We start from the raw sequence: 115343 nt of genomic DNA, 5'->3' as shown, positions 1-115343 counted from the left end.
ATTTGCGAGATCTGCGCCGCTTACGACGTCTCGCTGTCGCTGGGTGACGGCCTGCGTCCTGGCTCAATACAGGATGCCAACGACGAGGCGCAGTTTGCCGAGCTGCGCACGCTGGGCGAGCTGACGAAAATCGCCTGGGAATATGACGTGCAGGTGATGATTGAAGGGCCGGGACACGTGCCGATGCAAATGATCAGACGCAATATGACCGAGCAGCTCGAACACTGCCACGAGGCGCCTTTCTATACGCTTGGCCCGCTGACTACCGATATCGCGCCTGGCTACGACCATTTTACCTCCGGCATCGGCGCGGCGATGATTGGCTGGTTCGGCTGCGCCATGCTCTGCTACGTTACGCCGAAAGAACATCTGGGCCTGCCGAATAAAGAAGATGTCAAACAAGGTTTGATTACCTACAAGATCGCGGCCCACGCGGCGGATCTTGCCAAAGGCCATCCCGGCGCGCAGATCCGTGACAACGCCATGTCGAAAGCGCGTTTTGAATTCCGCTGGGAAGATCAGTTCAACCTGGCGCTGGATCCGCATACCGCACGCGCTTTCCACGATGAAACGCTGCCGCAGGAGTCCGGTAAGGTTGCCCACTTCTGCTCCATGTGCGGCCCGAAATTCTGCTCGATGAAAATCACCCAGGAAGTCCGCGAATACGCAGCAAAACAGGAAGCGGAAGCAGAGCCGATAGCGATCGGCATGGCGGAGATGTCAGAGACGTTCCGCCGTCGTGGCGGCGAGCTTTACCATGCCATGGATGCCTTAACGCAGGAGGAAAAATAATGAGCCGTAGCGCTTTTCCCCTGACGGCAGCCAGGCTGGGGCTTTATCCGGTGGTGGACAGCGTCATCTGGATCGAGCGTTTGCTGGCGGCTGGCGTGCGCACTATCCAGCTGCGCATTAAAGATCTGCCGGAAGCGGCGGTGGAACAGGATATCGCCGCGGCCATCGAGTTAGGTAAACGCTATCAGGCCCGTCTGTTTATCAACGATTACTGGCGGCTGGCGATTCAGCATGGCGCCTATGGCGTACACCTGGGCCAAAAAGATCTGGCTATTGCCGATCTGGATGCGATCCACCGCGCCGGGCTGCGGCTGGGGTTATCCACGCATGATGACGCGGAACTGGATCGCGCGCTGGCCGAGCGCCCATCCTACATCGCGCTGGGACACGTCTTTCCTACGCAAACTAAAGCTATGCCCTCTTCACCTCAGGGGCTTCAGGAGCTGAAGCGGCATGTCGGGCGCCTGCAGAACGTCTCAACCGTGGCTATCGGCGGCATCTCGCTGGCGCGGGCGCCAGACGTGCTGGCAACCGGCGTCGGCAGTATCGCCGTGGTCAGTGCCATTACCCAGGCGGCAGACTGGCAGGCCGCCACCGCGCAGCTGCTGGCGCTGGCAGGAAGCGGAGGGCCGCTTGATGCTTAGCGACGGCGATTTTATGCGTTACAGCCGCCAGCTGCTGCTGGAGGAGTTTGGCCCGCAGGCGCAGGAAAAGCTGCTGGCGGCCAGCGTGCTGATTGTCGGCCTGGGCGGCTTAGGCTCGCCGGCTGCGACGTATCTTGCCGCAGCCGGCGTGGGCAAGCTGCTGCTGGCCGATGACGACAGGGTGCATATCAGCAATTTGCAGCGTCAAATCCTCTACCGCAGCAGCGATATCGGCCAGCCAAAGGCCACGCTGGCGAAGGATCGTTTGCAGGCGCTGAATCCTCAGGTCGAGTTTATAGCGCTTGAGCAGCGTATGGATGCCGCCACGCTGCAGGAAACGGCGCAGCGGGTCGATCTGGTGCTGGACTGCAGCGACAACATGCAGACGCGTCACGCCGTGAATGCCGCCTGCGTCGCAGCCAGCACGCCGCTGATCAGCGCCAGCGCGGTCGGTTTCGGCGGCCAGCTGCTGGCGATCACCCCGCCTTTCCGGCGTGGCTGCTACTGCTGCCTGTGGCCCGATAAAGCGGAGCCGCAGCGCAACTGCCGCACCGCAGGCGTTCTCGGCCCGGTGGTCGGCGTGATGGGCACGCTGCAGGCGCTGGAAGCGTTGAAGATGCTGGCCGGCCAGCCGTCGGCGCTGGACGGCAAGCTGCGGCTGTTTGACGGCAAAACGCAGGCCTGGCGCACGCTTGACCTTGAGCGCAGCCCCGGCTGCCCGGTATGCGGAGGCCATCGTGAACATCATCATTAATGATGAGCCGCACGTTTTTGTCGCGCCGCTGACGCTGACCGCGCTGCTGGCGCAGCTTGCCCATAGCCACTCTGGCACCGCGCTGGCTGTCAATCAGCAGATTGTGCCGCGGGATCGCTGGGACACTCATCTTTTACAGGAAGGCGACAACCTGGTGATTTTCCAGGCTATCGCCGGAGGTTAATATGCTACAGATTGCTGATAAAACCTTTTTTTCCCGGCTGTTTACCGGCACAGGTAAGTTCTCCAGCCCTGCCGTGATGCTCAATGCACTTCGGGAATCCGGCACGCAGCTGGTGACAATGGCGATGAAACGCGTGGATTTACGCGGCGGCGACGACGGCATTCTGGCGCCTTTACGTCAGCTGGGCGTGCAGCTTCTTCCCAATACTTCCGGCGCGAAAACCGCCGAGGAAGCCATTTTTGCCGCGCGCCTGGCGCGGGAAGCGCTGGGCACGAGCTGGGTGAAGCTGGAAATCCATCCCGACGTGCGTTATCTGCTGCCCGATGCCGTCGAAACGCTGAAGGCGGCGGAAACCCTGGTGCGGGAAGGCTTCACCGTGCTGCCCTACTGCCATGCCGATCCGGTACTGTGCAGAAGGCTTGAAGAAGCGGGCTGTGCCGCCGTGATGCCGCTTGGCGCGCCGATTGGCAGCAATCAGGGGCTGAAAACCCGGGATTTGCTGACGATTATTATCGAGCAGGCCAGCGTCCCGGTGGTGATTGACGCAGGCATTGGCGCGCCCAGCCACGCCAGTGAAGCGCTGGAAATGGGCGCCGATGCGGTGCTGGTGAATACCGCCATGGCCTCTGCTCGCGATCCTGTGCAGATGGCGCGCGCTTTCCGCCTCGCTGTAGAAGCGGGCGAACTGGCGCGGCAAAGCGGCCTGGGCAGTCAGCAGCAGCAGGCCGTCGCCACCAGCCCGCTGACCAGCTTTTTGCAAAGCGGAGTGACGCCATGAAAAGCTTCGTCTCACAGTGGGAGCAGCTGGACTGGGACGATATCCGCCTGCGCATCAACAGCAAAACTTCGGCTGACGTGAAGCGGGCGCTGAATGCGTCTGTCGTTGGCCGCGAGGAGCTGATGGCGCTGCTTTCGCCTGCCGCGCAGGCCTGGCTGGAACCGATGGCCCGTAAGGCGCAATTGTTGACGCGCCAGCGCTTCGGCCATGCCGTAAACCTCTTCGTTCCGCTTTATCTCTCCAACCTGTGCGCCAACGACTGCACCTATTGCGGCTTCTCTATGAGCAACCGGATCAAGCGTAAGACGCTGGATGCGCAGGAGATCGAGCGCGAGTGCCTGGCGATCCGGGCGATGGGCTTCGATCAGCTGCTGCTGGTCACCGGTGAGCATCAGGCGAAAGTTGGGATGGATTATTTTCGCCGTCATCTTCCCGCCATCCGCGCGCATTTCAGCTCGCTGATGATGGAAGTGCAGCCGCTGGGCCAGCAGGAGTATGCGGAGCTGAAAACGCTGGGGCTGGATGGCGTGCTGGTCTATCAGGAAACCTATCATCCAACGGTGTATGGTCAGCACCATCTGAAAGGCAACAAGCAGGACTTTTTCTTTCGCCTGGAAACGCCGGACAGGCTGGGACGCGCGGGGATCGATAAGATCGGGCTGGGCGCGCTGATCGGCCTTTCTGACAGCTGGCGCGCCGACTGTTATATGATGGCGGAACATCTGCTTTGGCTACAGAAAACGTACTGGCAAAGCCGCTATTCAGTGGCTTTCCCTCGCTTGCGCCCCTGCGCTGGCGGCATTCAGCCTGCTTCAGTCATGGATGAGGCCCAGCTGGTACAGGTTATCTGCGCGTTTCGTCTGTTTGCGCCGGAAGTGGAGCAGTCGCTGTCAACGCGCGAATCGCCGCAGTTCCGTGACAAGGTGGTGCCGCTGGCGATCAATACGATCAGCGCCTTCTCAAAAACGCAGCCTGGCGGCTACGCCGAGACGCAAAGCGAGCTGGAACAGTTCTCGCCGCACGATAATCGCCATCCGCGGCAGGTAGCCGAAGCGCTGATCCGTGCCGGCATGCAGCCGGTCTGGAAAGACTGGGACAGCTGGCTGGGAAGAGCCTGAGCGCCTGCGCTACCGGGACCGAGAAGACCTGCGTCTCCTGCCTGGTTCAGAGGAGCCTAAGCGCCTGCGCTGCCGGATATACCGGGCATCGGCATATCCGGCATGTCCGGCATTCTGTCCGGCGCATCCGCAAACAGCACCTGTCCCAACAGGCTGTCTTTATTTACCGCGCCATAGCGTAAATTAGTGCTTAGGTATTTCCGATCCAGCCCGGTCAGCTTAACGATAGGCGGCAGAACATCCGGCAGGCGATCGATCATCAGCATCCGGCTAAGCTGTACGGCGTCCCAGCTTACCAGACGCTGATAATAAAGCGCGTTGGCCTCGCACTTTCTTAAATAAAGGTTGTACTCATTATATTCACGCAGCGCCTGCTGCTGCGTAATATTCAGAATAAGGTATTGCGGATCGGTAATTTTCTGTACCAGTTCCTGATAATTGGGCAGCTGTTGAAGCTGCTTAAACATGTCTGCCGCGCCCAGCGTAATAATCGGGCGGAAATAGCGCAGCCAGCTTGCAATAAACGGGTTCTTTTTCGGGGCGGCCATAAACCAGGTTTCAATCACCGGATAGCGCCGATCGACAGTGGAGACATCGCGATAAAAGGCGACCATGTCATAACGGCTGTTGCCGTTGACCGCCAGAAATTCATCCAGCGTGCGGTTTAGTATTACGCTTGCATCCATCCAAACGCCGCCATATTTATACAGCAGCTCCAGGCGAATAACGTCGCTTCTGTGGGCAACCAGCATGTCCTGCCGCGTAAAGACCAGCTCCGGCAGATAGTGCGACAGATTACTGTCATTCACTACCGTTACTGACCAGTCCGGGTTCTCTCGCGCAACCTTATCAACAAAGCTCTGGATTTCCTTTGGCAGCGTCGAGCCGGCCCAGAACATCCAGACCCGTTCAGGAATTTCGCCGGGCGTTCTGTTATGAATAACGATATCCATATCCTGTTCCAGAGCAGGATTGTATTCCGCTAATTTTTTCCTTTTTAATAAGGCTTTTTCTATACGCAGGCGTAGCGAAACCGCATTTTTCAGCGCCGGGCGCACCATGGCCTTTATCTTATTTTTATTCATAATACCTCACAGCAGCTGGCTGACAGTGCTGAGCGACAAATGGAAAGCGCGGCGTATCCGGCAGCGGGAATTTGTATTAATTTAGCAAGGTGAGATAAACATCTCAATATTAAGACATTGCCATTAATAGATTTAAGAGAAAGCTCAGGGAAGAAATGAGAAGCAAAAATATAAATCAATGAAGATTTAAAATAGCCACCTGTGAAAAATCTTATAAATAAAAAATTAGTTTTCGCTTACTTTTTATTTTTTAACGTAAAAATGAATGCGCCTGATAAATATGCGGCACGACTTCCATAAATCCACTCTTGTTATGACTGGCCCTGTTAAAGCTGCCAGAATCGCTGCCGACGCTGGAGAAAAAGCGTCCGGGCCCGTCAGTTTTCCCTCGCGGGCCCGCCTCTTGCTACTTCACCAACAAATCAGGTAGCGCCGCTTCGATAGCCGCCCTGCGGACGGGTAAAGCAGATGCCACAGGAAAATATTGTAAGACGGCGGCGAGCAGCCTTTTAAAGCATCGCCCTTTGTACTGATGTTCAGCCTGGCGCGGCGGCTCTGGCTGGCCTGGCGACAGGAGGTATACAGCCGTAAAATATTAGCGCGATTAAGCGATGCGCAGCTGAAAGATATCGGGTTAACCGGCGATGACATTAAGCGATACAGGTAAAACGGGTCAGCCGAACCACGGATGCAGGGTATTCAGTAATAAAAAACCCCGCCAGCGCGGGGTTCTTTATTTCAGAAGAGGATTGCCGTCCTGCTCTGAAAGGTACTGATGGTATGCGAATACAAGTCAACCACCCGGTCAATATATCGTCATAAAGTATAAAAAACCAGCGTATTTTTATCCAATTTTTAGTACTTGATGATTCTGCATGCTTCGTCACTTATCGCATGTAATAACCTGGAACAACTTCTTTCTTACTGCGTGATAACTCGCATCTCTTCAATAATAAAATGTTGTTCATTGTCGTAGCTGTTATCGTTGCGTCGGGGCCGTTTCACCTGTTGCCGCAGGGCACCGGACTCAGGGAACGGGTTCTGTGATACCGCGAAAAACAAGTCAATCACACTGCTTGTTTCGTTTGCAGCGTTCCGGTGGGCAGTGCGGCTCCTGAGAAGGGAATCTTCCATGAAAAAACGCCACGGACTTTTTTAGTCACGTTATTCATGGCGCTGATGTTAAGCGGAAAAGGAGCCTGGCAAATTCACCTGTCGAATATCCATATCCTGTTTAACGTAAATCAGAGCAGTCAGGCCGCAAGCCGCTCTCCGGGGCGGCTTTTTTACGGCCATACGCCATGGCGTTGACTGAAGAATAATAGGTAACGCTCTCCGGGGCGGCTTTTTTACGGCCACATCCCGACGCTGACTGACCCATCCTCAAATTTCAGGCATAAAAAAACCCCACCGAAGTGGGGTTTTTACGGTCAGCAGGAAAGACGATTAATCGTCGTTGCCGCCCAGACCCGCGTTCAGCAGTTCTGCCAGGCTGGCAGACGCTTCGTCGGCCGTGACCTGAGGAACTACAGGCGCTTCGCCTGCCGCTTTACGGCGCATACGATCCTGGTGATAAGCGTAACCGGTACCGGCTGGGATCAGACGACCCACGATTACGTTCTCTTTCAGGCCGCGCAGTTCGTCGCGTTTGCCCGCAACGGCTGCTTCGGTCAGTACGCGCGTCGTTTCCTGGAAGGAAGCGGCGGAGATGAAGGACTCGGTCGCCAGTGACGCTTTGGTGATACCCAGCAGATCGCGCATATAGGTCGCTGCGATTTTGCCGTTGGCTTCCAGCTCACGGTTAGAAATCTTAACGCGTGAAACTTCAACCTGCTCGCCGTCCAGGAAGTCGGAGCTGCCCGCGCTTGCAATGGTTGCTTTACGCAGCATCTGACGAACGATGACTTCGATGTGCTTATCGTTAATCTTAACGCCCTGCAGGCGGTAAACTTCCTGCACTTCGTTAGTGATGTAACGGGTCACCGCATGCACGCCACGCAGACGCAGAATGTCATGTGGAGACTCTGGGCCATCGGAAACCACGTCACCGCGCTCTACGCGTTCACCTTCGAACACGTTCAGCTGACGCCATTTCGGGATCATCTCTTCGTACGGATCGCTACCGTCAACCGGCGTAATCACCAGACGACGCTTGCCTTTGGTCTCTTTACCGAAGGAGATAATACCGCTGATCTCCGCCAGGATTGCTGGCTCTTTCGGACGACGCGCTTCGAACAGGTCAGCAACGCGTGGCAGACCACCGGTGATGTCCTTGGTACCGCCGGATTCCTGCGGAACACGAGCCAGGGTATCACCCGAGCTGATTTTCACGCCGTCTTCCAGCTGCACAATCGCTTTACCCGGCAGGAAGTACTGAGCAGGCATATCGGAGCCTGGGATCATCACATCATTGCCGTTGGCATCAACGATTTTCAGCGCAGGACGCAGATCTTTACCGCCGGACGTACGCTCTGCGCTGTCCAGGATCACCAGAGAAGACAGACCGGTCAGGTCATCCGTCTGGCGGGTAATGGTCTGGCCGTCGATCATGTCGGTAAAGCGGACGAAACCGCTCACTTCGGTGATAACCGGCATGGTGTGCGGATCCCAGTTTGCTACGGTCTCGCCCGCTGCAACCTGCTCGCCGTCGCCTTTCGCCATGGTAGAACCGTAAGGAACCTTATAGCTCTCTTTGGTACGACCGAATTCATCGATCATTTTCAGCTCGGTGTTACGCGAGGTGATAACCAGTTTGCCAGCGGAGTTGGTAACCGACTTGGCGTTAGAGAGTTTAATGGTACCTTTGTTCTTCACCTGAATGCTGGATTCAGCAGCCGCACGCGATGCCGCACCACCGATGTGGAACGTACGCATGGTCAGCTGAGTACCCGGCTCACCGATGGACTGTGCTGCGATAACGCCGATGGCCTCACCTTTGTTGATGATGTGACCACGCGCCAGATCGCGTCCATAACAGTGGGCGCACACGCCGAAGTCAGTTTCACAACTTACTACGGAGCGGACTTTCAGGCTGTCGACAGAATGCTCTTCCAACAGGTCACACTGCTGTTCGTGCAGCAGGGTGTTGCGTGGCAGCAGGATGTCGGCCGTACCCGGCTTCAGCACGTCTTCTGCGGTAACACGACCCAGTACGCGTTCGCGCAGCGGTTCTTTCACGTCGCCACCTTCGATAACCGGAGTCATCATGATGCCTTCGTGCGTGCCACAGTCGTCCTCGGTCACCACCAGATCCTGCGCTACGTCTACCAGACGACGAGTCAGGTAACCGGAGTTCGCGGTTTTCAGTGCGGTATCCGCAAGACCTTTACGAGCACCGTGGGTCGAGATGAAGTACTGGAGTACGTTCAGACCTTCACGGAAGTTCGCGGTAATTGGCGTCTCGATGATGGAGCCATCTGGCTTAGCCATCAGGCCACGCATACCGGCCAGCTGACGGATCTGCGCAGCAGAACCACGAGCACCGGAGTCGGCCATCATAAAGATGCTGTTGAAGGAAACCTGGCGCTCTTCTTCACCGTCACGGTTAATGACGACTTCGGTAGAGAGGTTTTCCATCATCGCTTTCGCAACGCGTTCGTTGGCCGCAGCCCAGATATCGATCACTTTGTTGTAGCGTTCGCCCGCGGTAACCAGACCAGACTGGAACTGCTCCTGGATCTCGGCCACTTCGGTTTCCGCTTCGCTGATGATCTCAACTTTTTTCTCTGGGATCACCATGTCGTCGATACCTACAGACGCACCAGAGCGTGCCGCGTAGGCAAAACCGGTGTACATGGTCTGGTCAGCAAAGATAACCGTTGGCTTCAGGCCCAGGATGCGGTAACAGGTGTTCAGCATCTTGGAGATCGCTTTCTTACCCAGCGCCTGGTTGACGATGGAGTAAGGCAGGCCTTTCGGCACGATCATCCACAGGATGGCACGACCAACCGTGGTATCGATCAGGCTGGTTTTTGAGGTCCATTCGCCCTGCTCGTTTTTCTCGTGCTCGGTGATACGCACCTTAACGCGAGCGTGCAGAGACGCCAGGCCAGCGCGGTAAATACGCTCGGCTTCTTTTGGACCGGTCAGCACCATGCCTTCGCCTTTGGCGTTAACACAGTCGCGGGTCATGTAGTACAGACCCAGTACAACGTCCTGTGAAGGAACGATGATTGGCTCGCCGTTCGCAGGTGACAGGATGTTGTTGGTAGACATCATCAGCGCACGCGCTTCCAGCTGGGCTTCCAGCGTCAGCGGCACGTGAACAGCCATCTGGTCACCATCGAAGTCGGCGTTATAAGCCGCACAGACCAGCGGGTGCAGCTGGATAGCTTTACCTTCGATCAGCACTGGCTCAAATGCCTGGATGCCCAGACGGTGCAGCGTTGGCGCACGGTTCAGCAGGACCGGGTGTTCGCGGATCACTTCATCCAGGATATCCCAGACGACGGCTTCTTCACGCTCAACCATTTTCTTGGCGGCTTTGATGGTGGTAGCAAGACCACGCAGCTCCAGCTTGCCGTAGATAAACGGTTTGAACAGCTCCAGCGCCATTTTCTTCGGCAGACCACACTGGTGCAGACGCAGGTATGGCCCTACGGTGATAACGGAACGACCAGAGTAGTCGACGCGTTTACCCAGCAGGTTCTGACGGAAACGACCCTGTTTACCTTTGATCATATCGGCCAAAGATTTCAGAGGACGCTTGTTGGAGCCGGTGATGGCACGACCGCGACGGCCGTTATCCAGCAGCGCATCGACCGCTTCCTGCAGCATACGTTTTTCGTTACGTACGATGATGTCAGGTGCGGCCAGATCCAGCAGGCGCTTCAGACGGTTGTTACGGTTGATAACGCGACGATACAGATCGTTCAGATCTGAAGTAGCGAAACGACCGCCGTCCAACGGCACCAGCGGACGCAGATCCGGCGGCAGTACAGGCAGCACGGTCAGGATCATCCACTCTGGCTTGTTGCCAGACTGCACGAACGCTTCCAGCAGCTTGATACGCTTGGTCAGCTTTTTACGCTTGGTTTCGGAATTGGTTTCGTTCAGCTCTTCACGCAGCTGCTCGCATTCCTGCTCCAGATCCATGTTTTTCAACAGGGCCTGAACCGCTTCCGCACCCATTTTCGCGTCGAATTCGTCACCGAACTCTTCCAGCGCGTCCAGATACTGCTCTTCGGTCAGGATCTGACGGCGCTCAAGGTTGGTCATGCCGCCTTCAACCACCACATAGGATTCGAAGTACAGCACGCGTTCGATGTCACGCAGCGGCATATCCAGCAGCAAACCGATGCGCGAAGGCAGCGATTTCAGGAACCAGATGTGCGCAGTCGGCGAAGCCAGCTCGATGTGGCCCATACGCTCACGACGAACTTTGGTCTGTGTAACTTCAACGCCACACTTCTCACAGATTACGCCGCGATGTTTTAAACGCTTGTACTTACCGCACAGGCATTCGTAATCTTTTACCGGCCCGAAAATACGCGCACAGAAAAGCCCGTCACGTTCTGGTTTGAACGTACGGTAGTTAATGGTTTCTGGCTTTTTAACTTCACCAAAAGACCAGGAACGGATCATGTCTGGCGAAGCCAGCGCAATTTTGATCGCATCAAACTCTTCGGTCTTAGTTTGCGCTTTCAGAAACTTAAGTAAGTCTTTCACGGATTAGCTCCCGTCGGAGTGAGACTTCTCAGGACGCCCGGGGCCGGGCGTCCTGTAACCAGTACAAATTCGAGTGCTTACTCGTCTTCCAGCTCGATGTTAATACCCAGCGAGCGGATCTCTTTCAACAGTACGTTGAAGGATTCCGGCATGCCCGGTTCCATCTGATGGTTGCCGTCAACGATGTTTTTATACATCTTGGTACGGCCGTTGACGTCATCAGACTTCACGGTCAGCATTTCCTGCAGGGTATAGGCGGCGCCGTATGCTTCCAGCGCCCACACTTCCATCTCACCGAAGCGCTGTCCACCGAACTGCGCCTTACCACCCAGCGGCTGCTGAGTAACGAGGCTGTAAGAACCGGTAGAACGCGCGTGCATCTTGTCATCCACTAAGTGGTTGAGTTTCAGCATGTACATGTAGCCAACGGTAACCTGACGCTCAAACTGCTCGCCGGTACGGCCATCAAACAGGGTAATCTGACCGGAAGAAGGCAGGCCGCCGAGCTGCAGCAGCTCTTTGATCTCGCTCTCTTTCGCGCCGTCAAACACTGGCGTGGCGATTGGCATACCTTTTTTCAGGTTCTCTGCCAGACGCAGTACTTCGTCATCGCTGAAGGTATTCAGGTCTACTTTCTGACGCACGTCGGTGCCCAGATCGTAAGCGCGCTGAATAAACTCACGCAGTTTGGAGACTTCTTCCTGCTTTTTCAGCATGGCGTTGATTTTCTCGCCGATGCCTTTAGCAGCCATACCCAGGTGGGTTTCAAGAATCTGACCAATGTTCATACGTGACGGTACGCCCAGCGGGTTCAGTACGATATCGACCGGCGTGCCGTTCTCATCGTATGGCATATCTTCGATCGGGTTGATCTTGGAGATAACACCTTTGTTCCCGTGACGACCTGCCATTTTGTCACCAGGCTGGATCTGACGTTTAACGGCCAGATACACTTTAACGATTTTCAGCACGCCAGGTGCCAGGTCATCGCCCTGAGTGATTTTGCGGCGTTTCGCTTCGAGTTTCTTCTCAAACTCGTGCTTCAGCTCGTCGTACTGCTCCGCCAGCTGCTCCAGCTGACTCTGTTTTTCTTCGTCGGTCAGGCCCAGTTCCAGCCAGCGCTCGCGCGGCAGCTTGTCCAGTTTTTCCGCTTCCACGCCGCCGGAAACCAGCAGGTAGTTGATACGGCTGAACAGGCCGGCTTCGAGGATCTGCAGTTCTTCAGACAGGTCTTTCTTCGCCTGCTTCAGCTGCATCTCTTCGATTTCCAGCGCGCGCTTGTCTTTTTCCACGCCATCGCGGGTAAAGACCTGCACGTCGATAACGGTACCGGACACGCCGTTTGGTACGCGCAGAGAAGAGTCTTTAACGTCAGACGCTTTCTCACCGAAGATGGCACGCAGCAGTTTCTCTTCTGGCGTCAGCTGGGTTTCGCCTTTAGGCGTCACCTTACCAACCAGAATGTCGCCGCCGGTCACTTCCGCACCGATATAAACGATACCGGATTCATCCAGTTTGGAGAGCGCAGCTTCACCCACGTTAGGGATATCAGCAGTGATCTCTTCCGGCCCCAGCTTGGTGTCGCGAGACACACAGGCGAGTTCCTGAATATGGATAGTGGTGAAGCGATCTTCCTGTACCACGCGCTCGGAGACCAGAATGGAGTCTTCGAAGTTGTAGCCGTTCCACGGCATGAACGCGACGCGCATGTTCTGACCCAGCGCCAGCTCGCCCAGATCCGTTGAAGGACCATCGGCCAGCACGTCACCGCGCTCGATTGGCTCGCCCAGGTTGACACACGGCATCTGGTTGATGCAGGTGTTCTGGTTAGAACGGGTGTACTTGGTCAGGTTGTAAATGTCGATACCGGCTTCGCCCGGGTACATCTCGTCTTCGTTAACTTTAATAACGATACGGGACGCATCCACGTACTGAACGGTACCACCACGTTTCGCTACGGCTGTTACACCGGAGTCAACCGCTACCGCGCGTTCCATACCGGTACCAACCAGCGGCTTGTCAGCGCGCAGAGTCGGAACCGCCTGACGTTGCATGTTTGCACCCATCAATGCGCGGTTGGCGTCATCGTGCTCCAGGAACGGGATCAGGGACGCACCGACGGAAACCACTTGCTGGGTGGAAACGTCCATGTAGTCAACCTGGTCGCGGCTGAACAGGCTCGATTCGCCTTTGCTACGGCAGGTCACCAGGTCATCTACGAAGTGACCTTCGTCGTCGAGGTTGGTGTTTGCCTGAGCGATAACGTAGTTACCCTCTTCAATTGCAGAGAGGTAATGAATTTCGTCGGTCACCACGCCTTCGCGAACGCGACGGTATGGGGTTTCCAGGAAACCGTACTCGTTGGTCTGCGCATAAACAGACAGGGAGTTGATCAGACCGATGTTTGGACCTTCAGGCGTTTCGATTGGGCACACGCGACCGTAGTGAGTCGGGTGAACGTCTCGAACTTCAAAGCCTGCACGCTCACGCGTCAGACCGCCCGGGCCAAGTGCAGAGATACGACGCTTGTGCGTAATCTCAGACAGCGGGTTGTTCTGGTCCATAAACTGTGACAGCTGGCTGGAACCAAAGAACTCTTTCACTGCCGCAGAAATCGGCTTGGCGTTGATCATATCCTGAGGCATCAGGGTATCGAGATCGCCCAGGGAAAGACGTTCTTTCACCGCACGCTCAACACGAACCAGACCTACACGGAACTGGTTTTCAGCCATTTCGCCGACGGAACGGATACGACGGTTGCCGAGGTGGTCGATATCATCCACTTCGCCAATACCGTTACGGATACCGATGAGCTTCTTCATCACTTCAATGATGTCGTCTTTGCTCAGGATACCGGAACCTTCGATCTCGTCACGCAGCAGAGAACGGTTGAACTTCATACGGCCAACCGCTGACAGATCGTAGCGGTCTTCCGAGAAGAACAGGTTCTCGAACAGGTTTTCAGCCGCTTCACGCGTTGGCGGTTCGCCAGGACGCATCATGCGGTAGATCTCAACCAGCGCGCTCAGGCGATCGGTGGTTGGGTCGACGCGTACGGTCTCAGAGATGTACGGGCCGTGATCCAGATCGTTGGTAAACAGCGTTTCAATGCGCTTGTGGCCGGACTGGCTCAGCTTGGCCAGCAGATCCAGCGACAGCTCCATGTTCGCGGCAACGATCAGTTCGCCGGTGCTTTCGTCGATGTAATCTTTAGCGACGACTTTACCCGCGATATATTCAACCGGAACTTCGATGTGCTCAACGCCATCTTTTTCCAGCTGACGAATGTGGCGTGCTGTAATGCGACGGCCTTTCTCAACGTAAATAGTACCGTTGGCTTCGATATCGAAGGAGGCAGTCTCACCGCGCAGGCGCTCAGGAACCAGTTCCATCTGCAGCTTGTTGTTGCGGATCTCATACACCACTTTATCGAAGAACAGGTCAAGGATCTGCTCAGTGGTGTAGTTCAGCGCGCGCAGAATGATGGTCGCTGGCAGCTTACGGCGACGGTCAATACGAACGAACAGGTTGTCTTTCGGGTCAAACTCGAAGTCTAACCAGGAACCACGGTAAGGGATGATGCGTGCGTTATACAGCACTTTGCCCGACGAGTGGGTTTTACCCTTATCGCTGTCAAAGAAGACACCAGGACTACGATGCAGCTGAGAAACGATAACGCGTTCTGTACCGTTGATCACAAAGGTACCGTTATCGGTCATGAGCGGAATTTCGCCCATGTACACTTCCTGCTCTTTGATGTCTTTAACGGTGCCTTCCGGCGCTTCACGCTCGTAGATCACCAGGCGCAGTTTTACGCGCAAAGGGGCAGAATACGTGACGCCACGGATCTGACACTCTTTAACATCAAAGACGGGTTCGCCTAAACGGTAGCTGACGTACTGCAGCTCAGAGTTACCGCTATAGCTTTGGATAGGGAATACGGAACGGAATGCCGCTTCCAGACCATATTGACCTTCCGGATCTTGCTCGATGAACTTCTGGAACGAGTCAAGCTGGATAGAAAGGAGATAAGGAATGTCCAGAACCTGCGGACGTTTTCCAAAATCCTTACGAATGCGTTTTTTCTCGGTATAGGAGTAAACCATAGGGTTCCTCAGCTCGCTGAAAAGTAGAACCTCTCTGTCCGTCCAGGGGGGACAGTTCATGCAACACTATTTTGTTGGGCCGGAATGAACATCTTCCGTAATACCTCTTTCTATCACTCTTAAATCATTTCGTTGCCGTGCAAGGCAGGGAACCCTGCGGGAAAGCAATATATTAAGGCGTCGATAGAAAAAGACATTAAGCAAATCAGTGACTAAACGGTGTGAAACGCCACTGACGCTCTACAGCGCAAAAAGGCTGGTGACCAAAAAGTCACCAGCCGTCAGCCTGATTAACTCAGGCTGCAACCTGAAAGGTTGGCTTATTTAACTTCAACTTCTGCGCCAGCTTCTTCCAGAGATTTCTTCAGAGCTTCTGCGTCGTCTTTGCTGATGCCTTCTTTCAGGGCAGCAGGTGCAGACTCAACCAGGTCTTTAGCTTCTTTCAGGCCCAGACCAGTTGCGCCACGTACGGCTTTGATTACGGCAACTTTGTTAGCGCCGATAGCTTTCAGTACAACGTCGAACTCAGTTTTTTCTTCAGCAGCTTCAGCCGGGCCTGCAGCAACAGCTACAGCAGCAGCAGCAGAAACGCCGAATTTTTCTTCCATAGCGGAAACCAGCTCAACAACGTCCATTACAGACATAGCCGCTACTGCTTCCAGAATTTGATCTTTAGTGATAGACATGACAATTGTTCCTGTGAATCAGAAATAGTTTATACGTTAAAGTGCAACGGGCAAAAAGCTTAAGCAGCTTCTTTCGCGTCGCGTACGGCAGCCAGGGTGCGGACCAGTTTGCCTGCAGCGGCTTCTTTCATGGTCGACATCAGACGTGCCAGCGCTTCTTCGTAAGTTGGCAGAGTTGCCAGACGGTCGATATTCGCCGCCGTGATCAGCTCACCTTCAAAGGCCGCAGCTTTGACCTCAAATTTTGCATTCGCTTTCGCGAACTCTTTGAACAGACGAGCAGCAGCGCCCGGGTGTTCCATAGAGTATGCAATCAGGGTCGGACCAACAAACGTGTCTTTCAGGATCTCAAACTGAGTTCCTTCAACGACGCGGCGCAGCAGGGTGTTGCGAACAACACGCATGTAAACGCCAGCTTCACGACCTGCTTTACGCAGTTCAGTCATTTTGTCTACGGTCACGCCGCGGGAATCCGCAACTACCGCAGACAGCGCGCCTTTGGCTACTTCGGTGACTTCAGCAACAATCGCTTGTTTGTCTTGAAGATTTAATGCCATTAGCTTTTGCTCCTGGATTTTGACCGGGGAAGGATTCCCCCGGAACTCACATCACCTGCGACCGAAGTCAGCAGGCGCTCAAACACGGTGAGCAGAATCCAGCAAAGACTATAAAAATATTCTTCAGGTTCTGTCACCGTCTACGCAGGAAATTAAGTTCCTTTCGAAACACCTGCGGTCTTGGACGGAGGCCTGGATAAGGCCAGGCTCCAACCGAAAATTCTGTCTATTCTGCGTCATTCGGATACTGCGTTGGCCGCTCTCGTTCACACCAGTTACATAGCGGGCTATGCTCCCGGCGATTCACTGCTTTGCCGCCTTGTCTCGGTCCGATTGACTTAAATAGAGGTTCTGTATATTTACAGAACAACGGGCCAAAGATTCTAGTCGAAAATTTCGCCCGCGTAAAGCAGATTAGTTAGCTACAGCGTTCAGGCCAGCCTGATCAACTGCCACACCCGCACCCATAGTGGTGGAGATGCTAACTTTCTTGATGAAAACGCCTTTCGCCTGAGAAGGTTTCGCTTTTTTCAGCGCAACCAGCAGGGCTTCCAGGTTTTCTTTCAGCTTATCGGACTCGAAATCAACCTTACCGATAGTGGTATGGATGATGCCGTTTTTGTCGTTACGATAGCGAACCTGGCCCGCTTTAGCGTTTTTAACCGCTTCAGCAACGTTTGGCGTTACGGTGCCAACTTTCGGGTTTGGCATCAGACCGCGTGGGCCCAGAACCTGGCCCAGCTGGCCAACAACGCGCATCGCATCCGGAGAGGCGATAACCACGTCAAAGTTCATTTCGCCTTTTTTGATCTGGTCAGCCAGATCTTCCATACCTACCAGCTCTGCGCCAGCTGCTTTAGCAGCTTCAGCGTTTGCGCCCTGGGTAAATACGGCAACGCGTACTGAACGACCGGTACCGTGTGGCAGTACGGTTGCACCGCGCACGTTCTGGTCAGATTTACGAGCATCAATGCCCAGGTTTACTGCTACGTCAACGCTTTCTACGAACTTGGCCGTTGCCAGTTCCTTCAGCAGAGCGACAGCTTCGTTGATGTCATACTGTTTAGTTGCATCAACTTTGTCACGGATCACGCGCATGCGCTTGGTCAGCTTAGCCATTTCTTAGTCCTCTACCACCAGGCCCATGGAACGAGCAGTACCTTCGATTGAGCGAGTCATCGCTTCAACGTCAGCACCAGTCATGTCCGCAGCTTTGGTTTCTGCGATTTCACGTACCTGAGCGCGTGATACTTTACCTACTTTGTCTTTGTTCGGCTTGCCGGAACCAGACTTGATACCCGCCGCTTTCTTCAGCAGTACAGCTGCCGGAGGCGTTTTGGTAACGAAGGTGAAAGAACGGTCAGAATAAACGGTAATAACAACCGGGATCGGCAGACCTTTCTCAACGGATTCTGTTTTGGCGTTAAACGCTTTACAGAATTCCATGATGTTAACGCCCTGCTGACCCAGTGCCGGACCTACTGGCGGACTTGGGTTTGCCATACCGGCTGCAACCTGCAGCTTGACGTAGGCTTGTACTTTCTTAGCCATGATAATTCCTCTATTGGGTTCAATCGCTCGGCAAAGAGCTCCCCGTAATTAATATTCACGCGCTGTAGCAGCGCATAAAAACAAAAGGCGCGAAATTGTAGGGCAATTTCGCGCCTTCCGCAACCGTTATTCTGGTTATCGGCTTACATTTTATGCAGACCGATCAGCCTTTCTCAACCTGTCCAAAGTCCAGCTCAACCGGCGTAGCGCGGCCAAAGATGGAAACGGAAACTTTCAGGCGGCTTTTTTCATAATCCACTTCTTCCACCACACCGTTGAAGTCGGCAAACGGACCGTCGTTAACGCGGACCATTTCACCTGGTTCAAACAGGGTTTTCGGACGTGGCTTATCGCCAGCAGACTGCAGGCGGTTCATGATCGCGTCGACTTCTTTATCGCTAATAGGTGCCGGACGATCGGATGTACCACCAATGAAACCCATGACGCGCGGCACGCTGCGCACTAAGTGCCAGCTTGCATCGTTCATGACCATTTGTACCAGAACATAGCCCGGGAAGAACTTGCGTTCGCTTTTGCGACGCTGACCGCCACGGATTTCAACCACTTCTTCGGTTGGCACCATGACGTCGCCAAAAAGCTCTTCCATGTTATGTAATTTGATATGCTCGCGCAGCGACTGGGCTACACGGCCTTCAAAGCCGGAAAACGCCTGAACGACGTACCAGCGCTTTTTTGGAGCTTCAGACATCTCAGAACCTCAGGCCAGTGATAAACGATACCAGACGGACCAGAATACCATCCAGTCCCCACAAAATCAGTGACATCACGGCAGTAACCGCGGCAACGATTAACGTGGTATGCAACGTTTCCTGACGAGTCGGCCAAATAACCTTGCGAACTTCTGTGCGCGCTTCGCGGGCAAAAGCCAGGGTTGCTTTGCCCTTCGTCGTCAGCAGCGCAATGCCACCTGCTGCTGCGATCAGGATTACAACGGCCAGCGCGCGCAGCGGGAGGGTGACTTCACGATAGTAGTAGTTGCCAACCACGGCCACGAGCAGCAGCAGCGCCACCACTAACCACTTTACCGTTTCCAGTCCACGCCCGCTCCCTTGAGCTTCGGTATTAGCACTCATAAACCAACCTGCCACAATAGATCAGAAACTATTTTGCCCCGTAATACGCGGCAACCGAACCGAATAATGCGCTCAGGCGAAACTCGGCATATAACGCCGTGCTACAGAGCCTGCCTCAGCAATGATTATGGTTGAAAATCACTGATGAGCCAGGTTCTATGTTACAGCGTGCAAAAAGGGCATCAAATGATGCCCTCTTCTTGTGCGTTGCGTCAAATATTATCAGCGATTAAGCGATAACTTTAGCAACAACACCCGCGCCAACGGTACGACCACCTTCGCGGATTGCGAAACGCAGACCGTCGTCCATTGCGATTGGGTGGATCAGGGTAACAACCATTTTGATGTTGTCGCCTGGCATAACCATCTCAACGCCTTCCGGCAGTTCGATGGTACCGGTCACGTCAGTTGTACGGAAGTAGAACTGTGGACGGTAGCCTTTGAAGAACGGAGTATGACGGCCGCCTTCGTCTTTGGACAGGATGTAAACCTCAGACTCGAACTGAGTGTGTGGCTTGATGGTGCCTGGCTTAGCCAGAACCTGGCCACGCTGGATATCTTCGCGCTTGATACCGCGCAGCAGGATACCACAGTTCTCGCCCGCACGGCCTTCGTCCAGCAGCTTACGGAACATCTCAACGCCGGTACAGGTTGATTTCACGGTATCTTTGATACCAACGATTTCAACTTCTTCGCCGACTTTAACGATACCGCGCTCTACACGACCGGTAACAACGGTACCACGACCGGAGATGGAGAATACGTCTTCGATTGGCAGCAGGAACGGCTTGTCGATTGCGCGCTCTGGTTCCGGGATGTAGTTATCCAGGTGACCGGCCAGCTCGATGATTTTCGCTTCCCACTCGGCGTCGCCTTCCAGCGCTTTCAGCGCGGAACCGTGAACGATTGGGGTGTCGTCGCCAGGGAAGTCGTACTGTGACAGCAGGTCACGTACTTCCATCTCAACCAGCTCCAGCAGCTCTTCGTCATCAACCATGTCACACTTGTTCAGGAACACGATGATGTAAGGAACGCCAACCTGACGGCCCAGCAGGATGTGCTCACGGGTCTGCGGCATTGGGCCGTCAGTCGCAGCAACAACCAGGATAGCGCCGTCCATCTGCGCAGCACCGGTGATCATGTTTTTCACATAGTCGGCGTGGCCAGGGCAGTCAACGTGCGCGTAGTGGCGAGACGGGGTGTCATATTCAACGTGAGAAGTGTTGATGGTGATACCACGAGCTTTTTCTTCTGGCGCGTTATCGATCTGGTCGAATGCACGAGCAGAACCGCCGTAGGTTTTAGCCAGAACGGTGGTGATAGCAGCAGTCAGGGTAGTTTTACCGTGGTCAACGTGGCCGATAGTACCAACGTTGACGTGCGGTTTGGAACGTTCAAATTTTTCTTTAGACATCGCTTGTCCCTCTAAGACACGGATAAATCGGTGATATCACCACATCAACCAGGCATTGCCTGAACTGTTGAATTTTAACGCACAGAGAAGAATCAGGGAGGGAGATTTAGAAGTGGTGCTGATACCCAGAGTCGAACTGGGGACCTCACCCTTACCAAGGGTGCGCTCTACCAACTGAGCCATATCAGCACGGCTTGGAGCGGGCAGCGGGAATCGAACCCGCATCATCAGCTTGGAAGGCTGAGGTAATAGCCATTATACGATGCCCGCATCCTGGAACTCGGCTACCTGTTCTGTCTGTAGCTTGTGAACAACAGAAACGCTTTTCTGCTCTTCGAGTCAACCCGCATTTGCTTGATGACTCCGACTGTGCTTGAGCTCAGTCTAAAATCTGTTGATGAACGCTGTTGCTTTCATCTGGCTTCAGCCGTTAAACGTCAGGACTGAATAGGTGCTTCTTTACAGGAAGGATTCACGTCACTGCGTTCCGTGCCCTTCGGTTCAAACCTTCGAGGTCGAAGCTTCTCGTCCTTCCCAGTGGGGAAGCTGAAAAACTCTGCCTCTCATTAACATCGCGAACGATATTAATGGTGGTGGGGGAAGGATTAAGTCACACTGTTCCTTGCCCTGCCGGGTCAAACCTTCGAGGTCGAAGCTTCTCATCCTTCCCCATGGGGAATCTGGAAGTTTCTGCCTCTCATTAACACTGCAAGCAGTATTAATGGTGGTGGGGGAAGGATTCGAACCTTCGAAGTCGATGACGGCAGATTTACAGTCTGCTCCCTTTGGCCGCTCGGGAACCCCACCTGGGGTACTTGATGGTGCCGGCTACCGGAATCGAACTGGTGACCTACTGATTACAAGTCAGTTGCTCTACCAACTGAGCTAAGCCGGCATCAAGTGGTGCGCATTCTAGGAAGTGTGGCGGCGGGATGCAACAAAAAAATTGCGATAAAAGTTCTTATGGCTGTTATTTGTGCAATTCTTCGCAAAATCTTGCTGCCCGTCAACGGAACCGTACAAAGAAGCGACGATATTGCTATTTTTTAGCCAGCGCAAAAGCGGCGATTTCTTTCTCTGTTTGTCCAGCAGCATTCCCCTGGCGCCTGCGCAAAGCGAATCGGCTGCTGTTTTCGCTGTCGTTTTCATAAAGCGCGCGTTTATTTTTCAATAAATGCGGTCGCCGTTACGTTTGCGTTGGTCGTTTTTATTTTTCCTTCTGATTCCGCCCCGTCTGGTGTTAACCTCCTGCCCATTGTTTTCTGAAATTTACCTTAGTTACGCGAGCGGCAGCAGCGGACAGCGTCTTCTCTGCGCACGCCACAACAGGCAAGTTCTTGCTGGCAGAAGCATGTATATGAGTAAAAAAGAATCCTTGTTGACCACACCCTATCTGCAATTTAACCGTTCGCAATGGGCCGCGCTGCGTGATTCCGTGCCGATGACCCTGAGCAAAGAAGAAATTGCCCGGCTCGAGGGGATAAACGAAGATCTTTCTCTTAATGAGGTCGCGGAGATCTATCTGCCGTTATCGCGTCTGCTTAACTTCTATATCAATTCCGATTTACGCCGTCAGGCGGTGCTGGAGCAGTTCCTGGGCACCAATGGCCAGAAGATCCCCTATATCATCAGTATCGCCGGCAGCGTGGCCGTAGGGAAAAGCACCACGGCTCGCGTGTTGCAGGCGCTGCTGAGCCGCTGGCCGGAGCATCGTCGCGTCGAGCTGATTACCACGGACGGGTTTTTGCACCCCAACGAGGTGTTAAAAGAGCGCGGCCTGATGAAGAAAAAGGGCTTTCCGCAATCTTACGATATGCATCGCCTGGTGAATTTCGTCTCCGCCCTCAAGTCTGGTGCCGCTCAGGTCACCGCACCGGTCTATTCGCATTTGATCTACGATGTTATTCCTGACGGCGACAAGGTCGTGCAGCAGCCGGATATTTTGATCCTGGAAGGGCTGAACGTGCTGCAAAGCGGTATGGATTACCCGCACGATCCGCATCACGTTTTTGTTTCCGATTTCGTCGACTTCTCTATCTATGTGGACGCGCCGGAAGATCTGCTGCGCCACTGGTACATTAATCGCTTCCTGAAGTTCCGTCAGGGCGCGTTTACCGATCCGGATTCCTACTTCCATCACTACGCAAAGCTGCCTGAAGACGAGGCCGTAGGCATCGCCACGCAGCTGTGGGAGGAGATTAATCTGATGAATCTGAAAGAGAATATCCTGCCGACTCGCGAAAGAGCCAGCCTGATCATGACCAAAAGCACCGACCATGCGGTCGATCTGGTACGGCTCAGAAAATAGCCTGCCAGACGGCGCCACGGAAGGCGCCAAAGCATTTACCGACGTCCCGCCAGCCAGATAGCGTAAGCCTCATCCCAGATAGCCGCAGGCGTCCCCGCCCTTCCCAGACCAAAACCATGTCCGCCTCGCGTAATTTTGATCTGTTCGACCGGCACGCCCATGCGCCGACAGGCGTCGTGCATGATCTGCGTGTTGTGCGGATTTGAGGTGCGATCGTCGTCCGCCTGGGCCAGAAAGGTAGGTGGGAAGCTACGCGTAACGTAATTTTCCACCGACCAGCCCGCCTCATCCGCTGGCGAAGCGTTTTTTCCGACGATTTCGCTGTGAGTACGCGTATGGGTGTAAGGCGCTTCCAGCGTGATCACCGGATAAATCAGGGCAACGCTGTCCGCGACCGGCGCAATCTGATCCAGCGTATCCTGCGGCGCATAGGTCACGAAACCAGGCCGCGCCGCCGACATGCCCATCAGGTGGCCGCCAGCGGAAAAGCCCAGCAGATGTACTTTCCGCTCCATCGAGCGCACCAGCCTGATTGCGCGCTGTGCATCCTGAAAGGGCGCGAGCCGTCCCGCGTGCCATTTTTCGTGCGGCAGCCGATAGCTCAGCACGTAGGCCGTATAGCCACGGGCATTCAGCCAGCGCGCCACCGGCCAGGCTTCGCCGCCCATGCCGATCCAGCGATAGCCGCCGCCCGCCGCGATCAGTACCGCCGAGCCGTTAGGCTCCTGCGGCTGAAAGCGCTGAATAGCGGGACTGACGATATTCGACCAGGCGCCGCTGGCGGACACATGCAGATTGCCGCCCGGCCCGCCCCCGCCCGGCGGCTCGTCAGGCCACAGGGGAATAATGTCTTCTCTGGCAAATAGTTTTCCGGCGGTCATCGCCAACATGGCTGCGCCGGTGCCCATTATTAACCGGCGTCGACTAATCATCTGACATGGTTTTCCTTGGTGACATAAACGCGCCGCGCTCCGTGCCGACGCAGCGCTCTTCGCTAAGACATGCAAAGCGGAGGCCAGAAACGGGCAGGCAGAAGGAGGCGAAGCGGACGAATAATTCTTTATCGGCAAGAAGAACCGCTTTTTTATGCGATTTGCCGGTCGGGAGGCAAGTGAAATTCGCGGCGGGCGCTAAATAACGGCAGGATTGCCCGGAGCCGCTCCGGGCAAAGCGCAATCAGTGCAGGGCGTTTTTATCTTTACGGGACATCGCGTCCAGATAGCCCATCACAAAGGCGGACAGCACAAACGTCAGATGAATAATGACGTACCACATCAGCTTGTTATCAGGAATATTGCGCGCATCCATAAACACGCGCAGCAGATGAATAGAAGAGATCGCCACAATAGAGGCCGCCACTTTATTCTTCAGCGAGCCGGAATCCATTTTCCCCAGCCAGCTCAGCTTTTCTTTGTGCTCGGAGATATCCAGCCTGGAAACGAAGTTTTCATAGCCGGAGAGCATCACCATCACCAGCAGGCCGCCAACCAGCGTCAGGTCAATCATCGATAGCAGCACCAGCACCAGATCGTTTTCCGCCATAGCCAGCACGTTGGGCAGCAGATGAAAAACTTCCTGGAAGAACTTGATCGCCAGCGCCAGCAGGCCCAGCGACAGCCCGAGATAAATAGGTGCCAGCAGCCAGCGCGAGGCGTAAATAAGATTTTCAGTAAGACGTTCCATAGCATTCCATAAGCAGGTTAACACGAGCGGTAGTATACCTGATGGAATGTTAAATTTTTCACGGCACAGGCCTGCACCGGGGGAATTTTACGGATTTACTCCGTTGGCTCGGTCAGCATGCCTGCCGAGGCGGGTTCAAGCACCCGGCGCGCCTGCCGGTCAATGCTGCCGATGCCCAGCGCCAGTTCATCGCCGGCCCGGACAAGCGGTAAGCAAAAACCCGGCTCGCACGCCGTGGTCGTCTGAACGCCCGCTGGCCGAGCGGGAACGGCAGCAAAACCGGTCCCGCTTATCGCCAACGCGATAAGAAAAGCATATTTTTTCATAGGGTATTTATTCAGAGATGCGCGAATTTAGTGCAGCTCGCGATGCTGATTACGATAATCTCTCGGCGTCACGTTAAAGTGTTTTTTAAAGACGCGCTGAAAACACTGCTGGGAGGAGAATCCCAAATCCATAGAGATGGTCATGATGGTTTTATGGGAGGTCACCAGGCTTTTTGCCGCCTCGTCCAGGCGACGATAGCGAATAAAACTGCCCAGCGTCATGCCTTTTTTCTCTTTAAAAGCGCGTTGTAAGTGCCATTTAGAATAACCGGAGCGCGCGGCTACGGCCTCAATATTCAGTCCATCGTCCAGATGCGCTTCAATCCAGTCGATAATCACGTCTACGATTTCACCTTTCACTGACTTTCTCCTGCAGCGGCATCCTGCATATGACGCCGCCATTCCACGATGTAATATTATATCTATATGTTTTTATTAGTTAAATTTTGATATGCAACAAAAGGAATAACTTATCAAAATTTGGCGGAAGGATATAAAGAAGTGTAAAATAGTTCAAATAGATAATTTTAATGTTCGTTAATAGATAGTCTCTATAGAGGTAGCCATGCTGGATCTCAACCTGGTACGCGTTTTTACCGCTATCTATGAAACTCGCAGCGTCAGCGGCGCTGCCGATCGCCTGTTTATTACGCAGCCTTCCGCCAGCTACGCGCTCGCCCGTCTGCGCAGCGAAACCAACGACGAGCTGTTCAAGCGCAGCCGGAAAGGCATGGAGCCGACGCCGACCGCGATGCAGCTCTATAAGGTGTTTAAAAAGTCGCTGACCGGCATAGAAAAAGCCGTGGCGGAAACCCGCATCTTTTCGCCGGAAACCTCGCGCTATAAGTTCCGCCTGGCGCTGACGGACCTGGGCGAGCTGCTGCTGCTGCCCAAGCTGATTACGCTTTTCCGCAGCGTGGCGCCGCATATCCAGCTGGAGGTGATCCCGGTCGACGTGCACAAGCTGGACGAATGGCTACTGACGGGCCGTATCGACGCGGCGCTGTGTAGCCGCAATGAGTCGGTTTCCTCCGCGCAGCGCGAGCTGATGGCCTATGAACGCTATGTCTGCCTGCTCAACGTTGACCATCCGCGAATTAAAGAGAGCCTGTCGCTGGATGAGTATATGCAGGAACGCCACGTCGTGGTCGCTGCCACCAGCGGTCACCACATTGTGGAAGATCGGCTGAAAGAGTTTGAGCTGGAACGCGAAATCGCGCTGGAAGTGCCACACTTCGCCGCCCTGGGCGAGCTGATTGCCTCCAGCGATTTGCTGGTAACGCTGCCTTCCAGCGCCGCCAGGATCTACGCACGTCGCGGCAACGGCCGGATGCTGGAGCTGCCGTTCCACGTGCCGAATCAGGAAGTTTTCCTCTATGCGCACACCGAAATCGGCGATATCACGGCAAAAACCTGGTTCTACAACGTGCTGCGCATCGCCGGGCCGACCATGATCGATCCCTGAGATACCGCGTCCTATAGAAGAGAGCGCGCAAAGAAAACCAGACCCAGTGCACGTTCCAGGAAAGCCGTGTGGCAAGCGCGGCGGATAACGTGCGGAATGTGAAGCGCTTCAAGCCGCCTTGTGCATCTTTCTGAATGTATCGCAAAAATTTCCCGTTAATCCCGACAACAGCACAATGACCCGCCTGAAAAGCGCCTCCTATAGTTGATTAAAACGCCCCCGGGCCGTTTTCCTTTCTCTCCTGCCGCTGCGGCAAGCTTCGTCATCTCTGCGCCTGTATTCAGAGCGACAATAAATAAGGGTAAGCACTATGACTGCTAAAAACGGATCGCACGTGCGCGTGTGGATATTAATGCTGATACTGTTTCTTTCCGTTATCGCCTATGCGGATCGCTCTATTTTGTCGATTGCGGGCGGCGCGATTAAAGATGAGTTTGGCCTCTCGCCCATCCAGCTTGGCTTTATCCTGTCGGCGTTCAGCTGGGCCTATGTAATAGGACAGATCCCCGGCGGCCTGTTTCTGGATCGCTTCGGCACCAAAAGAGTGTACGGCGTGACGCTGGTGCTCTGGTCGATCTCCACGCTGGCGATGGGCTTTGTCGGCGAATTCTCTACGGGCCTGACCAGCGCGCTGGTGATCATGTTCACGCTGCGTTTCGCGCTGGGGCTGATCGAGGCACCCAGCTTTCCGGCCAACGCCCGCGTCGCCATTATGTGGTTTCCAAAAGCCGAACGCGGCCGCGCCTCATCGCTGTTCGCCTCCTCGCAGTATTTTGCGGTCGGCATCTTTTCGCCCCTTTCCGGCTGGCTGGTATCCGAATTCGGCTGGCCGTGGCCCTTCTTTGTGCTGGGCGTTATCGGCATCGGGGCCTTCTTCGTCTGGCTTTGGTATATGCAGGAGCCGCGCGCGCACCGCAGCGTGTCGCCGCAGGAGCTGGATCATATCGTCGCGGGCGGCGGCCTGATCGATATCGACTCGGTACAGGAGCGTAAGGAGAAAACTCCCGTTTCCCGCGAAACCTTCCGCAGGCTGCTGACTAACCGGATGCTGTGGTGCGCCTATATCGGTCAGTACTGCATCATCGCGCTGAGCTATTTCTTTATTACCTGGTTCCCTGTCTATCTGGTGCAGGCGCGCGGCATGGATATTCTGCATGCCGGTTTCGCCACCGTGGCGCCAGCGCTGTTCGGCTTTGCGGGCGGGATTTCCGGCGGCATTATTTCCGATTACCTGATCCGCATCGGCTGGTCGGTCTCCTGGGCGCGCAAAACGCCTTACATTGTCGGGATGCTGATGGCCGCGACGCTGATGGCCGCCGCCGTCGCCAACAGCAACTTTTGGGTCATCGCCATTATGTCCTTTGCTTTTTACGGCAAGGGCGTGGCGGCCGGAGCGGGTACCTGGGCGGTGATCAGCGACACCGCGCCGAAGGAAGCGGTTGGCCTGGCGGGCGCTATTTTTAACTGCGTCGGTAATATCGCCGGCATTATCACGCCGATCATGTTCGGTTACCTGGTTGCGCTGACCGGCAGCTACAGCCTGGGCCTGGTGTTTGTCGGCGCGCACTGTATCGTTGCCGCCTGCTGCTTCCTGTTTGTGATGGGGCCGATTGAACGCGTCGGTGGCGAAACGCCGGAAGACAACACTTATCCGACCGGCGCTGCTCCCGTGGTGCGCAGGCTTTAGCGGCCCGTGCGGGAAGACGTTGATCTTCGCACGCAAAACCTTCACTTTAGCGTCATGGTTAATCGGGCAGCGCACCTGCCCGCATCAAGACGGAGTGCCCCTATGTCGCTAACCCTTCTGACGCAGTTGGCCGATCTTCCCGCCAGTCAGTGGGATGCCTTACTGCCGGACGATCAGCCTTTTCTCCGTCACGCCTTTCTCAGCACGCTGGAAGAGAGCGGCAGCCTGGGAAAAGGCACCGGCTGGCAGCCGGAGCACCTGGTGTGGGAAGAACAGGGCGTAATCCGCGCCGCGCTGCCGGGCTACCGCAAAAGCCATTCAATGGGCGAATACGTTTTCGATCACGCCTGGGCGGACGCCTGCCAGCGCGCCGGTCTGCCCTACTACCCTAAGTGGCTGGCCGCCGTGCCGTTCAGCCCCGTGACCGGCGCAAGACTGTTAGGCGACAGCGCCTTTGCCGCAAAGCTGCTGCATCACGTGCCCGATTTCCTGCATCAGCGCCAGTTGCACAGCGCCCATATCAACTTTGGCGATGCGCAAACCCGCGAGCTGGTGGCGGCGGAAGCACGCTGGCTGCCGCGTCTTGGCTGCCAGTATCACTGGCGCAACCCCGGCTACCGCGATTTCCAGGACTTTCTGGATACGCTGATGTCGCGCAAGCGCAAGCAGATACGCAAAGAGCGCGAGCTGGTCGCCAGCCAGGGGTTTACGTTCGAGTGGCTGGCCGGTCATCAGCTCAGCGAAGCGCACTGGGACTTTGTCTACGCCTGCTACGCCAACACCTACGCGGTGCGCGGCCAGCGACCCTATCTCACCCGCCTTTTCTTCAGCCTGCTGGCGGAGAAAATGCCGCAGGCCATTCGCGTGGTGCTGGCAACGCAAAACGGCCTGGCCGTCGCGATGGCTTTCAGCCTGATGGACGGCGAAACGCTTTACGGTCGCTACTGGGGCTGCCTGGAAGAGTTTAACCGGCTGCATTTTGAAACCTGTTTTTATCAGGGGATGGATTACGCCATCGCGCACGGGCTGAAGCGCTTTGACGCGGGCGCGCAGGGCGAACACAAGCTGGTGCGGGGTTTTGAGCCGGTGATCACCGAATCCTGGCACTATCTACGGCATGAAGGCTTATTCGAGGCGGTAGCGGACTACCTGAATCAGGAAAGGCCCGGCGTGCAGGCGTGGGCGTTGGAAGCCCGCGCATCGCTGCCTTATCGCCGCGACGGAGAATAACGGGCAGCCTGGACGCTGCCCGCTGATTGATTAATCCTCGCCGACGAAGCCGCCCGTCTGATGTCGCCACAGGCGGGCATACAGCCCATCCAGCGCCAGCAGCTCGCTGTGGCTGCCCATCTCGGCGATGCGCCCTTCCTGCAATACCACCAGCCTGTCCATTTTGGCGATAGTGGAAAGACGGTGCGCGATTGCAATCACCGTTTTGCCGCCCATCAGCGTCTCCAGACTCTCCTGGATCGCCGCTTCCACTTCGGAATCCAGCGCGGAGGTCGCCTCATCCATAATCAGGATCGGCGCGTCCTTCAGCAAGACCCTGGCGATAGCGATACGCTGGCGCTGGCCGCCGGAAAGCTTCACGCCGCGCTCGCCGACCTGCGCATCCAGTCCGACGCGGCCCTGCGGATCGGAGAGCAGCGGGATAAACTCGTCGGCCTTCGCACGATGGATCGCCTGCTGCAACTGTTCTTCTGTCGCATCGGGTCGGCCGTACAGCAAGTTATCGCGAATTGAACGGTGCAGCAGCGAGGTATCCTGCGTAATCATGCCGATCTGCGCCCGCAGGCTTTCCTGGCTGACGTGCGCGATATCCTGGCCGTCAATCACAATGCGGCCGCCGTCCAGGTCATACAGACGCAGCAGCAGGTTCACCAGCGTCGATTTCCCCGCGCCCGACGGGCCGATCAGGCCAATCTTTTCGCCCGGACGAATAGTCAGCTGTAGCTTGTCGATCACCCGGCGCGCGCTGCCATAGTTGAAATCGACGTTCTCATAGCGGATTTCACCCCGATCGACCTTCAGCCTCGGCGCCTGCGGCTTGTCGGCCACGCTGACCGGCTGCGCAATAGTTTGCAGGCCATCCTGCACCATACCGATGTTTTCAAAAATGCCGTTGACTACCCACATGATCCAGCCGGACATATTGACGATACGGATCACCAGCCCGGTAGCCAGCGCGATAGCACCCACGCTAATCAGCGACTGGGTCCACAGCCACAGCGCCAGGCCCGTGGTACTGACTATCAGCAGGCCATTGAGCGTGGTCACCACCACATCCATATTAGTGACCATCCGGCCCTGCTGACGCGTTTTAGCCGTTTGATCGCCGATAGCCTCACGCGCGTAGGCTCTTTCCAAATCGCTGTGCGCAAAGAGCTTCAGCGTGGTGATATTGGTGTAGCCGTCCACAATGGTGCCCATCAGCTTCGAACGCGCGTCGGATGAGGCAACGGAGCGGGATTTCACGCGCGGCACGAAATACCTCATGCTGACGACATAGCCCACAATCCACACCAGCAGCGGGATCATCAGCCGCCAGTCCGCCTCGGCGAACAGCACCAGCGAGGTAATAGCGTAAATCAGCACGTGCCAGAGCGCATCCACGGCCTGGACTGCCGAATCGCGCAGCGCGTTGCCGGTTTGCATAATGCGCTGGGCGATGCGCCCGGAAAAGTCGCTCTGGAAAAAATTCAGGCTCTGGCGCAGCACATAGTTGTGGTTTTGCCAGCGGATCATGCTGGTCATGCCGGGGTTGATCGTCTGGTGCACCAGTAGATCGTGCAGGCCGATAAAGATCGGTCTGAAAACCAGCGCCACCGCCGCCATCCAGATCAGCTCGCTGGCATGTTCGCTAAAGAAGCTGGCGGCGGGCGTCGTGTTCACCATATCAATAATGGTGCTCAAAAAGCGGAACAGCGCGACCTCAATCAGCGAAGCGATCAGCCCGATCGCCAGCAGTAAGGCAAAGCTCTGCCACACCTGGCGCAGATAGTAGACGTAAAAAGCCCAGACGCGGTTGGGCGGCGTGTCGCTGGGGGCGTCCTGAAAAATATCGATCAGTTTCTCAAAGCGGCGATACAGCATAGCTAGCTCACTTTTACAGCCAAAAAACTGATAGTAGTGCATTTTCTTCTGTTATGACGAACGCGGCGCAGGTTGCGGCTTGATTAGGAAACGATCGTTCTCTATTATGAAGTGATGAAAACCTCTTCTTTACGTCAGCCGGGACGCCCGCGCGAATTCGATGCCGATCTTGCTCTGGACGGCGCTATAGCGCTGTTCAGCGAGCAGGGCTACGCCGGGACTTCCATCAGCGAGCTGGCCCGTGCGATGCAGGTCACGCCCGGCAGCCTGTATAAAGCTTTCGCCGACAAGCAGGCGATTTTCCTGGCCGCGCTGACCCGCTACCAGCAGCTGCGCGGCGAGGCGCTGAACCGTCGCCTTGCGGACGCGCCCAACGGGCGGGCCAGAGTGGAGGCGCTGTTGCGCCACTACAGCGAAAGCAGCGTGGGCGAAACCGGGCGGCGCGGCTGTCTGGTGGTGAGCTGCGCCGTCGAGCTGGCGACGCGCAACGACGAGCTGGCGCGCCGTATCACGCAATCGCTGGGGGCCAACGAGGCGCGCTTTGAGGTGTTTCTGCGCCAGGGTCAGCAGGATGGCTCTGTTTCTCCCGATCTTAACGTACCGGCTACGGCAGCCATGCTGCTGTGCCTGACGCAGGGAATGCGCGTGCTGGGAAAAACCGGCCGTACCACAGAAGAGATGGCGCAGCTGGTCGATAACGCCCTGACGCTGCTCGGCTGATATTTCGCTTTTGCGCGCGGCCTGGCGCCGCGCGCCCAACAGACCAAATTACATTCAATTTGGAAACGATCATACCCAAACCGCAGAGGCAACCATGCTTATCTCTACCAACACTGAGGCCGACCGTCAGGCCATTGCCGCCTTTCAAACCGCAACTTTCTGGCAGCAGTTCCGCCAGGAGTACGTTGAGGTCAACGGTATTCGTCTTCATTACGTCACGGGCGGCTGCGGCGAACCCGTGCTGCTGCTGCCCGGCTGGCCGCAGAGCTGGTACGCCTGGCGCTACGTGATGCCGCTGCTGGTCGCTGCGGGCCGCCGCGTGATTGCGGTCGATCCGCGTGGTCTGGGCGACTCGGCCCATCCCGCCGACGGCTATGATATGACCACCACCGCTAACGATATTCATCAGCTGATCGCCACGCTGAAGCTGAACGAGTCTGGCCCGATAGATGTAGTCTGCCACGATATCGGCAGCTGGATAGGCTATGCGCTGGCGGCCGACTGGCCGGAAGATGTGAAACGGCTGGCGCTGTTCGACGCCGCGCTGCCGGGCATCTCGCCGCCGCCGCCGTCCGGCATTCCCACTGACGAAGCCAATGTGAAGAGCTGGCACTTTGCTTTCAATCGACTGAACGATTTGCCGGAAATCCTGTTTACGGGCCGCGAACGCGAGCTGATTAGCTGGCTGTTTGCGGCCAAATCCCTGAAGAGCTGGAGTATCACGCCAGCCGATCTGGAAGAGTATGTCCGCGTTAACCAGCTTCCCGGCGCGCTGCGTTCGGCGCTGAGCTACTACCGCACCGGCTTTTCACCGGCCTCGCTGGCGGCCGCACGGCAGCGGGCGGAGAAAAAATTATTGATGCCGGTTTTGGCCGTTGGGGCGGAAGGCAGCGTGGGCGATACCCTGCTGACGACGCTGCAACAGCTGGCGGTTGAGGTAAAAGGCGGCGTTATCGCCGGCGTGGGTCATTACATTCCGGAAGAGGCGTCCGCAACGCTGGCTGGCCTGCTGGCCGATTTTTTTATACCCTCTGGTAGCCCGACAGACGGTCGGTAGCAGGCCCGCACAGGAAGCGGCAGGCGACGCGCGCATAAGGACAATAACGACCGAGGCAGAGGGGCGGAGATGGAACGGCTTGATTGTGATCGTATGCTGGTGGCGGTAATGGAGCTGGGAAGCTTCGCCGCTGCCGCGGAACGCATGGGCACCAGCAGCGGGCAGGCGTCGAAACTGGTTTCCCGCCTGGAGAGCGAGCTGGGCGTCCAGCTGCTGAAACGCAGCACCCGTGCGCTTTTTCCGACAGAGATAGGCCAGGCCTATTTTGACCGCATCAAAAGCATTCTGGACGACTTCGACGCGCTGGACGCCTCGGTACGTCACGCTTCCGGCAAACCTTCAGGCCGCCTGAAGCTGACCGCGCCGCTGACTTTCGGCACCAGCAGCCTGGCGCCGGTGCTGATAGCCTTTGCCAAAGAGTACCCGGAAATTGAGCTGGACGTCAGCTTCGCCGACCGCATGGTCAATATCGTGGATGAGGGTTTCGACCTTGCGCTGCGTATTGGCAGGCTCAGCGACAGCAGCCTGATTGCACGAAGGCTGAGCGATATCCGTATTATCGTGGCGGCAAGCGAAAGCTATTTAAGCACGCACGGTGCGCCTGAAGATCTGCGCCAGCTGGCGCAGCATGACTGCATCATCGATACCAATTTTCGCGAGCCGCTGAACTGGCAGTTTCGCGACGGCAGCGAACGTATTCTGTCGGTGGCGGTAAAAGGCAGGCTGCGCTTTTCCAATGCTGAAGCCTGCCTGAGCGCCGCCGCCGCGGGGCTGGGCATTGCGCGGATGCCGACGTTTATCGCCGGAAACCAGCTGCGCAGCGGCGCGATCGTGCCGCTGTTTCGCCAGTATGAGATGCCGCCGCTCGGCCTTTACGCCGTCTATCCACCAGCGCGCCATCTGGCGCACAAGGTGCGTGCATTAACGGAATTCCTTGAAGCGCATTACGCAGGCGAGGCCGAGTGGGATTGCGGCTGGTAATTCTTTCCATTTCGGAAGGAATATCCGCGCTGAGCAAGGGATTATCATCCTCATGGGATCCGTGTAGCCTTGAGTGAAACCGTTTCCACAGTGGAGAGCGGCTCAACAGGAGAAGTCCCGTGACGAAAGGATTGATTATTTTACTGCACGGCGTCGGCAGCAACGGTAAGGATCTGGCCGGACTGGGCGCGCACTGGGCAGAAGGTTTGCCTCGGGTGGCTTTCACCAGTCCCAATGCGCCCTTTCCTTTTGAACACGGCGCCGGCTATCAGTGGTTTAGCCTGAGCGGCGTCACGTCTGCTAATCGGGCGGAGCGGGTTTATCACGCGCGGGAGGCTTTCGATCGCCAACTTAGCGCTATTCTGGCAATCCACCAGATGCAGGATCGTCTGGAGAACGTGGTGCTGGTCGGCTTTTCCCAGGGCAGCATTATGGCGCTGGACGCCGTAGTTTCCGGGCGCTGGCCGGTAGCGGGCGTGGTGGCGTTTTCCGGCAGGCTGGCGTCGCCGCTGCCTTATGAAATGCCGGCGAAAACGCCGGTCATGCTGATCCACGGCATGGCAGACAGCGTTATTCCCTGTGCGGAAAGCGAAGCGGCAGCCAGGCAGCTACGCGAGCTGGGCGCGGTCGTCAGCACCCAATTTGACGCGTCGGTTGGCCATACTATTTCCGCCCAGGGCGCACGCAGCGCCAGCGAATTTATCGCGACGTGCCTGGCGTAGCCGCGCCGTCGTTCAGCCGTTTCTGGTAAAACGCCAGGTTCAGCCAGCGGTCGAACTTCCAGGCGACCTCGTTCAGCGTTCCGGCCAGCGTAAAGCCTTTTTTCTCATGCAGAACAATGCTGGCGCGGTTATCCGCGTCAATACTGCCGATCATCAGATGCATCCCTTTTTCCCGCCCCTGCTCAACGATCGCGTCCAGCAGCGTTTTACCCAGTCCCTGCCCGCGAAAATCGGGGTGGATATAAATTGAATGCTCAACGGTAAACTGGCAGGCGGCGTGCACGCGAAAAGTGCCGTAGCTGGCAAAGCCCATTAGCCTGCCCGCCTCATCCTCAACGCCGATAACCGGGAAATCATGCTGCCGTTTAACGGCGAACCAGCTCTGCATACTTTCCGGCTGGCGCGGCTCGTAGTCATAGAGCGCGGTAGAATTAACAATAGCGTCGTTGAAAATGGCCAGAATAGCGGCGCTGTGGCGGTCTTCGGTGCAGGTAACGATCTTCATTGCTGGCTGACGTCCTTAATGAGTGGCGATGCGCATAAACAACGGCGGCAGATGGGCCGCTTCGGGCAAAACAGATCGGCGCGGCGGCTCAGGTGGTCAGCAGCGTATGCAGCCTCTGTAAATCTTGCTGGACCGTCGCGATCTCTTCGGCAAATTTTTCCTCGGAGGTAAAGGGCTGCCGGAAGATCGTCATCAGCACTTCCGATCCCTCTTCGTTGCCAACCACCCGCATCGGCACCACTGTCTCCTTGCCAAAACCGGTATCCACGTAGCGATCCATTACGCCATAAGGGTTGTGATCGGTGAAACGGATTTTTTTCGCGCTTTCCGCCCCGACGATTTTCCACCAGGTGCCGTCCTGCTCCAGCGTCGTTTCGCTAAGGGCGCCGATCCATTTCGGAAAATAGTCGGGTTTCCAGATGGTCTCGTAAAGATCAACCCAGTTACGGGGGATGGTCAGACTGATAGTTTGCGATGGCAGCATAGGGCCTCCTGAATTTTTATCGTCAGGGGATTTAACCATCGGCAGGTAAGGATGAAAAGGGGCGGCGGCCCGCCCTTAAAAAGATTTTAACGCTACCTTCGCCGTTTCCGCATCATAAGCGCCTTTCAGGCTGAGATCGACAGGCTGCGGCTGCCAGTTAATCAAGCCGCCTATCTCAAACAGCACCTGACCGTTTTGCCCCGGCGCCCTCTCTGTCACCGGCCGTACCAGCAGCGTTTCCGGAATAATTCTTGGCTCGAAGCGCAGCAGCGCGTTGCGGATGTTTTTCTCAATAATGTGCCAGCTATGGTGGCTGGCATATTTGCCCGTCAGCGGCGCTACGCCATAGTTAAAAACGGAGACCATTAACGCGCCGTGCCGGGCTTCATCCAGCTGTTCTTCAAGGTTCGTGCTGTTAAGCAGGCAGGCGATATCCTTTTGCACGATGGCGCGCAACTCTTTAGCGCTCACATAGCAGGCATCGTAGCTTTCACGCTTTTTTTTCGGCTCGTCGTCCAGCAGCCTTTCCAGCAGCGTAGGCGAAAAACTCTGTTTTCTTTCCATTGCCTACACCTGGCCAAAGCGGATTTCGGCCACTTCCAGCAGGGAAAATTCCCCACTATCGGTAATCAGCACCTTTCTGCCAGCGCCCGTCGCCAGCATAGCGGAAACCTGCTGCCATTCGCTAAGCAGCCCCAGCTTCTCGCTCTGTTCCGCTTCAGCGGTAAGGGGATAGCGGGCAGGCACGTAGCCGTAGTGAAACTCGCCGTCTGTTTTAATATGGGCGGGCGTCCAAATCAGATCGAGCAGATCTTCAGGTCGACGAACGTGCAGCAGCTGCAGCGAGGAAAAAGGCACCTGACGATAGCCGCCAGCGCTGATAAATTCGCAGGCTGGCCCGATACGCCCGTCGCTGTCCGCTATCCAGGCGAACCTTCCCGTTATCTCCCCGCTGCCGGCGCTTTCCGGGGCCAGAGAAAAGGCCTGCTGACGAAGCGTCTCGGCCCGTTCCGGCTCGTTTTCCGCCTGGGCTTTGTTCGCCTGATGCAGCAGCGTCATCCATTCCGGTGCGGCGGCGGTAAACAGGCCAGGGCTGCGTTTACCCGCCAGCACGTCTTCCCGCATCAGCTCGCTGAGGATCAGGTTCTTGCCCAGCTCGCACTGCTTTGGCTCGACGTCATCCAGCAGGGCCAGCGTTTGCAGCTGCATCAGCGCTTTTTCCCATCGTCCATCAAGGCAGTACAGGCCGAACAGCGCGTTGCGGCACGCGCTATCGTCAGGACGCGCTTTGACGTTCGCGGCCGCCTCCGCAATCAGATCGCTTAACGAGGTGGTTTTCAGCAGTGCGGTTAAAGATTTTGCATCATGCATAATGGGTCCATCCTGGGTTAATAAGGGCTGTCCAGCCCGGGCTTATAAAGATCGTGAAAAACCAGTTCCGGTATGGTCTGCTTCTCTTTTGAAGCGATATTCTCCGGAGCCAGCAGTTTTAAAATATCCGTTTTTTCATCATCGAAAATCAGCGGGCCGGTTGTCCCTTCAACGTTCAGCTCCGTCCAGACCTTATCAATCAGCGAAGGCGTCTGGATCAGGCATTCCGTCAACGTTTTCGCCTTCATCTCCTCCCGGACGGCCTCAAAGTAATCATCGCAGTCGGGAAGCCGGGTCAGCGTAGGGCGTTCCTGGGCTACGTGGCGGTGCTGCTCGCCCCAGATAAGAAACTTTTTGTATTCTTCCTCCAGCGCTTCAAGAATGTCCGCGGCGGCTTCTGTCTTCGCCGCCGCGGCCTCGTTAAGGTAGCGATAATCGCCCATATAGTGCCCGCCGCTGGGCAAAATATCGTCCACTTCGGGTAGCGGCCTTTTCTGCAGGGGATCGCCGTCAAGCAGCATATGGCACAGCTCCTCTCCCGGCACGTCTTCATCATCCACTACGGTAAAGCCATAGTGACCCAGCTGGATCGCCGCATTAAGGCGGAGCACGCGGCGCTCGCCCTCTGCCACTCTGCCGTTATCAACCAGACAAAGCAGATCCTTACAGGTATTGAAGATAACTGGCCCGCCAGGCGAGCGGTAAAACCACAGGGCGTCCGACGAACCGGCCTCGCTAAATTGCCCGTTTTGCGGATTGAAGCAGACCGGGCGTTCGACGGTATAACTTTCGCCAAGCGGGAAAGCGGGCTGATTATCGGGCCAGGTCATTAGCAGCTGCACGAGTTAACCGCCGATAGTCACGTTGCCGGAACCGGAGACAACGGCTGCGCCGCAACCGGTGACGTCACCCAGCCGTGCTGCATTGCAGTTGTTGATAAATACGCTGCCCGATCCTGACGCGACGGGCGCGCCGCCATGAAAAGCGCACACTGCGGCGCTGATGCCTGCTGCTGCAGCGCAACAGCCGTTAGTGTGTACATTTCCCGATCCGCTTACTATTGCTCCGCCATGTGCGATTGCATCACCAAGTCTGGCTGCGCAGCTTCCCATTTTTCACCTCATCTTGCTGTTGGGCTGATGCCAGCCCGGTTACTGATAAAACGCCTGGGGCAACGACGGGCTGGCTATAACGCCGCCGGCTGCTACCCCATGCGCGGTTAAACCACTCTCAAGGCATGGTCGGCACAGGCGTGGTCCTGCCGCCCGGGGTAGGGGTAGTAGGCTCCGGTGTGGTTATCGTCGGCGCCGGTGCCGGGGGAGTCGGCGTTGGTACAGGCAGTGGGGGCAGCGGGAAGGGAAGAGCGACAAACCCAAAAACGCTCAGGCTCGGCACGCCCGCGACAAAGCCGCCACCGCCGCCGCCGCCACAGCTACAGCAGCTACAGCAATCGCCAGGATTTAAATCGACCTGTCCTCCCTGAAGCACGATATGGTTAGCGCACAGGATAATTTTACCCGCGCAAAGTGAAAGCACGCCGCCTGCCGTTAATGACATAGCGCCACCTGCAACCATGCCGATGTAGCCACCGACGGCAAGCGAGTAATACCCACCCACGTTATTCATAAAAGCGCCGCCGACGTTAATCCCTTTCGCACCGCCTATCGACTCGGACTGCGCGCCGCCAACCGTAAAGCCCAGCGCGCCGCCGACCATTAACGAGCTGCTGCCATTCACCGTGGTGGATTCATTAACGCCAACCACTCTGTTGCTGTTAACACCGATGCTGACAGAGCGCGTCGCGCCGACGGCAAGATCGGAGTTCAGCCCGATGGTTTGCGTTTCATTACGCTTGGTCAGGCGGGACATATCGCGCTCGGCCTGTTCCCAGTACTGCTCCAGCCCTGGTTTATCCTCAAACTGGATGCCGTTAAAGTTGGTGCGTCCGCCGCCTACCGTGCGGCTCACTAATCCGCTTTGCGTGGCGTTGGCAGGCAGATCCCACGGCGGCATGGTGACGTTGTTATAAAGGCTGCCGATCACCAGCGGACGATCCGGATCGCCGTTAATGAAGTCCACGATCACTTCATGACCGACGCGTGGGATATAGATCCCGCCAAAATTGTTGCCGGCCCACGCCTGGCTGACGCGGATCCAGCAGGAATCCGTTTCGCGGTTGTGCCCGTAGCGATCCCATAAAAAGCGCACTTTTATGCGGCCCCAGGTATCGGTCCAGATATCTTCGCCCGGTGGCCCTACCACTACAGCCGTCTACGGCCCGCTGGTTTTTGGGCGCAGCGCCAGCTGAGGATGGCGATAAATCTTGGTGGTAGGCTGAACGGTGAAATGGCTTTGATAACTGAAATCCCCCATCCCCGTCACCTGGCTGACATCGCTAACGATCAGCTCGCTGGAGATGACCATATATTCCCGGTTCGCTTTCTCCAGCGGGTAATTTTGCAGCTCGAAGTTGGTGCCGCATACCACGCCCCGCAGTTCGCCGGAGCCGGATGCTCTTGATCCGATCGCGCCCCGCTCTTCCATACGGACTTTCGCCAGCTGTTCGCCGATATCTGGCCGATCGTAATCGCCGGGCCAGTGGTAAAGCTCCATGTCGTTAAAGGTGGTTTGACGAGGCTTGCTGTCGGCAGCCGATATATCCGCTCGGGATTTTGTAAAGTCGTAATCGTTGGTATACCACCGGCCGGAGGTAATGGTTTCCTGAAATTTAAAACGGGTAATATATTCCTGCCCGGCTTTGGGTTCGCTCGGCATATATTGCAGCACATGCCAGGCCTCGCTGGAAAAACGCTTGTGCGCGCCAACGTGATCCACCAGCACCAGCTTATGCTTCTGGTCTTCATGCTCAAAAAACCAGTAAATCCCCCACTCCTCCATCAGGCGCTCGATAAAATTAAAATCCGTTTCACCGTATTGCACCTGAAAATCCAGCTGGGGATAAGAACCGGTTAGCCGTTTTTCCAGCGGAAAATTATATTCCTCCAGCACCTCGTCAATAATCTCCACCACCGTTTTTTGCTGGAAGATCTTGAAGTCGGAGGTCAGTTCCGTCAGGTAAAGCCAGGGGCGAAGGATAATTTCAAAGATGGCCTGATTCGCATCCCGCCCCAGAAACCTGGCACGCTGCACCAGGCCGGAGATTTCCCGGCTGCCCGCGCCGATGCCCATCAATTCATCCAGCCCGTTGCCGTCCAGCTCTATCGACACGGTCATCTCTTTACCAATCAGCGCTTTAATATCCACGTTCGCCGCTGACTGCCAGGGAATAAGATCGCTGGCTGGCGTTTTGGCAGTTAGCTTGTAGGTATATAAAGAAGAGAACGACTCCTTGCCTTCCAGCTTCGTTAATACCAGCGCGGTTTCACCCAGCAAAAGCGGCATTGCTGAGCTGCTTAACGTTATGGTTCTTGCCATATCAACACCTAATCCTTGGTTTATATTGCACCCTAAGGGAGCGCCTCTCCCTCTCCTTTTCAGCAGATAATGTGCTGCGAATCGATAATTTTGCCGTAGCGGCTTTGCCGCCAGAGCCACGCTTTGCGATCCGTCTGGATAATTTCCGGCCAGTCCGGCCAGGGCATGCTGCCGACGCCTTTTTCCTCCGTGATGCTTCTGTCGTACTCGCTCAACTCCGCCAACAGCAAATCCGCATGATAACTGAAGCGATAGCGCTCATTAAGCAGCCGTTCGCGAAACGGGGAGTAGCGAGAACGTAATAAATTAACCCAGTTTTTCAAATAGATATCTTGATTAACCACGCCATCCTGATTTTGCTGCGCCATCATAATTCTCGCCAGCCAGAAGGCGATATGAAAGTCAGATGCCAGCTCCTTTTGCAGCCACTGCACGCTGACGGCGGCGTAAATTGCCGAAAGCCCCGCCGCGCGGCTGTTGACCAAGGCCCCCACGTAACAGCGGCCCTTTTTCCGCAACGGCGGCAGAATAAAGCACCACGGGTAGTGCTCCGGTAAAAGCTGTCCTGGCAGCGTCATCTGCATCGCCGGCACCACTTTTTCGGCCAGTACGGCGGCAACTTTTTTCCGCTCTCTGCCTGGCAATAACGTTGGCGCCTCTTTGCCAATAATACCGGTACGAATGGCCATATGCCGCTCCGTGCCCCACGGCTTAAAATGCGCCGGGACAGTTAAAATTTTTCAGTAAATCGACGATAAGCTCATCGTTCCAGGTCAGGCCTGTGACCTCGATTTTGACGGGCCGCTGATGCAGATTAAACAGCAGCACTGGCTGGCCGCCAGGCGAAGTCGCAATATCGTTAACGGTATCCAGCCAGCGCATCAGCGCCCAGGGGCCGGTAAAGGTCAGGCCGTTTTCCTGCCCCAGAATGCGCGGTTTGGTGCTCATATTGACGACGGATTCCGCACGTGCGCCCGGCCAGTGAAAAAGTTTTGGCGTAACCGGGCCGTGCGAATACCCCATCACGCTGCCGTCAAAGTTGAGGTTAAGCTGGGTGACCGAAGGATCCAGATAGGGAATGGACACGGAGAAATCGATACCCGGCGTGCGGCCGCCGTTCTGGAAGAAAGCGCTGCGGATCGCAGCGGCCTGCTCAAAAACATCCAGCGCGTCTGAATCCTGGCTATTAATATCGCCGCGATAGCGCCAGGGCCTTGCAGCAGTATCAACTTTGTCGGCCAGTTTTTTTTGAAAATAGTCATCCAGCACGCCGCCCGTGGCGAAAAAGCGCTCAAAGTCACGCAGGCTGACTTCCTCACTGTTATCCGCAAAAGGATAGCGGCCCTGCAAAGTGTTGCGGCACACTTCGCCCGGCCCTGAGGCGATGGTTTTATTGCTGCTGTAGACGATCTGATGATTGACCCGTCGGTAAGCGCCGTTCAGCAGCGGCGCGATAATATATTTAAAAGGGTCGGGCCAGACGGCGGACTCCGCGCTCAGCCGCTGTCCTGCGTCGGACACCGACGGCAGATTGCCGTTTTTGATCGCGCTGTCGGAGATGACCAGCAGCGTGTACTGATCGTTCAGCACGCCCATAATCTGGTGCAGCTTAGTGCCGGAAGCCGCGCCCATGCCTTTTTCGCCGCCGCCCACGAATTCACGCAGCGGCACAAAATAGTTATCCACTCCCTGACGCAGCGCTTTTTTCTCCTGAGCGGCCAGCGCCAGATTAAGCTTTGAGGCGGCATCCACCAGTCGACTGTTGGATAATCCTGAGCTGCTGACACGCTGGTTTTTTAGCAGGTTATCCTGCTGATCCACGGCAAGCGTGGTTTCCCTGACGGCGCGCCTCGCCAGATTTACCAGCGGCGAGTGGGTAGAAACCAGCGTGCGCAGCATGTAGATATCAAAAGAAAGCCCGGTATTGTTCTGGCCTGCATCCTCGCTTTTCAGCCGGATGCTTTGCAAAAAAGCCTGCCATCGCCGCGTATACTCCTTCAGATAAAGCGTCATCAGGGCTTCGCGGGTCGGATCGACAATGCCCGATCCTCTGTCCACCTTCAGCGCTTTCAGGGCGCTTTGCGCCTCGCTATTGCCCATTACCCAGCTATCTTCAGCCTGTAACGCCCGCACGCTGTCGCCCAGCTTTTTTTTAAAAACGTGGTGATAGCCTTCCCAGGTAAACAGTCCAGGCATCCCTTTTTCCGCCAGCGCCTCATCGGTAAGGGTAAAAATCTGACCGGCGTCCTCATCGGTCATTTTGCTTAAGGTCAGATTCTCCGGCGCTTCCGCCTGCATCTGCGCTATCACGCGTGCATAAAGTCGATTAACCGGCGTGTTGCGATTAAGTATTTCGCGCGCTTCCGCCACCAGGTTTTTATCCGGTTGCTGGCCATACTGCCGCCAGTCCGGGCGGCTGAATAACGCCTCAAGATGGGCGATAAACAGGCTCCTTTCTTCATAAGGCTGGAGCTTTCCGGCATTGTCCCACTGCCGGGCAATCTCGCTGACCAGCCATGCCCGATCGAACTGGCCCTGTCCTGCCAGCATCAGATAACGTTTAAGCGCGTTGTAAATTGTCGCAGGATCGCGTTCATAAACGGCGCTCTGCAAAGCCTCATGCGCCTGTTGTTCGATTTGCGGAAACAGCAGCCGCTGCAGAAAATAGTGGTAAAGGCCGTCGGCATCGTGGGTTAAACGCTTGCCGACATAAAGGCCATAGCGGAAAGGAAGATCGGGATGCAACACGTCAAGGCCGTTAAATTCAGGCAGATAGTGCGCCAGATTCAGCAGCAGCGGCAGCTTGCCGGGATCCGCCGCCTGTTGATAGCTTTTGACCTCTGCTTCCAGCCTGGTCGCTTTTTTCCCGGCCGCGACAAGGTAGCCGCCGTTATGATGATAGCTGTGGTAGATCCCGCTCAGTAACCAGCAGCAGGCTGCGATGCAAAGCATATGACCAAAGAAGTTCTGGAAGCGATATTTTGACTCTACCCGTAAATTGCGCCGCACCAGATCGCCATCTTTCAGGATGATGTCGGAAAACAGGGATTTCAGAAAATAGTGCCTGCCCCAGGCAACATCCCTGACCAGCGCCTCGCTCTCACCAGTCAGCGAAGCTGGATAAGCCAGCGGCACCGTCTGTCGGTTAGCAATATAGTTGCGCCACTTCTGCATCAGCGTCCCGTTATTGACCATAACGGTATCCTCAGGCTGGTGGCTGCTGACAAAGTAGATACCGCGCAGCGAGGTATAGCCCTGATTTTCATCATAGCGTGAGGCGAAGAAAATCGTCTGCGCCACTTCCGTTACGCTGTCCAGCAGCATGCGGAAATCCTGCGGCAGCACGTACATGCGCTTTCTGTCCGTATTGCTGTATTCCTCCTGTTGGCGCACCGTCATTGCCTTTTCCAGACGATTTTCCAGCAGCGCAAACTCCGCTCCGACCCGTTCGCGCAGATCGCCAATGCCGGTTTTCACCTCTTCCCCCCAGGGGAAAGTCACGCCCCATACCTGCTCGCGCTCCTGCTCGGTCAGGCTGCGGAAATATTCGGCGAACCCCATCAGCCGATCCAGTTTGGTAATCAGCATATAAACCGGAAAGCGTACCCCCAGTCTGCTGCGCATCGCCTCCAGCCTGGCGCGAACTTTCGCGGCCAGATCGTAGAGCTCCGTTTTATTTTTACCCATTACGTCGGTCACGCCGATCGCCACAATCACACCGTTAATCGCCTCTATCGGACGATATTTTTTAATGGCCTTGATAATACCGTCCCACTCCGGCTGCTCGTCCGACGAATCAAGATATTTTCCGGCCGTGTCGATAAACAGCGCGTCATTCGCAAACCAGCACTCACAGTTACGGGTAGGCGCGCTCTCTTTGCAGACCCTGCTCAGCTGTTCCGGCAGCGGGAAATGCTGTCCTGACGATAAGATCGCCGTGGTTTTTCCCGCGCCCTGCGTCCCGATAGTCATGTACCAGGGAAGCTCGCCGTGCATTTTTCCAAATGAAAAAAACCGCTTAAGCCAGGTACCGTTTTTACGCAGCTGTCTTATATATGCCGCTGCATCACGGATAGCCGCATTAACCTCGCTGACGTCGCCATCGCTTTTAACCTCTTTGCTGCCGAAAAAAGCGTCAAGCAGCTTAGGATTGTTTTTCAGCGCCAGCAGCAGCCTCCAGCCGCCATACAGCAGCGTGACCAGCAGGATAGCGCCAATCAGGCTGGCTCTGGTGGCGATACCGCTTAGCGGATAGCTTTCACCGATCAGCAGGTAAGGGCCAATCGTCCAGACGACAACGCAGGCCGTTGCGGCCAGCAGAAGAAACGACGGTACGTTAAACCACAGCCCAATCAGACAAAGCAGTGCCAGAACAACATAAATCACGCGCGCCTCAACGCCTGCCAGCGGACGCGTGTCGCCAAAGCCCAGTAAAGGGCCGAGAAACCAAACCGCAGCGATAATCAGCATAAAAAAGGCTATGACCATCACTACTTTAAAAACGCGAAGCGAGAACATCCTGTTCAGATTAAACATGGCTAACTCATTAATAGGTCACAAAAAATTCCACGCGCCGGTTCTGCGCACGTCCTTGTGCATGGTTATTACTGCTGACGGGCTGATTCTCTCCGGCGCCCTGAATGCGGATTTTGTCAGGCGCTATCCCTTCGGTAAGAAAATAGCGCGCCACGTCCGTCGCTCGTTTTTCCGACAGCACCTGATTATTGGGAAAAGCTTTTGTCCTGATGGGCGTGGCATCCGTATGCCCTACGATCACTACCCTGCCGTTCACGCGATGAACTTCCTTCGCGACGCGTTTGATAATAGGCTCCATATCGGCGATGACTTTGTCCGATCCTGAAAGGAACACGGAATCGCCACGAAAAACGACCTTGCTCTGACTTTGCGTTTCGTCAACGCTGACCAGCCCCTGCCTGATCTCTTCTTTCAGCAAAATAGCCAGCCGTAGCTTCATTGCCGCTACGGGGCGGCTTATCTTCAGCTGCTGCATTGCGTGGATCCGCTGCTGAAGCGCTATCTGATGCGTACCCAGCCAGTATTTGCACCAAATCCACAGGCTCCCGACCAGTAGACAGCTCAGCAGCAGCGTGACGCGCACGGGCACAATGCGCCTTTTAGATTTTTTCTGGCCGCGTATGGCCGCGCCATGCGGCGACAGCGCTGGCGAGAGCGAGTCGCGCGTGCTTTGAATAAGGGTCAGAAGCCGCTGACGGATTTTCATCAGCTGTCGGTCGCCATCTTCCAGAATGCTGTAGCGGCCCTCAAAACCCAGCCCGAGGATACGCAGCAGCACTTCAAGCACGTCTCCGTACTCGTGGGGATCTATAGAAAGACGGCCAACCAGCAGGAAAAATTTGTTGCCGCCGTCGTTGTCGCCTTCAAAATGGTTAAGGATGTTGCTTTGCGACCAGCCGGTCTGCATTCCCCACGTTGTGGTATGTGCCGCTTCATCCAGCGCGGTACAAAGGCAATAGCGAACGATAGCCATCTTTTTCCAGGCGATATTGACCTCGTCACATACCACGCTAAACAGATTGATATCGTGTTTCAGGCTTTGTTTCAGCAGCTCGACATGTTCGGGATACGGGATGGTTTCCGGCATCTCGCTAAGCGCGCGCAGCAGTGGCTGGGCGGCTTCGAGCAGCGGATTTTCAGCCGCCCTTACCTTTTGCACCCGCAGCTGTACGCCTTCGCTTTGCAGCAAAACCTCACTTTTCTGGCTGGACCAGCCCTGGATAAACGCATCAGGATCGCCGCGTTCCGGCGTTCCTGGGTTTCCCGGATCGTCATCCAGCAGAAACTTGCCCAGCGCCTGCGGCGTCAACGTTTCTTCGGGCGCGGCATCCGGCGCGGCAAATTGGCTCTCGTCGCGCATCAGCTTCTGACTCCCCAAAGCTCCATATTCAGGTCAGGGAAATCACCTGCAATATGTAACGCCAGCGCGCCGGTTGCGGCAATTTTGTCCCAGAACGGCCCGCTTTGCAGCAGGTCGAAATAGACATAGCCGGCGTGATAAGGGATCTGACGCGGCGGCACCGGCAGCGCCTGTAACACCAGCCCCGGCAGGTGTGAACGAACCAGCTCATGCAGCTGCTGCGGCGCGCTGATTTTCGCCTGCGCCGAAAACTGCTGTTGCAGCACGTCCATGGGCAGCTGAGCGTGTACGGCCAGCACCAGATTAGAAAACTCGCGCAGCTCGCCCGGCAGCATGGCGGCCGTCCAGACGCCATTGCCTTTCGCATGGAGGTCGATCATTTGACCGGCACGGATCAAAATCTGATTCAGCAAATAGTGCAGCTCTTCAACCAGCGGGCGAACAGAAGGATAAAGCCTGGCGTGATCGTAGCCCGGCGCGCTCACCGGCCGTCGCGTCTGCGTACGGATAAAGGTCGACAGCTCGCCCGAGAATTTCGCCAGCTCCTGATAAAGCACAATTGGCGGCAGCTCGGGCACGTGCCGCAGATGATCCAACACCGGCTCATATTTATTGAAAATTTGCAGCAGCAGATAGTCGACCACTTCGGCGCTGGCGCTGGCTTTGCCGTCGCTATTAGCCAGTCGGCCCGCCAACATATCGGCGCGCATCCTGACCAGACCGTTAAGATGCGTCAGCCATTCGGCTAACAGCGTGCTGGCCGCATAGCCGGTGACCGGCGGAATATAGTCTTCGGTATGCAGCAGCACGCTGCCATCGGGCTGAATGGCCCTGATGCGGGTCAGCGGCAGACCAATCCAGGATTCCGTCATTTCATTTTCAGAAACCAGATTCAGGCGCAGCCTTGCCAGCTGGACAGGTTTTGGCCCCTGACGGATCGCATTGGTATCGCTCAGCTCCGTTTCAAAAGCGGCGAAGCGCGCCAGCGAACCGCTGTCGCTGAGATCGAAGATGGTTTCGTCACTGTTATCCAGCCGCAGCGGCACGGCCAGGAAAATCAGCTGCCCCAGATGATCCGGCGTAATGGTCAGCGGTTCAGGCAGTTCGGCATGGCCGGGTATATCAAAAGGCGTGCCGTCCGGCAGCACGCCGCGTCCGGCGCGCAGCACCAGTTTGCCGTAAGAGAGCGCTTCCAGATCGATATCGTATTGCGCAAACCCCCAAAAAAAAGGCGATATCGTTGCCGCTCGCTTGTGGGCGTAATATTCAAAATAGCGTTCCTGCTGCTGAAACAGCTGCGGACGTAAAAACAGTCCTTCGCTCCAGATAACTTTATTTGTTCTCACTGGCTATTCCCTTTTATCAAGCGCGATGGCTAAGGCATCAAAATGTACCGTCAGCACGACCGCTTCTCCGGGCAACACTTTTCGCCACCAGGATCGTTTTTTATTTTTTTTATAAAGCTCCCACGTTTCACTCCATCCCGCGCGGTCGATATCCCGATAGGCGGCGACGATGCCTAATGCAACGGTATCCTTTTCCGGCGTCAGGCTGATTATTCTGTTTTCGCCAGGCTGTAATATGCCTTCATAGACTTTTTTCGCCTCCGCCTGTAAAGCCGGGTCCGCGCCATCGGTAAGCGTAAAGAAATCGCTGTTTTCAAAGTTATCCAACGATTTTAAAAGATAAAAAGTAATATCCAGCGGTGCAGGCTCTCCCTTTTCATTGGGATTAATTTCTTTTGACGCTTCCAGCCTGATAGTTAACTCCGGCTTGGGAGAGTCGCTGAAAGGGGAACGGCAGCCCGCTGACGTTAAAACCGCCAGAATAATAAGCAAACGACTAATGAATCGGGCTATGTTGATTAACTGCATGGTAAATATCACCTTAAAATCCCGAAGCCAGGCCGAAAAGCTTGTCATCCAGGGATGACAAGCTTTTGTATCGCTTAACGTATTAGCTACTCAGGTTCGCTTTGACGTCATAGCTTGCGGAGATAACGCCAGATTTGCTGCCTTCAGAGTTCTGCATGACGTAATCCTGCGTCACTTTAGTGAAGGAGAATTTAACCAGCTCACGAGGACGGGTTTCATCCTCTGAAGATCCTGACATATCGACACGGGTAATAATGGTGTCGGTAAAGTTAATGGTTAAATATTCCAGCGGATTGCCGCCCGCTTTACGCACCACGAAGACAATGTTTTTAATATGCTTGCCCGTCAGACAGTGGCTTAATAAATTAGGGCTGGCCTTATCGGTGTAATGCGTAAAGCAGAAATCGGCCACGCTTGCCTTGCCTGAGCCGCCGCCGGATCCGCTGTGCATATTGGAATGCTGTGAAACATCCCAATGCCATTCCAGTACCTCAATTTCATTGGTATGTGCGGCATCCAGCGATTCACCTTCAATGCCGTCTATCTTAATAAACATATCTTGTGCCATGATCATTCCCTTATTCAGCACTATTAAAATCGCTACGCCTGCGCGCAGCGTATGTAGTTAAAGCAGCCTTGCGAACAATGCTGCTGTTAACAATATTAAAATCTGCGATCGTTATGCTGCGCCTTTCAACGACGGTAATTTCGCTACCATACGCAGCGAAACGGTCAGGCCTTCCAGCTGGAAATGCGGACGCAGGAAAAATTTCGCCTGGTAATAGCCTGGATTGCCTTCCACATCCTCAACCACCACTTCCGCTGCGGCCAGTGGACGACGCGCTTTGGTTTCAAAAGTGGAATTAACCGGGTCGCCGTCGACATAATTCATTATCCAGTCGTTCAGCCATTTCTGCATTTCATCGCGTTCTTTAAATGTGCCGATTTTGTCGCGCACGATGCACTTCAGATAGTGGGCAAAGCGAGAACAGGCAAACATGTAAGGCAGCCGCGCGGAAAGGTTGGCGTTTGCCGTGGCGTCCGGATCGTAATATTCCGCTGGTTTTTGTAACGACTGCGCGCCGATAAAGGCGGCATAATCGGTGTTTTTACGATGAATAAGCGGGATAAAGCCGTTTTTAGCCAGTTCCGCTTCGCGACGATCGGAGATAGCGATCTCCGTTGGGCATTTCATATCAATGCCGCCATCGTCGGTCGGGAAGGTATGGCACGGCAGGCCTTCACCACGCCGCCGCTTTCCACGCCTCGGATCAGCGTGCACCAGCCGTAGTGTTTGAACGAGCGGTTGATATTGACCGCCATCGCATAGGCCGCGTTGGACCAGGCGTACTTGCTGTGATCGGCGCCGTCGGTGGTTTCTTCAAAATTGAAGTCGTCGACGGGATTGGTATGAATGCCATACGGCAAACGCGACAGAAAACGCGGCATTGCCAGGCCGATATAGCGTGAATCTTCCGACTGCCGCAGCGAGTTCCACGCCGCATATTCCAGATTCTGGGTAAAGATCTTGGTCAGATCGCGCGGATTAGCCAGCTCCTGCCAGGAGTCCATCTGCAGCACGGACGGTGCCGCACCGGTAATAAACGGCACGTGCGCAGACGCGGCGATTTTGCCAATGGAGGCCAGCAGATCCACGTCTGGCGCGGTGTGATCGAAATAGTAGTCGGCGACCAGGCAGCCGTAAGGTTCTCCCCCCAGCTGGCCATATTCCTCTTCATATACCTGCTTAAAGAGCGGGCTTTGATCCCAGGCGATCCCTTTAAAGCGCCGCATATTGCGCCTCAGCTCATCTTTGGAAATATCCATAAACCGCAGCTTCAGCTTTTCGTCGGTTTCGGTGTTGTAGACTAAATAATGCAGTCCGCGCCAGGCGCTTTCCAGGGACTGGAACTGTGGATGATGCAGGATCAAATTGATCTGTTCGGACAACTTGCGATCGATCTCGGCAATAAAAGCGGCAATATTTTTATAGGCGTCGTCGGCCATGGTGACCGAGCTGCTCAGCGCCTGCTCGGCCAGCGTTTTGACCGCGCTCTCTACGGCGGTTTTCGCCTGCTCCGATTTCGGTTTGAACTCCTTGCTTAACAGCGTATTAAAATCGCTGTAGCCTGCGTTGGTTGCCTGGTTCTTTTTCTCAGCTTGCATCGACATGATATCCCTCTCTCGCCTTATTCGTTCCCTAATGGGTTGCCGTCTGTTTTCACTGGTTTCGGTGCGGAAGCCAGCGCGGTCAGCAGCGATTTATCCTGTAGCACTTTCATCAGCAGACTTTCCGCGCCGGCTTTGCCGTCCATATAGGTTTGCAGATTAGCCAGCTGGGTGCGGGCATCCAGCAGCTGAGAAAGCGAATCCACTTTTTTGGCGATTTCGTCCGGTGAAAAGTCATGAATGCTTTCAAACGTCATATCGATCATCAGCTGCCCTTCCCCGGTCAGGGTATTAGGCACGGCGAAAGCCACGCGCGGTTTCATGGCTTTCATTCGCTCGTCGAAATTATCGATATCAATGCTGAGAAATTTGCGATCGGCAACCGGCGGCAAAGGCTCAATCGCCTTGCCGGACAGATCGGCTAATACGCCCATAACAAAGGGCAATTCTATTTTTTTCTCGCTGCCATAGATCTCCACGTCATATTCAATTTGTACGCGCGGCGCCCTGTTTCTGGCGATAAATTTTTGAGCACTGCCATTTCTTGAAATCATGATATCCCTTTCATCGTGCTTTATTAAAAATAGCCTTTATTCACATTAATAGCGGCCTGTTAAGCGGCGCTATTACCCGTTAAAAATCCGTCCTGCCTTGCCGGATTTTCTCGCTTCTCGCCTGTTTTATCATTTATCGCGTTTTCTTCTTTCCCTTTCGGCTGAAAACGGATAACGATATTATCCCCTGCCGTTATGTAGAGACATTGTTCGCTTAGTGATGCCTGGCTGTTTAATATCTGGCGCGCTATTTCCGGCGCGATATTTTGCTCGATAAATCGGATCAGCATTCGTGCGCCCGTTTCAGCCACGGGACACTGCCCGATAATATGCGTCACCAAATCTTCGCCATAATGCAGCGAAGCGCCATGCTGTTCGCGTAAACGCAAAGCCAGTCTGTCAAGCTGCTGCCGGACAATACGTTGTAGTGATGCTTCCTGAAGCGGCAGATAAGGCACCACGGCCAGGCGCCCTAAAAAGGCCGCCGGGAAGACTTTCAGCAGCTCAGGCTGCACCATTTTTCTGACGCTTTCGGCATCGGGCGCCGTCTCTGCATCGGCAAACAGGCTGGCGATCGTTTCGCTGCCGACGTTGCTGGTCAGCAGCAGCACCGTATTTTTAAAGTCGATTTGCCGCCCTTCGCCATCTTCCATACTGCCCTTGTCGAAGACCTGAAAAAACAGTTCATGCACGTCGGGATGCGCTTTCTCAATCTCATCCAGCAACACTACGCTGTAGGGCTTGCGACGTACCGCTTCCGTCAGCACGCCGCCTTCGCCATAGCCCACGTATCCCGGTGGCGATCCCTTCAGCGAGGAAACGGTATGGGCCTCCTGATACTCGCTCATATTGATGGTGATCAGATTCTGCTCGCCGCCGTAAAGCTGCCCGGCGATCGCCAGCGCGGTTTCCGTTTTCCCCACGCCGGACGGGCCAACCAGCATAAAGACGCCGACCGGCTTACGCGGATCCGCCAGCCCCGCGCGAGCCGTCTGGATGCTTTCGCTGACCTGACGCAGCGCATAGTCCTGACCGATGACGCGCCCGGCCAGCCGCTGCGGCAGTTCCAGCACGGCGTGAAGATCGTCTTTTAACATCTGTCCGACCGGGATCCCCGTCCAGTCGGCCACTATCGCGCCGATGACATCCGCATTGACCTCCGCCTGCACCAGCGGCTGCTCGTTCCGGGCCGCCTGCAGGCGCGCTTCCAGCTCCGCCAGCTCATTTTGCAGCGGCGCCATCTCTTCCTCAGCCGTAGAGGCCTCGTCCTGTAGTTTTTCACGTACCGCGACGATGGCGGCGACCAGCTCTTTTTCCCGCGTCCAGCGCTGCTCCAGCTGAAGGGAAGCCTCGGTCCGATCGGCGATCTCCTGTCTCAGGCGTTCGCCGCTGTTGGGCTGCACTTTGCCAAATCGGCTGGCCTTTTCAACCAGGCCCAGCTCTGCGCGGGCGGCGTCCGTCCGACAGTGGAGACGTTGCAGCATGACCGGCGCCGCATGTTGCGCGACGGCCACGCGCGCGCAGGCCGTATCAAGAAGGCCTATCGCCTTATCTGGCAGCTGCCGGGCCGGAATATAACGGTGCGACAGCCGCACGGCGGCCTGCAAAGCCTCTTCCATAATCCAGACGCCGTGATGCTTTTCCAGCACCGGCAACAGCCCCCGCAGCATAGCGACGGCGGCTTCCTCATCCGGCTCTGCAATTTGCAGCACCTGAAAACGCCGAGTCAGCGCCGGATCCTTCTCAATATGGCGTTTAAATTCGCTCCAGGTCGTGGCGCCAATAGTGCGCAGCTGGCCCCGCGCCAGCGCAGGCTTCAACAAGTTAGCCGCGTCGCCCGTCCCGGCATTGCCCCCGGCACCGATCAGCGTATGAACTTCATCGATAAACAGGATAACGGGCTGGGGCGAAGCGATAGCCTCATCCAGCACGGCTTTCAGCCGCGCCTCAAACTCGCCTTTCATGCTGGCGCCGGCGGCCAGGGCGACGACATCCAGCGCCAGCAGCCTGACTTTTGCCAGCGCTGGCGGCACATTACCCGCCACGATGGCCTGCGCCAGCCCCTCCACGACGGCCGTTTTCCCGACGCCAGCTTCGCCGGTCAGCAGCGGGTTGTTCTGACGGCGACGCAGCAGGATATCGGTCATGGTGCTGATTTCATGCTCGCGTCCCGTTACCGGATCGATTTTGCCTTCGCGCGCTAACGCGGTCAGATCGGTGGCATACTGCGCCAGCCCGCCGCTTTTTGTCTGGCCGCCGATAGCCGCGTTAATTTCGCCGGGCATGACGCCGGCCTCCGTCGTCGCCTCGCTGACTTCCGGCGAAGCCTGAGTGATATAGCCGAAATCGGCGGTCAAATGTTCCAGAGAGATCCGTTCAAAAGCGGAAGAGATAGCAAACAGGGCACGCCGCAGCTCCATGGTGGTCAACATGGCGATCAGCAAATGTCCGCTGCGAATACGGCTTTCAAAACATTCCAGGCTGGCATAAATCCAGGCGCGTTCGATAGCGAGTTCAATATGATATGAAAAGTCCGAAATAGTGCTGGCACCTGCCGGCAATCGGGCCAGCGCCTGAGCGAAGCCCTGTTCCAGCGCCTGCGCATCGACCTCAAAATGGCGGGCTATCAGACGTAAATCATTTTGCTCCTGCTGCCAGATCTGATTTAGCCAATGCACCAGTTCAACATAGGGGTTGCCGCGCAGCTTACAAAGCGTGGTTGCACTTTCAATCGTTCTGAATAATGTCTCATCCAGCTTGCCGAATAAATTTTGCCTTGTAATCGCCACGTATCATTCCTCCGGGTACATTTTTCACAGGCATAAAATCACACAGACCAGAGTCTTCCGGGGAAGGAAAACAAAATATAATACCCTTGTCCACGCCGTAAAAATAAATTAAGAATACCGCCCGAACGCTATTCCTGAATAACAGACCCGCTACGATTATAACCCCTTATTTAAAAAGATTTTTCCTGTCAAATAACCTGGTGACCCGCTGAAATCTCTGGCATTTCCTCACAATGGCATTGAGACTGTTTTTTTCACATGTTATAAAATCTGAAAAAAGCATAAAAACCGCCGCGTGTATTTAACGCGCTTATTAATTAATAACACCCTGTTGTTTTTCAAAAAATAACAGTTAGCTTACTAAAAAACCCTGTTCAGACGGCCAAATTAATAAAGACAAAGCCTACGTTTAAAAACAAGGATAACGGGAGCAATTGTGAATCATAAATTCCTCGATTATTACAATCAGGAACTCACTTTTATGAAAGAGTCAGCGCGTGAGTTTGCTGAAAAACATCCCAAAATTGCCGGGCGTCTGGGGATGAGAGGCATCGAAACGGCCGATCCTTATGTTGAAAGACTGATTGAAGCATTTTGCTTTTTATCTGCACGTACGCATTTAAAACTGGATGCGGAGTTCCCAAAGTTTACGCAGCGGCTTCTGGACATCGTCTACCCTAATTATAATTCGCCCACGCCCTCCATCGGCGTGGTTCAACTTGCGCCTGACCTGAAAGAAGGAGAGCTAGGCCACGGCTATCTTGTTCCCAAAAACAGTGCGTTTTATACCCGCATATTGCCAGGCGAAAATACACGCTGCGAGTTTCGCAACAGTCAGGATGTTACGCTGTGGCCAATAGAAATCGTTGAGGCTCGCCTGACTTCCGTTCCGCCGGATATTCCCAATCTGGAAAAGTACCGTATTCCTTACGCCAGGCTGAAAGGCGCTCTGCGGATCAAATTGCGTGCGCAGGGGGAACGGGTATTCTCGCAGCTGACCGGCTTCGATCGGCTGCCGCTTTATATCGACGGCGATGAGCGCATTGTTTCCCATCTTTTTGAACTTTTGCATACCAGCAATGTGGCTATGCTGGTACGGGCCGGCAACAGCAAAGCGGAAGACGTGGTCATCGCCCAGCGCCCGCTGACTTTTGAAGGGCTGCATCCCGATCAGACGCTGCTGCCGCTCTCCTGGAACATGTTTCATGGACATAACCTGATCCATGAATATTTCGCCTGTCGTCAACGCTTTTATTTTTTTACGCTGACCCAGCTGGCCGCCGGTTTGTCCCGCAACCACAGCAACGAGGCCGAGCTGATAGTGCTGCTGGATCGGCTTCCCCAGCAGCTGATTGGCCATGTTAACGCGTCAAAGTTTTTACCGTTTTGTACGCCGGTGATTAACCTGTTTCCCAAAGTGGTGGACAGGATCGAAGTCAACCGGGCGCTAAACGCTTTCCATGTGGTTCCCGACCGCAGCCGTCCCCTTGATTACGAGGTTTTTTCCGTGCATAAGGTGCGCGGCCAGCAGGCGGAAAGCAGCGAGGAAGTGGTGTTTCAACCGCTTTATCAAACGCGTCACTGCGACTATGGCAATTTCGGCCGTTACTTCTCGCTCAATCGCGAAGCCAGAGTAAAAAGCGAGAGCAAGAGAAAATATGACACCCGCACGCCTTATCCCGGAACAGAGGTCTTCGTCTCGCTGGTCGATCAGCAGGAAGCGCCCTATGCCGACCATATTCGCTATCTTACGGTCGAAGCGATGGTCACCAACCGGGATCTGCCACGCCTGATTGCCAGAAGCGGCAGCTTTGATTTAACCCTGTCCGACGCGGTTCCTGTTCTGGGCGCGGCCTTTGTCTGCCAGCCCAGCGCGCCACGCGAGCCTTTTGCGCTGGGGGAGTCGGCCTGGCGTTTGATCCGCCAGCTTAGCTTTAACTATCTGCCGCTCTCCGATCTGGAGCACGGGCCGGGCGGGGAATCGCTGCGCAATATGCTGCGCCTGTTTTTACACAACGCCGATCGCGAGTCCAATACTCAGGTAGATAGCCTGATCGGCTGTAAAACGTTTCCGGTTACCCGGCGTCTTCCCGGTGACGGCCTGTTGATTTACGGCAGAGGCGTGCGCTGCGTGCTGACGGTAGATGAAGAAGGCTTTTCCGGCGTCAGTCCTTACCTGTTCGGTCTGGTGATGGAGAATTACCTTTCTCGCCACGCCGCTATTAATGTGTTTACCGAAACGGAGCTGCACTCGATGCAGAGGGGCGTCATCGCCAGCTGGCAGGCCCGCCCCGGCAAACGAGGCTCGTTCTGATGCGCGCTTCCTCCGTCGATATGCTGGCCGCCTGGTTTAATAACGAGCGGCCCTGGGAAGCCGGTTTTATCAGTATCATGCGCGCAATTACGGCTAAAACGCCGACGCTGCCGGTGCCCGGTACAGCGGTGCTGCCTGGCCAGGAGACGTTCCGCATAGGCCAAAAAGCCTCTCTGATTTTTGCGCCGCGCGAGATCGCTTCTCTCGGCCTGGAGAATGGCCGCATCGGGATAAAACTCTTTGGCCCCGGCGTATGGGGCCCGCAGGGCGCGATGCCGCTGCATTTTTCCGAACTGGCGTACTCGCGAACGGAGGCCCAGGACAATACGCTGACCGACTTTCTCGATGTTTTTCATCATCGCGCCCTGTCGCTGTTTTATCGCGCCTGGTTTGTCGCGCAGGATACCGCCTCGCTGGACAGACCGAATGAGGAACAGTTCTCTTTTTATATTGCCAGTCTGGCAGGCATGGATCTGGCCGAGCTACACGATAAACCGCTGCCGACCCACGCCCGACTGGCGTCTTCTGCCCATTTGATCCGCGAGGCGCGCAATCCGGAAGGACTGGCGGGCGCCATCGAATATTACTTCCAGATAAAAGCCCGGCTGGAAGAGTTTGTGACCCAGTGGATCTTTCTGGATCCCGCCGATTGCTCCGTGCTGGGCAACGATGCGGCCATGCTGCTGGGCGATGGCGCAATATTAGGCAATACCGTGCGGGACAGGCAGCACAAATTCAAGCTGCTGCTCGGCCCCTTAACGCTGGATAACTATATGCGCTTCAGCCCGTGGGGATCGGATCTGCCCGTACTGCGGGAGTGGGTGCGCAATTTTACGGGGTTCGAATATGCCTGGGATGTCCAGCTGGTGCTGGCTGCCAGCGAGGTGCCGCAGGCGACGCTGGACGGCAGTCATCAGCTTGGCTACGCCGTCTGGCTGGAGAGAAAAGAGGACGTTACGCCGGTTTACGGCATGAGCTTTGAGCCGGAGCGCTATCACCCGTAGCGCCCGGACGCGATATAAAGGACAACATCGTGACGGAAAACAACAAGCATCATTACTATCGGGATCTGTTACAGCCGGTGCCCGGCGATCGGCCCTGTGGTGAAAACCTGGAATATGACGCCGCTTATATTATGCTGCAGGCCAGGCTTCAGCCAAGGCTGGACGCGGAGTACGGCAGCTTCGTCGAGGCTGCCGAACCGGTGAACTGGGCGGAGATTGAGCGCGACTGTCAGGCGCTGCTGCAACGAAGCCGCGATATCCGGCTGGTGGTGGCGCTGATGCGCTGCCGTATCAGGCAAATCGGCATGGCGGCGCTGCATGAAGGGCTACTGATATTACGTGACTTACTGACCACTTTCCCCACGGATCTTTATCCGCAGCTGACGGAAGAAGGCGAGTTCGATCCGGTTATGCGGGCTAACGCCCTGTCCGAGCTGGATGATATCAACGGGCTGCTTGCCGATTTTCGTCAGCTGCCTCTGCCGAAAGCGGCAGGTCTGCAAATTGCCATAAAAGATTTTGAAAAAGCGCACGCCACGCCGCGTGAAGAGGGCGCGCTGCCCGAAGCGACGGCGGCGGCTTTGCTACTCGAATGGGAAGCCCGTCAGGATCAAACCCTCCTCTCACTGCAAAAAGCGCACGCCTGCCTGATGGAACTCCGCGCCATCCTGACAACCTCGCTGGGCGATGAAGCGCCGGATTTTGCGCGGTTAGGCGCCATTCTGCGGCTATTTATCAGTCAGGAAGCCACGGTTTCGCCGCTGTTGCCAGCCGTTTCTTTTGTCGCAGAAGAAACGGTAGAACAGCCGGTTCAGGCAGAAACGGCGGCAGAAAACGAAGCCGTCAGCGTCCCCCTGATTACGCCCCGCCAGACCGGTATTGCCAGCCGCGCCGATGCGCTGCTCAGGCTACAGGAGCTGCGGCTATGGTTTACCCGAATGGAACCCGGCAGCCCGGCTATCCTGCTGCTTCAGTATGCGGAGAAGACGGTGGGAAAAAGCTTTTCTCAGCTGGTAAAAATGCTGCCGCCGGAAATTATCGACAGGCTCGATAGCGACAAAGAATAGCGTAGCCTGCCGATTGCGGCAGCCAGCCGCGCCCGGCAACTCTGGCGGCACCGTTCGATCAAGGGATTTATCAACGTCAAATTACAAGGCGGCTCTATGGAAAGGAAACCAGCCATTTTTATCAGCATCGCCAGCTATCGCGATCCGGAACTGATCCCGACGCTCCGGGATTTAATTGAGAAGGCCTCCGGATGCTACAGGCTTGCCGTGGCCGTCTGCTGGCAGGATGAGGGCGACCGCCAGCGCTTTCACCAGGCCGGCATGACGCTCTGCGCGGCGGAATCAACAGCAGAGTATGACCTCCTGACCTGGCGTTATCTGGAGACGGAAATCCGGATGATTTCCCTGCACTATTTCTTCAGTAAAGGCGCCTGCTGGGCCAGAAACCAGTGTGAAACGCTTTACCGCGAGGAAGAGTATGTGCTGCAAATCGATTCCCACTGCCGCTTTGTAGAGGGCTGGGACAGAGAAATGGTTGCCATGCTGGAAGCGCTGAAGGTGCAAAGTGAAAAGCCGGTGCTCTCCTCTTATCCGCCGGGCTATGTACCCGGCAAAGAAGAGGAAAAAACCCAGGCGATATTTCGCCTGGTTTTCAGAGGCTTTTCCAGTGAAAAAATAGTGCAGCTCACTTCGGTTGATTTTCAACAAGCGGCGCCAGTCAGAGGGAGTTATCTGGCGGGCGGCTTTATTTTCGCCGAAGGCCGTTTCGTAAAGGAGGTGCCGAACGATCCGCAAATCTTCTTCGAGGGCGAAGAGATAGCGATGGCGGCCCGGGCCTTTACCCACGGTTATGACGTCTGGCATCCGCATAAAATAGTGCTGTGGCATTTTTACGGCAGGGAAGAGGTCAGGCGAATTTGGGGCGATCATGATGACGAGGCGAAAAAATCCGGTTCCGTAGACCGTGCCTGGCACGAAAGAGACAGCCTGTCGAAAAAAAGAGTCAGAACCCTGCTGGGTATGGAGCAGGCTGAACCGGCCGATATGGGTCGCTATGGTTTGGGCAGCAGGCGTACGCTGGCTGAGTTCGAGGCCGCGCAGGGCATCTCCTTTACCAAACTTGCCGTGCTGCCAGAAGTGCTGGGAACGGAACGTGTCGCCTGGTTTCCGCCGCCCTATGGCAAGTGGCGGGAAAGATTAAGCAGCCATCAGAAAAAAACTATTGGGTTGACGCAGGAAGAGTTTACCTCGCCGCTGGCCGATATCACCTGCCTGCATATCGGTGTTTATAGCAACGCCAACGATCTGCTTTATAAAAAAATCCTGTCGGGAGAGGAAATAAATGAATGCCTGGCCGGGCATGACGGCGGAGAAATCGCAATCGATCTGGACGTGACATTTCCGATCATGTTCACGCCCGCCGCGATACGTTTTAGCGCTTATGACGATAGCGACGGGTGGAGTAAGGTTGTGGAGAAAACCTGGTGAAAAGCACAACGCTCTACCATCGCCTGATCTGCATTGATGCCCTGCTCTCTTTTGACGGCATTATTCCTTCCCTGCCGGAATTGCAGTTAACGCTGATCGCGCTTATTGAGCGGTTCAGCAAAGCGCTGATTGCTGAAGGAGAATGTGAAAGGCTCAGCGATGAGCTGTGCCACGCGCTCTGCTGCTATCTGGATCGGCGAGTCGCGTTACGCCTTCGCGCCGACAATATTGCCTGGGACCGCTATGCGCTGACGCACTATTTTTACGGCTATACGGACGGCCCAATGACGTTGGGCGACAGGCTTGAACCGCTGCTGGCCGACGGCCAGGGCCAGATCTTCACCTACGCCCAGAAATTGTTTCTTGTTTCGGCCTTTACCGGCAGGAACAGTGCTCCCCTGCTGTCACTGTCTGTCACTCAGCCAGCCGCCGCCTGCCAGACAGAAACAGAGGAGGCGGCTCCGGACACCATGCCGCCACGATGGCCGGCATATTTTATGCTGCCGTTGCAACTCATTCTGCTGAGCCTGCTGCTGATCGTGCTCTGGCTGTTTTGTTCTGCCTGGCTGGAGGCGCTTTAACCATGCCAGCTTCGTTGTTAAAAAATCAGCCCGCTGCCGCCGCGCCCGCCATCCTTATTATCGGCCCCTATGCCGCAAAATGGTTTTCTGAACGGCAGCCGGAACAGGAAGACGTGCCGATAAGTTGGATCGTGGTACCGGAAGCGGAAGCGCTGCCGGAAATAGTAAAGCGGATGAGAAAGAAGAAGCATCGCCTCTATGCTTTTTTCCCCTTTTTCCCGGACGGCGAGGAAACCGACGCTCAGGCGCTGGCGAAAATCGCAGCATGGCGCTTATATGAGCAGGAGGCGCTGCCGTGCGTGCTGGGTCTCTATGCCCGTCTGAGCCATGAAAGCCAGGCCGGACAGGCAAAATGGTCCGGTAAGTTTGACCTCCGCAAGGTCGGTGAAACCACCCTCGCGCGCGAGCTGGCAAAACTACTCGCCGTCTCTGAGCCGCTCAGCTGCCACTCAATCTACCGTTACGCCATGACGGACGCGCTGCGCCTGTGGTTGGAAAGTTCGGGGATAGCCAAAGCGCTACAGGCGCTGTTCTCCGGTTCTTCGCTACGGTTAAGCGCCGTTCTGCTGGCCGATAATGGCAACGGCTTTACCCGTCATGGCGCCTGGGCGCAGTGGCTACAGCAGAAATTCGGGCTCTGTCCGGGTCTTTCTCCGGGCGTTATGCTGCCCAGCTTACCTGACGTCATCGACCCGGGCGTGCCTTATCAGCCCGACAGGCAACGCTCGGGGTTTTCATGGCGCTGGCTGCCGGTTTGCGCTGCGCTGCTGCTGGCGATGCTGCTGATCGGCTCCACCTGGTTTGAGGCTAAAAATATCGCTGCGGCGACCCGTACGCTGGCCGATTTCCGGCAAACGGAAGAGACACAGCTGCAGAAAAAAAGAGCGGTTTATCAACGACTGCGCGACCAGAAACAGCAGCTGCTGTACTGCCGCGACGCCTGGTTTAGTCGGCTATGGCGATTTTCGCGCTGTGGGGAAATGGCGGCGCGCGTCAGTGACGCCCTGCAAAATTACAATCCGTCGCCGGTTTTTATGGCGTCAGGCTCCGTCGCGCTGTTTGCCAGAGGAAGCGCCACGCTCGGGCCTGACAGCAGTAAAAATCTGGCCTGGCTGCTGCCGTTAATGCAAAACAATGCCCAAACAACTTTTGCCATCGTTGGGCATTCCGACAATACCGGCAGCCCGGAAGCCAACTACCAGCTCTCGATACGCAGGGCGAAGGCGGTTCGTGACTGGCTGGTCAGCCATGCCAACGTCCCGCCGGACAAACTTGTGATTAAAGGGATGGGCGACAGCCTGCCCGTTGCCAGTAATCAGACCGGAGAAGGCCGGGAAAGAAACAGGCGTGTGGAAATCATCCCATTGGCGGATGCAACAAATAAAACAGGTGAACCATGAGTAAAAAAAAGAGCTACATCATGTACGAAGGCACTTTTCTGACCGAGGCGCCCTTTTATGATCAGAGCATTAACGTCCTGCGTTTTCGCGATCCGGAAGCGAACGAATATACCATCCTGATTAATCGATCATTTAAAAATGAGGGGCAAACGCTGGAAGAATTTTGCGAAACGCAAACTAATTTTATGGCCAACAGCCTGCCCGGCTATAAGAGCGAGGGCAAAATGCTGAAGAATGAAATCGGCCCGGCTAAGTTGCCGGTGATCCAGACGGCCAACTCTTTTCTGGAGAATGGACAGCCGGTTAAGCAGGTGCAGTCTACCGTCGAGCTTCCCTGGCATCCGGTAATCAATCCTGCCAGGCTAAATCTCATTGTATTTACGCTGGCTTCCTCAGCGGAATTTAATGACTTCCAGCGTAAGCATTATGTGCAAATCATCAACAGCTTTAATCCTGAAACCGTGTCGATAGTCGACAGTTAAGCTACCGCTTTATATGGCCCGCTTAAAGGCGGGCCGTAAGATAATGTTACAGGCAGAGCGTATTACCTTTTTTATTACCATATTGCGCTACAAAAGAGGCATATTTGTAAAATTCGACCCGGTTAAGCATCCCCATTTTTCTGATGGCGTTGCGGCAATGCGTACTGACGGTTTTTTTTGAACGCCCTAACATCCTGGATATATTTTCCGTATCGTAGCCCTGGCCAACCATCAGCATAACCTTGCTTTCTGTAGAAGAGAGCTGCATAAAGTCTTTTAGACCGGTTAACTTATAATTTTCACAGCTGGCAAAGCTGGCCGCGTTAGTAGTGGCTATCAGCATGATTTTTCGAATTTTTCCGGTAATTTGCGGTATATTATCTCCACGACAGATAAAGGGAATGTGTAGCGCTGACAGGTGAGGTTCCGCCTGGCCCTTGCCGGCAATCGTTTCGCGCTTATAGAAAAAAACGCTGATCATAATGTCTCTGAACACAATATCGGCTTCTTTCGTTACCGGGCTACTTGTTTCTGAAACCACTTCAAATAACCCATCCCTGAGGGTTTTCCCTGCACTTGTAATCAGCGATTCAACGCCTTTCCGATAATATACGTTATCGCTGGAAACGATTATCTTTAGCATAATATTTCATCCTGAATATAAATTACGCAATGAGTTTCTGTTTTATGCAGTCGCGCAGGTTGTTCACAACATTAATATGCTGTGGCGGCGGAGATAAACGCCGGTATCGATTTTAAAGGCACAGGAAAAGTAAAAGACGGTTTACCCGCCGATGCCGTGCGCCCATCCTTACGCAAGCTTTTTCCACCTTAAAAAGTGAGTGAAATATGAACAGCCCTAAAATAATAATCGATAGCAATGGCTAAAATAGCCTATAAGATCCTGATACTTTCCACTCCGGCGGTAAAACCGGGAAGAAATAACTTGCCGAAACACATCCTTTTCTATTCCGACAGACCTGCATGGATTACGTTATCTTATTGATCCCATAATAAACAGATATAGCAGTATTTTATACAAAAATAATCCGATACCGTGAATAACAAATATTCCTCAAGGAACAGGCTCAACCTTTCTGTGTGCCTTTTATGCCGTATTACTGAAGGTTACCAACAAGTCGCTATTTTATCAAAATTCAGATCGGGCACAACAAATACGGACGGCATTTGCCTGGCGGTAAAATACCTGATGGCATATTGGCATCAAATACAGGCGAAAAAACCGTCCTTACAGGCCTGCCGCTTATCACAAAAATTTTCTACCCATCTGATAATGTTCCCGCTTTACGCAAAATAATATGATGCAGAAAATCTGTAGGCATCATTAATTATTGTTGATGGGCCGTTATCCAGCAGCATATTCCAGGCTCCTGCGGATAGCACTCGCTATATAATTTATCATATAGCGATATGCTATCTTTCGCGTGAACTTTACAGGCATCTGCATTCAGGCAGCCCGAAGGCTGCTTTTCGATCGGCAAGGTATAAAATGACAATAGCCTCACCGCCGCGCATGATGAAGCGCGCGCTTTACGTACTGATTTTGACAGGTATTCAGGCTCAGGCCGCTACCCAGGAAGAAACCCTCACTGTAGCCGCCGCGCCGGATAGCGAAGCGGCTGCGCCCGACAGGCAGGTCACGCTGGGTAACCTGGGCAAGCAGGAAATCCGCAATACGCCCTGGTCCGTGCAGCAAGTCTCCCCAACGCTGATGAAGCACCAGCAGTTAAAAAGCATCACGGATATCTATCGCTATATGCCTTCCGTGCAGGGTGACGGCGCCCGCCCGCAAACGCGTGGAATGCAGGGCAGCGTGGTACAGAACTCTATGATTGACGGCCTGAATGTCGTCTCGACTACCGATTACGCTGCCGAGCAGTTTGACCATCTGGAAGTGCTGAACGGTTTGGGTGGATCGCTTTACGGGCCGGCAAATCCGGCCGGGTTGTTTAACTTTGTGGCGAAGCGCCCCACCGATATTGCACAGCACAGCCTTACTTTTGGCGCTGGCACCGGCCTCAGCCGCCTGGTTTCCGGCGACTTCAGCGGCCCGCTGGACGACAATGACCGCCTGCGCTATCGCGCTAATTTTCTGGATGATGAGGGTGACGGCTTTGCACACGGCAGTAAAAAGCGCCGTCAGCTGTTCAGCATGGGGCTGGACGCAACGCTAACCGATCGCACGACGTTAGAAAGCAATTTCAGTTATTACCACTATTATGAAAAAGGGCTGCCGGGCAAATTTGCGCTGGGCAATGGCCTCTCTTTCCCCGCCGCGCCGGATCCCAAAAAGACGTATCTCGGACAATACTATGCCGGTAGCGATAACCATACGCTGACCGCCAGCGTACATCTGAAGCACGATTTTGACGGGAACTGGCAGGGCGAACTGGGCGTGCTGCGGCAGATTGCCGATCGTGAATCCACGGCGGTCACGAATACTTTTACCGACCGCGCCGGTCATTATAAAACCACCACCTCCTCTTCTACAGCCAGCCGCTTTACCATTAACAGCTATATGGCGAACCTGAACGGCGAGCTGGAAACGGGCTGGCTGCATCATCAGCTTTCCACCGGCCTGCGCGGCTTTGTCTGGAAAAATTATAATCCGCTGAACGGCACCACCAGCACGCTGGGTAGCGCCTCGCTCGACGAGCCGCAATCCTTTGCCGAACCGGACTACCCGGATTTCACCCATCGCTACCACTCGGCTACCGCCACGCAGCAGGCCTTTTTGCTTAGCGATACGCTGACCTTCTCACCGCAGTGGAGCCTGCTGCTGGCCGGTAGCGAAAGCTTCCTGACTTCCGCTAACTATGCAAAAACCGGCAGCCGCAGCAGCCATTCAGATAACAGCGGCTTTAGCGGTTCGGCCAGCCTGATGTTCAAGCCTGTCGAACCGCTGACGCTCTATATGAGCTGGGCAGACAGCCTGCAACAGGGCGATACCGCGCCGAGCGGCTCCACGAACGCGGGCAGCATCCTGGCGCCTTATCGCAGCAAACAGCTGGAAGTGGGCAGCAAGCTGGCGATTGATAAGCTGTTGCTGACCGCCGCGCTGTTCCGGATTGACCGCCCTTTCGCTTATGCCACCGCCAGCGGCGACTATGCCGTGGACGGCAGCCAGCGCAACCGGGGGCTGGAGCTGATGGCCGACGGCGACGTTACCGACAGGCTGCATCTGTATGGCGGCATGACATGGCTCGATCCACGCCTGCGCGATACTGCCAGTCCCGCCACGAGCGGCAGGCAGATAGTGGGCCTGGCTCGCTATACGGCCAGCCTGTTCGCCGCTTACGATTTACCTTTTTTACGCGGTACGGATATTCATGGCGGCATGCACTACGTAGGACGCCGCAGTACCGATAACGCCAACGACAGCTGGACAGGAAGCTATACGACTTTCGATATCGGCAGCAGCTACACAACGCGGCTCTTCAATACGGAAACCATTTTTCGCCTGGATGTCACCAACCTGACTAATCGCCATTACTGGACGAATATCGTGCCCGGCGGCCTGAACGGCTACAGCGGCGCGGGCTATGCCAGCGCCCAGCTCGGCGAACCGCGCATGGCGCAGCTTTCTCTACAGCTGAGGTTCTGATGATAAAACCCCTGATTACGCCGCTGCTGGCGGCTCTCTTCCTGCTTTTTGCTACACCTGGCTTTGCCCGGAGCGTTATTGACGACGCCGGCAACAAGGTCGAGGTACCGCAGCAGGCCCGACGGATCGCCGACGGCTGGTATGCGCATCATTCGCTGTTGATGACCCTGGGCGCGGGCGACCGCATCGTGGCGACCGTTAATCACGCCAGCGATCGCCCCTGGATGTTTAAAATAGCGCCGTCGCTGCATCAGGCGCTGTCGGTTCATGGCCGCACGTTTAACAGCGAGGCGCTGCTGGCCGCAAAGGTCGATACAGTATTTGTAGCGGCAGAAGATGCGGATGCTGACGCTTACCGGCGGGCCGGGCTGCCGACGCTGGTCATGCACTTTGACGATTTTCCCTCTATGCAGCGCTCGCTGCTGACGACGGCCGGGGTGGTCGGCACGGCGCAGGCGCGACGGCGAGCACAAGCCTATAACGCCTGGCTCGATGCCCGGATTGCCGCTATACAGGCGAAAACCGCAGGGCTAAGCAATAGCCAGCGGCCTGGCGTTTTACATATTCAGTCCCTGCATCCGCTGAAGGTTGACGGACGCAACACGTTGATCGACACCTGGATCCGCCTGGCTGGCGGCCGCAATGTGGCGGCGGAAGTAAACGGCAATATGAAAGAAACCTCGCCGGAAAACGTGCTTTTCTGGCAGCCGGATATCATCATTATCGGCGCGGGAGCCGGAAAGCTGGCCGATTCAGACTATGCGGCGCTGTTTGCCAATCTGCAGGCGGTAAAACGCCATCAGGTCTGGCAAAATCCGGCGGGCGTGTTTCCCTGGGATCGCTACGGCACGGAAGCCGGGCTGCAAATTCAGTGGGCGGCAAAACTTCTGCATCCCGAGCTTTTCCCGCAGCTTGATATGGTCAAGGCGACGCAGGATTTTTACCGCCGCTTTTTCGATTACGCGCTAACGGTGGACCAGGCGCAGCGCATATTGCACGCGCAGGGGCCGGCATAAGCGCGGCCGTTACGGCCTGTCGGGCACGTTCCAGCTACAGTCGATTTCATCGTCGTGGCTGGAACAGTCTGCAACCGGATTATGTTGCTGAGCATGACGGTGCCCCATGCAGCCACACAGCAGTAAAAAACAGACCAGAACGCTATATTTTTTCATATTATCTTCAGAGAAAATTGCCTGAAGAAAGAATAAAAACGATAGCGTCAACGTAATGATAACGTGCCGAATAATAGCCAAAAATTAATAGTAAACTTACAACTTTGAAGGAAATAATATTATTAATATGACGCGAATAGCTATTAATTTAATCCACTATTAACACCTGAAACCTTCCCGTTAATTATTATTTATTTCGCAAGCAACACGCTATCGTTTCGGTTTGGTTGATGCCGATAAATTTATGCTTTTTTCCGTATGGCGGATCCCCCTGAGCGGCGGGGCTAAGCCAGTCAGCTAACCATGTGGCAAATAGCGGGTCAGGTTATGGCTTTTCTGACTCACCGGGAGGCACCCGGCGTCATGCGGACGCGTTCGCAGCGCAGGCTGGAAGCCTGCGCTGTGCTGTCATCAGAGCTTGTTCAGATCGTCAATCAGCGTACGGTTAAACATAGCGGGATCTTCCATCTGCGGCGCATGTCCCATTCCTGTGAATTCAATCAGCCTGGCATGGGGGATCAGTTTCGCCGCCTCTTTGCCCAGCTCGTTATAGTGCCCTATTTTCGCTTTTACCTCCGGCGGCGCGATATCGCTGCCGATAGCGGTGGTGTCTGCCGTGCCAATCAGCAGCGTCGTCGGCACCGTCAGGTTGCCAAATTCATAATAAACCGGCTGGGTAAATATCATGTCGTAGAGCAGCGCGGAATTCCAGGCAACCAGCTTGTGGCCCGGCCCGTTATTCAGCCCCGCCAGCATAGTGACCCAGCGATCGTATTCCGGCTTCCACTGGCCACTGTAATAGGTTTTCTGCTCATACGCCTTGATGCTTTCCGCGCTGGTTTTCAGCTCTCGCTGATACCAGTCGTCCACGCTGCGCCAGGGCACGCCCTTCGCCTTCCAGTCTTCCAGCCCGATCGGGTTGACCAACGCCAGCTTTTCTACCTGCTGTGGGTACATTAACGCATAGCGTGTAGCCAGCATCCCGCCGGTTGAATGGCCGACCAGCGTGATCTTATCAATATGCAGGCTGGCGAGCAGCTGATGCGTGTTTAACGCCAGCTGCTGGAAACTGTATTGATAGTAAGCAGGCTTGGTTGAGGTGCAAAAGCCGATCTGATCCGGCGCAATTACCCGATAGCCCGCATGACGCAGCGCCTCTATGGCATCCTGCCAGGTCACGCCGCAGAAGTTTTTGCCGTGCATCAGCACTACCGTCCGCCCGTTCGCTTTCCCTGCCGGTCGCGCGTCAATGTAGCCCATAGAAAGCGGCTGCTGTTGTGATGAAAAATTAAACTTTTCAATTGGATAAGGGAAATCGAAGCCCTGTAGCTCTACGCCATACTGCGGCGTATTGTCGGCAGCCACTGCGCTAAAGGTCAGCAGCGCGGCTGCGAGCAGCCCTGTTTTAGCCTTTTTTAACACCTTAACTATCCTCATTAACGTTCAAAGCGAAACGATGACTTCTGAGCTTAGCGGTTAATCGTCCCGATAAGGCGTGCAGCCCTTGCTGTACAACGCCACAGCGCTTAGCAAAAAGAGCTACGCCTGTGGCGAATTCTCCACGGGTGAGTAAAGTTAATTTGTTACCATGTGTTCAAAGGGAAAACAAATGTTAAACAATGCGGGTTGGCTGGTGTCACTGCTGTGGCTAAGCCTCTGTTGCCGACTGGAGCCGGAAGCGCCAGCCCGGTCGAGCTTCTTTATGAGCGCGTGACAGGTTTTGTAAATATTTGCCTGTGGAAATAAGCGGTTAAGCCGTTTCCACAGGCAAGTCAGCTTTAGCCAGCGTGGGTGTCAGCAGTAAAATCAATCACCATACGGCCTTTGATTTTCCCTTCCAGCATTTCGTCGAAAATTTCATTAATCTCCTCAAGAGAACGTTTGGTGACTTTCGGCACCACTTTTCCCTCTGCCGCGAACTGAAAAGCCTCAGCCAGATCTTCACGCGTACCCACCAGCGAGCCGACCACCTGAATACCGTCCAGAACGAGACGTGGGATATTCAGACTCATCGATTCTGGCGGCAGGCCAACGGCCACGATACGGCCACCGGCACGCATGGCGTCTACCGCCGAATTAAATGCCGCTTTGGCCACTGCGGTTACCACTGCCGCATGCGCACCGCCCGTTTTTTCCTGAATGATCTTCGCCGCATCCTCCTTCAGCGAGTTGATAACTAAGTCGGCGCCCATCTCTTTGGCAAAAGCCAGCTGCGCATCGTTTACGTCCACGGCGATGACTTTGGCATTAAAAACATTTTTGGCATATTGCAGCGCCAGATTGCCCAGTCCGCCCAGGCCATAAATTGCCAGCCACTTGCCTGGCTGAATGCCAGAAACCTTTACTGCTTTATAGGTGGTGACGCCCGCGCAGGTTACGCTGCTGGCCGCTGCCGGATCCAGCCCGTCCGGCACTTTCACCGCGTAGTCCGCTACCACGATACACTCTTCCGCCATGCCGCCGTCGGCGGTAAAACCGGCATTTAATACGTTGCGGCACAGGGTTTCATTGCCCGTCGTGCAGTATTCGCAGTGGCCGCAGCCTTTATAAAACCACGCCACGCTGGCCCTGTCGCCCACCTTCAATGAGGTCACGCCAGGCCCGACCTCGCTGACGACGCCGACGCCTTCATGGCCGAGCACCACGCCGGTACGATCGCCAAAATCCCCATTTTTAACGTGCAGATCCGTGTGGCAGACACCGCAGCATTCCATTTTTAACAGCGCTTCGCCATGCGCCAGCGCGCGCAGCTTTTTCTCAACGATATCGACAGTATGATTCTTGTTGACCACGGCAGCTTTCATTGTGCTTTCCTCTTCGGTTGGGTTTTTAACTATATAAACATTTTCACCGCTGACTTTGATTTAACGCCATAAAATCAACCACAGATCGCAACAAATCTTGCCTGGCAAAGCCTGAATGGCTAATTCAATAAAATTGAAACGCCATTTTATTAAATTAGTGAAGCCGCCCGCCGCTATCTTCTTTTCTTCGCCACCGCCTTATATCGGCTGGCAAAATCGCAAAGGTTTTCTGGACGTCATAACTCTAACGTACTTCCTCTCCCGACATACAGCCGGGCTGTGCATGTTGGTTACTCAGGATGAACATTATGACAATACGTAAACCAGGAACGCTTAATTATCTCGCCTATGGATCAGGGGATTTTCTGGGTGCCGGTACGATGGCATTAACATCTGCCTGGCTGCTTTACTTTTACACCACCTTCTGCGGCCTCAGCCCTATTGAAGCCACCTCTATTTTCGCCATGGCGCGCATTGTGGATGGCGTGGTCAGCCCGCTAATGGGCTACTTAACCGACCACTTCGGCTCTACCCGACTCGGCAAACGCTTCGGCCGCCGTAAATTCTTTATCCTTCTGGGCATTCCCCTTGTTTTCAGCTACAGCCTGATGTGGGTCGGCGACATGACCTACGTCTACTACCTGCTGACCTACCTCTTTTTTGAAGTGGTCTACACCTCGATTCTGGTGCCTTATGAAACCCTGGTGCCGGAGATGACCGACGACTTTAAAGAGAAAACCAAATTCTCCGGCGCACGCATCGCGCTGGCGCAGCTTTCCGCTATTCTGGCCGCTTTCCTGCCGGGTATCCTGCTGGCTTATTTCGGCAAGGATAATCCGCTCTCTTTCTTCTATTCCAGCCTGGTCTTTTCCGTGCTGTGCGCCATCGTGCTGACGCTGGTTTATCGCTATACCTGGGAGCGCCCGGCCGAGAAAAAATCCGCCGCCGCGCTGGCAGCCGAGCAGCAGAAGCTGACGCTGGGGCAAAGCCTTGGCCGCCTGAAAACCGAGCTGTTATCTACGCTGCGCATCCGTATCTTCCGTCAGCATCTGGGCATGTATCTGGGCGGCTATATCGCGCAGGACGTTTTTAACGCCGTGTTTACCTACTACGTGGTATTTGTGCTGATGCAGCAGGCCACCGTGGCTTCCAACCTGATGGGCACGATGGCGATCCTCCAGTTTGTTGCCGTGATCGGCATGATCCCGCTCTGTATCCGTATTGGGCCGGCGCCCGCCTACCGCATCGTGGTGGCGCTGTTTGCGCTCAGTACGCTTTCCTACGGCGTGCTTTATTACAGCGGCATGAGCGATGTCTTCTCGCTGCTGCTGCTGATCTCCGCTATCGCTGGCCTGGGCCGCGGCGGCATTAACTACGTGCCGTGGAATATCTATACCTACATTGCGGACGTGGACGAGGTGATTACCGGTCAGCGTCGCGAAGGCATTTTCGCCGGGATCATGACCCTGACGCGTAAGGCTTCGCAGGCTGGTGCCGTCATGCTGGTCGGCATCCTGATGCAGCTTTCCGGTTTTGTGGCGGCCAGCACCGAGCAGGCCGAAAACGTCAGTCATGCGATCCTGATGATCATGTGCGGCGGCACGATCCTGGTCCTGTGCATGGGCTTCCTGATCTCCCTGCGCTTCAAGCTGAATTTGACCACGCACAAAATCCTGCGTGACGAAACCGAGAAAATGCGCATAGCGGGCGGCGTCGTCCCTGACAGCATCACGCCGCAGGCTCGCGCTACCGTCGAGATGCTGGCCGGAATGCCTTACGAATCGCTGTGGGGCAATAACAACATTGGTTACCTGAATCGGCATAAGCCAGCGGCCGGCACTCTGCCCGCTCAGACCACAAAAGCGGCGCCCGGCGACAATTTAACGCATTCATAGTCAACTTAAGATCCACGAGGACAGAGCAATTATGGTCGTATACCCAGTAAAACACAGCCCACTCCTGCGCCAGCCGGAAAGGTTTATCTCCAGCCAGGAGCTGCATCAGCTGATCAACAAACTGGTGGACAATTTGGTGAATATTACCGACGAAACCGGCGAGTTTTTACTGAGGCTTGACGATGGCCGGGTGATTGATACCAAAGGCTGGGCAGGATGGGAATGGACGCACGGCATCGGCCTGTACGGCATTCATCAGTATTACCGCCAAACCGGGGACGATCGGCTGCGAGCCATCATTGATAACTGGTTCAACGACCGTTTTGCTGAAGGTTCCACCACCCGTAACGTGAACACGGTTTGCCCGTTTCTGACGCTGGCATACCGCTATGAGGAAACCCGCGATCCACGCTGGCTGCCCTACCTGGAAAGCTGGGCAGACTGGATTATGCATGATATGCCGCGTACCGATATGAGGGGTTTGCAGCACATCACGCTGGCGGAAGAGAACCATCAGCAGCTGTGGGATGACACGCTGATGATGACCGTGCTGCCGCTGGCAAAAATCGGCAAGCTGCTGAACCGCGCGGACTATATCGAAGAAGCCAAGTATCAGTTTATGTTGCATATCCAGCATCTGATGGATAAGGAAACCGGGCTGTGGTTCCACGGCTGGACGTTCGATGGTCACCATAATTTTGCTAACGCTCGCTGGGCGCGCGGCAACAGCTGGCTGACCATCGTTATTCCGGAATTCGTTGAGCTGCTTGAGCTGCCGGAAGGTGATGCGACCCGGCGCTATCTGCAACAGGTGCTTTCCCGCCAGCTGGAGGCGCTGGAAAAATGTCAGGACGAAAGCGGCCTGTGGCATACGTTGCTGGACGATCCCAACTCCTATCTTGAAGCCTCCGCAACGGCTGGCTTCGCCTTCGGCATGTTAAAAGCCGCGCGTCGCCGCTGTGCCGATCCCCGCTATATAGCGGTGGCGGAAAAGGCGATTAAAGGATTGATCTCCCGCATCAATAAGGACGGGGAGCTGACACAGGTTTCCTTTGGCACCGGCATGGGTAAAGACCTCGATTTCTACCGCCAGATACCGCTGACCTCCATGCCTTATGGCCAGGCGATGGCGATCCTGTGTCTGGTGGAATACCTGCACGTCTATCTATAAATAAGGAAACTGCATGATTCTTGACGATTTTTCTCTACAGGGAAAGGTGGCTGTGGTCACCGGTTGTAATACCGGCTTAGGGAAAAGTATGGCAGTGGCTCTGGCACAGGCGGGCTGTGACATCGTGGCGATTAATCGCCGCGATCCCGCCGATACCGCGGCGGAAGTCGGCGCAACGGGAAGACGCTTTCTCAGCTTGCAAGCCGATCTCGGCCGTCAGGATCGGCTGTCATCACTGTTGGAACGTGCGGTAGAAGAGATGGGGCATATCGATATCCTGGTCAATAACGCGGGTTTGATCCGCCGCGAAGACGCGCTGAACTTTAGCGAACAGGATTGGGATGACGTGATGAACGTCAATATCAAGACGCTGTTCTTTTTATCGCAGCTGGCCGCCCGTCAGTTCATTAAGCAAGGGAGCGGCGGCAAGATTATCAATATTGCCTCGATGCTCTCTTTCCAGGGTGGCGTGCGCGTGCCTTCCTATACCGCGTCGAAAAGCGCGGTGATGGGGCTGACGCGTCAGCTGGCCAACGAGTGGGCGAAATACGGCATCAACGTTAACGCGCTGGCGCCGGGTTATATGGTCACTAACAACACGGAGCAGCTACGCAGCGATGAAGAGCGCAGTGCGGAAATTCTGGCGCGTATCCCGGCTGGCCGCTGGGGTACGCCGCAGGATTTAATGGGTCCGGTGATTTTTCTGGCATCAAAAGCCGCTGACTACATCAACGGCTATACCCTTGCGGTAGATGGCGGCTGGCTGGCGCGCTGATGCGCCATCGGCCTCTCAATGACTGAATACTGGAGAACAAAGATGAATATTGCACTGATGATGGAAAACAGCCAGGCGGCGAAAAACGCCGTGGTGCTGGAGCAGTTACAGGCCGTAGCGGCGCAGAATAAAGACGTGGTGTTTAACGTCGGCATGAGCGACGAGAACGATCATCATCTGACCTATATCCACTTAGGCATTATGGCCAGCATTCTGCTGAACGCAAAGGCAGTAGATTTCGTGGTCACCGGCTGCGGCACCGGTCAGGGCGCGCTGATGTCGTTAAATATCCATCCTGGCGTGGTGTGCGGCTACTGCCTCGATCCGGCGGATGCGTTTCTGTTTGCGCAAATCAATAACGGCAACGCGCTGTCGCTGGCCTTTGCCAAAGGCTTTGGCTGGGGCGCCGAGCTGAACGTGCGCTATATGTTTGAAAAGGCCTTTACCGGCCGCCGGGGCGAAGGCTATCCCGTCGAGCGTAAAGAGCCACAGGTACGCAACGCCGGTATCCTCAATCAGGTAAAAAGCGCGGTAATCAAAGATAACTATCTGGATACGCTGCGCGCAATTGACCCGGAACTGGTGAAAACCGCCGTCGGCGGCGAACGCTTCCAGAAATGCCTGTTTGAACAGGGCAAAGATGCAGAAATCATTGCCTGGGTTAAGCAGCTATTACAGAAATAAAAACGTTGGTGGTCGGCTTCGGCTGACCATCTTTTTTTACCCGCCCGGCTCCTGTCGTTTGCAATGCTCTGCTTATCCACACGGCGCATTTTCGCTATAAAAACCCTGCCTTTATCTCATCTTATTAAAAAAACACCCGGATAATATAAATCATGTTATTCATCTTTATTAATGCCGTTAATAATAAATAAATAATTAACGCAGTGCTTACAATAAAGAATGCTTATTGACGTGATCTATATCAACCCTCTGGCATAGCCTTTTCCCATCGCTGCGAACGTTTAATATGCGTTTATTAGCTTCTGGTATTTTAGCTTTATTAAAAACACAGATACTACGGAGATAATTAATGAAGGCTGGATTAATTGGTTTGATGATTGCCGGCGTGCTTACCAGCTCGGCGGCTTTTGCTCAGGAGAGTACTTCCTGCGTTAAAATGACCGAGCAGGAAGTTGCCTCTATGTTCGATCGCTGGAACGATTCGCTAAAAACAGGCGATGCCAACACCGTTTCGCAGAACTATCTGTCAGATGCCGTGCTGCTGCCAACGCTGTCGAACAAAGCTCGCCTGACGGACGAAGAGCGCGTTGATTATTTTAAAAAATTCCTGGCGAAGAAGCCGGTTGGCCATATCGACAGCCGTACCGTTCGCATCGGCTGTAATAAAGCTATCGATACCGGCACCTATACCTTTACCTTTGGCGATGGTTCTAAAGCCGCCGCGCGTTATACCTTTACCTATGCATGGGACGGACAGAAATGGCTTATTTCAAGCCATCATTCCTCCGCCATGCCCGAAGGTTAAGATTGCTGTCTCCACGGTTGAGATCGTGGAGACTTTTGCACCTCCTTCTTATTCCTCCCGCTAAAACTATTCAGGCGCCATAAAACACCGTTCCCGGTGATGGTTACTAAAATCGCCTTTCTGACCATGTAGAAGACGCTGCACTACCAGCCAGCTTTCCTGCCCGGGACTGGTGATAGCGGGCGACGATCGCGTCAATCCGCCGCCGCAGGGCATTGCGCTGTTTGATATCGTGGCGGCGGCAGAGAAAAAGCTGCATGTAGAAGCGGAGGCAAAACGTTACGCTCGCTACAGCGGCCCGCGCTTCGATCACCTCATCGCGCAGCAGATCGACTGGTACAGAGCCTGGCTCTGAATTAAAGTATTTACTCTTCAGGCGTACGGTGCCGGCCCGCTACGGAAGCGCTATCCTTAACGGGCCATGCCGAACCGGCCGAACGTAAATCCTTGTTAAGGAGCAAATATGAAAAAAATAATGCTGCTGCTTGCCGCTCTGGCGGTAACTGGCGCAGCGCAGGCTGCAGACTCAGACGATCCGGCCCAGGGCTATATCGCTAACCTTTGTACGCTGGTGACGCAGGATAAAGCAGCCGACTCGGCGGATGGCTATATCACCAAGCTGAAAGCGCTGCACATGCGCGGCCAGTCGCCTTCCGCGCAGGAAAAACCGGACTTTGACGAAGACGAAGCCCGAACCGTGGTTGCTGCCTGGATGAATCTGAGCGAAGACCAGAAGAAGCAGGCCAGCCAGAATATGGAAGCCTGTCAGAGCGCTACGCTGGACGAGTACCAGAGCCAGGATTAATGGCCTTTCGCCCTGCTGGCTGTGACGCAGTCAGCAGCGGCGGCTTCTTTTTGACTGCGTGGCGTCATCAAAACCGGCGGGCGGCAGAGAACGCAGGCGTAGCAAGCCAAAGCGGTCATTGTCATCAGCAGACCGGAAGCGATTGAAAAGCGAAGAGCGTGTTAGCGAGCTGAAAACGATTGAAACGTGGGATAAGCGAAGACGGGTTTAGCGAGTCGAAAGCGGGATAAGTGAAGAAGCTTTTAGCGAGTCAAAAACGGGATAAGCGAAGAAGGTTTTAGCGAGTCGAAAACGGGATAAGCGAAGAAAATTTTAGCGGGGTAACAGGTGATAACCATCGGTCTTTCCCTGACCGCGGCTATCGAGGGTTTCGGGCCGGAGCCATTAATACATAGCGCCTGGCGGTACGTGTTTAAATGTTTCAACATAGCTACGGAACACGTAATTGATAACTTTTTTCATTTTTTGCACCTGAAATTCAACTTTTATTGATAGAACGCAAAAAAAGTATACAAGAAGCGCACTTTCCAGGCAAATAAATTTGAAGCAGATCACATAATTCGCAAGATTATGCGAAAGCGAACCTAAACAAAAGCTAAACGAGACGGGTAAACCCGGTCTTTTGTCTGCACCTTTACAGGATGCCCAGGTGCTCAACCAGGATACTGGTGCCAATGCCAATCAGCACCACGCCGCCGAAAATCTCCGCCCACTTGCCCATTACCGGGCCAAGAAAACGGCCTAACAGGATGCCCGCCGAAGCCATTACCAGCGTCGAAGCGCCAATCGCCAGCGCGGTCGTCACAATATTCACCTGCAGGAAAGCCAGGCCGACGCCGACGGCCATGGCATCCAGACTGGTCGCGACGGCGGTCATCGCCAGCAGCCAGAATCCGTGACGCTGGGGCGCTTCGCACTCTTCATCCTTTTTACGGAAACCTTCCAGAATCATGCGGCCACCAAGCACCAGCAGCAGCGTAAAAGCGACCCAGTGATCCCATGCCATTACGTAGCGGCTGGCTGCAATGCCTACGCCCCAACCAATCAGTGGCGTCAGCGCTTCAATCGCGCCGAAAATCAGGCCAATGCGCAGCGCTTCTCTCAGACCCGGACGCTGCAGGCTTGCGCCTTTGCCAATCGCGGCGGCAAAAGCATCCATCGACATGCCGAAGGCCAGAATAAGGGTTGCATATAGGTTCATTGTGGTTATACCGGTCTGGCGGTTATCTTCTCGCCCAGACATCAAAAGAACGGTTCTTGTTGAAGAAACAAGCCCCTCAGGCTTAATGTGCGTGCATCCTACCACGCGATTGCGCGTATAAAAAGACAATAAAATCAGTTGTTTAAGTATAGCCTTGGCTATACTTTTTAACGAATGCTAATTTCGCGCAAAAAAGAGGCGCAAAAACACTAAAGGAATTACCGGGTTATGATGAGCGACCTTTCAGCCGGTGGGGAATTACGCGCGATAAAAATCGCCAAAAAGCGCCGAAAAAATTCCCTGCGCGTGCAAGGTTGAACCCGCCAGCCGTTTACCGGAAAATGGCCGTCACTGACCGAGACGGAACCGCTATGAACAATCCTTTTCTGACCTTTTTAATGCCGATGAGCACGCTGATGCTGGGCTTTCTCTCCGCGCTGCTGCTGCCCGCGCCCTGGTTTGGCGTGGAGCTGACGCGCCGCCTGACTACGCTGTTTCATCTCAGCGATGTCGGCCAGCTCTATACGCTGGTGTTCTGCCTGTGGTTTTTACTATTAGGCGCGCTGGAATACTATGTGATTCGCTTTATTTATCTGCGGTTTATCAAGGTATAAACAAACTTTTGCCGGCCCTCCACGCGGGTTCCGGATCAGGTTGACGACGGCGCGGCAGGCTTCGTTTACAGCTTCTGCCAACCGCGCCCGGCTCTATGCCTGCTCCTTTTCAGTGGCCGAAGATCATCAGCAGGCCGCTGGACAGGATAACTAACGCAACAAAGAACAGCACGATAGCAGTGATGGCGTTGTTATATTTCATCTTTCCTCCTCAGAACCACTGGCCGAAACGGCGGATATAAAGGCGCTTCATTCCCTGCGTCACCAGGCAATAACCCAGCAGCGTCGCTACCAGCCACGGGAAGTAAGTCCAGGGCAGCGGCGTCAGCCCAACCGCTTCGCCCAGCGGTGAAAAGGGGATGGCGATCCCCAGCGCCATCACCAGCCCCGTCATCAGCATCACCGGCAGCGCCGCGCGGCTCTGGATAAAAGGGATCTTCTGCGTGCGCAGCATATGCACCACCAGCGTTTGCGACAGCAGACCTTCGACAAACCAGCCTGACTGGAACAGCGCCTGATGCTCCACGCTGTTGGCGGCAAAAACGTTCCACATCAGCAGAAAGGTGGTGACGTCAAACAGCGAAGACGTCGGGCCCATCCACAGCATAAAGCGGCCGATATTCCTTGCGTCCCACTTACGCGGCTTGCGCAGGAACGCCTTATCCATTTTGTCCCAGGGCAGCGCCAGCTGGGAAAGGTCATACATCAGGTTCTGGATCAGCAATTGGATAGCCAGCATGGGCAAAAAAGGCAGGAATGCGCTGGCGATCAGCACGGAAAAAACGTTGCCGAAGTTGGAGCTGGCGGTCATATTCAGGTACTTAATAATGTTGCCGAAAGTCTCGCGGCCTTTGATAACGCCCTGCTCCAGCACCATCAGGTTTTTTTCCAGCAGAATAATATCGGCAGACTCTTTTGCAATATCCGTAGCGCTGTCGACGGAAATCCCGACATCCGCCTCCCGTAACGCTGGCGCATCGTTGATGCCGTCGCCCAGGAAGCCGACCGTATGGCCGTTTTGTTGCAGCATATTCAGCACGCGGGATTTTTGTAGCGGCGTCAGGCGGCAAAAAATGGTGCGTGAATCCGCCAGCGTCGCCAGTTCGCGGTCATCCAGCCGCTCGATTTCGCTGCCGCACAGCGGCTCTCCTGGCTCCAGCCCGACATCGCGGCAAATTTTGCTGGTGATAATGGCGTTGTCGCCGGTCAGCACTTTTACCGTTACGCCGTGCTCGTGCAGGGCGGCAATCGCTTCTCTGGCGCTCTCTTTGGGCGGATCAAGGAAGGTCAGCAGGCCGCAAAGCGTTAAATCCCGCTCATCATCCTTGTGCAGCGGCAGCGTTAGCGGCATATCGCTCAGATCGCGTTCGCCGATAAGCAGTACGCGAAAGCCCTGCTGATTCCAGCGCGCCGCCTGTTGGCTCCACTGCTGACGCGCGGCCTCATCCAGCGGACGCCGTTCGCGTCCGTCCTGCCAGTGCGTGGCGACAGACAGCATTTCGCCCAGCGCGCCCTTGCAGATCAGTGTCTGCCGGTCGTGTTCGTCCGCCACCACAATGGACAAACGGCGGCGCTCAAAATCAAACGGCAGCTCGTCGATTTTACGATAGCGATGCAGCCCGCTAACCGCCCATTTTCCCTGGCTGAAGCTCAGGATCGCCCTGTCCATCAGGTTTTTTACACCGGTCTGATGGCGGCTGTTCAGCCAGGCCAGCTGCAAAACCCGATCGCTGCTGTGCCCGTGCGCGTCAAGATGCTGCGCCAGGATAATGCGATCCTGGGTCAGCGTGCCGGTTTTATCGGTACACAGCACGTCCATCGCGCCAAAATTCTGAATAGCGTTAAGCCGCTTCACCACCACTTTGCGCCGCGACAGGGCAATGGCGCCTTTCGCCAGATTAGAGCTGACAATCATCGGCAGCATCTCCGGCGTCAGGCCAACCGCCACGGCCAGCGCGAACAGCGTGGCGTCTGCCCAGTCGCCTTTGGTAAAGCCGTTGATAAACAACACCACGGGCACCATCACCAGCATAAAGCGCACCAGCAGCCAGCTGACGCTGTTTACGCCGCGATCGAAAGCGGTTTGCGGCCGACTGCCGGTCACGGATTTTGCCAGCGAGCCAAACCAGGTACGGTTGCCTGTCGCGACTACGACGGCGGTAGCCGTACCGCTGGCGACGCTGGTGCCCATCAGGCAGATATCGGGCCTGTTCAGCAGATGGTCATCTGGCTGGCACCGATCTGACGCGGCATGTTTTTCTACCGGCACCGCTTCGCCGCTTAGCGAAGCCTGGCTGATAAACAAATCTTTAGCGGTCAGCAGGCGCACATCTGCCGGCACCATGTCGCCAGCCGACAGAAAGATCACGTCGCCGGGCACCACGTCCTGTAGCGCAACTTCCATTCTGACCGGCGCGGCGTTTTCGCTACTGCGGCGAATAGCGGTTGCCGTCGTGCGTACCAGCGATTTCAGCGCTTCCGCCGCTTTATTGGTGCGGTACTCCTGCCAGAAACGCAGCAGGCCGCTGAGCGCCACCATGGTCAGCATGATGATAATGCCGGTAAGATCGGTCTCTTCGCCCTGCCGCAGCGGCAGCAGGTAATCCGTGAAAAAGCTGATGGCGGCCAGCACGATCAGGATCCAGATAAAGGGGTTATTAAAGGCCTGGATCAGCTGGATCAGCGCGTGCGGCGCCTGAGCCGTGGCGACCTCGTTTTTGCCATATTCCAACAGGCGCTCGCTGGCATCAGCGGCGGTCAAACCATTGCGTTGGGTGTGCAGACGAGCCAGCGTGCTGTCCAGGCTCAGTTTTATTTCTTGTGCGATAGCCAGATCGCGGGAGCGGGATTTTTTCATGTGCCTAATCCTTTATTTTTATTCAGGCGCAGAGAAGCGACCCTGCGCATGAGGATTTGATTTTTGGGGTCAGGATTGGGCGAGGCGGGGAAGAGGAAAAGAGGACGTTACGGGAAGCGTGTACGCTTAACTCTGCCTGTTTGCCATCGCCCGTCGCTGGTCGGAGGTTCTTTCATCGTTAATCCTTGCCCGGCGGCTGCGCGGGAGAAAAAAGTTATGACGGGGACGTAATGCTCAGGAGAGAGAAAAACAGTGCCCACCGGTTATCGGCAAGCAAACGGCGTAGCCTGCCTTATGAGTTAAAACGTAAAGGATGACTGTCCAATTATTGGCTCCGTTAAGGAAATCGCCGCCACTATAATCCCGCTTACCGGGGAAGTAAACCCAGACGGCGGCGAGCGAATTTTTCAGCGTAAACAATTATTTTTCATTTATAATCAATAGATTAAACTAATTTATAACCGTAACTAACCGCTGAGTTAATCTAAACCCTGACTCAACGAGTGCGATTTAATGGGTCACTTGGTGGGTACGGCACACCAGCGCGAATGATGACGATCAACGCTATCGTCCTGATTTCCTCTATACTTCCTGCGCAAATTTGCCAACGGGAACAGCCATGCTACAACGCACACGATTCTGGATAAGACGCCTGGTGTTACTGGTTGTCCTGCTGGCCTTCCTGCTGCTGGCGCTGCGTGTTGCCGTTACCGAGCGCGGGCCAGCCCTGGAGCCGTGGCATACCTGGCTGCCTGCCGAAATGAGCGACCGTCAGATGGACCGCAGCGACTGGTCCGCCTATTTGCGCAATGAGCAGCAGATCTTTGCCCGGATGAAAATCGACGTCAGACCGTCGGAAGACAGCGCGGATAGCTATAACCGTTATGCGGAGAAAAGCCCGGTTTATCCGGCGCGTTTCGCCACGGACTGGAACCGTTCTTATCAGCTATTGCCGCAGGGAAAGCCTCGCGGTGCGGTGGTGCTTTTGCACGGGCTGACGGATTCGCCCTATAGCCTGCGACATTTCGCCGCAGATTATCAGCAGCATGGTTATGTGGTGGTCGCCATCCGGCTGCCGGGTCACGGCACCGTCCCGGCGGCACTGACCCAAACCGAATGGGAAGACTGGCTGGCGGCCACCAGGCTGGCGGTGCGGGAAGCCCATCGGCGCATTCCGGCGGGCGCGCCGCTGCAAATAATGGGCTTTTCCAACGGCGGCGCGCTGGCGATGAAATATACGCTGGACGCGCTGGAAGATCCCTCGCTGCCCGTGCCGAACCGGCTAATTTTGATTTCGCCGATGATTGGCGTCAGCAGCTATGCGCGCTACGCGGGCCTGGCCGGGTTGCCTTCTCTGCTGCCCGCGTTTGCCCGTTCGGCCTGGCTGAGCATCCTGCCGGAGTTCAATCCCTTTAAATACAACTCCTTTCCGGTAAAAGCGGCGCGGCAGTCGTGGCTGCTGACCAGCGCGCTGCAAAGTCAGCTGCACCGCGATCGCGCCAGCCGTTTGCTGGACAAACTGCCGCCGGTGCTGACCTTCCAGTCGGTGGCCGATGCGACGGTCAGCACGCCCGCCGTGGTGCGCGGCCTCTATAATCTGTTGCCCGCTAACGGCAGCGAGCTGGTGCTTTTCGACGTTAATCGTTCGGTGGCGCTTTCTCCGCTGATGCGTCCCACGGCGCTGCACGCGGCGGATAATCTGCTGCCGGCGACGCCGCGCAATTACGCCGTTACGCTGGTGACCAACGCGGCGCCGACCAGCAACGATGCCGTTGCCCGCACCACGCCCGCGGGCAGCAAGGTGACCACCAGCGTGCCGCTGGGCGTCCGCTATCCGGCGGACGTCTATTCCCTCTCGCACGTGGCGCTGCCCTTTCCGTTCAGCGATTCGCTGTATGGCCGTCAGCCCGACCGGCCGAACGAGTTTGGCGTCAGCTTTGGCGTCCTGACGCCGCGCGGCGAGCGCAGCGTGCTGATGGTCAGCCTGGATATGCTGATGCGCCAGGCCTCCAATCCGTTCTGGTTCTGGATGCAGCAGCGCGTTAATCAGACGCTGTGAGGCCTGCCGTTGCCAGGAGGTCTGCCGTCGCTGAGCAGCAGCGCCAGCCGTTCGCCGCCCGGCGTCTGCTCCAGCGCTATCTTCACCACGATGGTCAGCGGCACGGAGAGCAGCATCCCGACCAGCCCCAGCAGCCAGCCCCAAAAAATCAGCGACAGAAAAACCACCAGCGTGGACAGGCCCAGCCCGCGCCCCATCCAGCGCGGCTCCAGCATATTGCCAATCACCAGATTAATCAGCAGATAGCCGACGGCCACCACCACACTTTCCCAACTGCCATTAAAGATTAAGGCCTGGATCACAGGCGGAACGGCGGCGATAACCGAGCCGATATTGGGGATGTAGTTCAGCGCAAAGGCCAGCACGCTCCACAGCAGCGCAAAGCGCACGCCCATCAGCCACAGCAGCAGCCAGACCACCACGCCGGTCAGCAGGCTGATAGCGGTTTTCAGGATCAGGTAGCGGCTTACGCTGTCGAGCGCCTGCTGGATAGCCGCCATGCCATCGCCGGGTCGGCTGAGGATCCGCCGTAGCTTTCCCGGCAGCAGCGGCGCTTCGAACAGCATAAACACCACCGTCATCAGCAGCAGAAAGATGCCGCTGATGGCGCCGGAAAGCTGCGATACCAGGCGACTGACCAGGTTGATGGCCGCGTTAGGATCGGCCAGCGCCATCGCTTCGCCAAAAGAGAACGGCACGCCAAAACGCGCCATCAGCTGCCGCGTCTCTTCCAGCCAGGCAAGCATCACCAGCCGGTATTGCGGCAGCGTGCGGGCAAAGTCGTTAAGCATTGCCGCCAGCGTGGTCAGCAGCAGAACGCTTGCCAGCACGATAATGCCGATAATCAGCGCAACGGCCAGCAGCCTCGGCAGGCCAATCCGCTGCAACAACATCACCAGCGGATTGAGGATGACCGCCACGAACAGCGCCAGAATAAAGGGCACCACGATATCGGCCCCCGCCCGGATGCCCGCAAAAATAATGACCAACATGCCCAGCATCACAACGGCTTTCAATGCCCTGTCATGGTGGGCCATTAACGCGTTCCCCGGGGCCGTTTGCGCCACTCCCGCAGGCGCTGAATATGCAGCCAGAGCGCGGGAATAAATAAAATGCCAAACAGCGTGGCCGCCAGCATGCCGCTAAAGACCGTGATGCCGATAATCCGGCGGCTGGCCGCGCCCGCGCCGCTGGCCATCACCAGCGGCAGCACGCCGACGATAAAGGAAATGGCGGTCATCATGACCGCACGAAAACGCTGGCTGGCGGCCTGCTTCGCGGCCTGACCGATCGGCACGCCGCTGGCGCGGCGATCGCGGGCAAACTCGACCAGCAGAATGGCGTTTTTGGCGGCCAGGCCCATCAGCAACACCAGCCCAATCTGCGCATAGACATCGTTGGTAAAGCCCATCAGATGCAGGCCGGCTACGGCGCCTGCGGCGGCGAAAACCACCGACAGCATTACCGCCAGCGGCACGCTCCAGCTTTCATACTGCGCCACCATAAACAGCCAGGCGAACAGCACCGCCGCCAGATAGATCAGCACGGCCTGATTGCCGGTTTGCTGCTCCTGATACGACATGCCGCTCCAGCTGTAGTCGTAGCCTTCCGGCAGATGCTGCGCCAGCACCTCGGTCATCGCCTGCATCGCCTGCATCGCCTGCCCTGAGCTGACGCCCTGCGCGCCGCCGCCGCCGATCGCCAGCGCCGGAAACTGGTTGTACTGCATGATGTAAGGTGCGCCGAGCGACGGCTTCAGCGTAACCAGCTGATTCAGCCTGACCTGCGCGCCCGTGTCGCTACGCACGGTCAGCGCCAGCAGCTGCTCACTGTGCTGACGAAAGCGCATCTCATTTTGCACCTGTACCCGAAACTGGCGGCCGTTCCGGGTAAAGTCGCCCGCCTCGCTGCCGCCGAACGCGGTTTGCAATACGGCAACAATTCGACTGACCGGCACCTGCATCAGCGCGGCCCGCTCGCGGTCGATGGTCAGGCTCATTTCCGGCACCGTCGCGCTGAACGTGGTAAATACCCGGCTAAGCTGAGGATGCTGGTTCGCCGCCGTAATCACGGCGTGGGCAGCCTGCGCCAGCGCCTGCGGCGACTGTCCTTCCAGCGCCTGAATACGCAGATCGAAACCGGCAGCGTTGCCCAGACCGCTGACCGGCGGCGGCACGAAAGCCATAATGGTGGCGGCAGGAATGGCGGCCAGCTGCTGCTGAAGCGGCGGCAAAAGCTGCGCGATGGGTGGACGCTCGTGCCACGCTTTCAGCAGCACGATGCCGAAGCCGCTGTCAGGCGAGTTACCGCCGCCCAACAGGCTGAAACCGGTGATTTTGATCACGTCCGCCACCGCCGGATTTTTTTTCACGACCTGGTACATCTGCTCCATCACCTGCTGCGTTCTGGGCAGCGCCGCGCCTTCCGGCAGCTGAACATTGATAAACAGGTAACCCTCATCTTCCTGCGGCAGAAAGCCATCGGGCAGCTGCTGATAGCTCATCCAGGTCACGACGCCTGCCGCCAGGATCACCGCAGCCGTGGTGATGGCGTAGCGATTAATTTTTTGCGTCAGCGCGACATAGCCGTCACGCGTCCGGTTGATAAAACGGTTGAAGCTCGCCAGCGGCCCTGTCGTCGGCACGACGCGCCGCCGCAGCAGACAGGCGCAAAGCGCGGGCGTCAGCGTCAGCGCGCAAACGCTGGACAGCACCATCGACGCTGACAGCGTGACGGCGAACTGCCGATAAAGTTCGCCCACGATGCCGGGCAGCACGGCAGTCGGCACAAACACCGCCAGCAGCACCAGCGTGGTGGCGATAACCGGCCCGGCAATCTGCGCAAGCGCCTTGCGCGTCGCCTCGGCTGGCGACAGCAGCGGCTCCTCCTCCATCAGGCGCTCGACGTTTTCCACCACGACGATGGCGTCGTCCACCACGATGGTCAGCGCCAGGATAATGGCGAACAGGCTCAGCGTGTTGGCCGAGTAGCCTGCCGCCAGCAGCACGGCAAAGGTGCCCAGCAGCGAAACGGGAATGGTCAACGCCACGATAAATGTCGCGCGCAGGCTTTGTAAAAACAGCCAGACCACCACCAGCACCACCACCAGCGTGACAAGCAGCGAAAGCGCGATCTCATGCAGCGTGGCGGTCACGGGCGTAGTGGCGTCAAACTTGATCTGATACGCCATATCCTGTGGGAAAACCCGCGCCTGCTCCGCCATTTCGGCCCGCACCGCTTTCGCCACGCTAAGCGCATTGGCGGCCGGAGCGGGATAGACCATCAGAAAAACGCCCGGCGTATTGTTCAGCGCGGCGTTAATCTGATAATTCTGCGCGCCCAGCTCGGTGCTGGCGATATCGCCAATACGCACCATGCCGCCGCGTGCGTTGCTGCGCAGCACAATCTGCGCAAAGGCTTCCGGCGTCAGCAGCCTGCCCTGGCCGCTGACGGTCAGTACGGTTTGCTGGGTCGCAGGCGTTGGCGCGGCGCCAATTTGCCCGGCGGCGGCCTGCACGTTTTGCTGCCTTAGTGCCTGCATCACGTCATCGGTCGTGATGTTTAGCGCCTCCATGCGGTGCGGATCGAGCCAGATACGCATACTGTAATCGCGCGCGCCAAAGACCTGCACGTCGCCTACGCCATGGATACGCGCCAGCGCGTCGCGCAGACGCACCGAGGCGTAGTTGCTGAGAGAGAGCGCATCAAGCCTGTTGCCCGGCGACAGCACGCTGATGCTCATCAGAATATTGCTGGCCCGTTTCCGCACGGCGATGCCGTTTTGATTGACCTCAGCAGGCAGGCGGGCGCTGATTTGCGACAGCCGATTCTGCACTTCCACCGCCGCCATATCGGGGTCGGTGCCGCTGGCGAAGGTAATGCTCAGCTGATAGCTGCCGTTATTGCTGCTGGTGGACTCCATGTAAAGCATATTGCTGACGCCGTTGAGCTGCGCCTCGACCGGCCCGCCCACCGCTTCGGCCACGTCGCGGGCGCTGGCGCCGGGATAGATCGCCGACACGCTAATCACAGGCGGCGTGATCTGCGGAAACTGTTCAACCGGGATCGCTTGCAATGCCATCGCGCCGGTCAGCGTGATAATCAGCGCAATCACCATGGCGAATTTAGGCCGCCTGATAAAAAAGTTCAGCATAGGCTTCCTTATAACGCTTCGCTGGCGGCGACCTGCATACCCGGCCTGACGCGCTGCGTGCCCGCAACGATAACCCGATCGCCTGCGGCAAGGCCGGCGGTGATGATATAGCGCTGTCCAATCTGCGCGCCGACTTCAACAGGGACTTGCTCTACGTGCTGCTGCCGATCCACCCGAAACACGAAGTAGCCGCCGCTGTCCTGCTGTAGCGCCGGCGCGGGCAGCAACAGCCGTTCCTGCGCCGGCGGCTGAAGCTGCACCTCCACCATGCCGCCCGGCAGCAGCAGGTGTTGCGGATTGGCGAAGGCCAGGCTTACGGCCACGGTGCCGGTTTGGTTATCAATATGATTATCCAGCGCAAAGAAACGGCCGCTGTAAGGGTAAGCAGCGCCATTGGCCAGCTGAATGCGGGCCGTTATCGCCTCATTCGCCTGCTGCATATCGCCCTTCAGCGTTTTCTGCCAGTCGGCCAGATAGTCGCGCTCGTTGATGGCTATCACCACGTGCACGGGATCGAGCTGCTTCAGCCTGACCAGCGCGCCGCGGGCAGGATTAACCAATGCGCCTTCGTGAATAGCGCTGTGGCCTGCGCGTCCGCTAATCGGCGCGGCGATGCGGGTGAAAGCCACGTTCAGCCGCTGGGTCTGTAAAAGCGCTTCGGCCTCTTTCCGCGCGGCGCGCGCCCTGTCGCGCTCGGCCAGGGCGTTATCCAGCTCGGACTGACTGACCGCCGTCCCCACGCCCAGCCGCTGCAGACGCGCAAGGTGCAGCTGTGCTTGCCGGGCCTGCGCCGCCGCCTGATTGACCTGTGCCTGGCTGCGCGCCAGCGCGGCGTGATGCTCTGCCGGATCGAGATCAAACAGCGGCTGCCCTTCGCGGATATTTTCACCGTTTTTGAAATAGCGTTTGACGATAACGCCTTCGGTTCTCGCCATCACGTCAACCTGCCGGAGCGCCTCAACGCGCCCCAGGTAGCGGCGAGGATGGGCAATTTTTTCGCGGGTAAGCGTGGTCACAGTCACGGCAGGCGGCGGCGCAGCGGTAACCGTAAAGGTAAACAGCAGCAGCGGTAAAAGGCGCGTCAGCGCGCGGGTGGGAGTCAGTGGCATCCGGGCAAAACCTTCCAGAAATTCAGCGGGGAAAAGTGTCAGGAAGTTTATTGACCAGGCCGTCTGACGAGCTGTTTTCGATCAGGAAAAAGCCGAATGACGGCAGAAAAGCGGGGTTGATTTAAGGTTGATTTAACCGGCGCCGACATGCTTTGTAACCGCCCGACGGCGCGTACCCTGAATGCCGCCCTCAGCCGAAAATGCCGCCGGGTGCGCAAAAAGCAGGCTGGCGCAGGCATTTTTACCTGAAGAGATACTTTTTATCGCATCTTTGCTGGTGGATCTTGCCATGAAAAGGGCGTTTCGCCCGGCTATCAGCCAGCGCCGACGCTATCTTACGCACGATCCTCTTTTCCGCGCCTGCACCCCGGCTGGCCACCATTGAACGAACGGGATCCAGTGCGTAAGATTCCTTTTCACGTATTAAAAATAAGAAACAATTATGCAAGCCTCCATCGCACCATCGCTCGACGCCGAACAGGACACCCAGCCCGTCAATTCACGCGGCAAAGTGGTGATCGCTTCGCTGGTCGGCACCGCTATCGAATTTTTCGATTTCTATATTTACGCCACTGCGGCGGTAATCGTTTTCCCGCATATTTTCTTCCCGCAGGGCGATGCCACCGTCGCAACGCTACAGTCGCTGGCAACGTTCGCCATCGCCTTTATTGCGCGCCCCATCGGCTCCGCGCTTTTTGGTCACTTCGGCGACCGCGCGGGCCGTAAAGTCACGCTGGTCGCGTCGCTGCTGACGATGGGCATTTCCACCGTAGTTATCGGCCTGCTGCCGGGCTACGAAACTATCGGCGTCTTTGCGCCGCTGCTGCTGGCGCTGGCGCGTTTTGGACAGGGCCTGGGGCTGGGCGGCGAATGGGGCGGCGCGGCGCTGCTGGCGACCGAAAACGCCCCGGCGAAAAAACGCGCGCTGTACGGCTCCTTTCCGCAGCTTGGCGCGCCCATCGGTTTCTTTTTCGCTAACGGCACTTTCCTGCTGCTCTCGTGGCTGTTAACCGATGAGCAATTTATGCAGTGGGGCTGGCGCGTGCCTTTTATTCTCTCTGCGGTGCTGGTGCTGATCGGGCTGTACGTGCGCGTTTCGCTCAATGAGTCGCCGGTTTTCGCTAAAGTTAAAAAAGAGAAAAAGCAGGTCAAAATCCCTATCGGCACGCTGCTGTCGAAGCATATGAAGGCGACCATTCTGGGCACCTTTATCATGCTGGCGACCTATACGCTGTTCTATATCATGACCGTCTATTCCATGACCTATGGCACCACGCCGGCGCCAAACGGCTTAGGCTTCCCGCGTAATACCATGCTGTGGATGCTGATGCTGGCGGTGATCGGCTTTGGCGTAATGGTGCCGATTGCGGGCCTGCTGGCCGACCGTTTTGGTCGCCGCAAGACGATGATTGTGATTACGCTGATGATTATCGCCTTTGCGCTGATTTTCCCTTCGATGCTGGGTTCCGGCAGCCAGTGGATGGTGATGGCTTTTCTGCTGTGCGGCTTAAGCGTGATGGGGCTGACCTTCGGCCCGATGGGCGCGCTGCTGCCGGAGCTGTTTCCGACCGAGGTGCGTTACACGGGCGCGTCGTTCTCTTACAACCTGTCGTCGATTCTGGGCGCTTCGGTCGCGCCTTATATCGCGACCTGGCTGGCACACAACTACGGCCTGTTCTACGTGGGACTCTACCTGGCGGCGATGGCCTGTCTGACGCTGTTCGCGCTGCTCGCCAGCCGGGAAACCCGCCACGAGTCGCTGTTCGACTAATCCGGCTCGTGATGCTGAACCGGCCCTCGGCAGTTTGGCAAAAAAAAGCCCGGCGCAATCGCCGGGCTTTTTTTATTTCTTTTTCATCTGCTGCAGGACGTTAACGCACTGGTTCTGCTCATTATCGCTGGGCGAAATCAGCGCCAGCAGCGCGGCGGCAGGCGCTACTACCGCCCCCAAAGCTACGGCCGCAGCGCCACGGGCAATCAGCGGCCCGGCTTTTACGCCCGCGTCGGGATTTTTAAAGGTGCCCTTGACGTAAAGCGGCGAACGCAGCGTGACGATACGCATTCCTTTACTCTCTGGATTAATCGAGAGATCCAGCCGTTCGTTAGCAAAGTTCGTGGTACCGGTGATATTGATCACCGCGTTCTCCGTATCGAAGACAAAGAGTTTGGTCGAGGCCACCCCGTTCGCCACATTCAGATCGGCCGCCGCGCAATTGATACGCACTTCGTCATCGCCGAACAGCTTGCCAACCACATAGTTACCTACGTTAAGACCGACGATTTCCATCAGGCCACGGCTGATCACACCGTCATTCATCAACAGTTTTACGCTGCCGTCGCTGGTCGCCAGAATATCGGCAACGGAATTGCCCGTACCGCTCAGCGTGGCGTCACCGTTGATCTGTCCCATGCTGCTTTGCATCGACTCTACGCTGGAAAACAGCTGCTTCAGCTTCAGATTACGCGCGTGAAGATCGGCGCGCGCCCGCATCGGCGAACGGTCGCCTTCCATGCGGATGGTTGAATTAAGGCTGCCGCCCGCCACGCCGAAACGCAGCGGATCCAGCAGCAGATTGCCGTTTTTCAGCACCAGATGCGTATAGAGATCGCTGATGGGCAGGGAATCGCTGTGTTCGATACGCTTGCCGCTAAACTTCACGTCGGCGTCCATTACGTCCCAGTTTTTGGTATCGAATCTGTCGTGCGGCAGCACCCGATCCGCAGGCTGATTAGGTGCCTCGCCTCTTTTCGCCTTCGCCTGCTCGGTTTTATCACTGCCCTTACCGGATTTAACGCCGATCAGCGGCCCCAGATCGGCCATGCGCAGCTGGCGTGATTCCAGCGAGCCTTCCAGTTTAGGGCGCGGCTTCACCTGGCTGTAGGTCAGCGAGCCGTGAATATCGCTGTCGCCGATATGGCCGTTAAAATCGTTGTAATGAAAGACCGGGCCGCCTTTCTGTTGAAAACGGGCAATCAGATGGCCGTCGGTTTCATAAGGAGGCGTATCCGGCAGCAGCACGCCGGTCAGGCCATACAGGTTCGCCAGCGTATCGCCGGAGAAGCGCAGGCGGATATTCAGCCCGCCCAGGTTCATTGGATCCTGCAGGCTGCCCGCCACCTGCACGCGCGTGGTGCCGTTACGCACATCGGCCTGAATGGGGAACGGATTGGTTTTGCTGCGCAGCGAGAGCATGCCGCCGAGTTTACCGTCGCCGGTCAGCTTCTCATCGTTATAGGTCCCGGCCGCTTTCCAGCCGAAAACAAAGTCTGATGCGCCCTTCTGACCCGCTTCATCCTTGCCGCCTGCAATCTGCGCGTAGGGAACGGGCTTGCCCAACGGATTGACCGTCACCTGCACGTCCGCCTTGTTGATGGCGTCACGGTAAGCGATTTTTGCCTGATCGAACAGGATGTTGTCCATGCGGAAAGTCCACGCGGAAGGCTGCGCATCGGACGAGGCGCTGTCGCTGGCGGCCAGGTCAAACGTCCAGTTATTTTTGCCCTTCGCCGTCTGGATCAGACGCGCATCGGGCTGCTCCAGCTTGATCCACGGGATAAAGATTTCTTTATGCAGCAGCGCCAGCGGAGAGAGCGTTGCGTCCACGCGCTGCAAATGCACCATCGTAATATCGTCAATAGCAGGCGGGTTGCCCAGCAGGATATCCTGCGCGTGCACGTGCGGCCACGGCACCCAGCTGCGCCAGCCCGGCTCGTCGCGATTACGCTCCCAGGCCACGCCCAGATCGCCGCGGATGGCGAAAGGACGATTCAGCTCTGTGGAGACTTTCTGGTTGATAGTTGGCTTCAGGCGGTTCCAGTTAAATGTCGCGATAACTACCACTACCACCACAACCAGCAACAAAAAAATCCCGACAATCCAGCTAATTACTTTTCCTGTGCGCGACACTGTTTATCTCCTTGTTCGCTTCGTCTCCTGTAAAGATAGACGAGCAGAGAGAAAACGGTATTACGCCAGCTTTAGCGGCAGCGTTTCCAGCCGATCAAATGGCATAGGGTGCGCGAAATAATAGCCCTGCGCCGCGCAGGCGAACGAGTTCTTTACCTGATGCCACTCCTCCAGCGTCTCGACGCCTTCTACAATCACGCCTTTGCAGTAGCGGTTGATCAGCGCCAGCAGCATATTGAACAGGCTGCGGCCCTCTTCCGATTTTCTCAGCAGGATAAACAGCTCACGTGCCAGCTTGATATAGTCATATTTCAGCTCCGATAGCGCAGAAAAATTCGCCATGCCCGAACCGAAATCGTCCAGCCACAGCGGCCCCAGCTCCGGGATCTGTGCGACCAGCGCTTCCTGCGGCAGCACCTGATGTTCCACCAGTTCAAAACGCACCCACGGACAGCGCGCGATAAGCTGGCGAACCAGCGGATTGTGCTGGACGGCCTGTAGCGTCGGGCCATCAATATTGACCGAGGCCACCATGCCGCCTTCGATAAATTTTGTTTTCCACTTCTCCAGCAGTTCCAGCTGCTCGCGAACAATCAGCATCCGCTCCGTAGCGTCAAGCGCGGCAAAATAGGACTCCGGCGATACTCTCTGGCCCGGCGCGGAAGGATGAAACACCGCAGTGAGCAGCTCAATTGCCATCAGGCTGCCGGTTACCCGGTAGATCGGCTGAAACGTGTAGGTGCGCTGGCATTCTCGCCAGTAAAGACGCTCCTGCTGCTGCTGTTTCACGACAGTTGAGGGAGGAAGCCGGTGTCTGATGTTCTTCAGCACCATATTAAGATCCTTGTTATTTTTGAGGCCGTAATGGGTGGGGCTTCTGCAATCAGTATCGGCATTCGCCTGGATAACTTTATCGCGTTCTTTGCGGCTAAAGCGGCTCGTGAGGCCTGCGCTAAAAAAATAAAACAGCGTTTTAAAATATTGACTGCGGCAGTCAGCACGGCGAAACTGGGGCAAAAAAACGTAGCGAGCGGAATATCATGACCAGGAAAAATATCGCCGTTATCGGCGAATGTATGATTGAGCTGTCCCAAAAAGAACAGGGCCTGAGCCGCGGTTTTGGCGCGCGATACGCTGAATACGGCGGTCTATCTTGCCCGTCAGACCAGCCAGCTGGCCGTCCATTACGTCACCGCGCTGGGCACGGATACGTTCAGTAGCGATATGCTGGCGGCCTGGCAACAGGAAAAAGTGCAGACCGGGCTTGTCCAGCGCATGGAGAACAAACTGCCCGGCCTTTACGTGATAGAAACCGACGCCCACGGCGAGCGGACTTTCTATTACTGGCGCAATGATGCGGCCGCGCGCTTCTGGCTGGAAGGCCCGCGCGCCGAGGAAATTTGTCAGCAGCTGGCGCAGTTCGACTATCTCTATCTGAGCGGCATCAGCCTGGCCATCCTGACGCCAGCGGGTCGCGAAAAGCTGATAACGCTGCTGGCGCGCTGCCGCAGCAACGGCGGCAAGGTTATTTTCGACAACAATTATCGTCCCCGGCTGTGGGCTTCCGTTGCAGAGGCGCAGGCCGCTTACCGGTCAATGCTGGCCGTGACCGACATCGCCTTCCTGACGCTGGACGACGAGCATTTGCTGTGGGGCGAAACCGGCGTGGAAGGCGTCATTGCCAGAACGCATGAAGCCGGGGTGTCAGAGGTCGTTATCAAGCGCGGGGCAGAAGCCTGTCTGGTTTCCGTAGCCGGCGAACCGATTGTGGAAGTGCCTGCGCAGGCGCTTCCCGCCAGCCGTATTGTGGACACCACCGCAGCCGGTGACTCGTTTAGCGCCGGCTATCTGGCGGTACGCCTGAACGGCGGCGACGCGGCAGAGGCAGCAAGAAGAGGCCATTTGACGGCCAGCACGGTGATCCAGCATCGCGGCGCGATTATCCCGCTCTCCGCTATGCCTGATGTACTTGCCTGACGCCTGTTCCCCCGCGCCGCAAAACGCGGCGCGGCGGATTTAACAGGCCGGATGCAGGAACGATATCGCGCTTGAATGCCTTAAGTATAAAGGGCCGCTGCCACGCGGCAGATATCACATTGAACGTCCTGAAGCCGTACATCGTTCTGCAGGAAAATATGTTTTACGCCTCCCCCCCTTGCCGGGGAACAGCATGTGTCACAGGGATGGGTTTCTTATTCAGGATGATAATGGCAAAGGAACTGCATCAACAGGCTGTATTGTCTCACTTATAATCGGCAAAAAATTGCGGACAGCAGGGATCAGGAGCTAATCGTACAATGAGAAATAGTCTCTAACAGCGTTATTTATCTTTACACATGGGTTTGCGGGCGCCAGCCTGCCTTGATATAAACAGGAGCAATGGGATCAGTATGACCGATGCCCTGATTGAAGATTCAGGTATCAAGGAGAGCGATATTCTTTTGCAGCAAACTAAACTGACCCTCGTCAGTGCGAATAAAGTGACGCCTGAGCTGGCAGAGCTTCTGGCCAGGAAAAGCTATAATTCAGAAAGCGAGCACTTTACCCCGATTGAAAAATACAAGGAAATTTTTCTGCAGAGCAATGCTCAGAATATTATTGTCCAGTATGATTATATTAATCATAACAATAAACACAACATCACTTTAGCGTCACTTCTGATCGATGACGACGAATGCTCCGTGAAGTTTAACGGCTATATTATAGTAAAACGTGAGCTTTAACTGATCACAGCCAGCATCCGCCGGGGAAAAAGCTACACCCTATTATTTCAATTTCGCTCGCTAAACTTTAGCGTTATATTCACGCCTGCATAAGAACGAAATTAACCTCTGGGAATCGGGTGCTGTAGCTCCCTTTAACGCGCTGAGGCAACAGGCAGCAAAGAAGCAAACGGGTAACAGGCAACAGCAACAGCAACAGCAACAGCAACAGGTAACAGGTAACAGGTAACAGGTAACAGGCAGCAAGCACCAAACTAACAAATTACACAGCAGCTGTTTGCGCCTAACGGGCAAATTTAATGATATTTACCCTAAATTTTCCATCTTACCTAAGCCAAATAAAAAGTGGATTATCCAGAAAGCGATGCCAGGTAGCTTTTAAAAACTTAACGGTAATTATTTCCTCTCAATAAAAAACAAACTTCCAGCACTTAATACTACTTATTTCTGCTGTCTTATCGCGACCAGAATACCTGCTAAACTTCCTGGATAAATTCTGAAATAGATGAAATTAAGCGCTGAATAGTGGACGGCTTAGCCCAAAATCGGTGATGCTGAATTTATTACCATAAGGTATTTGAATTTTTAGCTTCGCCTGTATGACCAATAAGGCGGAGCGGGAGCGTTTATGAAAGCCGACATTATCACTATCTGGCCCCACGGCGATGCGCCAGGCGCCAGCGATTCACGCGTTAGCCCACAGATTGTGGATATGGCTAAAGAATATGAGCCTTTCGATCGTGCTGCTTCGGGCGTGCGTTGCCCGGAGCTGGCGTTCTGGTATCCCGAAACCTCCAACGGCGTAACGCTGCTGGTTGCGCCAGGCGGTGGTTTCGAGCGCATTATGATCGACAGAGAGGGCAGCGCGCTGGCGATGTTCTTTACCTCTATGGGCTATACGCTGGCGGTGATGACCTACCGTTTTCCGCAGGACGGCCACCATGAAGCGGCCGAAGCGCCGTTAGCAGACGCCCAGCGCGCCGTGCGCGTCTTGCGCCATCGCGCAGCGCGCGGCCTGAACGGCAAACGGATAGTGATGATGGGTTTTTCAGCCGGAGGCTATGTCGCGGCCAGCGTCGGCACGCGCTTTGACGAAAAGCTTTATCCTGTGCAGGATATCGCCGATTCACTGGCCGCCAGGCCCGATGCGCTGGTGCTGCTCTATCCGGTGATCAGTATGCGTGAAGGACTGGCGCACGCCGGTTCACGGCAGCAATTGCTGGGCGACTGCCCGACCCAGCGCGAAATCGAAGCCTACTCTCTGGAAACCCGCGTAACGGCGCAAACGCCGCAAACGCTGCTGATCCATGCCGTTAATGACGAATCGGTGCCGATTAATAACAGTATGGTGATGTTCAGCGCGCTGCGTGAGCACGGCGTGCCCAGCGAACTGCATTTCTATGAGAAAGGCGGTCACGGCTTCGGCATCCGCAACGTGGCGGATCTGCCGCTTGCCAGCTGGCCGATGCTGGTGAATGAGTGGCTGCGCGCGCGCAAGTGGTAGCGCGCGACCGCGGATAAGAGCGAATCTGGTCTACGCTACGCAGCCTTAATTAAGCGACTGCGCCGGGATTGCCAATCAGGCTTATGCAGCCTGACTGAAAGCGCCTGCGACGAGTGCTAATCTGGCCGCAGCCTGGATGAAAGCGCCTGCGACGAGTGCTAATCTGGCCGCAGCCTGACTGAAATCGCCTGCGGCCGATTGAGCTAAGCCGCAGGACGAAAAAAGAACGGCGCCCCGGGTCGATTAATTCTGCGTGGCGGGGATATCCGACACTTCAGGCCGGGTCTCGTCCACCGCTGACGGAGCGGCTTCAGCGGCAGGCGCAGGCTGCATAATTTTCTGCCAGCCGTCGTAAAGCGCCTGCACGTTGGTTTCCGCCTCGCCCTGCGGCTGCATCAGCAGCATGGTCAGCGGCTGCGAAAGCTGTTGGCGCAGCTCCTGGTTCATCATCTGCAGCGTCAGCTCTGACAGGAACTTCTGCCGCAGCTTCTGGTACTGCTCAGGGGCGATATCCACCACCGCATTCTGCTGCGAGCGCAGGCGCTGGCTCATCAGCACGTCCGTATTGGTGCGCGCGTAGGTCGCAAACAGCTTGTTCAGCTCGACGGTTTTCTGCGCCATCAGCGCGTCGAACTCTTCCTGCGGCAGACCGTTATCGCGAATATTCGCCATCTCATGCGCGATCAGGTTCAGATTAGGGGCCAGCGTGTTGTTGTCCGCGTCCAGATTAATCCCGCACTGAGCGCGCTGATAAAGTACCCGACAGTCAAAGCCGACCTGCACTTTCTGCGCTTTATTGTCGCTCAGTACGCGCTGTACGTGCCAGAAAAGCGCCTCGCGCGCCAGATCGCTCTGCCAGTAACGCTGTAGATTTTGCGAATCGCGGATCGGCTGCCACGGGTTATCCCACACCAGCGACAGGCGATCCTGGTTCAGTTTAGCGTTGACCAGATTGACAGGCTCCTGCGGCAGGGAAGAGAGCGTCGGCACCGGCGCGGGCGTCTCACGTTTGCCCTGTAGCGGCGCAAAAGTGCGGTTAATCTGTTCCACCAGGCCACGGCTTTCCACGTTGCCGACCACGAACAGCGTCATGGCGTCCGGCGTATACCATTGTTTGTAGAAAGCGTTCAGCTTTGCCATATCCACCGGCGTGCTGACCGGCGAAGCGGGATCGTGGCCTAACAGCGCGGAGCCTTTCAGCCGGTAGCGCCACCAGGGATCCTGCGGGTCGGCAGGCCAGGTAGCGATAGGATCGTCGGCGTTCAGCGCGGTATTAACGGTCTGCTCGTTGACCGTCATATCGCTGACCGTAGCCGCCAGCCAGTTCATCGCTTCTTTCAGCACTTCAGGGCGGTTGTTAGGCAGGCTAAGCGAATAAAGCGTGAAGTCATACGAGGTCACTGCGGGCGGCTGAGGGCGATCCGGATTCATGCTTTGCTGCCACAGCGAGCGCTGCTGCGCGGTGTCCAGCCTGGCGTTATGCACCAGCGCCAGGCGCGGCAGCAGATGACTGTAGCCTGCCTGCTGGGTGCTTTCCACCAGCGACCCGGCATCAACCATCAGGCGGACTTCCACGCGGTCGCTGGGACGCTGCGGCGTGGTCAGCACCTGCCAACGAAAACCGTTCTCCAGTTTTCCCTGCTGCCAGGCGGGATCGGGTTGAAGAGTTTCAGCCTGCACCGAACTGCTGGCGAAGGCCAGCGCTATCCCACCCACTAAAAGACGAATTGTGGTGCCCTGCATGTGAACCCCTACTCAATCACAAACCAATAAAATCGCTGGTGGCCTACGGCTATCGGTGGAAAGGATAACTCAGGGAAGCCGACGAATAGCTTCTTAGACCACGCGACGGCGGGGATGTCCCACCGCAAAGTGAAAAATAGTCAAACAATGGGGGTTATTATGCAAATGCCCGACGTGAGGGCAAGTCACGTCGGGCATTTCGGCGGGATATTTATGTTATTAACTGCTTACAGGCGGGTTTCCGACAGTTTTTTCGACTTTTTCGGTGCGTTAAGCGTCGCTTTCAGCTGTTTTTCATCCAGCTGGTCAACCCACTTCGCGACCACCACCGTTGCCACGCCGTTGCCGATAAGGTTGGTCAGCGCACGCGCTTCAGACATAAAGCGGTCGATGCCCAGAATCAGCGCCAGGCCCGCGACCGGCAGATGACCGACGGCGGAAAGCGTGGCGGCCAGCACGATAAAGCCGCTGCCCGTCACGCCAGCCGCGCCTTTTGAAGAGAGCAGCAGCACCACCAGCAGCGTGATTTGGTGGACAATATCCATATGCGCGTTGGTCGCCTGAGCGATAAACACGGCGGCCATCGTCAGGTAAATTGAGGTGCCGTCCAGGTTAAAGGAGTAGCCCGTTGGGATCACCAGGCCCACCACCGATTTTTTGCAGCCCAGCTTTTCCATCTTATCCAGCATCCGCGGCAGCGCAGATTCGGAAGAGGAGGTACCCAGCACGATCAGCAGTTCTTCTTTGATATAGGCGATAAACTTAAAGATGTTGAAGCCGGTCACGCGTGCGATCAGGCCCAGCACGATCACCACAAACAGCACGCAGGTAATATAGAAACAGATAATCAGCTGGCCGAGCTGCACCAGCGATCCCACGCCATATTTACCGATAGTAAAGGCCATTGCCCCGAAGGCACCGATCGGCGCAAGGCGCATAATCATATTGATAATGCCAAAAATAACCTTCGAGAAGCTGTCGATAAAGTTAAAGACCAGCGTGCCTTTGTCGCCCATGCGGTGCAGCGCAAAACCAAACAGAATGGCGAACAGCAGCACCTGCAGAATATTGCCGCTGGCGAAAGCGCCGATAACGCTGCCGGGGATAATATCCAGTAAAAAGGCCACGATGCCCTGCTGTTCCGCCTGCTGCGCATAAACGGCGACGGCTTTGGCATCCAGCGTGGCGGGATCGACGTTCATCCCTGCGCCCGGTTGCAGCACGTTCACCACGATCAGGCCGATAATCAGCGCGATGGTGCTGACCACTTCAAAATAAAGCAGCGCGACCGCACCCGTACGGCCGACGGCTTTCATGCTTTCCATCCCGGCGATCCCTGTCACCACGGTACAGAAAATCACCGGCGCGATAATCATCTTGATCAGCTTAACGAAAGCGTCGCCCAGCGGCTTCATCTGCGCGCCCAGCTCCGGATAAAAATGCCCCAGCAGTACGCCGACGGCGATGGCGGTTAGCACTTGAAAATAAAGGCTTTTAAACAGGGAAGTTTTCATAAAATATCCGTTAACGGCCTGGATGGCGGGTGACGTGGCTATGGTTATTTTGACAACAGGCCAAAAATAACACTGCGTTAACTGGATTGATATAATCTGATAAACATTGCGCGAACGGAGACGTGATTTTAAGAGCTGAATCACTTCAGCAGCGGTGAAATGGGGTTTCAGCCAGGCTGGTTTTCTCAAAAAAAGCACTGTACATGAAATAATAATGTATCCATTCAGTCGTTCCTTAACGCTGCTGCAACGAAGATAGTGAACCCTGCAGATACGCCATTCAGGGCAAGAAATTTTATTAAACACCTTGCTCACCTGTCTTATATAAAAGACAATTAACACACAAGGGAAAGCGTGGAGGATGCCAGGAGATGGCATATAAGATTAGTCGTTATCAGGACAGGAAAGGCAATGTTCCTTTTGCAACATGGATGACGACGCTACGTAAAAAACAGCGGGAAGCGGCCGCCAGGATCGATAATCAGATCGATCGCACCGCTGCCGGGAATTTTGGTGACCATAAATTCGTGCGCGATGGGGTTTGGGAAATGCGCATTAACCACGGGCCGGGTTATCGTGTTTATTACGCTATAGAAGGAAAAACCGTCATTCTTCTTTTTTACGGTGGCGATAAAAACAGCCAACCTGCTGATATCGCTAAAGCCATTTCTTATTTACACGATTACAATGCGAGGAAAGATTGTGACAACCATTCATAAAACAGCTAAAAACTTTCCGCCTACGGTCGATCATGATGCCGCAACGATTGCAGAGCTGAAAGCCGATCCGACTTACGCCGAAACCTACCTACAAATTGCGCTGGAAAATATTTATGAGGATGGCGGTATCGCTGCCTTTTTAACGGCGTTACGCCGCGTGGTAGAAGCTCGCGGAGGGATTAGCGAGATCGCGAAAAGATCAGGGCTTTCTCGCCAGCAGCTTTACAAAACGCTGTCGGCAACCGGAAACCCGACCCTGACCACGCTGACAGCAATCACCCGCGCTGCGGGCGTCAGGCTCAGCTAGTCCCGCAACAGATTGAGCAACCTGCGGCCCTTAAAAATAGAGGCGCTCGAACTCCGCGATCGGTAACGATTTAAACTGACTCAGCCTATGCCGAGATCATTCAGCAGTGAATACCGGCATAAAAGTACGTGAGGGCTTTGTTAAAACCTGAGTGACTATTTTTGCCAGCACCAGGGGTTAAGCAGCATCACGCCCAGCCCGGCAAAGTCTTTAACGTTACGGGTGACGAGCATCATATTGTGGCAGTAAGCGATAGCGGCAATCATGGCATCATTGGCAGGACGTCGGTCGGGTATATGTAGCCCCGCGCAATAAACGGCGGCTGCCGTGTCAAAAGGCAAAATACGATCTTTAAATTCCGGCATCACCAGGCGTGTAAACCAGCCGCGCAATATCTTTTCCTGGCGAGGATCTTTACGGGCAAGATTAAGAATGCCCTTTTCAATTTCCATCACGGTAATAGCCGAGATAAACATATCTCCTGCATCGACAGTGTCAGTCCAACACGCCACCGCAGGATCTATTTTTGGCGTCCGTGCCTTACGAAGCTCAGAAACCACATTGGTATCAAGCAAATATCTCATGAGAAATCCACGTCCCTGAATACGATATTTTCACGTTCTGGCTCGAAGTCCATCTCCGCCGCCTCAGGCATGGCAAGCGCATCCTGAATATTACGGCTTGAGCCGGTCAATCTTTTATAGTCTTCAAAAGTCAGCAGTACGTGGGCAGGCTTACCGCGATCCGTAATGTAAACCGGCCCGGCTTCTGCGGCCCGTCTGGCGGCCGAAACGGCCTGATTGAACGCCCGGCTGGACATTGTGGTGACAGACATATTGCCTCCCATCGGCGGATGATGTAGAAACGTAACTACATTTTACGCCTGGCGTGCAATATTTCAACCATCGACTTTTGCTTCCGCCAGGCCGGGATCAAAGGCGTGCCGGTTGTTTCTTTCAGTCACAAAAGCCCGCCCTTAAAAATAGAGGCGCTCGAACTCCGCGATGGGTAACGCGCCAGCGTAGAGATAGCCCTGCCCGATATGAATGCCGCGCGCCAGCAGCCAGTCGCGCTGCTCAACGGTTTCCACGCCTTCGGCAATTACTTCCAGCTGCATGATCTCTGCGATAGCCGCCACGATACGCACCATGGCGTTCTCTTCCGGCAGCGGGCTGACGAAGCTGCGATCCATCTTCAGCTTGCTGACCGGCAGCGACTTAAACTGGCTCAGCCAGTTTAAATTGGCGTAGCCCATGCCAAAATCGTCCAGCGCGACAGCGACGCCCGCCTGCTGCAAATCGTTCAGCAGCCGCAGCGCCAACGCTGGTTCACCGACCTGTGCCGTTTCGGTAAGCTCCAGCATCAGGCTGCCTGGCGCAATCTGATACTGTTGGATCAGCGTTTGCAGATGCGCCACCCTGTCCGGTTCGCGCAGCTGCACGGCGGAAATATTCACGCTGAGCGGCAGCGTGATACCGCGTTTTTGCCAGCCAGCCAGCACGCGACAAGCCTCTTCAAATACCCAGCGGCCCAGCGCGTGGATCACGCCGGATTCTTCCGCGCTGACGATCAGGTCTTCCGGCAGGCTCCAGCTGCCGTCCGGCTGACGCATACGCAGCAACACCTCTGCGCCGACCGGCTGGCCGCTGCGCATATCAATCTGCGGCTGCAGGAACAGCGCGAACTGCCCGTCGCTCAGCCCCTGCAAAATATCGTGCTCCTGCGTCAGCCGCTTATGCGCCCGTTCGGTCATGGTGGCATCGAAAAAGAGGATCTGATTTTTCCCTTCAAGGCGCGCCGACATCATGGCCGACGCCGCCCGGCTCAGCAGCTCCGTCGCGCTCAGATGAGCGTCTTCCCGCGTCGCCATACCGATGCTGAGGCTGGGCCGGATCTGCATCTCATGCAGCATAACAGGCTGGGTCAGGCGCAGCAGCAGCAGCCGGGCCATGCGCATGGCGCGGACAGGCGTAGCGCGTTTCATCAGCAGCACAAAATCGCTGTCCGACAGCTGGCCGGTCAGCGTCTGCCCGTCGATGCAGTTGCGAATTTTATCCAGCAGCGTCAGCGTCAGCGCGTCGCGCTGCTCGTCCGCCACCACGCCGTTCGCTTCCTGTAGCGTCTCGATGCGCAGCACCATCAGCGTGAAGCCGTCTTTATCCGCTATTGCGTTGATGTGCTGCTCAAGCAGCGCCAGGAACAGCGTCTGATTGGGCAGATTGGTCAGCGCAACGCGCGTAGTCAAACGACGCATCTCATCGTGCACCGTCTCGATAACTTGCTGATTGTGGTTATAACTGCGGATCAGCATGCCCAGCTCGTCGTCGCGATGGCGGGCGGGCAGCGCCAGCTGATGGCCGATCGCCTCCTGCGGCGGCAGATCGTGCAGCTCGGCGGCGATCCTGCGCAGCGGCCTGACGATCAGTTTATTAATGCACCAGCTGATAGCGACCGACAGGATCAGCGCCAGCAGCAGGTAGGTCGTCACCATGGTGGAGAGCGCGCTGAGGATAAACTGATAAACGCGCCAGGAGTCCGCCTGCAACACCAGCAGCGCCAGCGGCTTGGGGTTGGAAGGCCCCACCGAATAGAGCGGCACCGTGATTTGCACCGGCAGTTCAAAAATGGTGGCGATAAGCTTCGGCACCGGCTTCGTCGGTTCAAAATCGGTGTGCAGCGTCTGTAGCCCGTTGGGCAACACGACTTCGGCGCGCGCCAGAATACCGGCGGGCTTAAGGGAATTAAGAATACGTTCAGCCTGGCCGATATCCGCCTTCAGCACCGACTGCGACAGCGGCTGGCGCACGGTATGCGCGACGTTTTCCATCTGCTGGGCATAGTCAATCCTGCGCTGCTGCACAAAATGGAAAAGTTGAATGACGATAAAAATCAGGATGGTGACCACCGCGACGCCGGATACCGTCGCCATCTGTTTTATCGTTAACGAACGACTAACGCGCAAGCCTGTTCTCCGCAAAGCTGACTGCCGCCAAAGCGGGCGGCAAAAACAGCCCTGAGTATATCCTATGACAGGCGCTTGTTAAGTTATCCCTTGCAGCCAGGGGTCGATTAGGTGTTTTCCGACAGGAAATCGGCGCTCGGACAACACAGATCGCTATTTAAAGTCCGCATAAGGCGTCAGCGGCTGCGACGGCATATCGAGATCGCCTTCCCAACCCGCCATGGAATAGCGCAGATAAATCATGCCGTGGCTGGGCGTATAGTCCTCCGCCTGCTGAATATCCATTCCCAGGCCCAGCGTCCAGTGCGCGCTTAACCGACGCTCTACCGCCGCCTGCAGCGTATAGCCAAAGCCGCTGCTACTGCTGCTGGTGCCCTGCGGATTATCGCTGGTCAGCGCGCCGAAACTTAACGGATAGCGCGACTGCGCGTGGGTGCGGGAGTGGGACCAGGAAACCGAACCGCCCACGTCGAACGACCAGTTTTCCGTGCGCTGACGGTAATTGAGCGGCACCGACAGCGAGTTATAGGTTTGCGGGCTGTAGTAGCCGCCCTGGCCGAGCGAATAGTCGCTTAAGTCGCGGGTGTAGTGCCATAACATGCCGTTCAGGCCAATAGTTGCCCGTCGGTTGTCTTCGTTGAGCAGCTTATAGTAGTAGCCGACCATCAGCCGTTCACGGGCGTTGTCCTTGACGTTTTCACCGGTGATCTGATGGGCGCTGATATCGGCCCAGACGCCGTGCGCGCCGCCTTTGTCGTAGCTCAGGCCCACCGCGCCGCCGGTGGCGACCACGCCGCCCCAGGTTTTGCCGCTGGCGGTATTGGGATCGCGCGCGCCCGCGTAGGCCAGCAGCGAGCTGGAAATGGGACGGCGGGAGGCGGTGAGCGACACGCCAAGATCGCTCAGGCTGGTGTTCCAGGTGAAGCCGCCAACCCAGTTGGTTACCTCAAAGCCCAGCGGCGTGGTGCCGATATCCGCCGACCATTTGTCGCTGTTGTAGCCGACGCCAACGCTGGTGCCGTTCTGATGCTGGCGGAAATCCCGGTTGCAGGTTGCGTCAGCATTGGCGCAGGTGCCGAAATTTTCATCAATATTGCCGAGGCTGTTGGGCGAGAAGGTGCCCGCTGAAATATCCACGTTATCCAGCCGCAGCCAGCCTTTGCCCTGGCCGAACGGCGTTTCCGCCTGCGCCATAGTGGTGTGCGCGGTGAAATCGGATACGCCGCCGGTGCCTTTATTTCTGGCGTAATCCTCCGCCAGCGTCAGCGTGGTGTCCTGCTGGCGCGCCAGATCGGCCGCTTCGCTGCGGATGCCGCGCTTCAGCCAGTCATCCTGCTCGTTATTGCGCGTCAGCCGCGTATAGTCTTCGGTGCTTTGCGGCGCCGTCGTAGCGATGCCGCTGGCGACCATCGCCTGACGATAATCATACTGCGCGGCGGCAGGATCGTTCTGCGCCGCTTCCAGCCTTGCCGCATCGCGAAACACCAGCGCGCTGCTTTGCGAAGGCATCTCCTGCGCCGCCTTTGGCTTGAGCAGGCCATACAGCGTGGCGGCGCGGGCGGTATCGCCGACGCTTTGCGCCGCGTTCGCCACCCGCCGTCCGGTATTGACGCTGGCTTCCGCTACGGCCGACGGTAAAGCCTGCAACTGCTGTTTGGCGGCGGGCAGATCCCCTAACGCCACCAGCGCTTCGATTTCGCCCAGCCGCGCGTCGTTATTCTGCGGCTCTTTCTCGCCAACGTCGCGATAGCGCGTCAGCGCCTGCTGCGCATCGCCGCGCGCCAGCGCCCAGTCCGCCTCGGTCAGCGCAATGCGGCTGGAAGGCGGCAGCTGGCCCAGCAGGGCAACGGCCTGGCTTTCCTGGCCGTTGGCGCGCAGCTCTTCGGCGCGGGCAATAACCCTGTCCGTTTCCAGCCGATCGTTCAGCGCCTTAATGTTCGCGTCCCATTTTGCGGCGGGCAAAGCCTGGAGCTGCCGCATCGCCTCCTCTGCGCGATCGCTGCCGGAAAGATAGAGCGCGTAAGCATAGGCCTGCGTCGGCACGCCGGGCTGGCGCTGCGCCATTGCCGCCATCTGCCGATCCGCCGCCTGAGGCTGGCCCGCCTGACGCAGCGCGCCCGCCAGCCGATAGTTCAGCCAGATATCATCCGGTGCGCCCTGCTGCGCCTGGCGATACTGTTCCGCCGCCTCTGCCCAGCGCCCGACCGCCGCCTGTTTATCGCCTTCCGCACTCAGCGTGCTGCTGCGCAGGCTGGCGAGCGTCGCGCCAAGCGAGCGCTTCTGCGCCGCAGGCAGGCCGTTGATAAAGGCCAGCGCCTTTTCCGGCGACTGCTGTTGATAGAGCGTGACCAGCCGCTGCGTCGCCGTGGCGTTGTCCGGATCAAGCTGGCGCGCGCGGCGGAAAAGCGCCTCGGCGGCGTCGGCATTTTTCTGCGCCACCGCCACATCGCCCAGGCCAATCAGCGCGTAGCCGTCGGTGTTGTCCAGAGCTTGCGCCTGCTGATAGCTCCGCGTCGCGCCGCGAACGTCGCCTGCCGCCAGCGCTTTGTCGCCTGCGGCAATCGCCAGCCAGTAGCGGTTGGATTGCAGCAGGCTTTGCCACTTACCGATGTCCGTGCCCTGCGCATCTGCCGCCACGGCGCGCTGAAAATAGCCGTCCGCTTCTTCACGTTTGTTAGCGCGCGACAGCGCCTGACCCATCGCGCCCAGCAGATCGGGATCGTTGGGGCTGGCCTGTAGCGCCGCCCGCAGCGCCGGGATCGCCGCCGTGCTCTCGCCTTTATCGATCAGCGCCAGTCCGCGCAGCCGCTGTTGATAGGCGGGATCCGCCAGCATTTGCTCCTGCCGCGCCAGCTCAAGCTGACCGTCCGCCTGCGGTTTATCGCTGGTGAAGGTGCGCAGATAGGTTTGCAGCTGCGCCACGGTATGCGAGGTAATCGGCTGCGACCTGATGTCGTTCAGCCACAGCTCGGCGGCCTGCGTCCTTCCCGCCGGTTCGTTGGCGACCTCCTGTAGCTGCTTAATCGCGGCCGCGCGGTTGTCCTGGCTAAGCTGCATCTGCGCAATCGCCATTTTGACATTGACGTTGCCCGGCGCGTCCCGATCCAGCGCCTCCAGCTGCGTTAAGGCCAGCGGCTGCTGCTCGGGCAGGCGAGCCACCAGCCGCCAGTATTCCAGCGCGAGATCGCTGGAAGGAAACACGCCGTGGAACAGCTTGTCCCAGGCCGCTCGCGCCTCGGGAAGATGGCCGGAAGCCGCCAGCAGTCTGGCCTGCTGTAGCTGCTGTCGTCCTTCTTCGGCAACCAGCAGCAGGCTCGCTTCGGCCTGGCGAGTGGCTACCGCGTCGGGGGCGATTGTTTTCAGCCGCGTCAGCCTTTCCCGCGCCCGATCCTGCTGGCCCGAGCGCAAATCCTGACGGATCTGCGCCGCCAGCACCTGCGGATTGTCCGGCGCAATCTTTTCCAGCCGATAAAGCGACTGGCTGACCAGATCGAACTTGTTGGTCGCTTCGCCGACGCGCACCTGCTGTAGCAGCCAGTCAACGGGCGAAACTTGCGCCGTCTCGGCCGCCATGCCGCTCAGCGGCAGCAGCAGCGCGGGTGCCAGCCAGTGCGGGTTCATTACAGATCGTCCTCATCGCCTAAGCGACGGCGGCTGATGCTGCGCATTAAACGCCACAGCAGCAGCGCGAACAGGATCACCACCACGGCGGCAAACGCGGCCAGCATAATCGGATGCGTGGCCAGCGCGTTCCAGACGCGCTCCCACCACGGCAGATGGCCGATATACCAGGTGTCGCCCACGCGCAGGCTGTTCACGCCGGATTCCCGGATCACCGAGGCCGAACCGAAAATCGCCGCGCGTTTACCGCTGTCGATCAGCGCGCCGTTCAGCAGCTGCCAGGCGCGAGGACTGTCCGCCAGCAGCGCCACCACGCTTCGCTGGTCGTGGAAAGGTGATTTAAAGCTGACGATCGCCGCCATCGGCCCGCTGGAGCTGATGGTGGTCTGGCTTTCCGCGTACATGTCGTCAGTCGACAAAGGCCGCGTGGAAAAGTCGTTCTGGCGATTAGGCTTATTGACCCAGCTTTTCGCCGCGTCCACCAGCAGGTTGATTTTGCTGTCGTCCTTCAACGTCTGCGGGATTTCGCCAATCATCAGCAGATCGTCATCCTGCTCTTGCGCCTTGCTCCAGTCGTCGGTCATTTTCACTTTCAGCGCCGGATAGCCGGTCTGCGCAGAAATATTGCCCAGCGCGTTCAGCAGCGCGCTGACCTTGTCCGCCTCTGGCCGCGCGTTAACCAGCACCAGCGTTTGTGCCAGGTCGGCATTGCGGCTGAAAGGGAAACCCGCGTTGGCGAAGGCGCGCAGCGACGGCATCTGTATATAGTGGCGGTAGCCGGAGAAATCGATAGTGGAGTTATCATCAATCACCACGTGATTGGACACCGGGGTAACGGTGGCGCAGCGGCTCTCTTTCGTGGCGCTGTTATAGGTGCCGCCGTAAAAGAGGCTGGCGTAATCGAAGTCGAAGCGCAGCTGGTTTACCACGCCCAGGCGCAGCGCCGGAATGGTCAACTGGGTGCTGCTGTCGGTCAGACCCTGCACCAGCGGAATGCGCAGCAGCTGTCTGCCGTGGTCGTGCTTGCCCGACAGCGGATAATCCTGCACGAACTGGTTGTTCAGGTTAACCGCCAGCCGGGAGCCGTCTTCCTGCATCGGCGTGGTGTAGCGATAGGTGATATTCATATCGATGCCGCGCGCGCGCACCAGGAAGAGATCCGGCGGCAGTTTCAGCGTCAGCGCAATGGGGTTCGGCTGTAGGCCGTCGCTCTGTAGCTGGTTGGCATACTGTTGCAGCTCGCCAAAGGTGGTCGGCCTGTCGGTGCGCACCCAGTTCGGCGCGTCATACGGCTTGCGGGGCATCAGCTCTTTCACCTCGTCCACCGTTGCGCTTTGCCCGCGCAGCAGCACCTCGCCCTGCGCAATCCCCTGCACCGCCTTCAGCAGATCGTTATCGTCGCGTCCCATCACCAGCAGCATTTTCTCCCAGGGATTTTGCGGCTGATTGACGATGGCAATGGTCGGCTTATCCACCGGCGGCAGCGTTTTTAAAAAGTCCGGCCGCTGGTCGTTGGTGGCAAACACCACCGCGTGCTGCTGCTCCGGCAGCTGGTTATAGAGCACCGGAAACGACTGCCCGCGCCAGTCCGCTTTGGTGCCGAACCAGGAAGCCAGCACGGCGGCGGCTTTTTGCTGTCCCAGGCCCGGCGCGCCGGCAAAGACCATTGGCAGGATCAGCGGACGGTTATCGCGCGAATCAAAAAACGGCTCCGGGAAATGCGAAAGATCGTCCTGCAGCGGCAGCTTTTGCAGCGTCAGCGCCAGCGAGCTTTCCTTGCCGATATCCAGCCAGACGGCGCTGTTAGCGGGGTTTTCGCACATATTGGCGTAGTGGCCGACCAGCTCCAGCCGGACGCGGTTAAAGTCGCTGATAAAACGCGGATCCAGCGGCAGCTGGATCTGGCTGGTTTTGCCTGCCTGATCCTGCGCGATCGGCACCAGTCCGACCATTTCATCGTTCAGATAGACCTTAAGATGCGAAACCACAGGCAGCAGCGCAGGCGAAGGGCGATAGCTGAGCGTCAGCAGCGCTTTGGTCACCAGCTCGTCGCTGCGCACGCCGAATTCAATCTGCCCCTGGGTTCGGGTGCCGGTCAGCGTGAAAACGCCCGGCGGCGGCGCGATCTGGGCAAAAGTGCGCGTCACATCGCGTACCGGCGCGGCGGGATCGACAGCGACCGGCGCGGCAGGCGCGTCCGTAGCGGTCATCGGCAGCGGCGCAGAGTCGGGCGCCGCCCAGGTCAGCGGCATAACGCCCATCAGAACAGCAGTGAACCAGCGTAGTTTTCTCGTCATCGTTTCATCATCAACTTTGCGTCAGTGGATCGTGGGATCGGGTCGCCCTGGGCCCCTCGGGAAAAAGGAAGCCAGCCAGCTGGTCAGACGCGTCAGCCCGGCAAACAGCCCGCGCAGCGGCTGCGGGCCGTACTCCGCCAGGCGCAGATAGCCTTTAAAGCCCAGCACCATAATGTCAGCGAAGCTCTGCATCGGTTTGTCTTCAGGAAAACTGTCCTGCCACAGCGCCCAGGTATCGGCGCGGGCGAAGGTGCACTGGATAAATTCCACGTGCTGTCCGGTAGTCAGCTCATGCAGGCGGATCCCGGCGCGGCGGCCAAAGGTACGCTGCACCACACAGGGAAAACTGAATTCCTGCTGGCCTCGCCGCAGCAGCAGCCAGACCTTTTCATGTTCCTTCAGCTGGTTTTCCTCGCGCAGCTCCAGGCCGACGCCGCCGTCGGAGTAGTCGCGCAGCGTGCACGGCAGCATATGGCCATCTTCACGAGCCAGCGCCGCCGGCATGGCGATCTCTACCCTGTGCGCTTCACGCAGCTGGCGCGCCTCGACGGAGACCGCCACCGCGCCGCCCAGGATAATCATGTTGTAAATCACCCAGACCACGCTGACGAGCACCGTCAGGATTTCCGTGGGCGGGCCATAGTTCAGCCGCCAGACGGCAGCTATCAGACCGGCGACGTTAATCAGCACCAGCAGCATATAGGGCCGGGTGATCACCCAGTCGAGATGCTGCTCTTCCACCAGGCCGCCCTTGGCCGTCACGTTGAATTTGCCCTTATGCGGATTGAACAGCGCCACCGTGGTCGGCCGCGCGATATACCAGGCCAGCACCGTTTCGTAGACCTCGCTCCAGAACGAGTGTCGCCAGCGGCCCTGAATACGCGAGTTGGTCAGGCTGGTGTGCAGCATATGCGGCAGCACGAAAATGGCGATAGCCAGCGCGGGAGCAAAAATGATGTAGGCGTGAAAAAGCAGAAAAGCCAGCGGCGCGAGCAGGAAGATCAGCCGGGGAATGCCGGAAAGGAAGTGCAGCATGGCGTTGGCGTAGCAGAGCCGCTGCACCAGCTTCAGCCCTTTGCCCGTCAGCGGATTATCCAGCCGGAAAATCTGCACCATGCCGCGCGCCCAGCGGATGCGCTGCCCGATATGGGCAGACAGGCTTTCTGTCGCCAGCCCGGCCGCCTGCGGAATACGAATATAGGCGGAGGTGTAGCCTTTGCGGTGCAGGCGCAGCGAGGTATGCGCATCCTCGGTCACGGTATCCACCGCGATGCCGCCGATTTCATCCAGCGCGGTACGTCGGATCACCGCGCAGGAGCCGCAGAAAAACGCGGCGTCCCACACGTCGTTGCCGTCCTGCACCAGCCCGTAGAACAGCGTGCCTTCGTTCGGCGTCCGGCGGAAGCGGCCCAGGTTGCGTTCAAAAGGATCGGGCGAAAAAAAGTGGTGCGGCGTTTGCAGCATCGCCAGTTTGGGGTCTTTCACAAACCAGCCCAGCGTCATTTGCAGGAACGAGCGCGTCGGCACGTGGTCGCAGTCAAAAATCGACACGAACTCGCTGCGGCAATGGGTACGCAGTGCGTGGTTGATATTGCCCGCTTTGGCATGTTCATGCGTTGGACGCGCCACGTAGTGCACGCCGATTTTCTCCGCAAAGGCGCGGAACTCCTCGCGATTGCCGTCATCCAGCACGTAAATATTGAGCTTGTCTTTAGGCCAGTCGATCCCCAGCGCGGCGTACAGCGTGGGCTTTACCACGCTCAGCGGCTCGTTATAGGTCGGCACCAGCAGATCTACCGTCGGCCAGCTGCTGATATCTTCCGGCATGGAAACCGGCGGACGATTAAGCGGCCACAGGGTCTGAAAATAGCCGAGGATCAGCACCACCCAGGCATAGGTTTCCGCCGCGATCAGCAGCACGCCGAAGGTCAGGCTCAGCGGATCGTCCCAGTTCAGCGTCGAGGTGTAGCGCCACCACAGATAGCGGCAGGAAATCGTCAGCGACAGCACGATCAGCATCATGGTCGACAGGCGGCCAGGGATGCGCCGTACCACCATCGCCACGCCCCACAGCAGCGCGACAAAGATAAACTGCGTAAAGAGATCGAACGGCTGCGAGATGCAAAGCAGCGCCAGCGCCGTAGCGATCGCAATCGCCACGCCGAACAGCGCTTTACGCAGCGTTGGCGGCACGCGACGCAGCTGGCGTTCAACCCGCTTTTCCATGTCGCGCGCGGCCGCTTTTTCCGGCAGCTTGTCCAGCCAGTTATAGAAGCGCTGGCGCGGCGTTCTCAGGGTATAGCGGCCTGCACGCTCGCTGAGCGAGACGCCGTTAAAAGGAACCACCAGCAGCAGCCACAGCGTTTGCAGCAGATAGCGTAAAATATCCGCAGGATGCGGCCTTTCCGGCGAAATATGCGGATAAAGGCGGCGACGCTGCGCCTGAACCCGCTGCCAGGCTGGCGTTTCAAAACGGAGGAAGGCCCAGCCGAGCGTGACCCAGAAGCACTGGAGCGCGGCGGTTGCCGCCGACGCGCCGTGTTGGCGATAGCCCGCATAGCGTTCGTGCAGCGCCGCCGTTGCGGCGGGCATCAATAGCCAGTGCAGCGACCTCATGCGCGCGCCTGCAGATTAATCAGCGCCCAGCTGGCGAAGGTCATCATGCCTTCCGCTGCCAGGCTGTGTGGCCGGTATTCGCCCAGCGGCTGCTTGCTCATCAGCGCTTCCGCCACCGCTTCATCACGATGCAGGGTTAAAGGAATAAAGTTGTTCAGGCTGTTGACCCAAAGCTGATGCAGATCCTGCTGCGCCTTGCTGACCGGGGAAAACTGATTGAGCAGAAACAGCGTGTTGGTGGGGAAAGTTTGCTGAAACAAACGAATATGACAGTTAGCGTCCGGCGTCACCACGCTAAGGATATGGTCGGCCAGCGCCACCATGGCTCGCGTCCAGGGCGTATCGCCAGAGGGCACGTCGAGCAGGATCCAGGGGTAGAGCTTTCTTAACGCGTCGATTTGCGTCAGCCAGGCGTGGGCGTATTTTTCCGGATGGCGAATAAAATCCATCCGTTCATCGTCGTTAAGCCGCCCCGCAGGCACAAAATCCAGCCCCGGCGCGTAGCGCAGCGCGCTCTGCTGCCACGGCTGCCCGTCCATGGCCGCCCGCAGCCAGCCGCGCGACTGCCCCACCGGCATATTAAAGTGCATCCGCAGCAGATTATCGGCCGATAAATCGACGGTAATGACCTGTTCGCCCAGCTGATTGAGCGCCCAGGCAAAAGCAGCGGTCAACGAGGTCGCCCCGGCGCCGCCTCTGACGCTCTGTAGCGCAATCACCGCCATTACTGCTCTCCGGACGACGTAGGATCGGCCAGCTCGGCCAGCTCGGCCAGCAGCGGCCAGCGGTCCAGGATCCCGGCCAGCCTTTCCTGGCGATCGATATCGATATAGCGCCAGTTCTGTAGCGAAAAAGCGCGTTCCAGTTGCGCAATATCGTCCTGGGTTCCACGCGCCAGCGGCCGCGTTTTGTCAGACTGTTGACTCATAGAGATAGCCCCAGAAGGCAGCAAAAAATTCCCCCCGAGCAAGAAAATTCTTAGGTCGGGTGCAGGTCGGTTTGCTATAAGTTGTAATGTATATTAGCCAGAATACAATGATGCTACTTCATTTTTTAACTGGACTACACTCTAGCCGTAGAACAAGCCGGGTTGCGAAATATCTTATGACACCTCCATTTACGTTAGGATTTGAACAGGTCAGAGATGAGTTGATGCTGATGCAGCCGTCGGGATGTTACTGGCTGACGGCCAACCGTCAGGAAGACGCCCGTTGTCTGGCCCGTCAGTGTATCGCCGCGCAGCATACCGTTACGCTGATAGCGTCAGGCCTGGCACCGGATACGCTGCTTTCGCCCGCGCCCGTCGGCGGGCCTGCGGCCATCCCGCTTTTCTCTCTGCCGGAGACCCGTCGGGCGCTGCACGCTTTTACCGACGATCTGGCTCGCGTGTTGTCAGAAAAACCTCGTCTGGTCCTGTTTTTTGCCCCCGCTTCCCTGTGGGAAAAGTTAACTCAGGACGAGCTGCGGCTGTGGACAAAAAAGATACAACACTTTCTTAATGCTAAACCCATCACGCTGCTAATCATTAGCTTTGGTTCAGTAATCAACGCGCTGCGCACCCGGCTGCAAAGTCTTTATCGTCATGTCGATGGCCTGGCGCAGCTGGACTGGCAGCAGGACTGCTGGGATTACCGCATCAACTGGTGGGCTAACAGCGGCGGAATGCTGGCCGATCGCGCATTACGTCTGGATCTGAATATGGACCACTTCAGGCTGTTGGAGGCAGAGCAAAGCACGCCGCTGACGCTGAACGACGAAGCGCTCTATCTGGCGGAGAAAACAGTACTGGAAGGCGCGCCGCCGCTGTCGAGCCAGTGGACGCTGTTTGACAGCAATGCGGAACTGCACAACCGCGCGCAGCAGGCCAGCGCGGCAACGGTGATTTTCAGCCTACAGCACAACGACCAGATCCCGGCGCTGGCGGAACAGATCCATAGCCTGCGCCGCACGCGCGGCAGCGGGTTGAAAATCGTGGTGCGGGAAATGCGGGCGTCGCTGCGCTACAGCGACGAGCGGCTGCTGCTGGCCTGCGGCGTCAACAGCATCGTGCCGATCAACGCCACCATGTCGCGCTTTCTGACCATGCTGGAAGGCATTCAGGGACAATCCTATAACCGCCACGTGCCGGGCGATCTCAGCGCGCTGATGAAGTCGATGCAGCCTTTGCAGGCGCGTGGCTATCTGCCGCTGGCGGACTTTTGCCAGTCGGTGACGCTGCTGGTGAACAATACGCTGCTGCCGGAAAACGGCAAAGGGCTGCTGGTGGCGCTGCGTCCCGTGCCGGAGCTGAAGCCGGAGCAGGCGCTGACGCTGTGTAAGCCGCGTCGCTACGGCGATCTGGTTACCCTGCTGGACGACCGGCTCTATCTGTTTCTCTCCTCCTGCCGCTTCAGCGATTTGAATACCGCACTGAAATTTATTTTTCATCTGCCGCACGACGAGATTTTTACCAACCGGCTGGTCTGGCATGAAGACTTGCAGATCCTGTCGGAAGTCCGCCAGCTGACCAGCAAGGTGCCGACCGCCTGGCGGGATGCGCCCGCGCCTGTCGCCGCGCCGTCGGCGTCGGCCGTGACCGCTCCGCAGGCGCGCCGTCAGCCGCACAATATCACCCTTGGCCAGGACACCACGACATGACATTAATGGATGGAGTGCAAATCCTGATCCTGGCGGTGCTGCTGCTGCTGTTACTGAAACCCTTTTACGCCCGCTGGCTGCCCAGGCAGTGGCGGGGACTGGTGCTGCGGGTCACGCCGCCTCGCGCGCTGAAGTACGAAGGCCTCTGGCGGCGTAACTCTTCAAAATCGGATAAGACATGAGTCAACCAAAGACCCGAAAGCCAACGCTCCTGCTGCACTGGCGCGGTCTCGGCGGCTGGAATTTCTATTTCCTGATCAAATTCGCGCTGCTGTGGTTTGGTTATCTGAATTTCCACGCCCTGACCAACCTGGTATTTCTGGCATGGCTGCTGCTGCCGCTGCCCAACGAGCGGCTGCACCGCTGGCGCAACTGGATCTCCGTTCCCATCGGCCTGGGCCTGTTCTGGCACGATACCTGGCTGCCCGGCCCGCAAAGTATTCTCAGCGAAGGCAGCCAGCTGGCCGGTTTCTCCGGCGCCTATCTGCTGGATCTGGTTAACCGTTTCGTTAACTGGCAGATGATTGGCGCCGGGTTCGTGATGCTGGTGATCTATCTGTTTGTCTCCCAGTGGGTGCGCGTGTCGGTGCTGGTGTCGCTGATGCTGCTGTGGATCAACGTGGTCAATATGGCCGGGCCTTCCTTCGCGCTGTTGCCGACCAAAGAGGCGACGCCGCCGGTGGCGCTGAATACCGCGGCGCAGCCGAACAAAGCCGCGGCCAACGCCAACGCGATGGATCAGTCGGCGCCGCCGACCAGCGCCAACCTGACCGCCTATCTGAATAAGTTTTACGCCAGCGAAAAACAGCGCGTAACGACTTTTCCCGACACGTTGCCTGCCGATTCAGCGCCGTTCGATATTCTGATCGTCAACATCTGCTCGCTCTCGTGGTCCGATGCGGAAGTGGCTCAGCTACGCGATCATCCGCTGTGGAAGCATTTCGATATCGTGCTGAACAACTATAACTCCGCCACCGGCTACAGCGGCCCGGCGGGGATCCGTCTGCTGCGCGCCAGCTGCGGCCAAACCTCGCACAGCGATCTTTATAAGCCGACCGATCGCCGCTGCTATCTGTTCGATAACCTGGCAAAGCTGGGCTTTAAAGAGCAGCTGATGATGGATCATACCGGCGTGTTCGGTAACTATTTGCAGGAGCTGCGCGACGATGGCGATCTGCAGGCGCCGCTGATGTCGCAGGCCGGTATCAGCGCGTCCTGGACCTCGTTCGACAGCACGCC

Annotated in this window: 93 protein-coding genes, 4 tRNA genes, 1 other RNA gene and 5 pseudogenes (2 of these 103 cut by a window edge); 44 read left to right on the top strand and 59 right to left on the bottom strand. The window is 56.5% G+C overall.

The genetic code is table 11. The annotated features are described in order from the left end of the window. The 6 genes in view from thiC to thiH are tightly spaced (at most 1 nt apart) and all read left to right on the top strand, a layout consistent with a single transcriptional unit that may run on beyond the window. Positions 1–792, top strand: partial view of a phosphomethylpyrimidine synthase ThiC gene (gene thiC / locus ACVWZ0_RS02020; protein WP_253456266.1) — the final stretch only. 1140 nt of this gene lie to the left of the window's left edge; the window shows 792 of its 1932 coding nt (coding positions 1141–1932); its start codon lies off the left edge, out of view; the stop codon is at positions 790–792. Next, positions 792–1436 carry a thiamine phosphate synthase gene (thiE, locus tag ACVWZ0_RS02015; RefSeq protein WP_253456268.1) on the top strand — a complete coding sequence of 215 codons (645 nt, stop codon included), beginning with the start codon at positions 792–794 and terminating at the stop codon, positions 1434–1436. Before thiC ends, thiE begins: the two co-directional genes overlap by 1 nt. Next, on the top strand, positions 1429–2190 hold the full coding sequence (locus ACVWZ0_RS02010; protein ID WP_253461160.1) for a HesA/MoeB/ThiF family protein: 762 nt from the start codon (positions 1429–1431) through the stop codon (positions 2188–2190). Before thiE ends, ACVWZ0_RS02010 begins: the two co-directional genes overlap by 8 nt. Then, positions 2174–2374: a sulfur carrier protein ThiS gene (gene thiS / locus ACVWZ0_RS02005; RefSeq protein WP_253456271.1), complete on the top strand. Its 201-nt coding sequence runs from the start codon at positions 2174–2176 to the stop codon at positions 2372–2374. The genes ACVWZ0_RS02010 and thiS overlap by 17 nt, the downstream gene beginning before the upstream one ends. Before the next feature lies 1 nt (position 2375). Next, a complete protein-coding gene (locus tag ACVWZ0_RS02000; protein ID WP_253456274.1) occupies positions 2376–3152 on the top strand; it encodes a thiazole synthase in 777 nt (258 codons plus the stop codon). Beyond that, positions 3149–4270 (top strand): 2-iminoacetate synthase ThiH, encoded by a 1122-nt coding sequence (gene thiH / locus ACVWZ0_RS01995; protein WP_253456277.1) that lies wholly within the window; start codon positions 3149–3151, stop codon positions 4268–4270. Before ACVWZ0_RS02000 ends, thiH begins: the two co-directional genes overlap by 4 nt. 56 nt (positions 4271–4326) lie before the next feature. On the opposite strand, the gene ACVWZ0_RS01990 is transcribed toward thiH, so the two are convergent. After that, positions 4327–5355: a glycosyltransferase family 32 protein gene (locus ACVWZ0_RS01990; RefSeq protein WP_253456279.1), complete on the bottom strand. Its 1029-nt coding sequence runs from the start codon at positions 5353–5355 to the stop codon at positions 4327–4329. 532 nt (positions 5356–5887) lie between these two features. Here ACVWZ0_RS01990 and ACVWZ0_RS01985 point away from each other — a divergent pair. Beyond that, complete coding sequence (locus tag ACVWZ0_RS01985; RefSeq protein WP_253456282.1) at positions 5888–6022, top strand: DUF1127 domain-containing protein; 135 nt, start codon at positions 5888–5890, stop codon at positions 6020–6022. A 779-nt stretch (positions 6023–6801) separates the two neighbouring features. On the opposite strand, the gene rpoC is transcribed toward ACVWZ0_RS01985, so the two are convergent. From rpoC to ACVWZ0_RS01910, 15 genes are all read right to left on the bottom strand, one after another. Beyond that, a complete protein-coding gene (rpoC, locus tag ACVWZ0_RS01980; protein WP_125290948.1) occupies positions 6802–11022 on the bottom strand; it encodes a DNA-directed RNA polymerase subunit beta' in 4221 nt (1406 codons plus the stop codon). Between the two features lie 77 nt (positions 11023–11099). Further along, complete coding sequence (gene rpoB, locus ACVWZ0_RS01975; RefSeq protein ID WP_253456284.1) at positions 11100–15128, bottom strand: DNA-directed RNA polymerase subunit beta; 4029 nt, start codon at positions 15126–15128, stop codon at positions 11100–11102. A 320-nt stretch (positions 15129–15448) separates the two neighbouring features. Then, on the bottom strand, positions 15449–15814 hold the full coding sequence (gene rplL / locus ACVWZ0_RS01970) for a 50S ribosomal protein L7/L12 (RefSeq protein ID WP_253456287.1): 366 nt from the start codon (positions 15812–15814) through the stop codon (positions 15449–15451). A 59-nt stretch (positions 15815–15873) separates the two neighbouring features. Next, positions 15874–16371, bottom strand: a complete 498-nt coding sequence (rplJ, locus tag ACVWZ0_RS01965; RefSeq protein ID WP_125290945.1) for a 50S ribosomal protein L10 — start codon at positions 16369–16371, stop codon at positions 15874–15876. 414 nt (positions 16372–16785) lie between these two features. Continuing rightward, positions 16786–17490 carry a 50S ribosomal protein L1 gene (rplA, locus tag ACVWZ0_RS01960; protein WP_125290944.1) on the bottom strand — a complete coding sequence of 235 codons (705 nt, stop codon included), beginning with the start codon at positions 17488–17490 and terminating at the stop codon, positions 16786–16788. Between the two features lie 3 nt (positions 17491–17493). Then, the gene (rplK, locus tag ACVWZ0_RS01955) at positions 17494–17922 is read right to left on the bottom strand and encodes a 50S ribosomal protein L11 (RefSeq protein ID WP_125290943.1); all 429 of its coding nucleotides are present in this window, start codon (positions 17920–17922) and stop codon (positions 17494–17496) included. Positions 17923–18085: 163 nt separating this feature from the next. Further along, positions 18086–18631, bottom strand: a complete 546-nt coding sequence (gene nusG, locus ACVWZ0_RS01950) for a transcription termination/antitermination protein NusG (RefSeq protein ID WP_024966040.1) — start codon at positions 18629–18631, stop codon at positions 18086–18088. A gap of 1 nt (position 18632) precedes the next feature. Beyond that, the gene (gene secE / locus ACVWZ0_RS01945; protein WP_253456291.1) at positions 18633–19016 is read right to left on the bottom strand and encodes a preprotein translocase subunit SecE; all 384 of its coding nucleotides are present in this window, start codon (positions 19014–19016) and stop codon (positions 18633–18635) included. 229 nt (positions 19017–19245) lie between these two features. Further along, entirely contained in the window at positions 19246–20430 is a 1185-nt protein-coding gene (gene tuf / locus ACVWZ0_RS01940; RefSeq protein ID WP_253456294.1) for an elongation factor Tu, read from the bottom strand. A gap of 113 nt (positions 20431–20543) precedes the next feature. After that, positions 20544–20619 (bottom strand) — tRNA-Thr (locus ACVWZ0_RS01935). A 6-nt stretch (positions 20620–20625) separates the two neighbouring features. Beyond that, positions 20626–20700: transfer RNA gene (locus ACVWZ0_RS01930), tRNA-Gly, on the bottom strand. Positions 20701–21018: 318 nt separating this feature from the next. Continuing rightward, positions 21019–21114, bottom strand: a non-coding RNA gene (locus ACVWZ0_RS01925) — RtT sRNA. Positions 21115–21152: 38 nt separating this feature from the next. Next, positions 21153–21237 (bottom strand) — tRNA-Tyr (locus ACVWZ0_RS01920). 12 nt (positions 21238–21249) lie between these two features. Further along, positions 21250–21325, bottom strand: a tRNA-Thr gene (locus tag ACVWZ0_RS01915). Positions 21326–21342: 17 nt separating this feature from the next. Then, positions 21343–21579, bottom strand: coding sequence for a hypothetical protein (locus ACVWZ0_RS01910; RefSeq protein ID WP_253456297.1), 237 nt, complete (start codon positions 21577–21579; stop codon positions 21343–21345). Between the two features lie 208 nt (positions 21580–21787). Here ACVWZ0_RS01910 and coaA point away from each other — a divergent pair, with 208 nt between their 5' ends. Next, positions 21788–22738, top strand: coding sequence for a type I pantothenate kinase (gene coaA, locus ACVWZ0_RS01905; RefSeq protein WP_253456300.1), 951 nt, complete (start codon positions 21788–21790; stop codon positions 22736–22738). Between the two features lie 35 nt (positions 22739–22773). Here the strand turns inward: coaA and ACVWZ0_RS01900 are convergent, their stop codons facing one another. The 4 genes from ACVWZ0_RS01900 to ACVWZ0_RS01885 form a co-directional block, all read right to left on the bottom strand. Beyond that, positions 22774–23670, bottom strand: coding sequence for an alpha/beta hydrolase (locus ACVWZ0_RS01900; RefSeq protein WP_253456303.1), 897 nt, complete (start codon positions 23668–23670; stop codon positions 22774–22776). 244 nt (positions 23671–23914) lie between these two features. After that, positions 23915–24421, bottom strand: coding sequence for a TIGR00645 family protein (locus tag ACVWZ0_RS01895; protein ID WP_125289362.1), 507 nt, complete (start codon positions 24419–24421; stop codon positions 23915–23917). 95 nt (positions 24422–24516) lie between these two features. Further along, on the bottom strand, positions 24517–24747 hold the full coding sequence (locus tag ACVWZ0_RS01890; protein WP_253456306.1) for a hypothetical protein: 231 nt from the start codon (positions 24745–24747) through the stop codon (positions 24517–24519). A gap of 27 nt (positions 24748–24774) precedes the next feature. Then, entirely contained in the window at positions 24775–25149 is a 375-nt protein-coding gene (locus tag ACVWZ0_RS01885) for a helix-turn-helix domain-containing protein (RefSeq protein ID WP_301730638.1), read from the bottom strand. 163 nt (positions 25150–25312) lie between these two features. Here ACVWZ0_RS01885 and ACVWZ0_RS01880 point away from each other — a divergent pair, with 163 nt between their 5' ends. The 3 genes from ACVWZ0_RS01880 (at position 25313) to ACVWZ0_RS01870 (ending at position 29129) form a co-directional block, all read left to right on the top strand. After that, a complete protein-coding gene (locus tag ACVWZ0_RS01880; RefSeq protein ID WP_125289359.1) occupies positions 25313–26212 on the top strand; it encodes a LysR family transcriptional regulator in 900 nt (299 codons plus the stop codon). Positions 26213–26522: 310 nt separating this feature from the next. Beyond that, positions 26523–27899, top strand: a complete 1377-nt coding sequence (locus ACVWZ0_RS01875; RefSeq protein WP_253456309.1) for an MFS transporter — start codon at positions 26523–26525, stop codon at positions 27897–27899. 102 nt (positions 27900–28001) lie between these two features. After that, complete coding sequence (locus ACVWZ0_RS01870) at positions 28002–29129, top strand: GNAT family N-acetyltransferase (RefSeq protein WP_253456312.1); 1128 nt, start codon at positions 28002–28004, stop codon at positions 29127–29129. Between the two features lie 30 nt (positions 29130–29159). Here the strand turns inward: ACVWZ0_RS01870 and ACVWZ0_RS01865 are convergent, their stop codons facing one another. Then, a complete protein-coding gene (locus ACVWZ0_RS01865; RefSeq protein WP_253456315.1) occupies positions 29160–30992 on the bottom strand; it encodes an ABC transporter ATP-binding protein in 1833 nt (610 codons plus the stop codon). A 114-nt stretch (positions 30993–31106) separates the two neighbouring features. Here ACVWZ0_RS01865 and ACVWZ0_RS01860 point away from each other — a divergent pair, with 114 nt between their 5' ends. From ACVWZ0_RS01860 to ACVWZ0_RS01845, 4 genes are all read left to right on the top strand, one after another. Beyond that, complete coding sequence (locus tag ACVWZ0_RS01860) at positions 31107–31712, top strand: TetR/AcrR family transcriptional regulator (RefSeq protein ID WP_253456318.1); 606 nt, start codon at positions 31107–31109, stop codon at positions 31710–31712. Positions 31713–31806: 94 nt separating this feature from the next. Beyond that, complete coding sequence (locus ACVWZ0_RS01855; RefSeq protein ID WP_253456321.1) at positions 31807–32769, top strand: alpha/beta fold hydrolase; 963 nt, start codon at positions 31807–31809, stop codon at positions 32767–32769. A 69-nt stretch (positions 32770–32838) separates the two neighbouring features. Further along, on the top strand, positions 32839–33750 hold the full coding sequence (locus ACVWZ0_RS01850; protein ID WP_253456324.1) for a LysR family transcriptional regulator: 912 nt from the start codon (positions 32839–32841) through the stop codon (positions 33748–33750). A 119-nt stretch (positions 33751–33869) separates the two neighbouring features. Further along, positions 33870–34472: an alpha/beta hydrolase gene (locus ACVWZ0_RS01845; protein WP_253456327.1), complete on the top strand. Its 603-nt coding sequence runs from the start codon at positions 33870–33872 to the stop codon at positions 34470–34472. Here ACVWZ0_RS01845 and ACVWZ0_RS01840 read toward each other — a convergent pair. From ACVWZ0_RS01840 to tssH, 16 genes and pseudogenes are all read right to left on the bottom strand, one after another. Further along, positions 34450–34977: a GNAT family N-acetyltransferase gene (locus ACVWZ0_RS01840; RefSeq protein ID WP_253456330.1), complete on the bottom strand. Its 528-nt coding sequence runs from the start codon at positions 34975–34977 to the stop codon at positions 34450–34452. The genes ACVWZ0_RS01845 and ACVWZ0_RS01840 overlap by 23 nt on opposite strands. 88 nt (positions 34978–35065) lie before the next feature. After that, on the bottom strand, positions 35066–35461 hold the full coding sequence (locus tag ACVWZ0_RS01835; RefSeq protein ID WP_253456333.1) for a polyketide cyclase: 396 nt from the start codon (positions 35459–35461) through the stop codon (positions 35066–35068). A 75-nt stretch (positions 35462–35536) separates the two neighbouring features. Continuing rightward, the gene (locus ACVWZ0_RS01830; RefSeq protein WP_253456336.1) at positions 35537–36025 is read right to left on the bottom strand and encodes a type VI secretion system baseplate subunit TssE; all 489 of its coding nucleotides are present in this window, start codon (positions 36023–36025) and stop codon (positions 35537–35539) included. A 3-nt stretch (positions 36026–36028) separates the two neighbouring features. Further along, entirely contained in the window at positions 36029–36832 is an 804-nt protein-coding gene (locus tag ACVWZ0_RS01825) for a type VI secretion system accessory protein TagJ (protein ID WP_253456339.1), read from the bottom strand. A gap of 17 nt (positions 36833–36849) precedes the next feature. Then, a complete protein-coding gene (locus ACVWZ0_RS01820; RefSeq protein WP_253456342.1) occupies positions 36850–37662 on the bottom strand; it encodes a TagK domain-containing protein in 813 nt (270 codons plus the stop codon). Positions 37663–37677: 15 nt separating this feature from the next. Next, complete coding sequence (locus tag ACVWZ0_RS01815) at positions 37678–37944, bottom strand: PAAR domain-containing protein (protein ID WP_253456345.1); 267 nt, start codon at positions 37942–37944, stop codon at positions 37678–37680. A 118-nt stretch (positions 37945–38062) separates the two neighbouring features. Further along, a pseudogene (locus ACVWZ0_RS01810) lies at positions 38063–40267 on the bottom strand (type VI secretion system Vgr family protein). Positions 40268–40326: 59 nt separating this feature from the next. After that, on the bottom strand, positions 40327–40956 hold the full coding sequence (locus ACVWZ0_RS01805; RefSeq protein WP_253456348.1) for a hypothetical protein: 630 nt from the start codon (positions 40954–40956) through the stop codon (positions 40327–40329). Positions 40957–40978: 22 nt separating this feature from the next. Then, positions 40979–44803: a type VI secretion system membrane subunit TssM gene (gene tssM, locus ACVWZ0_RS01800; RefSeq protein WP_253456351.1), complete on the bottom strand. Its 3825-nt coding sequence runs from the start codon at positions 44801–44803 to the stop codon at positions 40979–40981. Between the two features lie 10 nt (positions 44804–44813). Continuing rightward, complete coding sequence (tssL, locus tag ACVWZ0_RS01795; RefSeq protein ID WP_253456354.1) at positions 44814–46163, bottom strand: type VI secretion system protein TssL, long form; 1350 nt, start codon at positions 46161–46163, stop codon at positions 44814–44816. Next, positions 46163–47509, bottom strand: a complete 1347-nt coding sequence (gene tssK / locus ACVWZ0_RS01790; RefSeq protein ID WP_253456357.1) for a type VI secretion system baseplate subunit TssK — start codon at positions 47507–47509, stop codon at positions 46163–46165. Before tssK ends, tssL begins: the two co-directional genes overlap by 1 nt. A 3-nt stretch (positions 47510–47512) precedes the next feature. Next, complete coding sequence (gene tssJ, locus ACVWZ0_RS01785; protein ID WP_253456361.1) at positions 47513–48037, bottom strand: type VI secretion system lipoprotein TssJ; 525 nt, start codon at positions 48035–48037, stop codon at positions 47513–47515. Between the two features lie 82 nt (positions 48038–48119). Further along, positions 48120–48605 carry an Hcp family type VI secretion system effector gene (locus ACVWZ0_RS01780; protein WP_253456364.1) on the bottom strand — a complete coding sequence of 162 codons (486 nt, stop codon included), beginning with the start codon at positions 48603–48605 and terminating at the stop codon, positions 48120–48122. A 111-nt stretch (positions 48606–48716) separates the two neighbouring features. Continuing rightward, a pseudogene (gene tssC, locus ACVWZ0_RS01775) lies at positions 48717–50203 on the bottom strand (type VI secretion system contractile sheath large subunit). Positions 50204–50226: 23 nt separating this feature from the next. Next, positions 50227–50760 carry a type VI secretion system contractile sheath small subunit gene (gene tssB / locus ACVWZ0_RS01770; protein WP_253456366.1) on the bottom strand — a complete coding sequence of 178 codons (534 nt, stop codon included), beginning with the start codon at positions 50758–50760 and terminating at the stop codon, positions 50227–50229. A gap of 179 nt (positions 50761–50939) precedes the next feature. Next, a pseudogene (gene tssH, locus ACVWZ0_RS01765) lies at positions 50940–53549 on the bottom strand (type VI secretion system ATPase TssH); the annotation flags it as partial. Between the two features lie 436 nt (positions 53550–53985). On the opposite strand from tssH, the gene tssF reads away from it, so the two are divergent. From tssF to ACVWZ0_RS01730, 7 genes are all read left to right on the top strand, one after another. Next, complete coding sequence (gene tssF / locus ACVWZ0_RS01760) at positions 53986–55863, top strand: type VI secretion system baseplate subunit TssF (protein ID WP_253456371.1); 1878 nt, start codon at positions 53986–53988, stop codon at positions 55861–55863. Then, entirely contained in the window at positions 55863–56867 is a 1005-nt protein-coding gene (tssG, locus tag ACVWZ0_RS01755; RefSeq protein ID WP_253456375.1) for a type VI secretion system baseplate subunit TssG, read from the top strand. The genes tssF and tssG overlap by 1 nt, the downstream gene beginning before the upstream one ends. A 29-nt stretch (positions 56868–56896) precedes the next feature. Further along, positions 56897–57934, top strand: a complete 1038-nt coding sequence (locus ACVWZ0_RS01750; protein WP_253456377.1) for a type VI secretion system protein TssA — start codon at positions 56897–56899, stop codon at positions 57932–57934. Positions 57935–58030: 96 nt separating this feature from the next. Further along, positions 58031–59362 carry a UDP-N-acetylglucosamine-transferase gene (locus ACVWZ0_RS01745; protein WP_253456380.1) on the top strand — a complete coding sequence of 444 codons (1332 nt, stop codon included), beginning with the start codon at positions 58031–58033 and terminating at the stop codon, positions 59360–59362. Then, positions 59359–59943: a DotU family type IV/VI secretion system protein gene (locus tag ACVWZ0_RS01740; RefSeq protein ID WP_253456383.1), complete on the top strand. Its 585-nt coding sequence runs from the start codon at positions 59359–59361 to the stop codon at positions 59941–59943. The genes ACVWZ0_RS01745 and ACVWZ0_RS01740 overlap by 4 nt, the downstream gene beginning before the upstream one ends. A gap of 2 nt (positions 59944–59945) precedes the next feature. Then, complete coding sequence (locus ACVWZ0_RS01735; protein WP_253456386.1) at positions 59946–61343, top strand: OmpA family protein; 1398 nt, start codon at positions 59946–59948, stop codon at positions 61341–61343. Then, positions 61340–61825, top strand: a complete 486-nt coding sequence (locus ACVWZ0_RS01730; RefSeq protein ID WP_253456389.1) for a DcrB-related protein — start codon at positions 61340–61342, stop codon at positions 61823–61825. The genes ACVWZ0_RS01735 and ACVWZ0_RS01730 overlap by 4 nt, the downstream gene beginning before the upstream one ends. A 46-nt stretch (positions 61826–61871) precedes the next feature. Here ACVWZ0_RS01730 and ACVWZ0_RS01725 read toward each other — a convergent pair whose 3' ends face one another. Further along, complete coding sequence (locus ACVWZ0_RS01725) at positions 61872–62468, bottom strand: helix-turn-helix domain-containing protein (protein ID WP_253456392.1); 597 nt, start codon at positions 62466–62468, stop codon at positions 61872–61874. 867 nt (positions 62469–63335) lie between these two features. On the opposite strand from ACVWZ0_RS01725, the gene ACVWZ0_RS01720 reads away from it, so the two are divergent. Together ACVWZ0_RS01720 and ACVWZ0_RS01715 are read left to right on the top strand one after the other, a co-directional pair. Beyond that, the gene (locus ACVWZ0_RS01720) at positions 63336–65450 is read left to right on the top strand and encodes a TonB-dependent receptor (protein ID WP_253456395.1); all 2115 of its coding nucleotides are present in this window, start codon (positions 63336–63338) and stop codon (positions 65448–65450) included. Beyond that, on the top strand, positions 65450–66466 hold the full coding sequence (locus ACVWZ0_RS01715) for an ABC transporter substrate-binding protein (RefSeq protein WP_253456398.1): 1017 nt from the start codon (positions 65450–65452) through the stop codon (positions 66464–66466). The genes ACVWZ0_RS01720 and ACVWZ0_RS01715 overlap by 1 nt, the downstream gene beginning before the upstream one ends. A 9-nt stretch (positions 66467–66475) precedes the next feature. Here the strand turns inward: ACVWZ0_RS01715 and ACVWZ0_RS01710 are convergent, their stop codons facing one another. The 3 genes from ACVWZ0_RS01710 to adhP form a co-directional block, all read right to left on the bottom strand. Continuing rightward, complete coding sequence (locus ACVWZ0_RS01710; RefSeq protein WP_253456401.1) at positions 66476–66622, bottom strand: hypothetical protein; 147 nt, start codon at positions 66620–66622, stop codon at positions 66476–66478. A gap of 411 nt (positions 66623–67033) precedes the next feature. Then, positions 67034–68044: an alpha/beta fold hydrolase gene (locus ACVWZ0_RS01705; RefSeq protein ID WP_253456403.1), complete on the bottom strand. Its 1011-nt coding sequence runs from the start codon at positions 68042–68044 to the stop codon at positions 67034–67036. Between the two features lie 356 nt (positions 68045–68400). Then, positions 68401–69426 carry an alcohol dehydrogenase AdhP gene (adhP, locus tag ACVWZ0_RS01700; protein WP_253456406.1) on the bottom strand — a complete coding sequence of 342 codons (1026 nt, stop codon included), beginning with the start codon at positions 69424–69426 and terminating at the stop codon, positions 68401–68403. Between the two features lie 308 nt (positions 69427–69734). On the opposite strand from adhP, the gene ACVWZ0_RS01695 reads away from it, so the two are divergent. The 7 genes from ACVWZ0_RS01695 to ACVWZ0_RS01665 all read left to right on the top strand — a co-directional run bounded on the left by ACVWZ0_RS01695 (position 69735) and on the right by ACVWZ0_RS01665 (position 75561). Beyond that, a complete protein-coding gene (locus ACVWZ0_RS01695; protein WP_253456409.1) occupies positions 69735–71321 on the top strand; it encodes an MFS transporter in 1587 nt (528 codons plus the stop codon). Positions 71322–71352: 31 nt separating this feature from the next. Then, on the top strand, positions 71353–72492 hold the full coding sequence (gene bglB / locus ACVWZ0_RS01690; protein WP_253456411.1) for a beta-galactosidase BglB: 1140 nt from the start codon (positions 71353–71355) through the stop codon (positions 72490–72492). A 13-nt stretch (positions 72493–72505) separates the two neighbouring features. Continuing rightward, the gene (kduD, locus tag ACVWZ0_RS01685) at positions 72506–73267 is read left to right on the top strand and encodes a 2-dehydro-3-deoxy-D-gluconate 5-dehydrogenase KduD (protein ID WP_253456414.1); all 762 of its coding nucleotides are present in this window, start codon (positions 72506–72508) and stop codon (positions 73265–73267) included. Between the two features lie 42 nt (positions 73268–73309). Next, entirely contained in the window at positions 73310–73951 is a 642-nt protein-coding gene (locus ACVWZ0_RS01680) for an RpiB/LacA/LacB family sugar-phosphate isomerase (protein WP_253456416.1), read from the top strand. A 349-nt stretch (positions 73952–74300) separates the two neighbouring features. Further along, a complete protein-coding gene (locus tag ACVWZ0_RS01675; protein WP_253456419.1) occupies positions 74301–74756 on the top strand; it encodes an SgcJ/EcaC family oxidoreductase in 456 nt (151 codons plus the stop codon). A 172-nt stretch (positions 74757–74928) separates the two neighbouring features. Next, positions 74929–75111 (top strand): hypothetical protein, encoded by a 183-nt coding sequence (locus tag ACVWZ0_RS01670; protein WP_253456422.1) that lies wholly within the window; start codon positions 74929–74931, stop codon positions 75109–75111. Positions 75112–75219: 108 nt separating this feature from the next. After that, a complete protein-coding gene (locus ACVWZ0_RS01665) occupies positions 75220–75561 on the top strand; it encodes a hypothetical protein (RefSeq protein ID WP_253456425.1) in 342 nt (113 codons plus the stop codon). Between the two features lie 384 nt (positions 75562–75945). Here the strand turns inward: ACVWZ0_RS01665 and azuC are convergent, their stop codons facing one another. Together azuC and mntP are read right to left on the bottom strand one after the other, a co-directional pair. After that, complete coding sequence (gene azuC / locus ACVWZ0_RS01660; protein ID WP_367317866.1) at positions 75946–76023, bottom strand: stress response protein AzuC; 78 nt, start codon at positions 76021–76023, stop codon at positions 75946–75948. A gap of 172 nt (positions 76024–76195) precedes the next feature. Further along, complete coding sequence (gene mntP / locus ACVWZ0_RS01655) at positions 76196–76762, bottom strand: manganese efflux pump MntP (protein WP_253456428.1); 567 nt, start codon at positions 76760–76762, stop codon at positions 76196–76198. Positions 76763–77133: 371 nt separating this feature from the next. Here mntP and ACVWZ0_RS01650 point away from each other — a divergent pair, with 371 nt between their 5' ends. Then, the gene (locus tag ACVWZ0_RS01650; RefSeq protein WP_125289315.1) at positions 77134–77376 is read left to right on the top strand and encodes a DUF1158 family protein; all 243 of its coding nucleotides are present in this window, start codon (positions 77134–77136) and stop codon (positions 77374–77376) included. A 211-nt stretch (positions 77377–77587) separates the two neighbouring features. Here ACVWZ0_RS01650 and mgtA read toward each other — a convergent pair whose 3' ends face one another. Next, on the bottom strand, positions 77588–80233 hold the full coding sequence (gene mgtA / locus ACVWZ0_RS01645; protein WP_253456431.1) for a magnesium-translocating P-type ATPase: 2646 nt from the start codon (positions 80231–80233) through the stop codon (positions 77588–77590). Between the two features lie 619 nt (positions 80234–80852). Between mgtA and ACVWZ0_RS01640 the strand changes: the two genes are divergently transcribed. After that, on the top strand, positions 80853–82292 hold the full coding sequence (locus ACVWZ0_RS01640) for an alpha/beta hydrolase (RefSeq protein ID WP_253456434.1): 1440 nt from the start codon (positions 80853–80855) through the stop codon (positions 82290–82292). Here ACVWZ0_RS01640 and ACVWZ0_RS01635 read toward each other — a convergent pair. Genes ACVWZ0_RS01635 through ACVWZ0_RS01625 form a run of 3 tightly spaced genes read right to left on the bottom strand, consistent with a single transcriptional unit; the run spans position 82280 to position 87554 of the window. After that, a complete protein-coding gene (locus ACVWZ0_RS01635; RefSeq protein WP_253456437.1) occupies positions 82280–83329 on the bottom strand; it encodes an AI-2E family transporter in 1050 nt (349 codons plus the stop codon). The two genes, ACVWZ0_RS01640 and ACVWZ0_RS01635, sit on opposite strands and share 13 nt — an antisense overlap. Next, positions 83329–86445, bottom strand: a complete 3117-nt coding sequence (locus tag ACVWZ0_RS01630; RefSeq protein WP_253456440.1) for an efflux RND transporter permease subunit — start codon at positions 86443–86445, stop codon at positions 83329–83331. The genes ACVWZ0_RS01635 and ACVWZ0_RS01630 overlap by 1 nt, the downstream gene beginning before the upstream one ends. A gap of 8 nt (positions 86446–86453) precedes the next feature. Beyond that, the gene (locus ACVWZ0_RS01625; protein WP_253456444.1) at positions 86454–87554 is read right to left on the bottom strand and encodes an efflux RND transporter periplasmic adaptor subunit; all 1101 of its coding nucleotides are present in this window, start codon (positions 87552–87554) and stop codon (positions 86454–86456) included. Positions 87555–87996: 442 nt separating this feature from the next. Here ACVWZ0_RS01625 and ACVWZ0_RS01620 point away from each other — a divergent pair, with 442 nt between their 5' ends. Next, positions 87997–89325 (top strand): MFS transporter, encoded by a 1329-nt coding sequence (locus ACVWZ0_RS01620; RefSeq protein ID WP_253456447.1) that lies wholly within the window; start codon positions 87997–87999, stop codon positions 89323–89325. A gap of 72 nt (positions 89326–89397) precedes the next feature. Here ACVWZ0_RS01620 and ACVWZ0_RS01615 read toward each other — a convergent pair whose 3' ends face one another. Further along, complete coding sequence (locus tag ACVWZ0_RS01615) at positions 89398–91461, bottom strand: AsmA family protein (RefSeq protein ID WP_253456449.1); 2064 nt, start codon at positions 91459–91461, stop codon at positions 89398–89400. A 60-nt stretch (positions 91462–91521) separates the two neighbouring features. Next, positions 91522–92295: a cyclic-guanylate-specific phosphodiesterase gene (gene pdeH / locus ACVWZ0_RS01610; RefSeq protein WP_125289307.1), complete on the bottom strand. Its 774-nt coding sequence runs from the start codon at positions 92293–92295 to the stop codon at positions 91522–91524. On the opposite strand from pdeH, the gene ACVWZ0_RS01605 reads away from it, so the two are divergent. From ACVWZ0_RS01605 to ACVWZ0_RS01585, 5 genes and pseudogenes are all read left to right on the top strand, one after another. Then, a complete protein-coding gene (locus ACVWZ0_RS01605) occupies positions 92272–92505 on the top strand; it encodes a hypothetical protein (protein WP_253456452.1) in 234 nt (77 codons plus the stop codon). The two genes, pdeH and ACVWZ0_RS01605, sit on opposite strands and share 24 nt — an antisense overlap. Continuing rightward, positions 92502–93438: pseudogene (kdgK, locus tag ACVWZ0_RS01600) on the top strand (2-dehydro-3-deoxygluconokinase). Before ACVWZ0_RS01605 ends, kdgK begins: the two are co-directional and overlap by 4 nt. Before the next feature lie 61 nt (positions 93439–93499). Then, positions 93500–93751 (top strand): annotated as a pseudogene (locus ACVWZ0_RS01595) (tlde1 domain-containing protein); the annotation flags it as partial. A 100-nt stretch (positions 93752–93851) separates the two neighbouring features. Beyond that, positions 93852–94184 carry a hypothetical protein gene (locus tag ACVWZ0_RS01590; RefSeq protein WP_253456457.1) on the top strand — a complete coding sequence of 111 codons (333 nt, stop codon included), beginning with the start codon at positions 93852–93854 and terminating at the stop codon, positions 94182–94184. A 628-nt stretch (positions 94185–94812) separates the two neighbouring features. Continuing rightward, positions 94813–95688, top strand: coding sequence for an alpha/beta hydrolase (locus ACVWZ0_RS01585; RefSeq protein WP_253456460.1), 876 nt, complete (start codon positions 94813–94815; stop codon positions 95686–95688). A 243-nt stretch (positions 95689–95931) separates the two neighbouring features. On the opposite strand, the gene ACVWZ0_RS01580 is transcribed toward ACVWZ0_RS01585, so the two are convergent. Beyond that, positions 95932–97431: a M16 family metallopeptidase gene (locus tag ACVWZ0_RS01580; RefSeq protein ID WP_253456463.1), complete on the bottom strand. Its 1500-nt coding sequence runs from the start codon at positions 97429–97431 to the stop codon at positions 95932–95934. 227 nt (positions 97432–97658) lie between these two features. Beyond that, complete coding sequence (locus tag ACVWZ0_RS01575; protein ID WP_253456466.1) at positions 97659–98945, bottom strand: dicarboxylate/amino acid:cation symporter; 1287 nt, start codon at positions 98943–98945, stop codon at positions 97659–97661. A 371-nt stretch (positions 98946–99316) separates the two neighbouring features. On the opposite strand from ACVWZ0_RS01575, the gene ACVWZ0_RS01570 reads away from it, so the two are divergent. Then, positions 99317–99664, top strand: a complete 348-nt coding sequence (locus ACVWZ0_RS01570; RefSeq protein ID WP_253456469.1) for a type II toxin-antitoxin system RelE/ParE family toxin — start codon at positions 99317–99319, stop codon at positions 99662–99664. Continuing rightward, on the top strand, positions 99657–99971 hold the full coding sequence (locus ACVWZ0_RS01565) for an addiction module antidote protein (RefSeq protein ID WP_253461162.1): 315 nt from the start codon (positions 99657–99659) through the stop codon (positions 99969–99971). The genes ACVWZ0_RS01570 and ACVWZ0_RS01565 overlap by 8 nt, the downstream gene beginning before the upstream one ends. A gap of 155 nt (positions 99972–100126) precedes the next feature. Here ACVWZ0_RS01565 and ACVWZ0_RS01560 read toward each other — a convergent pair whose 3' ends face one another. The 8 genes from ACVWZ0_RS01560 to bcsR form a co-directional block, all read right to left on the bottom strand. Then, complete coding sequence (locus ACVWZ0_RS01560) at positions 100127–100555, bottom strand: type II toxin-antitoxin system VapC family toxin (RefSeq protein WP_253456472.1); 429 nt, start codon at positions 100553–100555, stop codon at positions 100127–100129. Next, entirely contained in the window at positions 100552–100806 is a 255-nt protein-coding gene (locus ACVWZ0_RS01555; RefSeq protein WP_253456475.1) for a type II toxin-antitoxin system prevent-host-death family antitoxin, read from the bottom strand. The genes ACVWZ0_RS01560 and ACVWZ0_RS01555 overlap by 4 nt, the downstream gene beginning before the upstream one ends. A gap of 141 nt (positions 100807–100947) precedes the next feature. Next, positions 100948–102933, bottom strand: coding sequence for a biofilm formation regulator HmsP (gene hmsP, locus ACVWZ0_RS01550; protein WP_253456478.1), 1986 nt, complete (start codon positions 102931–102933; stop codon positions 100948–100950). A 153-nt stretch (positions 102934–103086) separates the two neighbouring features. Beyond that, the gene (gene bcsC, locus ACVWZ0_RS01545; protein WP_253456481.1) at positions 103087–106554 is read right to left on the bottom strand and encodes a cellulose synthase complex outer membrane protein BcsC; all 3468 of its coding nucleotides are present in this window, start codon (positions 106552–106554) and stop codon (positions 103087–103089) included. Then, complete coding sequence (bcsB, locus tag ACVWZ0_RS01540) at positions 106554–108851, bottom strand: cellulose biosynthesis cyclic di-GMP-binding regulatory protein BcsB (protein ID WP_253456485.1); 2298 nt, start codon at positions 108849–108851, stop codon at positions 106554–106556. Before bcsB ends, bcsC begins: the two co-directional genes overlap by 1 nt. A gap of 21 nt (positions 108852–108872) precedes the next feature. Beyond that, positions 108873–111467, bottom strand: a complete 2595-nt coding sequence (bcsA, locus tag ACVWZ0_RS01535; protein ID WP_253456488.1) for a UDP-forming cellulose synthase catalytic subunit — start codon at positions 111465–111467, stop codon at positions 108873–108875. Then, on the bottom strand, positions 111464–112192 hold the full coding sequence (bcsQ, locus tag ACVWZ0_RS01530) for a cellulose biosynthesis protein BcsQ (protein WP_253456491.1): 729 nt from the start codon (positions 112190–112192) through the stop codon (positions 111464–111466). Before bcsQ ends, bcsA begins: the two co-directional genes overlap by 4 nt. Further along, on the bottom strand, positions 112192–112395 hold the full coding sequence (gene bcsR, locus ACVWZ0_RS01525; protein WP_253456494.1) for a cellulose biosynthesis protein BcsR: 204 nt from the start codon (positions 112393–112395) through the stop codon (positions 112192–112194). Before bcsR ends, bcsQ begins: the two co-directional genes overlap by 1 nt. Positions 112396–112571: 176 nt before the next feature. Between bcsR and bcsE the strand changes: the two genes are divergently transcribed. The 3 genes in view from bcsE to bcsG are tightly spaced (each overlapping or abutting the next) and all read left to right on the top strand, a layout consistent with a single transcriptional unit that may run on beyond the window. After that, positions 112572–114104: a cellulose biosynthesis protein BcsE gene (bcsE, locus tag ACVWZ0_RS01520; protein WP_253456497.1), complete on the top strand. Its 1533-nt coding sequence runs from the start codon at positions 112572–112574 to the stop codon at positions 114102–114104. Continuing rightward, on the top strand, positions 114101–114286 hold the full coding sequence (gene bcsF / locus ACVWZ0_RS01515) for a cellulose biosynthesis protein BcsF (protein WP_253456500.1): 186 nt from the start codon (positions 114101–114103) through the stop codon (positions 114284–114286). Before bcsE ends, bcsF begins: the two co-directional genes overlap by 4 nt. Next, positions 114283–115343, top strand: partial view of a cellulose biosynthesis protein BcsG gene (bcsG, locus tag ACVWZ0_RS01510; protein ID WP_253456503.1) — the 5' portion only. Its footprint extends 592 nt past the window's final position; the window shows 1061 of its 1653 coding nt (coding positions 1–1061); it begins with the start codon at positions 114283–114285; its stop codon lies beyond the right edge, outside the window. The genes bcsF and bcsG overlap by 4 nt, the downstream gene beginning before the upstream one ends.

It is taken from the genome of Erwinia sp. TECH1, assembly GCF_054057575.1.
The sequence above is the reverse complement of the archived record's forward strand: the minus strand, read 5'-3'. Positions and strand labels throughout refer to the sequence as shown.

What these genes read in the sequence shown, in the direction of transcription:
- thiE (WP_253456268.1), top strand. Translation starts at nt 792, where the DNA reads ATGAGCCGTAGCGCTTTTCCCCTGACGGCAGCCAGGCTGGGGCTTTAT.
- ACVWZ0_RS02010 (WP_253461160.1), top strand. Translation starts at nt 1,429, where the DNA reads ATGCTTAGCGACGGCGATTTTATGCGTTACAGCCGCCAGCTGCTGCTG.
- ACVWZ0_RS02000 (WP_253456274.1), top strand. Translation starts at nt 2,376, where the DNA reads ATGCTACAGATTGCTGATAAAACCTTTTTTTCCCGGCTGTTTACCGGC.
- thiH (WP_253456277.1), top strand. Translation starts at nt 3,149, where the DNA reads ATGAAAAGCTTCGTCTCACAGTGGGAGCAGCTGGACTGGGACGATATC.
- ACVWZ0_RS01990 (WP_253456279.1), bottom strand. Translation starts at nt 5,355, where the DNA reads ATGAATAAAAATAAGATAAAGGCCATGGTGCGCCCGGCGCTGAAAAAT.
- ACVWZ0_RS01985 (WP_253456282.1), top strand. Translation starts at nt 5,888, where the DNA reads ATGTTCAGCCTGGCGCGGCGGCTCTGGCTGGCCTGGCGACAGGAGGTA.
- rpoB (WP_253456284.1), bottom strand. Translation starts at nt 15,128, where the DNA reads ATGGTTTACTCCTATACCGAGAAAAAACGCATTCGTAAGGATTTTGGA.
- rplL (WP_253456287.1), bottom strand. Translation starts at nt 15,814, where the DNA reads ATGTCTATCACTAAAGATCAAATTCTGGAAGCAGTAGCGGCTATGTCT.
- rplJ (WP_125290945.1), bottom strand. Translation starts at nt 16,371, where the DNA reads ATGGCATTAAATCTTCAAGACAAACAAGCGATTGTTGCTGAAGTCACC.
- rplA (WP_125290944.1), bottom strand. Translation starts at nt 17,490, where the DNA reads ATGGCTAAGCTGACCAAGCGCATGCGCGTGATCCGTGACAAAGTTGAT.
- rplK (WP_125290943.1), bottom strand. Translation starts at nt 17,922, where the DNA reads ATGGCTAAGAAAGTACAAGCCTACGTCAAGCTGCAGGTTGCAGCCGGT.
- nusG (WP_024966040.1), bottom strand. Translation starts at nt 18,631, where the DNA reads ATGTCTGAAGCTCCAAAAAAGCGCTGGTACGTCGTTCAGGCGTTTTCC.
- secE (WP_253456291.1), bottom strand. Translation starts at nt 19,016, where the DNA reads ATGAGTGCTAATACCGAAGCTCAAGGGAGCGGGCGTGGACTGGAAACG.
- tuf (WP_253456294.1), bottom strand. Translation starts at nt 20,430, where the DNA reads ATGTCTAAAGAAAAATTTGAACGTTCCAAACCGCACGTCAACGTTGGT.
- ACVWZ0_RS01910 (WP_253456297.1), bottom strand. Translation starts at nt 21,579, where the DNA reads ATGAAAACGACAGCGAAAACAGCAGCCGATTCGCTTTGCGCAGGCGCC.
- coaA (WP_253456300.1), top strand. Translation starts at nt 21,788, where the DNA reads ATGAGTAAAAAAGAATCCTTGTTGACCACACCCTATCTGCAATTTAAC.
- ACVWZ0_RS01900 (WP_253456303.1), bottom strand. Translation starts at nt 23,670, where the DNA reads ATGATTAGTCGACGCCGGTTAATAATGGGCACCGGCGCAGCCATGTTG.
- ACVWZ0_RS01895 (WP_125289362.1), bottom strand. Translation starts at nt 24,421, where the DNA reads ATGGAACGTCTTACTGAAAATCTTATTTACGCCTCGCGCTGGCTGCTG.
- ACVWZ0_RS01890 (WP_253456306.1), bottom strand. Translation starts at nt 24,747, where the DNA reads ATGAAAAAATATGCTTTTCTTATCGCGTTGGCGATAAGCGGGACCGGT.
- ACVWZ0_RS01885 (WP_301730638.1), bottom strand. Translation starts at nt 25,149, where the DNA reads ATGGCGGCGTCATATGCAGGATGCCGCTGCAGGAGAAAGTCAGTGAAA.
- ACVWZ0_RS01880 (WP_125289359.1), top strand. Translation starts at nt 25,313, where the DNA reads ATGCTGGATCTCAACCTGGTACGCGTTTTTACCGCTATCTATGAAACT.
- ACVWZ0_RS01875 (WP_253456309.1), top strand. Translation starts at nt 26,523, where the DNA reads ATGACTGCTAAAAACGGATCGCACGTGCGCGTGTGGATATTAATGCTG.
- ACVWZ0_RS01870 (WP_253456312.1), top strand. Translation starts at nt 28,002, where the DNA reads ATGTCGCTAACCCTTCTGACGCAGTTGGCCGATCTTCCCGCCAGTCAG.
- ACVWZ0_RS01865 (WP_253456315.1), bottom strand. Translation starts at nt 30,992, where the DNA reads ATGCTGTATCGCCGCTTTGAGAAACTGATCGATATTTTTCAGGACGCC.
- ACVWZ0_RS01860 (WP_253456318.1), top strand. Translation starts at nt 31,107, where the DNA reads ATGAAAACCTCTTCTTTACGTCAGCCGGGACGCCCGCGCGAATTCGAT.
- ACVWZ0_RS01855 (WP_253456321.1), top strand. Translation starts at nt 31,807, where the DNA reads ATGCTTATCTCTACCAACACTGAGGCCGACCGTCAGGCCATTGCCGCC.
- ACVWZ0_RS01850 (WP_253456324.1), top strand. Translation starts at nt 32,839, where the DNA reads ATGGAACGGCTTGATTGTGATCGTATGCTGGTGGCGGTAATGGAGCTG.
- ACVWZ0_RS01840 (WP_253456330.1), bottom strand. Translation starts at nt 34,977, where the DNA reads ATGAAGATCGTTACCTGCACCGAAGACCGCCACAGCGCCGCTATTCTG.
- ACVWZ0_RS01835 (WP_253456333.1), bottom strand. Translation starts at nt 35,461, where the DNA reads ATGCTGCCATCGCAAACTATCAGTCTGACCATCCCCCGTAACTGGGTT.
- ACVWZ0_RS01830 (WP_253456336.1), bottom strand. Translation starts at nt 36,025, where the DNA reads ATGGAAAGAAAACAGAGTTTTTCGCCTACGCTGCTGGAAAGGCTGCTG.
- ACVWZ0_RS01825 (WP_253456339.1), bottom strand. Translation starts at nt 36,832, where the DNA reads ATGCATGATGCAAAATCTTTAACCGCACTGCTGAAAACCACCTCGTTA.
- ACVWZ0_RS01820 (WP_253456342.1), bottom strand. Translation starts at nt 37,662, where the DNA reads ATGACCTGGCCCGATAATCAGCCCGCTTTCCCGCTTGGCGAAAGTTAT.
- ACVWZ0_RS01815 (WP_253456345.1), bottom strand. Translation starts at nt 37,944, where the DNA reads ATGGGAAGCTGCGCAGCCAGACTTGGTGATGCAATCGCACATGGCGGA.
- ACVWZ0_RS01805 (WP_253456348.1), bottom strand. Translation starts at nt 40,956, where the DNA reads ATGGCCATTCGTACCGGTATTATTGGCAAAGAGGCGCCAACGTTATTG.
- tssM (WP_253456351.1), bottom strand. Translation starts at nt 44,803, where the DNA reads ATGTTTAATCTGAACAGGATGTTCTCGCTTCGCGTTTTTAAAGTAGTG.
- tssL (WP_253456354.1), bottom strand. Translation starts at nt 46,163, where the DNA reads ATGCGCGACGAGAGCCAATTTGCCGCGCCGGATGCCGCGCCCGAAGAA.
- tssJ (WP_253456361.1), bottom strand. Translation starts at nt 48,037, where the DNA reads ATGCAGTTAATCAACATAGCCCGATTCATTAGTCGTTTGCTTATTATT.
- ACVWZ0_RS01780 (WP_253456364.1), bottom strand. Translation starts at nt 48,605, where the DNA reads ATGGCACAAGATATGTTTATTAAGATAGACGGCATTGAAGGTGAATCG.
- tssB (WP_253456366.1), bottom strand. Translation starts at nt 50,760, where the DNA reads ATGATTTCAAGAAATGGCAGTGCTCAAAAATTTATCGCCAGAAACAGG.
- tssG (WP_253456375.1), top strand. Translation starts at nt 55,863, where the DNA reads ATGCGCGCTTCCTCCGTCGATATGCTGGCCGCCTGGTTTAATAACGAG.
- ACVWZ0_RS01745 (WP_253456380.1), top strand. Translation starts at nt 58,031, where the DNA reads ATGGAAAGGAAACCAGCCATTTTTATCAGCATCGCCAGCTATCGCGAT.
- ACVWZ0_RS01735 (WP_253456386.1), top strand. Translation starts at nt 59,946, where the DNA reads ATGCCAGCTTCGTTGTTAAAAAATCAGCCCGCTGCCGCCGCGCCCGCC.
- ACVWZ0_RS01730 (WP_253456389.1), top strand. Translation starts at nt 61,340, where the DNA reads ATGAGTAAAAAAAAGAGCTACATCATGTACGAAGGCACTTTTCTGACC.
- ACVWZ0_RS01725 (WP_253456392.1), bottom strand. Translation starts at nt 62,468, where the DNA reads ATGCTAAAGATAATCGTTTCCAGCGATAACGTATATTATCGGAAAGGC.
- ACVWZ0_RS01720 (WP_253456395.1), top strand. Translation starts at nt 63,336, where the DNA reads ATGACAATAGCCTCACCGCCGCGCATGATGAAGCGCGCGCTTTACGTA.
- ACVWZ0_RS01715 (WP_253456398.1), top strand. Translation starts at nt 65,450, where the DNA reads ATGATAAAACCCCTGATTACGCCGCTGCTGGCGGCTCTCTTCCTGCTT.
- ACVWZ0_RS01710 (WP_253456401.1), bottom strand. Translation starts at nt 66,622, where the DNA reads ATGAAAAAATATAGCGTTCTGGTCTGTTTTTTACTGCTGTGTGGCTGC.
- adhP (WP_253456406.1), bottom strand. Translation starts at nt 69,426, where the DNA reads ATGAAAGCTGCCGTGGTCAACAAGAATCATACTGTCGATATCGTTGAG.
- ACVWZ0_RS01695 (WP_253456409.1), top strand. Translation starts at nt 69,735, where the DNA reads ATGACAATACGTAAACCAGGAACGCTTAATTATCTCGCCTATGGATCA.
- bglB (WP_253456411.1), top strand. Translation starts at nt 71,353, where the DNA reads ATGGTCGTATACCCAGTAAAACACAGCCCACTCCTGCGCCAGCCGGAA.
- kduD (WP_253456414.1), top strand. Translation starts at nt 72,506, where the DNA reads ATGATTCTTGACGATTTTTCTCTACAGGGAAAGGTGGCTGTGGTCACC.
- ACVWZ0_RS01680 (WP_253456416.1), top strand. Translation starts at nt 73,310, where the DNA reads ATGAATATTGCACTGATGATGGAAAACAGCCAGGCGGCGAAAAACGCC.
- ACVWZ0_RS01675 (WP_253456419.1), top strand. Translation starts at nt 74,301, where the DNA reads ATGAAGGCTGGATTAATTGGTTTGATGATTGCCGGCGTGCTTACCAGC.
- ACVWZ0_RS01665 (WP_253456425.1), top strand. Translation starts at nt 75,220, where the DNA reads ATGAAAAAAATAATGCTGCTGCTTGCCGCTCTGGCGGTAACTGGCGCA.
- azuC (WP_367317866.1), bottom strand. Translation starts at nt 76,023, where the DNA reads ATGAAAAAAGTTATCAATTACGTGTTCCGTAGCTATGTTGAAACATTT.
- mntP (WP_253456428.1), bottom strand. Translation starts at nt 76,762, where the DNA reads ATGAACCTATATGCAACCCTTATTCTGGCCTTCGGCATGTCGATGGAT.
- ACVWZ0_RS01650 (WP_125289315.1), top strand. Translation starts at nt 77,134, where the DNA reads ATGAACAATCCTTTTCTGACCTTTTTAATGCCGATGAGCACGCTGATG.
- mgtA (WP_253456431.1), bottom strand. Translation starts at nt 80,233, where the DNA reads ATGAAAAAATCCCGCTCCCGCGATCTGGCTATCGCACAAGAAATAAAA.
- ACVWZ0_RS01640 (WP_253456434.1), top strand. Translation starts at nt 80,853, where the DNA reads ATGCTACAACGCACACGATTCTGGATAAGACGCCTGGTGTTACTGGTT.
- ACVWZ0_RS01635 (WP_253456437.1), bottom strand. Translation starts at nt 83,329, where the DNA reads ATGGCCCACCATGACAGGGCATTGAAAGCCGTTGTGATGCTGGGCATG.
- ACVWZ0_RS01630 (WP_253456440.1), bottom strand. Translation starts at nt 86,445, where the DNA reads ATGCTGAACTTTTTTATCAGGCGGCCTAAATTCGCCATGGTGATTGCG.
- ACVWZ0_RS01625 (WP_253456444.1), bottom strand. Translation starts at nt 87,554, where the DNA reads ATGCCACTGACTCCCACCCGCGCGCTGACGCGCCTTTTACCGCTGCTG.
- ACVWZ0_RS01620 (WP_253456447.1), top strand. Translation starts at nt 87,997, where the DNA reads ATGCAAGCCTCCATCGCACCATCGCTCGACGCCGAACAGGACACCCAG.
- pdeH (WP_125289307.1), bottom strand. Translation starts at nt 92,295, where the DNA reads ATGGTGCTGAAGAACATCAGACACCGGCTTCCTCCCTCAACTGTCGTG.
- ACVWZ0_RS01590 (WP_253456457.1), top strand. Translation starts at nt 93,852, where the DNA reads ATGACCGATGCCCTGATTGAAGATTCAGGTATCAAGGAGAGCGATATT.
- ACVWZ0_RS01585 (WP_253456460.1), top strand. Translation starts at nt 94,813, where the DNA reads ATGAAAGCCGACATTATCACTATCTGGCCCCACGGCGATGCGCCAGGC.
- ACVWZ0_RS01580 (WP_253456463.1), bottom strand. Translation starts at nt 97,431, where the DNA reads ATGCAGGGCACCACAATTCGTCTTTTAGTGGGTGGGATAGCGCTGGCC.
- ACVWZ0_RS01575 (WP_253456466.1), bottom strand. Translation starts at nt 98,945, where the DNA reads ATGAAAACTTCCCTGTTTAAAAGCCTTTATTTTCAAGTGCTAACCGCC.
- ACVWZ0_RS01570 (WP_253456469.1), top strand. Translation starts at nt 99,317, where the DNA reads ATGGCATATAAGATTAGTCGTTATCAGGACAGGAAAGGCAATGTTCCT.
- ACVWZ0_RS01560 (WP_253456472.1), bottom strand. Translation starts at nt 100,555, where the DNA reads ATGAGATATTTGCTTGATACCAATGTGGTTTCTGAGCTTCGTAAGGCA.
- ACVWZ0_RS01555 (WP_253456475.1), bottom strand. Translation starts at nt 100,806, where the DNA reads ATGTCTGTCACCACAATGTCCAGCCGGGCGTTCAATCAGGCCGTTTCG.
- bcsC (WP_253456481.1), bottom strand. Translation starts at nt 106,554, where the DNA reads ATGAACCCGCACTGGCTGGCACCCGCGCTGCTGCTGCCGCTGAGCGGC.
- bcsB (WP_253456485.1), bottom strand. Translation starts at nt 108,851, where the DNA reads ATGACGAGAAAACTACGCTGGTTCACTGCTGTTCTGATGGGCGTTATG.
- bcsA (WP_253456488.1), bottom strand. Translation starts at nt 111,467, where the DNA reads ATGAGGTCGCTGCACTGGCTATTGATGCCCGCCGCAACGGCGGCGCTG.
- bcsQ (WP_253456491.1), bottom strand. Translation starts at nt 112,192, where the DNA reads ATGGCGGTGATTGCGCTACAGAGCGTCAGAGGCGGCGCCGGGGCGACC.
- bcsR (WP_253456494.1), bottom strand. Translation starts at nt 112,395, where the DNA reads ATGAGTCAACAGTCTGACAAAACGCGGCCGCTGGCGCGTGGAACCCAG.
- bcsE (WP_253456497.1), top strand. Translation starts at nt 112,572, where the DNA reads ATGACACCTCCATTTACGTTAGGATTTGAACAGGTCAGAGATGAGTTG.
- bcsF (WP_253456500.1), top strand. Translation starts at nt 114,101, where the DNA reads ATGACATTAATGGATGGAGTGCAAATCCTGATCCTGGCGGTGCTGCTG.